The organism is Aquibacillus halophilus (genome assembly GCF_009649745.1).
GTDB lineage: Bacteria > Bacillota > Bacilli > Bacillales > Amphibacillaceae > Aquibacillus > Aquibacillus halophilus.
Genome location: NZ_WJNG01000014.1, coordinates 1 through 114,120 on the forward strand (window position 1 = coordinate 1; position 114,120 = coordinate 114,120).

Genomic DNA, 114,120 nt, shown 5'->3' on the forward strand with positions numbered 1-114,120 from the left:
TCTAGATGAGACTTCCCATCATTTTAAATGAGTAAGATCCCTCAGAGACGATGAGGTTGATAGGTTCGAGGTGGAAGCGTGGTGACACGTGTAGCTGACGAATACTAATCGATCGAGGACTTAACTAAAATGATATGAGTATTATGAATCAAAGAAAAAAAGTCGTTCGTTGAATAACTTGATGTCCCCATTGCTTATCTAGTTTTGAAGGTATATATATCTTCATTTCTTTAGGTCTAGTGACAATAGCGGAGAGGTCACACCTGTTCCCATGCCGAACACAGTAGTTAAGCTCTCCAGCGCCCATGGTAGTTGGGGCTTTGCCCCTNCCCCCTCTAGATGAGACTTCCCATCATTTTAAATGAGTAAGATCCCTCAGAGACGATGAGGTTGATAGGTTCGAGGTGGAAGCGTGGTGACACGTGTAGCTGACGAATACTAATCGATCGAGGACTTAACTAAAATGATATGAGTTTTATGAATCAAAGAAAAAAGTCGTTAGTTGAATAACTTGATGTCCCCATTGCTTATCTAGTTTTGAAGGTATATATATCTTCATTTCTTTAGGTCTAGTGACAATAGCGGAGAGGTCACACCTGTTCCCATGCCGAACACAGTAGTTAAGCTCTCCAGCGCCCATGGTAGTTGGGGCTTTGCCCCTGCAAGAGTAGGACGTTGCTAGGCGCTTTAAAAAACCTTAATGAGTCTATACTCATTAAGGTTTTTTGTGTAGATACATTTAAGAAGGATAGCATGACAATTAAACTAAAGCTTTAAATATTATAAAAGATCTGAATATTTTGTTATAATTGAAAAATACATAAAGATAGTTTTGATTGATAACCATTCAGAAAATATATTGTTCACTATATCATTAATAGCTGATTTTAATCTTTTTGAATTAGATATAGATTCAAAAAGATTGAAATGCATTAACATAATATTAAAATTTAGTGTAAGATAAGATGAAACTATTAGATGGCTTATTAAAAACTATTTAATACAAAAATATTACTATTTAAACAAATTCCTAAAATATATAGGGACATAATAAGGAGAGAGAAAATGGGACAAAAGTTTGATACTAAATCAGTTCACCTTGCATTAAAAGATACAAATTCAATAGATAGTAAAGTAACACCTATTTATCAAACATCAGCATTTAAGTTTTCTGATCTGGAGGACTTAGAAAATTTTTATAACGGCAAGAAAGACTATTTATATTCAAGGGTAGGTAATCCCAATACAGACGAACTTGGCGGTGCTGTAGCTCAGTTAGAGGGAGCACCAAAAGGAGTGGCTACATCCTCTGGCCTATCTGCAATATTAGTTGGTGTCCTAGCTGTGGCGAAAGCAGGAGACCATATTATTGCATCCAATGATATTTATGGAGGCACTTACCAATTACTAGCTAATGAACTGGTTGATTTTGGCATTGAGGTTTCGTTTGTTGATTTTGAAAAAGTATCAGAGGTAGAGAATCACATAAAAGAAAATACTAAGTTAATATACTCTGAATCAATAACTAATCCTTTATTACGAGTAGAAAGTTTAGATGAGGTAGTAAGGATTGCAAAAGAACACAATCTATATTCTATGATTGATAATACTTTTGCTACTCCGTACCTTTGTCAGCCTTATTCTTCGGGCATAGATTTAGTCGTACATAGTGCAACTAAGTATCTTGGCGGTCATAGCGATGTAACGGCTGGTGTATTGGTAGGGAAAGAGGAATTGATTAATAAAGCTAAAGGAAAAGTAGTTAATATTGGAACAAACTTAAGTCCATTTGATGCGTGGCTAGCTTGTCGTGGTATCAAAACCTTAAGTGTACGAATGGAACGTCACGTAAGAAATGCACAAGCTCTAGCTGATGCGCTACGGAAAAATACAGGGGTAGATAAAGTTTATTATCCAACATCGGTATCAACAAAGGGAAATGGTGCGATTGTCTCTATTGATATTACAGGACTTTGTAATATCGAAAAGTTTTTTAAATCTCTATCTTGGGTGAAAATAGTTCCTACATTAGCGGGTGTTGAAACTTCAGTATCCTACCCACTAACTACATCACATCGAGCCTTACCAAAAGAATCTCAAATTGAATTAGGCATTACAGAAGGTTTAGTTAGAATTTCTGTTGGGATTGAGGACGCAGAAGATATCATTAATGCATTTGAAAAAGCCATACATGAATCTATTCTTTAAATTTAATTAAAAAAGTGCTTGTTTCATCTACAAGCACTTTTTTTTGTTGAATTTTTTTTGATAAGTATTAGATATCACAATTAGTACATGAAAAGGAGAAAAAGAGACACATTAGTTATGAATAGAAATAACTAGAGGAGGTCTGTCGTGAAAGCTGTCACGTATCAAGGGAAATATGAAATTGCAGTTACTAAAAAAGATTATCCAAAGATTGAACACGAGGAAGATGTGATTGTCAAAATTACTTCTACAGCAATCTGTGGTTCAGATTTGCATCTTTATCAAGGGAATTTCCCGGTTCCGATTGGATATAGTATTGGTCATGAGCCAATGGGAATAGTAGAAGAGGTTGGACCGGCTGTAACAAAAGTTAAGAAGGGTGATCGTGTAGTAATCCCTTTTACAGTAGCCTGTGGCCAGTGTCAATATTGTAATGAAAATCATGAAAGTCAATGTGATAACGCCAACCCTCATTATGATTCTGGAGGGTATTTTGGATATACAGAGAAGTTTGGTAATCATCCTGGAGGCCAAGCTGAGTACTTAAAGGTCCCGTTCGGAAATTACACGCCATTTAAAATTCCGGAGAGCTGTGAACTTGAAGATAATTCACTGTTATTTTTATCAGATGTACTTCCAACTGCATATTGGAGTGTGAAAAACGCAGGTGTTAAGCAAGGGGATACTGTTATTGTCCTTGGTTGTGGACCAATCGGATTATTAGCGCAGGAATTTGCTTGGAAAGAAGGAGCTAAGCGTGTTATTGCCGTTGATTATATAGAAAATCGTTTAGCGCATTCAAAGAGAGTAAATAATACAGAGATATTTGATTTTACAGAACATGAAGATATGGGAGAAGTGCTTAAAGAAGTAACTAAGGGTGGAGCCGAAGTTGTCATTGATTGTGTAGGTATGGACGGTAAAAAATCACCATTAGAATTTGTTGAACAAAAACTAAAACTGCAAGGTGGTACGATAGGTCCGATACAAATAGCAACGAAAGCAGTACGCAAATGTGGGACATATCAAATCACGGGTGTTTATGGGGGGCTTTACAATATGTTTCCATTAGGTCCATTTTTTTCTCGTAATATAAATATAAAGATGGGTCAAGCACATGCAAGGTCATATATGGAACCGATCTATCACCAAATTGTTAATGGGGAAATAGATCCTACTAAAATAATTACTCATGAAATGCCACTTGATGACGCAGCACATGGCTATAATATTTTTAATAAAAAAGAAGATAACTGCATTAAAGTTATTTTAAAACCCTAAAACATAATAGTAATTACAAAAAGGAACTTGATAATATAATTCAAGTTCCTTTTAACCACTTTGACTACGGATTAATCTATTTGCAAGCCATTTAATTACAAATCCAATAACCAATCCTGGAATAAGGAACAGCATTGGGAGAAAAACAGGTCCTATTATTACACCCATAATAGTTAGTTTTGATGAGAATATTAATCCAACAGTTATGAGAAAAGCTCCAAACACAAAAGGAAGATAAGAAAATGCAGGGACCTCTCCTGAAGCTACACGATAGGCATCCCACATAGCAAACATATACAAACAAGGGTAAAACATTAACCATTGATATTCAGTGACAGCTATTGCTTTATCTATCTCCCAGTTAAACGAATGAATTATTGATAAATTAAAGTTACTTTGCACATTTATTAAAATCTCTAAAAAAATAAACACAATTCCTTTAAATACTTCACCATTGAGGATTTGACCAAATCCAGGTAAAGCAATACTCCAAAATAATGCTTCATGTTTTTTTGGTTTTCTCATAAGACATGACCTTCCGTTTCCCATCCATTTGAATGACATTACCAAAACGTGAACAGGGGTAGTTGGTGGGTACGTCCATCCATAATTTATCATCATTTATTCCACTACTTGGGTGTCTTTAAATAAGAAAATTCCTATTGATTTACGTAATGAAATTTTATAGCTATGGGTGGACAGTGGAATTTTAAAGTAGGTTTCTAAGTGGTAGTATGTCTAACTATCCATTGGTTGATACAAATAGTTAAAGATTTTGAATAAAGTCTAATCAAGTGCAGATTATAACAAAGGAAGGAGGATTACTACTATGAATAAAAAAGTTGATAAAATAAATTTCAAAAAAAGTTATGAATCCGACGGGGTTATGGGTAAGGATAAAAAACAAAACAATAAGAAGGATAAAGCAACAGAAAAAGATGAAGCTTTATTTTTTAATAGTACTGAATCTAGTGAATGATAACCCAAAAGTTCTAACACCTTATCTTTAAAAGGTGTTTTTTTTCTACGTATGTCTCAAAGAGTAGAGGAGAAATAGACGATTTATATTGTAGACCTTCTTTTATCAAAAAAAATTAGTCCTATAGCAACTTCTCTAAGTTTTCTTTGTTCGCCACTAGGGTAAATATACTAATAATTAGTAATAGCATGTATTATAGAGGTGAAGATTGAGGTGACAAAACTGCTTACTCCGATACCGGATCACTTAAGAAAAAATTTATCGATTCTATTTGTTGGATTTAATCCAAGTATTTGCTCATCCGAAACAGGTCATCATTTTGCAAATCCAAACAATCGGTTTTGGAAAATTCTTCATGAAGCAAACCTAACACCAAGAAAATTATTACCTGAAGAGGACAGGCAACTTCTTGAATTTGGTTATGGACTAACGAATATTGTCTCAAGACCGACCAAAGAGGCTGCTGAAATAACCAAAGTGGAGTACGAACAAGGCAGAAAGTTACTATTCAAGAAAATTTCTTTTTATAAGCCTAAATTAATTTGTTTTGTTGGAAAGGGAGTCTATCAGGAATTTAGTAAGCAGAAGAAAGTGAACTGGGGTCTACAGGAAAATTCTGTGACTGATGCATTTGAATTTGTAGCGCCTTCTTCAAGCGGTTTAGTGAGGATGAAGCAAAATGAAATAGTCGAGATTTATAGTAGGATACATAATGTGATTAATGCTGATGAGGAGGAATAGTTATGAAATACGCAGTTGTAACAGGGGCATCTAGAGGGCTTGGAGAATCAATTGCAAAGTTGTTGATACAACAAGGTTGCCATGTAATTGGTGTTTCCAGAAGTAAAAATGACGAATTAGAGAAGTTAGCTGAAGAAAATGCTGTAACCTATCAACATGAGAGCTGTGATTTAAGTAGTCCAGACGCAGTTCAACATATCTTTAACTTAATAGCAGAAAGAGTGTTTTTAAGTAATGTGGAAACTGTACATTTAATTAATAACGCTGGAGTGGTTGAGCCAATCGATACTGCAGGTAGTTCAGATGTGGAAGATTTAGCTCACCATATAAATGTAAACCTGTTGGCACCTATGGCCACAACAAATTTGTTTTTAAAAAGAGCCAAAGAAACAAAAGTTCCAGTTGTAGTTACGAATGTTACCTCGGGTGCGGCTGAACGAAGTGTGTATGGTTGGAGTGCTTATTGTAGCACAAAAGCAGGACTTAATCGTTTTACTGAAACAGTTGCATTAGAGCAAGAAGAATTAGCGACTGCTAATAAAGTCATATTGTTTAATCCTGGAATTATGGATACAGAGATGCAAGGGCAAATCCGCTCAATAAATGAGGAAGCCTTTAAGGACGTTCAAACGTTTAGAGACTATAAAACGGATAATGACTTGCGTGAGACTGATGTTGTTGCAGATGCACTTGTTACTGTTCTTTTAGATGTAAAGCAAATTGTTAGTGGCAAGAATTATAATGTAAGTGATTTATTATAAAAAACCCATAAACATTTATGTATATTCATAGGCCTGCAAATAACGCGACTTCTTATTTTTTCTAGTCAAATACCCATTTTTTAGATTTTCCTTCCCAAAATTAACTGTTAAGGCATACAGTAATATTGAATCAAAAAAAGGAGGAATTTATAGATGAGTGGCGTAGCAGGCGGATATGGTGCAGGCTCAGGCTTTGCATTGGTAGTAGTATTGTTTATCTTGTTAATAATCATTGGATCTTCTTGGGGTTATGGTGCTTACTAATTCCCTTTAGAATTTCAACCTATAAAAAAGACAGAGAATTATTCTCTGTCTTTTTTTCTGAATTTGTATAGGTTTAGATGGGTAAGACACCCATTTTTATAAAAAGCCCTTCCAAAATTCCAATTACTACATATTCTATAATTGAAACATGAAAAGGAGGGATTAGTAAATGGGTGCAGTAGCAGGAGCAGGTTATGGATCAGGCTTTGCGCTAATTGTTGTTCTGTTTATCCTATTGATTATTATAGGTGCTTCTTGGGGATACGGTGCATACTAATTAGCAAGTAGTTTCAAGGAAAGAGCAGGAGCCAATCTAGGCACCTGCTCTTTTTGCTTTTTAAGCTTTTAGTAATTAGGATCCCTTCGACATATAGTTATAGGAGCTAAATAAAATAAACCATTAACTCCTCATCTTCATAGGAATCATTCATTTTTATGGCGCGTATTTCTGTTCCATAGATTGAAAAGCCTACTTTTTTATATAAAGCTATTGCTGGAATATTGGTTGAAACAACACCGAGCTGTAATTGTTCAATTCCAACTAGCTTTGCTTGTTCGATTGTTTTGTCTAATAGCTTAGTTCCTATTCCGAGACCACGAATTTCATTGCTGACATACATCGCTAGAATTTCTGCCTTGTGCTTAAACTTTGGGTGTGTTTGACGTAACATCGTTACCACGCCAACCAGGTTATTTTTTAAATAGGCACCATAAGTATAATTGTTGCCATTTGCAAAACGCTCAGCAGTTTCATTTACTGGATTAACCTTATTGAGAGCGTCTTGATAAGTGGTAATAAACGCACTAGGGTTTTTTTGCAGTGCTTCAAGGCGTATTTCCCAATAAGCACTTGAGTCGGTTGCCGTTAATTGTTTTATCTCCAAAAGTCTCATTCCTTCTATTCAACTTTAAAAACAGTAAGTTAATTCTAACATGGTTTTGTGTAAAATATGATAAACTTTAAAGAGTATAAAAGTTTTATCATCTTACTAAAGGGATGATAAATGTACCTATAGATAGAAAGGGAGTATTGATATGATTACACGAAAAAGCAGCAGAGAAATTGCTATGATGCAAGAAGCGGGTAAATTATTAGCTTCTTGTCACAAAGAAATCGCAAAAAAAATGAAGCCGGGTGTTACGACAAAACAAATCGATGAGTTTGTTGAGGGATATCTAGCGAAACATGGTGCTACACCAGAGCAAAAAGGATACAATGGTTATGAGTATGCGACGTGTGCGTCTATAAATGATGAGATTTGCCACGGTTTCCCAAGAAATGAGCCACTTGTAGATGGGGACATCGTTACAATCGATATGGTAGTAAATTTAAATGGTGGTTTAGCTGATTCAGCATGGACCTATGTTGTGGGTCAAGCTGATGAGAAAACGGAGCGTTTACTCCAAGTAACAAAAAACTCTTTGTATAAAGGGATTGAACAAGCAAGGGATGGCAACCGAATTGGTGATATTGGCTATGCGATTCAGAGCTACGCAGAAGCAGAGGGGTTTTCAGTAGTTAGGGATTTCACGGGTCATGGTATTGGACCAACAATTCATGAGGACCCCCATATTCCACATTTTGGGGAAGCCGGCAAAGGTCTTCGCCTAAAAGAAGGAATGGTTATTACAATTGAACCAATGATTAATGAAGGATCATGGAATAGTCAAATGGATCTAAACAATTGGACTGCAAGAACTGTTGATGGTGGTCGGTCTGCCCAATATGAACACACCGTAGTAATCACATCAGATGGTCCAATGATTTTAACCAGTCAAGATGATTTATGATGGGAAAGACAGGTCATGAACCATTAGTGGCCTGTCTATTTTTCTACTGATCCAATAATACTGTCAAATCCCTAAGTTTAAATATTGAAGCTGGTGACTTGTTTTAACCATATTTAACCATTTTCTCTAATACTTTAATGCTATTATGTGGTAAAGTATTTAGGTATTCTTTTATTTTAATCATTATTTTCAAGTTTACAAAGGGGAAAGCAGCATATGACATCAAAAGCTATTCAAGAGAAACATACTTCTACGAGATTAATGATGATTCAAAAAGGAATAGCTAAAGGAATACCTATCATGATGGGTTACCTACCGGTAGCTCTTACATATGGAGTCTTGGCCAAACAAGCGGGAATGTCCATTTTTGAAATTACCCTAATGAGTGTGTTGGTTTTTGCGGGTGCCAGTCAATTTATGGGAGCAGGTATGATTGCAATTGGAACTGGCGCTGTAGAAATTATAATTGCTACATTTGTGTTAAACTTCCGGCATTTTGTTATGAGTCTTTCTTTTATGAATCGTCTTCGTGGGATTAATTTAAAATGGAAGGTGCCTTTATCACTAGGTCTAACCGATGAGACATTTTCAGTAGCCTCCATACACTCTGAAGAGGCAAAGCAGGATAAAGGAACTTATTTTTATGCGGCCTTAATGATTACTGCTTACTTTTCTTGGGTATTTGGCTCTTTTTTAGGAGGAGTACTAGGAGATATCATACCAGAAACATTAAGTCAAAGTATGGGAGTAGCCCTTTATGCCATGTTTATTGGTTTGTTAATACCATCTGTTAAGAAAGAACTTAAATTTGGTTTAATTGCTGTAATAGCGATGCTTGTGAATGGGATCTTTAGTCAGTTTGTCGATACTGGTTGGGCGATTGTTGCTGGGACCTTAATTGGTGGAGCTACAGGCATCATTTTGTTGAAGGAGGACCCGCAATGATCATAGCTGTTATTATTGGAATGGCTCTTGTTACTATGATCCCAAGGTTTATTCCTGCTTTTATTGTAGATAAGATTAATTTTCCGAGTTGGATCAATCGATGGTTAAATGCAATCCCTTATGCTGCTTTAGGTGCATTAATTTTTCCAGGGGTTTTATCAGTCAAACAAGATCAGCCGTTAATTGGTTTAGCTGGTGGATTAGTAGCAATTGCTTTGGCTTTTTTTGGTTTTAATATCATATTAGTAGTAGTAGGTGCAATCGCAACTGTTTTCTTATTAACTTTCTAATTCTGTTGATGTTATGGATAGGGGATGGATCTAAATGTATCATATTAGAAAAGCTGCGTTGGAAGATGCGGAAAAAATTGCAGAAGTACATGTTCAAAGCTGGAAATCAACATATTCTGAGTTGATTAATGAACAAGATTTATCGAATATTACCTTTGAGAATAGAAAAATATTATGGGAAACTATTTTACAACTGCCTATGAAGGGCCAAGTAGCACTGGTGCTCCATGATGATGATAATAATATTGTAGGCTTTATTTCTGGTGGTAAAGAAAGAACGAAACGCTTTAGTTATGATGGAGAAATATATGCTATCTATTTACTTGAGGGTTATCAAAGAAAAGGGTTGGGCTCTATTCTACTTGACGCATTTGCAAAAGAAATGAAAAATGAGGGTTACGACTCCATACTAATTTGGGTGTTGACTCAAAATCCCTCTAGTCAGTTTTACACTAATTATGGAGCTGAACAAGTGGATGAAGAAGAAACAACGATTGGCAAGGGAACATATCAAGAAACTGCTTATGGATGGCAATTGATAGATGAATTAATTGCTAAGTTCAATTAGAAAAAAGCTTACTCGTCCCAAACACGAGTAAGCTTTTTGTTTTTATGAAAATTTATCTTCTGAATTTTCTATTGAAGGTTCAATGTGTATATGCGCATGTGGAACATCATGTTCTTCGTCTAGAAGCGACTCAATCCGCTCTGTTATATCATGGCTCTCTTGAACAGTTAGTTCGGGGTCTACAAATATAGTTACTTCTACTAAGGCTTGATTGCCATGTAGGCGCCCTTTGACATCTTTAACTTTTTCAACCTCAGGATCGTCAGCAATACTCCTTTTGATTTGTTCAAGTTTATTTTCATCAAATCCATCGGTCAACGTATGGGTAGCATCGCGAAAGATACTCCATGCAGTTTTACATATGATAAGACCTACAAGAAGACCAGCAATTGGATCTAGCCAGAACAAACCGAATTGAGCTCCAACTATACCTACGAATGCACCAATACTCACAAGCGCATCCGATCTATTATCTTGAGCAGCAGCATAAAGCGAAGTACTGTTGACACTTTTAGATAGCTTTAAATTAAAACGATATACAAAAAACATAATAATTGCAGCAAATAATGCTGTCCATGCTGTTAACATATTAGGTTGGTTGAAGTTGTTATTAATTATCGATTCAGCAGTGCCATAAATAACCTGTAAACCAACAGTGATCATTATAAAGGCTGCAATAAGTGATGCAATTGTTTCTGCCCTGAAATGACCGTAATGATGGTTCTCATCTGGTGGTTTCCTGGATATGCGTAATCCAATTAAAACGGCGACAGAAGCAACTACATCAGTAGTATTGTTTAAACCATCTGCTCGTAGCGCTTCAGAATTACCAAAGTGAGCAACGATTAATTTAAGTGCTGCTAGTAAAAGGTAAGCAAAGATGCTAATCCAAGCACCTCTTTCCCCTCTTTTAAGATTTTCATATTGGCCCATTAGTATCGTTGCCTCCGTTTTGATCTCCTATAGCATCAATAAGTTTACCAAATTGTAATTGTCTGAGTCTAGAGAAAAAAATAGTCCCTAAGGAATATCTATTAGATAATAGCAATTATGTTTCCTTAGGTAAAATATTTGTTTTTGTTCTTCTACTACTATTCCACAGGATTGGTTAATGAAATACAACAAATATATGGTACTTAAATTTATTATTTTTAGAAGGGTATTTGGGTATAAATTCCTTTTCACTGTTCATACTAATTTTGATATTTGAAAGGAGAATAAAAAATGGCCAAAATAGCAATTTTTTATTACAGTTCAACAGGTACAAATTATCAATTAGCCCAATGGGCAGAGTCTGCAGCAAAAGAGGCGGGTGCAGATGTTAAACTTCGTAAAATTAAAGAAACAGCACCTGAATCGGCTATCGCCCAAAACCCTGGATGGAAAGAACATTATGATGCGACGAAGGACGTACCTGAAGCAACTAATGATGATATTGAATGGGCAGATGGAATGATTTTTAGCGTTCCAACTAGATTTGGGAATGTACCTTCACAAGTGAAACAATTTTTGGATATGGCTGGGGGCCTTTGGGCACAGGGAAAAACAATAAATAAAGTGGTTAGTGCTATGTCTTCAGCCCAAAATCCTCATGGTGGTCAAGAGGCAACTATTTTAACTTTATACACCTCCATGTTTCACTGGGGAGCGATTGTAGCTGCACCTGGGTACACAAATCAAGAATTATTTACTGCAGGTGGTAACCCATACGGTGTGAGTGTTACCGTAGATCAGAACAACAAAATGGTTGAGGACGTAGAAAAGGCCGTAAAGCACCAAGCACGCCGAACACTTGAGATAACGAATATGGTCGTGAAATAAAAATGGGTAAGAGGCTCATCCTATAGGGTGAGCTTTTTATACTGGGTTATTGAATTGGACTGGTCGTATTTAAAATGGATGAAATGAAAGATGAATGGAGAAAATTATAAGTAGTAGTAAACTTTTTGAAAGGATTGTATGTATGGGGCAAACCAAAGACTCGGGGACAACGAAAACATCAGAACAAGAAAGTGAAATTCATGAAAAAAGATGGGCAATCGTCTCCTTAGCATCAATACCTTTAATTATGACACTTGGTAATTCTATGCTTATTCCTATCCTACCATTAATGGAAAAGGAGATGGGAATTTCAAAATTACAATCGAGTTATATCATTACTGTTTATTCGATTGTAGCAATTTTCTTAATTCCTATTGCTGGATATCTTTCTGATCGTTATGGAAGAAAAGTTGTCATAATCCCATCTCTAATTTTATCGGGTATTGGTGGTTTAATATCTGGTTATGCAGCATGGAAAATTGAGGACCCTTATTTAATCATTCTATTGGGCAGGATATTGCAAGGGATAGGAGTTTCAGGTACTGCGCCAATTGTATTACCTCTTGTTGGTGATATGTTCAAAAAGGAAAAAGATGTTAGTTCAACACTCGGGCTTGTTGAAACTTCTAATACATTTGGAAAGGTGTTAAGTCCAATACTGGGTTCTTTGTTGGCGGGGATTGTCTGGTTTTTACCTTTTCTTGCAATACCAGTATTTTGTGCTATATCTGCATTATTAGTTCTTTTCTTGGTTAAGAAACCAGTAAATGACAAGAAAGGGCCTAAATTCAAGAAATTCTGGAAGAATACAAAAGCAGCCTTTCACATACATGGAGGATGGCTAGTATCTGTTTTTATAATTGGTGCTATTTTAATGTTTATTTTATTTGGTATTCTATTTTACCTTTCAAGCATTTTAGAGGATAACTACGATATTACAGGCCTTAAAAAGGGCTTTTATTTAGCCGGTCCTCTCGCAGCCCTTTGTTTAGCTTCCTTTGTCACTGGAAAAGCAATAAAGGATAATTTGGTTAAGATGAAGTGGATTACTTTTTTTGGAATCCTATTATCGGGAGCTGCAGTTGTCGCTATTAGATTTTCTGATCAGTTTATTTATTTGCTTCTTGTTTTTCTAGTTTGCGGAGTTGGAATTGGTGCTGGACTTCCGTGTTTAGATGCATTGATAACGGAAAGTATTGAAAAGGATGTTAGAGGTACGATAACCTGCATTTACAGTTCTGCTAGGTATGTGGGGGTTGCAGTCGGTCCTCCAGTGACTGCGATACTAATGAAAATAGACCTTATGTGGATGGTATCTATATTTGCTTTTTTTGCTCTAATTGCAGCAATTCTTTCATTCAAAACAATAAAACCTCGTTCAAAGGATAAAAAACCGTCTGATACTCTTTTTGCTAAAAATTAGTGTGTAGAATGGCCTACTCAACTTTATTTATAATGTTGAGTCTGGCCTTTTTTTGTGTTTTAGGAAAAAAATATAAAAAAAATTTAAATTATTATTGCATTATTCTGAAAAATCTAAGATAATAGAAAAAAGGAACAAGGGGGGCGTGTTCCATGAAAAAACATAAGGTAATATATAAATTACAAACTTTTGGTAGTGGAAACGAATCGAAAATTGTTGCTAAAAGGGAAATTTCTTATGAAATTAAACTCGCATCCAAACTATTTCTTGACGAACTTTGTTTTAATTGGAATAAGGAAAGACTAGAAGAACAATTAAATGACTCTATTGATAGTAATAATAGAGAGGCATTTTTATTATTAAGTAAACAATATCAACCTTATACGTGGCAGTAATCAGTATAAGTGAGGAGATCCTTGTCCAAATGGCAAGGATCTTTTGTCTTTTAAATTTTCTTTTCAGGTGAGAAGATTTTCACTTCAAACTAGCTAGTGGGTAGTTTAATAAGAGGTAGTTGATAGGTAATCTTTTGGTAATTTAGTATTTTTTGATTACTGACTAATATTATATGTTATTATCGGTATGTTAAAGTCTTTATAAAAATAATTACGACTAATTTTATAAGTATTTAAAAACACGGAGATGAAGGGATCTTTATGAAACTTAAATTGATAGTAGTTTTGGTAGGGGTTAGTATGTTCCTCTTAGTTAGTTGTCAAAATCAAACACCCACAGATAATGCTGAACCAAATTCTCTTAAGAAAAATCAAATAGCAATCGATAAAAAAGAACAGCCTGTTTTGGAAAAAGATTCAGAAAAAGATTCAGAAAAAGATTCAGAAAAAGATGAAAATCAACAGCAACCTGACGATGAGCAAAATAATGGGGAACAACAGCAGCCTGAAGATAATCAGGAAGCCGATGAAAAGGAGCAACAGAAACCTGAAGATGAACAAGAAACGGAAAATAGTGAACAAGAATCTAAAAATATAGCAAGAGTTGATGAATCTGGATTAGCAATAGTAAGTAATCCAGAAAGTACTGAAGTTTTTCTTAATAAGCAACGAAGACTTCCCGACGGTTATCAACCTCCTAACTTGGTTGAACCAAATGTACCGTTCTCTTTTGAGGGATCTAATCCAAAGAGACAGATGAGGGCTGAGGCTGCCAATGCTTTGGAAAATCTATTTTCGGCTGCCGAAGAAGCACAATTAGATTTAGTTGCAGCGTCTGGTTTTCGTTCATTTGAAACGCAAAGATATTTATACAATAATTATGTAGAAACACATGGTCAAGCAGAAGCTGATAAATTTTCAGCTAGACCGGGTACAAGTGAACATCAAACAGGTTTAGCGATGGACGTTACAACAGCTGAGGTTGCTTTTGCATTAAAGCAAAGCTTTAAGCAAACTAGCGAAGGTGCTTGGTTGGCAAATAACGCCCACAAATTTGGCTTTATAATACGATACCCTGAAGGCAAAACAAATATTACTGGATATATCTACGAGCCATGGCATATTCGATATGTGGGTAAGGATATAGCTAAGACAGTGTACGAGAATAACATCACATTAGAAGAATATTTTGGCTATGGCTATTAAAAACATGTTAGAGTACTCTAACATGTTTTTCTGCTGTCAATTCTTAATTTATACTTATTTTTCACATAAATGGGTAAAATAGTTAAAGATAAATAAAAGGGCCTCTATTTAAAGAGACCCTTTAACCACTTTTATAACATAAAAGATAACGAGTATATCTCTAACTTAGCCTTTAGAGATTCCCCTCCCTCTTATATTTATGAACTAATTATACCATATTTTAAGCAACGATTAATTGTTAATTATTTGAAACCGATGTTTATTTAGTGCATCTTTTTTCAATATTATGACTAAAATTTGATACAATGATAACTGGGAGTTTTAAATCAAGGGAGGAACAAGAAATGGATTTTCGAATTGAAAAAGATACAATTGGAGAAATTGAAGTAGCGTCTAATAAATACTGGGGTGCACAGACGGAGCGCAGTAAGCAAAATTTTCCTATTGGTACCGAAAAAATGCCTAAGGAAGTCATTAATGGCTTCGCAATTTTAAAGAAAAGCGCCGCACTTGCAAACAGTGATTTAGGATTGCTTGAACGAGAAAAGGCTGAGGCCATTACATATGCTGCCGATCAAATTATTTCTGATAAGCTAGATGAACATTTTCCTTTAGTTGTTTGGCAAACTGGTAGTGGTACTCAATCAAATATGAATGTAAATGAAGTAATCGCTTACGTAGGAAACCAGTGGCTTGAACAAAAAAATAGTAAGCTTAAACTACATCCCAATGATGATGTTAATAAATCTCAAAGCTCTAACGATACTTATCCTACTGCTATGCATATTGCAGCAGTCCTAAAAGTAGAAGATACAGTACTACCTGCATTGAAGGTTCTGAAGACTACTTTAAAAGAAAAAATGGAAGCATTTAAGGACATAGTGAAAATAGGGAGAACACACCTTCAAGATGCTACACCTCTTACCTTAGGGCAAGAAATAAGTGGATGGCATCGAATGCTTGAAAAAACCGAAGCCATGCTATCAGATAGTAACGAATACGTAAAAGAATTGGCTATTGGAGGTACAGCAGTTGGTACAGGATTAAATGCTCATCCTGAGTTTTCTGAAAGAGTCTGTGCAAAGATAAATGAATTTACCAATAAACAATTTTTATCTGCACCAAATAAATTTCATGCTCTTACAAGTCATGATGAACTTGTTCATGCTCATGGTGCTCTAAAGGCTTTGGCAGCGGATTTAATGAAAATAGCTAATGATGTCCGTTGGTTAGCAAGTGGTCCACGTTGTGGAATTGGAGAGATTAATATTCCTGCAAATGAACCAGGAAGTTCGATAATGCCTGGTAAAGTCAACCCAACTCAAAGTGAGGCAGTAACAATGGTTGTTGCTCAAGTAATGGGAAATGATACAACAATAGGTTTTGCTGCTAGTCAAGGTAATTTTGAATTGAATGTGTTTAAGCCTGTTATTGCCTATAATTACTTACAATCAGCCCAGTTATTAGCAGATAGTATGCTTTCTTTTGACGAGCGTTGTGTTAAAGGACTAGAGCCCAATCATGAAAACATTGAGAAAAATCTTAATGATTCTTTAATGTTAGTAACGGCATTGAATCCACATATAGGTTATGAAAATGCAGCTAAGATAGCGAAGAAAGCATTTAATGAAAATACTACATTGAAAGAAGCAGCTGTTGGTTCAGGTCTTTTAACAGCAGACCAATTTGATTCTTATATTGATCCAAAAGAAATGACCTATCCCAAATAATTAAATGCAGACAAGCCGCCCTTATAAAATTTATAAGGGCGGCTTTTATTATCCTCTGTAAGTCAGTTTAACTACAAAGCTATTACAGTCTAACTTTTGTGCTACTATTTGCCAGTACTTTTTTTTGATAAAAATTGAGAAAGCTGTTCACAATAGTGAGTACAGGAGGTGATAGACATGCCAAGTAACAACTCAAACCAACTACTTGTTCCTGGTATAGAACAGGCACTAGACCAAATGAAATATGAGATTGCACAAGAATTTGGCGTCAATCTTGGAGCTGATACAACATCTCGTGCTAATGGTTCTGTAGGTGGAGAAATCACTAAACGTCTAGTTCAAACTGCTGAACAACAATTCGGTGGTCAAACTAGATAACAAATGAAATCTAATTTAGGATATTCAATGTAGAGTTACTATAACCTACCAACAAAAATCACTTATAAGATTTAGCGACCTGTAAACAATAAGACTACAGGAGGTGATAGACATGGCAAGTAACAACTCAAACCAACTATTAGTATCAGGTGTAGAACAAGCATTAGACCAAATGAAATATGAGATTGCACAAGAGTTTGGTGTTAACCTTGGTGCTGATACAACATCCCGTGCTAATGGTTCTGTAGGTGGAGAAATCACTAAACGTCTAGTTCAAACGGCTCAACAGCAGCTAAGTGGAGCTTCCCAGTAAATCAATTTTAATATAAATATAAAACAACTAAAATACAGGAGGTGAATAGACATGGCGAGCAACAATTCAAATCAATTACTAGTACCTGGAATTGAGCAAGCATTAGACCAAATGAAGTACGAAATTGCACAAGAGTTTGGTGTTAACCTTGGAGCTGATACAACATCACGCGCTAACGGATCTGTAGGTGGAGAAATTACTAAGCGCTTAGTCCAATCTGCTGAGCAACAGTTTGGTGGTCAATCCCAATAATAGCTTTATTAACTGAATATTATATGGCAGGGAGGCACCTTATAGGTGTCTCCTTTTAATGACTAATTTTCATTTGTTATATTTCACCATAAAGCTTATTTTATACCTTGTTTTTGTATTTTCACCAAAAATTCACATTTTAAGATAATGGTGATGTTAGCTGAGTATTTCCAACACTTTTGTAAGATAATAGAACTAATTATGAAATATAATGGAATGGAGGAGAAGACTTTGTCTGCATGTCCTTTATGTAACGGAGTAAAAACATTGGAACAAGCTTGCTCGTCCTGTGGTAGTACAATGGATAATCAAGGGCGACTAGTTGACTATATGGGAGATTATATTGCGTATTTAGATTACGAGGGAACAAATCTAATTGATGGACTCCAGGACTCGAATGATAAACATATTTGTGTCCACTTATTTCAATGTTCTTCTTGTGATGAACAAATCCATGTTCCAATTAGAGAAATACCTAATTTATAAAACTTAAATAAAGGCACTTTTCGCAGTTGTTATTGCTTTATTATTTCGTACTTGATATAAAATGCGACGTAGTTTAGCTATTAGTTGATTTGCGCTCCGGGCAGTCGCTTTCCGCGGGCAACGCTTCAACTTCCTCGGAAGAAACCCGCTTCCTGCGGGATTTTCAGCAGTCGCTTTTCCCGCTGGAGTCGACTGCCCTCCGCTTCAATCATCATCATATCTGCAGCAATTATAAAAGGGAGATAGATAAGATCAAAACCAGCGTAGTTTAGTTCAACAAATTTTAAATAGCTGTGATTTCAAGAGTGGGAAATTCTCTCAACATACAGTCACGACTTTTCCCTCGATAATCAGAACACCCCTACCAGTGCAGGCAGAATACGTAGACTCCTATGGGAACAGCGCGTGTCCGAAGACCCCGGAAGAGTCGCTTTTTGATTCTGAGGAGGCTGAGGCCGTGCCCATGGAAAGCGAAGTATTCTGCCGGAACGGCATATAAGGATTCAACTTTAATTATTGTCAGAGATAAAAGAATACTACTTCGTAGTTTATAGATACTGCGTCATAAACAACAGTCTTTTAGAAAACAGCCTAAATAAAAAACAGGCGACAATTAAATGTCGCCTGTTTTGATGTATTATTTAATTCTTGCTTCTGTTTCTGCATCGAAGAAGTGTGCTTTGTTCATATCTAAAGCCAAATCGATTTTTTCTCCACCATTAATATCTGTTCTAGAATCAACACGAGCAACGAAATCTTGGTCGTTTAGTTTTGAGTATAGATAAGACTCAGAACCCATTAACTCAGCAACTTCAATTGTAGCAGTAATTTTAGTTCCAGGAGTTGACTCGATAAAGATTGGCTCGTCATGCATATCTTCTGGACGAACACCAAGAACAAGATCTTTATTTAAGTAACCTTGGTCACGAAGAATTTTCATTTTACCTTCTGGTACATCTACTTTCACATCACCTATAACAAATTTTCCTTCTTCTAATTTTCCTGAGAAGAAGTTCATTGATGGTGAACCAATAAATCCACCTACGAAAATGTTATCTGGCTTGTCATATACTTCTTTTGGTCCACCAACCTGTTGAATAAGGCCATCTTTCATAACAACAAGTCTCGTAGCCATTGTCATCGCTTCAGTCTGATCGTGTGTTACATAGATAGTTGTTGTTTGTAAACGTTGGTGTAGCTTTTGGATTTCTGCACGCATTTGTACACGTAATTTTGCATCAAGGTTAGAAAGCGGCTCATCCATTAAGAAAACTTTAGCATCACGTACAATTGCACGTCCTAATGCAACACGCTGACGTTGTCCACCAGATAAAGCTTTAGGTTTACGATCTAAATATGCTTCTAGTCCAAGGATTTTTGCAGCGTTACTTACACGACGCTCTATTTCGTCCTTTTTAAATTTACGTAGTTTTAGACCAAATGCCATATTATCATACACATTCATGTGTGGATATAGTGCATAGTTCTGGAAAACCATTGCGATATCACGGTCTTTAGGTGCGACCTCGTTCATCAAAGTGTCATCAATGTATAATTCTCCGCCTGAAATTTCTTCTAGTCCTGCAATCATGCGAAGAGTTGTAGATTTACCGCAACCAGATGGTCCAACAAAAACAACAAACTCTTTGTCTGAGATTTCTAAATTAAAATTGTCAACTGCCTTAGCAGCACCTTTGTCATATACTTTATCAATATTTTTTAATGATAATTCTGCCATGTGGATTCCCTCCTATATTTTGAAAGCGTTTTACTTATAAACTAAGTTTAATGGTTTCATGCCCAAAGGTAAATGGTAGCTGTGCACAAAAATATACAACCTGTTTGTGCACGTTTACATAGTGATAAAAATTGCATTTATAATAAAAGCATACATTACGAGTTTATTTTAATTTCTGTTTTAATGTTAGCGTGAGATAAACAGATAGTGCCCCTTTGAATTGTTTAACATCAATACCAGATCGTTCTATAAACTTATCAACTCTATATTGAAGACTGTTTCGGTGCATGTATAAGTTCTTTGCTGCCAATGTCGCATTAGAATTAGACTCTAAGAAAATCCGAATTGTCTTTAATAGCTCTTCATCGTCTACTGTATCCTTCAAAACTGAATTAATGATAATTGAGATTGATTCCTCTGTTAAGGGATCGAGTAATAGGTAAGGAACGGCTTCTACATAATCTATGACAGGCTTTTTATTATATTGATGTACTGATGTATATGAATTTTTAGTCCATTCGTACTGTTGGATGACGTTATTAATGTCACTGAAATATGGACTTATAAATAAATGTACATTCATGTAGAAGTCACTCATTAAAACTTCAATGATTTCGTCATAAGTGATAACATCTTCTTCGCTATTTAAATCTTCCTCAATAATTAAGCCTTGATGACTATTTTCCCAAATAATAGGAACTTTAGTAAAAAACAAACCATGAATTGCTTCACGAAATGCAATTGAATCCACATTATCGTCGGATAATGTGAAATAAACAAAGCGATAAGTTTGTTGTGACTCTATTTGATTTTGATTTCTATTGTTAAATAAAATATCTATCCACTGCTTTTCTCTTTTGGTGACAGGTGGTTGATTTGCTTGATAAGGTGTCAGAAAAGTTTCTAATAGCATGTTTTCTGTTTTTGATAATTCATTTTTTGCAATTCCTACTATTTTATTTTCTGATGTAGTAAACCAACAATAGCTATCTGTATCCATGTGCATATCATAAGTTGATTGAATTAATGAAGGAAATATTGCCTTTAACTGTTTAATCATGTGATAATAGCCTCTTTCATGTTTTTTAATCCTTATAATGGTATGCTGTTAGTCTTGGTAGCATAAAGCTCAATAGATTTCGATCAAGTCTATTGAGTTTCTTACATTATAACAAAATTAACAAAAATGAAACATTACCAGAGATTAACCAACTTTTTCAGATTCATTTGTTGATGTAAAATTTTATATCATGTGATAGTAAAAAAGCGCACATAGATTTGTGCGCTTCTACTACTCAGCTTTCTGCTGGAAAAGGTTTGTCCTCTTTAGGTAATTTTCTAGCTTGTTCAATTTGCATACGTCCATGGATGGATTTGGTGGTACCTCCAGCCATACCTTCATTAATCATTCGATCAACATCGAGCTCGTGTTCTTTAAGGTCTTCATAATTATCATTGCTGTATTTATTTTTCTCTGTCAATAGTAGTCTCCTTTCGATACATAGTATCGTTTAAAAGCCGCCTCAATTGAATAAAAACTTGGCGATATGGTTTTTCACTTATTAGCTTTTCACGAATTTTGGTAGTCATACGGAATCTTTTAAGTATCTAAGCTATTCATTGTTAAGTTGTGTAAATAAAATGCGAATTTAAAGGGGTAAGATAAGATGTGAAGTGAATTTTGGTTTATCTTCTGATGATTAAAAATACTGAAGCCTGGTTTGGAATTTGCTTCAAATAACCAGACTTTACCCTCTTCATCAATACCAAAATCAAACCCTATTTCACCAGTCAGTTGCGGCAAATCTTTTTCAATTTGGTTACTTAATAAGATAGCAGTAGTTGTAAGTCGGTGATTAATTTTTTTGGTTTGTTCTTCAGAGAAAAGTTCACTCACTGTATGAAGACTACCACCTCTTTGAACATGGGTGGTCAGACTTCCTTTGCCTGCAAATTTTGCACAAATCAAACTAATCTCCCAACTATTACGATGGTTTTTATTGGAATGAACACGAAAATCAATCGCACTTTTCCCTTTTTTCATTAGAGAAATTTCTTTTTGAGCAACATAACCTTTTAATCCATTTGGGAAGTGCTGTTCAAAAAACGATTCTATCTTTGTATATCGATTAACCTGTGATTTATCATTATGGTAATAGTGGCATTCCGTTTCACCAGAATGGAGTTTGATGCAACGAATAATCCCTTCACCGCGACTACCGTGTATTGGCTTAATATATAAAGGGTGTTTCTCTAACAATTTTGCGATTTTTTGTTTGGAAGGATGTAAAATGGTTTCGGGTAATAGATAAGAACACGTTTGGCTTCTCATTAATCGTTCATAAATTTCCCATTTGTTAAAAAAGTTTTGGTTAAACAATGTAGAACGGTGTTCTAACCATTTTTTTGCATATACAACCTCAGGATGATGCTCGATTTTTCGGTTAGGTAGTCGATTATAAATCACCGTTGGAATATCAAAAAAGTCTTGTTTCCATTCCCCATTATCTAAGTAATAAGCATGAATTTTTTCTTGTTGATGAGATATATGTTGATAACCAAAAAAGAGGGTGTTAAAACCGATTTGCTCTCCAGCTTTACTAAGTGAATAGAATGTTTCTGTTCTCGGCCCTAAGACCTTTGAATCTGAACCAAATCCAGCGATTAATACGGCAAGTGTCAGTAATATTGTGCAACTATTTCCATTTATGTCCAACGTAATTTTTTTATTTTTGGAAAGATTTAATTTTGTTTTTAGTTGAGAAGAGATATAAAGAGTATGATTGTCTTTGTGATGAGCTAGGCACTCAATGTTTGATTGATATGGTCCATATCGGATATATTTAATGAAATGAAACTTTGTAAAAAACTGGTGCGGGACAATTATTCTATTCTTACTGCCTTGATAATATTTAATTTCAAACGTGTAGGTAGTAATTTTATGTCCCTCCTTCATTTAACATTAGTATATGGGTAATATATATGATATAACATTTCAACTAATGACTAGTACAAGTTGACTATAGTGAAAGAAATAGAAAGGAAGGTTATTAATGACAGCACTTTTTATCATTATAATGATGATTATCATAGGAGCAGCTATTGGAGGTGTGACAAACTCCTTAGCAATCAAAATGTTATTTCGTCCATTTGAAGCTAAATATATAGGGAAATGGAAGCTTCCCCTAACACCTGGTTTAATACCAAAGCGTAGGGATGAGCTTGCCAGACAATTGGGAAAGACGGTTGTCGATCATTTGTTGACCCCAGAAGGTATAAAAAAGAAGCTTAGGCAATCAGAGTTTAACCAACAGGTAACAATATGGGCACAATCAGAAGTCAACCGTGTTCTCGATCAAAACCTAAGCACGAAAGTAATGCTCGCCAAAATAGGTATATACTTAAATGAACAGCAGTTGAAATCTAAAATAGCGGATTTAACAGAAAAACAATATGAGAAATTCATGGATTCAAAGCGCCCTCTTTTACTTCGGGAAGTAATAAGTGAAGAATGGCTTAATAAAACAGATGAAGGGAAGAAATGGCTAACAGATTATGTGCAGCAACAGTTAACGAGTTATGTAACTAGTGATACTGCCAGAAGTAAAATTGGGCAAGTGGTGGATGACTATTTAGATGGAAAAGGCTTTTTTGTAAATATGATTAGCTCTTTCCTAGGGAATGAAGGATTAGCAGATCGAATACAGCCCATTCTTGTTCAATATCTTCAATCTAGAGACGCAAGGGAATGGATTAATGAGATATTGAGTAATGAACTCGACGATATATTAGACTTACCAGTTGAAAAGATTGAGGCACAGTTTGATTCCGTTCTGAACGGAGCTGTCCTAGGTAAAGTCGTATCCGAAAGTGTTCCGGTTGAAAAGTGGCTTAACAAGTCTGTAACAGAATGGATTGAACCATTTAAAGCTCAATTATTATCACATATAGTTCCAACGATAGTAACTAAGTTATCTGAAACGCTGGTAGATAGAATAGACCTGTTGATGAAGAAGTTCCGATTAGAAGAAATTGTGGAAAAAGAAGTAGAATCATTTCCAATCGAACGAGTTGAACAGCTTGTTTTAAACATCTCAAGTAAAGAATTTAAATTAATTACTTATTTAGGTGCTCTTCTAGGAGGATTAATCGGACTCGTGCAAGGTATTATTGTACTGTTGGTTAGTTAATTGAATTAGTCCAATAATTGCATTTAAGCTCCTATACCCTGTATCAGTATACACAGCTTTTGTCGTTTGTTATAGTTGTAGAAGTGTAAGAAAAGCAATAACAAGGAGGACGTTACAAAATGACAAATATTTATGATAGCGCATATGATCTTGAAAAGGCAATTAGAGAAAGTGAAGAGTTCCAAGGACTAAAACAAGCCTATGAGACAGTAATGGCAGATGAATCTGCAAAGACTATGTTTGAAAATTTCCGTACAACTCAAATTGAACTGCAAGAAAAACAAATGCAGGGACAAGAGATTTCTGAAGAAGAGGTTGAACAGGCTAAAAAGGTTGTTGAGCTAGTACAACAGCATCCTGACATTTCTAACTTAATGGAGCAGGAACAACGTCTTAACGTTTTAATAAATGATGTTAGTAAGATTATCACAAAACCATTAGAAGAATTATACGGAGCACCAGAAGAGCAGTAAAGATAACAACCTTGTCCGGAGTAATCTGGACAAGGTTTTTTTTTTGAGAGAATTTGTGAATAGTATTAAAAAATGAAACGTTTTCTAAACATGTTCGTAAACTTTAAAGGATAGGGAGCGTGGTAATAGATGACATTGAAATTAGACAACGTGACAAAACGTTTTGGAGGTTTTACTGCTGTAGACGAATTATCAATAGAAATTCCTGACAGAGAAATCTTTGGATTTTTAGGTTCCAATGGTGCTGGGAAGACAACTACATTTAGATTGATTTTGGGTTTGCTCGATGAGACAGAAGGATTAATCACCTGGGATGGCAAGAAAATTGATTATAGCCAAAGCAATTATATTGGCTATTTACCTGAAGAACGTGGGTTATATCCGAAATTAAAGGTGAAGGATCAACTTATCTACCTAGGTCGTTTAAGAGGAATGTCTAAAAATGATGTCATTGCCGAATTAAAAGTGTGGTTAGATCGATTTAAAGTACCTGATTACCTGGATAAAAAAATAGAAGAATTGTCAAAGGGAAATCAACAAAAAATACAATTCATTTCTGCAGTGATACATAAGCCCAAATTGTTAATCTTAGACGAACCTTTTTCAGGACTTGACCCGATAAATGTAGAAATGCTAAAAAAAGCTGTGATTGAGTTAAAAAATCAGGGAACGTCAATTGTATTTTCCTCCCACCAGATGGAGCATGTTGAAGAACTTTGTGAACATCTCTGTATTATGCAACGAGGTAAACCAATTGTTCATGGGGCCCTGAAAGAAATCAAACGATCGTTCGGCAAGAAAAACCTATTCGTACACGCTGATTTTGATTTAGAATATTTAAAGGACATACAAGGTGTAGTAAATTATAAGGCCTTTCCGGATGGATGCCGGCTTCAAATTGAAAGTGAGTCAATCTCACAAAATGTATTCACAGCCTTACAAGATAAAGGTTTTGTAAGAAGATTTGAGTTGGAGGAACCTTCCTTGAATGACATTTTCATAGAAAAAGCAGGTGAGTCCTATGAATAAGTTCTGGATTGTTATGGCTCATACCTATTGGAGTCGTTTCAAGACAAAGGCGTTTTTAATAACGACAGCACTAGTATTAGTTTTTATTGTCGGCTTGGCAAATATCCAATCAATCATTGAGTTGTTTAGTGGGGATGAAGAACAGGATCGAATTGCTGTTATTGATGATACAGCTAATGTTTTTGAGTCACTTTCTCAACAAATTGTAAGCACTGAAGCTAATGTGGAACTTAGCAATTACCAGGGGTCCATAGAAGAAGCGAAAGATAGTGTGTTGGAGGAAGAGTATCAGGGTGTGCTTCATATAACATCAAGCGAGAAAAATCTGCTTGAAGCAACTTACTTTTCAAATCAGGTGGATTCCACACAAATAGGAACCCAATTACAAAACACTTTACAACAAATCAAAGTAATGATGGCTACAAATAACGCAGGTATTGATGAAACAATTATTCAAGAAATATACTCACCATTAGAATTTGAGACTGCTATGATTGAAAATCCGAATGGTACTGATCAAGTTGGAAAAACAGAAGAAGAACTAAATAATGCACGTGGGTTAGTTTATGTAATCTTATTTCTCTTGTATTTTGCGGTTATTACCTATGGAAATATGATTGCGATGGATATCGCCAATGAGAAATCCTCAAGAGTAATGGAAATCTTAATCTCAAGTTCATCACCAGTAAGTCAGATGTTTGCTAAAATAATTGGTATCGCACTACTTGGATTAACACAATATGTCCTATTTATAGGGGTAGGCTATCTAGTAATTAGTCTAAAGAAAGATGAAATGGTTGGGGGAGTCTTTGACTATTTTGGAATATCGAATATAGAGGCTTCTACTTTTATTTATGCTATTGTGTTCTTTTTGCTCGGTTATCTATTATACGCTACACTATCTGCGATGCTCGGTTCATTAGTTAGTAGAATTGAAGACGTTCAGCAATTGATGATGCCAGTAATCTTTTTGATTATGATTGCTTTCTTCTTTGCCATGTTTGGCTTGAATATGCCTGACTCTACGATGGTAACTGTAACATCACATATTCCTTTTTTTACACCAATGTTAATGTTTTTACGAGTAGGAATGTTAGATGTACCTTTCTGGGAAGTGGGTATAAGCATCCTTACAATGATAGTAACAATTATTATATTAGCCATTATTGGAGCACGGGTATATCGAGGGGGAGTTTTAATGTATGGCCGCGCTACTTCATTGAAGGATTTCAAACAAGCACTACAACTATCTAAAAAGGAATAAATTAAAGTGTCATAATTGTGGTCAATGGATAAATTATTCATTGGCTTTTTTTTATTCATAAATCGAACGTGCATTCGTTTTTTCAATCTGTTAAAATATATATAGATATTAATAGAAAGGAATTAAATAATGAATGATAAAATTTCCTTTATTCACTGTGCGGATCTACATCTGGACAGTCCATTTATCGGGCTAAGCCATGTCTCTGATAGAATTTTCACTGATCTACGAAAGAGTACATTCAACGCTCTAAATTCCCTCGTAAACCTAGCAATAGAAAAGAAAGTGGATTTCGTGTTAATGGTTGGTGATTTATTTGATAGTGAGCAGCAAAGTTTAAAAGCAGTTATTCGTTTACAAAAAGCTTTTGAGCAATTAAATAAACATAACATACAAGTATATATTTCCTTTGGCAACCATGACTTTCTTGATGGTCGACAGTTTGATTTTAATTATCCAGACAATGTTCATTTATTTGAAGAAGAAAGTGTAAGACATTTCCCTTTTAATAAGAATGGAAAAACAGTTGCAAATATCTATGGATTTAGCTATAAACAACGTGCAGTAACCGACAATAAATCACTGGAATTTAACCCGACGGGTGAAGATATCTATCACATTGGAATGCTTCACGGTAGTTTGTCTAGCAACACAGACCATGATGTCTATGCACCATTTCAACTAAATGATTTAACAAATAAAAACTTTGACTACTGGGCACTTGGCCATATTCATAAGCGACAGGTACTACGTGAAAATCCTTACATCGTATACCCCGGTAATACCCAGGGAAGATCTTCGAAAGAATCAGGGGAAAAAGGGTGCTATTTTGTAGAGTTAGAAAATGGCCAGCAATCACTTGAATTTTATCCACTGCAACGCTTAAGGTTCGAGGACCTCGAGGTGGATGCTAGCTTGTGTGAACAACCTCAACAGTTAGAATCACTTATCGAGGAAATGGTTTCAAATAATAGTAATAAAATAGGTGCAACTATTGTTACGCTCCTTCTATCTAGTAATTCCAGTAATCTTGTAGAATGGCATCAAGCTGGATTTTTGGATGATATCATTGACTATATTAATGAAAGCAATCTGGATACAGAAAGTTGGGCATTTATTCGGTCATACAGTCTAGAAAAACAAACTAAGGCTGATAAATTGGAATTGAAAAAAGGGCAACATTTTCTAGGGGAATTATTACGACAATTTGAAAACCAGGTAGACATAGAAGAATATGTAGAACCACTAATGCAACACAGACAGGCACGTAAGCTTTTGAAATCCTTTACCGAGGAAGAACAACAACAGATTTTAAAGGAAGCAGAAGATTTATTATTGTATCAATTGCTAAAGGAATGAGTGAAAAATGAAAATTTTAAGTGCCAATATCTACGGGTTTGGAAAATGGCAGGATGAACAGTTAAATTTTGGAGACAAGCAATTGGTAATTATCTCAGGAGAGAATGAATCTGGGAAATCAACGCTTCGCCAATATATGTTATTTATGTTCTTTGGTCTCCCCCCAAAAAAAAGAGAGTTCTACTTTCCAAAGACTGGTGGGAAAATGGGTGGTAGATTAACCGTGTCGACTCAAACACATGGTGAATTTACAATTGAACGGATTCATGATCGAAACAATGGTGAAGCGGAATGTTTTTTTCCTGATGGAACTATCGAAAATGAGAAATGGCTAAAGGAAAGTATGACTGGAATAGATTATAGCTCCTTTCAATCAATTTTTTCGTTTGACTCGAATGATCTTAACAAACTACATACATTAAAAGCCGATCAGTTGGGCGAGGTATTATTGGGGATTGGAATGACTGGTTCAGACCAAATTTATAAAACAGAGAAGCATTTGGACAATCAACTTAATCAACTTTTCAAGCCGCAGGGAAAAAAACCAGAGGTTAATGAACAACTCATGAAAATTGAAGAGATAAATAAACAATTGAATGAGTTGAAAGTAGAGGAAAACTCTTATCACGAAAAACAAAGTTTAAAAGAAATAATTAGTGAAGAAATAGTTAATCTTCAACAGGAATTAGCCGCATCAAGAAAAAAACAAACAAGTATTGAAACAAAAATTCAAGTTTCTCCTTTATTAACTGAGCTACATCATGCAAATCAACAGCTATTTCAATATGAAGATCCTAGTGAATTTCCAGAGAATGGTGTCGAGCGATATCAGCACATAAAAGAGCAACTTCTACCATTACAAAGTGAGTACTCTGTATTACATGATAATGAACAGAAATACGAGTCGGAATTAGGTTCACTGAAGAAACAAGTATGGGATAGTGAATTATTTAATAAAGCGAATGTGGTCCTTGAAAGGGCCAGAAACTACAACCATAGTGGAAATGAAATGGAATACCATATAACTGAAAAAGATAGTATAGCTAGAGAGTTAACAAAGGATTTAGAACAACTACAAGTGGGTGTAGAGCTAGAAGACTTGAGGGATTTAAAGTTACCTTTTCACGTGGAAGAGGAATGGAATCAATTAAAACAAGAGAAATCACAGTTGTTCATGGAGCTCGAAAAAGTAGACTCTGAATTAAAGTCTATCCTTCATCAAATCAAACATGTAGGGGATAGGAACGAACATATTAAAGCCAAATTGGTTTCCCAAGAAAAAATAGACCAATACAACCAGAAGGTTAGTGATTATGATAACCAGACTAAAGCTCAGATGTTCAATGAATTTAACATAGACCAGAAACGTAAATGGCAAAAGGAATCAAAAGAAAGAGACAAGCGCTCCAACATAGTTATTGCGGTTGGTTCCCTATTCAGTATAGCGTTAGGCGCATTTGCTTTTGTTGCAGAGATAGATAGTTTATTAATAGCTTCTATTTTGTTGTTTGTGGGTGTTGTAATACAGAAACTAGTTGTTGCCCAATCTAATCGTAGAACGGAGAAAATATTCGGAAAGACGGACACAGTTACTAGAAGTCAGCCAAAACAGGAAGAAATTCATATTAAAGAAATGAAACAAACCCTGTCGGATCAGCAAACTTTTCAATATGAATTAAAGAATGGTGAAGCGGATTACCAAAAGCTTTATATCGAACAGATAAAATTAGAAGAAAAAGAACATTTCTATCGAATTAAACAAAAAAGGCTAGAGAAGAGGGTGAATGAGCAAACAGACATCTTTTCTTTTCTAAATTTGGTTCACATCGATTACTGGCCTAAACTATATCACATACTTAGTAATTCTGTTTTAAAATGGAATAAATACAGTCATCTTGAAAGTGAGATTGAAAAACTACAATTAACATTAAATCACTATGAGGAAGAAATAGTTTTATTTTTAGAAGAAAATCAATTAATTGTTGAAGAGTTACCAATAAATGAAAAAGTCAATCATTTAAAGCGCTTGATAGAAAAACAGATGGGGTTAAACAATAATATTGAACAGTACACTAAATGGTTAAATGAGGTGTACGATTTACAAAGGAATTTAATCTTAAGGATGAAGCCTTACCACGAAGAGATAGCAAACCTTTGGAATTTAGCAAGAGTGGAAGATGAAGAAGTTTTTTTGAAAAAAGGTAATAATAAAAAAAGTCGCGAAAAGCTTGAAAGTAGAATATCAGAAATTAAAGATCAACTTACCCCATTGCTTGGTGAATCTGGATTTAAAATAGCTTTGGCTAGTAAGCCTGATGAAAAAGAGGACTTACTACAAGAAGTGCGTGACATTAAACAATATATTGATGAAGTAGAAGCAAGCATTGAAGATAAACGTCAATCTTTATCGGATGTTAAATCGTTATTAGTTAAGATGGAAAACAAAGAGGACTATTCCATTGTAAAACATCAATTTCATTTGGAACAAGATTATTTGAAAAGCCTAACAAAACAATGGGCTATTCACCAAGTTTCTAAACAAATACTGCTAGAAACAAAGCAAATTTTTCAAAACAACTATCTGCCAAAGGTGATCGAATCTACGTCCTACTATTTCAATTTGTTAACTGGTGGAAGGTATATAAATGTTTTTTCCCCTAAATCAGGAAACCCTATGCAAGTGGAAAATAATTTAGGAATTCGTTTTAATGTCAATCAACTGTCCCAGGGTACTAATGATCAACTTTATATCTCATTACGAATAGCACTAAGTGAAATTGTTAATAAACAGTACAAACTGCCATTTTTCATTGATGATGCATTTGTTCACTTTGATAAAAGTAGGACAAAAGAAATGATTCGAATTTTAAACAAACTGGCTACTAATCAGCAAATAATTCTTTTTACCTGTCAAGATTCACTGCAACTATATGTCGAAAATGAAAAAAATGTTCATTTGCAAGTTCTTTAACGTGGTAGGTTAGCAATCTCTAGAAATTAATGATAAAATATTGATGATAAATTGATGATTTTTAAGGGAATAAATTACTAACTCCTTCCAATCTTTGGAGTTTATGAATCTAGGGACTACTGAGTGAATCACCTACTAAAGAAAGTTTCATTATATTCAGTTGGAGGGCTTGTATTGCCAAACAATGAGGAAAGCAAAGAATGGCGTGTATATGAAGAGGTAATTGATAAATTTGTACAGGTAATAGCAAAAAATATGAATTTATATGGAATTACCCCATCAGTCGGGAGAATATACGGTGCACTATATTTTAATGAAGGCCCGATGACTTTAGACGACATGAGAGATGCGCTAGAAATGAGTAAGACTAGTATGTCTACAGGTGTAAGGTCATTAGCAGAAATGAGAATGGTTGAGCCGGCATTCAAAAAAGGTGAACGTAAGGATCTGTACAAGTCCGAAGAAGATTGGTATAAGTCTTTTACATCTTTATTTGGAAACAGGTGGAGACATCATACAGAAACAAATATAGAAGAGGCTGAAGAAGCAATCAATGAGTTAGAGCAAATTAAAAACAATACAACTGATGAATGGCTGCAGGAAAAGATTAATCTTGATGTGGACCGACTAAGGTATGCTCAGAACTACTACAGGTGGCTAATGAGGTTTATCCATGTGGTGGAGTCAGGAGAAATTTTCGAGTATGTTCCTAAGTACGAAAGTCCAAAATCATGATCAAATCTATCTATTTTCAAAGCCCTTACTAACATAATGATGTGGTAAGGGCTTATTGTTATATGGAATTAATTTATAAAAAAGAGAACATTTACAAGTTTCTTAAAGCCGGAGAGGAGAGATGTACAAATGAACAAAGGTATTGCTAATTATAATGTGGGAGAGCTGTTTGATTATTTTATGCTAGTCAGGGCAGCAAACAAAGGAATAGCAAGTAATGGGAAGCCCTTTTTGACATTACTTTTAAAAGATGTCAGTGGTGAAATCGAGGCTAAACTATGGGAAGCAACATCAGAAGATGAGGAGTTATTCGTGCCAGAACAATTAGTTAAGGTTACCGGGGAAGTAAATCAATTTAGAGGAAGATCACAACTAAAAATTCATAGCATTCGTCCAGCTCAGTCCACTGATGGGGTCCATCCAAATGATTTTATTGAGAAAGCCCCAGTTGAAAAAGACGAATTGATGGCTCGTATCACAGAAATTATTTTTGAAATGAAGAATCCAAATCTTCAAAGAATAGTGAGGTACTTCATTAAAAAGTACCAGGAAGCATTACTAACTTATCCTGCTGCAGTTAAAAATCACCATGAATACGTTTCTGGGTTAGCATACCACATTGTCTCTATGCTTAATTTAGCAAAGGAATTAAAAGTTCTTTATCCGGACATAAATAAAGATTTGCTTTACGCAGGTGTAATACTCCACGACCTTGGTAAAACGAAAGAGCTATCTGGTGTTACCGCACCTTCTTATACACTAGAAGGGAAATTAATTGGGCATATTCCAATCATGGTAGAAGAAATAGGACAGGCAGCAAGAGAGCTTCAAATCGAAACGGAAGAGGTTACAATACTTCAACATATGGTTCTAAGTCATCATGGCAAAGCAGAATGGGGTAGTCCGACACCACCTTTAGTACGTGAAGCAGAACTACTTCATTTAATTGATTTAATCGATGCAAAAATGAATATGTTGAATCGTTCCTTAGAAAAAGTAAAACCAGGTGAGTTTACCGATCGTTTATTCGCCATGGATAATCGAGCATTTTATAGACCACTCTTTGATGAATAATAGCTGAATCTATAAGTAGTATCATGGATTATTTTAATTTTAGGTCATAAGCTCATCCTAATTGCAATCCGAATTTGTGCATATGGGATGAAGAATGGCATAAAGCCAATTGAATTTCTTCCCCTCGAAGCATATTTTGAAATCATTAGCATATATTCTAGAAATATGGACAAGGGGAGGTAATATGATGATACTTGGTATCCCTTGGTGGGTATACATGTTCATTTTATTTATATTTTTCAGTGGTTATATGTCATTTCGGGCATTGGTTGCAGAGAAAAAATTAGAAAAACAATTCATCGAACGTGAAGGTAAAGTCTATATGGATAGAATAGAGGAAAAGCGTAGTAATAAGGAAATAGAAGAAGAAAAAAAGGAATTTATATCAGGGTAATTTAAAAGGACCTACTCCAAATTTTGGGTAGGTCCTTTTGATGCAATATTTATTCAGTTGCTTCAGCTTCAGTTGGTTCTGGTTGATCAAAAAGATCACTGAACTCATCAATTTTAACGTCAATATTTGCGTCTTCCATCAATTGAGCTAACTTAGCTTGTGCAGCTGCATTATCTATTTTACTATTTGCAATCTCCCTGCGTAATTGCTCTTTCATATCTTCTAACGGCTCAAGATCTTCAACTTCGTTTTCAGCAGTTACTTTAATAACATGGAAACCATATTCAGTTTGTACCGGCTCACTGACTTCATCAACATTTAAGTTGTAAACTGCCTCTTCAAAAGGAGGAACCATAGATCCAGGAGTAATCGGTCCAAGGGCACCACCATTCGGTGCAGTTTGTGTATCTGTTGAATACTCTGTAGCTAATGTAGCGAAATCTTCGCCTTCTTCTAATTTCTGTACTACTTCATTCGCTATTTCTTCAGATTCGACTAAGATGTGACTTGCTTCGTACTCAGTTTGAAGACGTTCATATCTTTGTTCTATCTCTTCGTCAGTAACTTCTATACCTTCTGTTAAAGCTTTTTCTTGAAGAAGGCTAAGGCGAAGTGCTTCGCGGAATTCATCTTCACTAGAATAATTACTTTGTTGTAAAACAACTTCGAATTGGTCACCATATTGTTCTTTTAATTCATTTAACTGTTCATCAACCTGTGATTCATCGATTTCATATTCAGATTCCAGAATCTTTTTCATTACAAGATCTTGAAGAACAGTTTCTCCAGTCTGATTCTTTAACTCCTGATAGAATTCTTCTTTAGTAACATTACCTGATTCTGTTTCAACCACAATTTCTGAATCCTCGGATGAGCAAGCAGATAGTGCAAGAACCCCAGCCGCTAAGGATGCTGCGATAACTAGTTTTTTCATTATATAACACTCCTAATCTTGGATCATTGCTTTTTGGCTAGTATGAACAAGCCCATGAAATAATATAACATATTTTAGTGTTAAAAGAACAGTCTGGTTCTAAATTACACACTTTTTACTTAAATTCCATGTGGCCATTGTATTCCCCTTAAGGTATGTAGGGTCAAAATTCTTAAAACCAACCATGCTGATGTATGGTGTTTTATTTAATGAAGGCTAGTTGCTAAAAGATGGTTGTTTTAGACAGAATAACTATAAACTCCGACGTAACTTCTATCTATTTATTCATATATGCTTTCTACAATCGCTTCGGCAAAAAACTTCGCTTTCCGTGGGCACGGCCTTAGCCTCCTCGTAGAAAACCACTACTGCGGGGTCTTCGGACTCGTGGGACTGCGATTACTCGTCCCATCGAAAACCATTGCTGTTCCCACAGGAGTCTGTGTTTTTTGCCTACGCTGTTAATAGTGTTCTGATTATCGAGGGAAAGTCTATGGTTTTACGTGAAAAAATTTTCATTTTCTTGAACACAAGCTATCCAAGCTGCGAAACTACACTAGATTTTGGTTTTTATCCATCTTTCTTTCATTACTGTTACATAAATGATGGTGATTGGAGCGGAGGGCAGTCGACTCCTCGAAAATACAAACCAATTTTCTTCGTGCGATGCAATGCTGCCGGAGCCTTCCTTATCCTGCGGGAAAAGCGACGGCTGAAAATCCCGCAGGAAGCGGTTTTCTTCCGAGGAAGTTGAAGCGTTGCCCGCGGAAAGCGACTGCCCGAAGCGCAAATCAACTAGTAGCTACGCTACGACGCAATTTATATCAACTACGTAACAAGCAACAAAACTTATATAAAAGGGCAATGAAAAAGGGATGACGAAATATAATTTCGTCATCCCGTTTTTTATTTGGGTAATCTGTATAACTAGTAAAGGATTAGTCATTTACTAATTAAGTGAATAAAACTTCAACATATGATGATATTAATAATATCGTAATAAGAATGTTTATCGTTCTAAATACATTAGGTTGGCGCTCTTGTGACATTTCTGTTTGCAAGCACAGTTTATGTGTCAAAGAATTAAACAAAAATAGTACTAATAAGGCAAAGGGAACGAAAATAATTGCCATAAGATAATGACCTCCTTTTACACACCTATGAAACTACTTTATCAGAAAATGCTGTAGTTGAACAGAAATAAGTTATAAATAATCAAGCACCCTATGTTAGGGTGCTTGATTTATACTAGCTTACTAGTATATCATATCCGTCTTTGGCATTTTCAATAACACATTTTTTAGGGGCTTTTAGTAATTGTTTTGTATATAAAAAATCGGTAAAAGATAATCCAATATTTACAGCAGTAAATAATACGAAATATGCATAATAGTCTGCAAATAGGTAACTAGAGAATAATCCCGGAACTGTAATTAGTACAGTAGGTGCTAATAAAATGAAAATCGATGTTCTTTTAGACATTTTTGTCTTTGTTGTAAATAAGAAGGTAGGAAAAATTCCTATTTTAAAACGCCAGTTAATTTTAAGACGTTTATTTATCAAAAACACTGGCAATACGTGTGTTAGTTTGTGAAACATAGGTAAAAGTAATAAACTTATTAATAATGGTACTAACCCGTGATCCTTCAATTCAATTGTTTGGTGAACAATCGAATATGGTAAATATAAGAAAATAAAAGATAAAAGTCCAGTTAATAAAGAAATTAAATAAATACGGTTTAATCCGAATTCTCTGGTAATATTTACTGTTTTCCAGCAATTCATCATAAATTCCCCCTTACATCAGCGCAACTAGTTTATAAATTATTGTTTTTTTTTGAAGGGAGCTTTTCCCTCACTGAATATAGTACGTTTATGAAGAAAAATCAATAGCTTTGTAAGAAAAAAAAAATATAGTTTAAATTATACTATATTTATTTGAATTATATGTGGAGTAAGGAGCTTACGCGTGGGTATTTGTAGTAAACAAATCTAACTAATATAGCCTAGATTAAATTGTTATCCTAGAAACAGAACAAAAAGCATTGAAACATAGTTAGAAAAAGAGTTATATAATTGATTTTCTGTTGATTTGAAATGATATCCTACTAAGTTTAAGTATTAAGTATCTAAACACTAAGAAGGAGGGATTTCCCCTTCCTTCTTTGAAACTTTTATTGGGAGGAATTGTTTTTTATTTTTTTGAAAGCTTGTTCGACTTTATTGTTGAATGTAATCATTTCTCTTAGTCTACTGTATATTCCTTCCAATTCATCCGAATGAGGCTTTTCTTTGGAAGGTATTGCCTCTTCCTCTAACCTACTTTCTATTTGTTTTAGTAAATCCTTTTGCCGATTAACAGTATCTATCCTTTTGTGAAGGAAGGAATTCATGAATTTATTGTAAAGGTTTTCATTTGCAGTGTATAAATCTTTGCGAACACCTTTTATCCAAACACGTTGAACTAAATTTGACTCTAATAAATTTCGAATGCCAGTACTAATAGAAGTTTTACTTTTTCCTAATGCTTCACTCATTTGATCAAGAGTCATTGGAGTGTTTTCTAAATAAAGAATTGAAAACAACCTAGCCTCTACTGGAGGCAAATCAAATATTTCCACTGTCTTTGAAAATTCGGTAATAATTAAGTTATTAATCTCAACAAGTTGACTTGCGGACATAGGAACCTCCTTTAAACTGTTACTATATAAAGAGTACATCAAATATTTTTTTTTTGGAAATTACATATGTAGGTGCATTATCAAGTAAATGGTTAAATATGAAAGAAATTGCACTGTAAAGTCTGTACAGAATAAACTGTTCGTAAAATTTGTACGAAACTAATAGTATTTATTGTTTGAATTATAAATAGAAAAAGGGATATAGTATTAAAGGAATGATTATAATCTAAAAACAATTTCCGTTCTCTTAATAATGTTTATGAATTATATAAAAAAGGAATGGGAAGTTATCTAATTGTTAAGAGAGGTGAATTTAGTGTCCGTCATTAAAGTAGAGGGGTTATCTAAAGTATTTGGTAAAAATACAAAAGAAGCACTTAAACTCCTAGATCAAGGCAAATCAAAAGAAGAAATTCTAAAAGAGACTGGATGTACTGTTGGTGTCAACAGAGCTTCTTTCGAAGTAGAAGCAGGAGAAGTTTTTGTTATTATGGGTTTATCAGGGAGTGGTAAATCAACATTAGTACGATTACTTAACAGGTTAATTGAGCCAACAGAAGGTAGTGTATTTGTTGACCAAGAAGACTTAGCTAAGGTAGATAAAAACATTCTCCGACGAGTTCGTAGAGAAAAAATGAGTATGGTATTTCAAAAGTTTGCTTTGTTTCCGCATCGAAGCATATTAGAAAATGCTGAATTCGGCTTGGAAATCCAAGGTATTGAAAAAGAAGAAAGAAGTAAGAAAGCTAAAGAATCACTAGATCTCGTTGGTTTAGGAGATTATATACACCAATATCCAGAACAACTATCCGGTGGTATGCAACAGCGAGTTGGTTTAGCAAGAGCGTTGGCTAATGATCCCGACGTATTGTTGATGGACGAAGCATTTTCGGCATTAGATCCTTTGATCCGTAAAGATATGCAAGATGAACTACTCGATTTACAAGAATCTATGCAGAAAACAATCATATTTATAACCCACGATTTAGATGAGGCACTAAGAATTGGTGACCGGATTGCATTAATGAAGGATGGTAAAATAGTTCAAATCGGTTCTCCTGAGGAAATCCTCGTCAATCCTGCCAATGAATATGTAGAGAGATTTGTCCAAGATGTAGATCGTTCCAAAGTTCTAACAGCAGAACACATTATGAAGCGGCCAGCAACAATTAATATTGAAAAACACGGCCCAAGAGTTGCTTTAGAAATTATGAAAGAAGAAGGATTATCAAGTATTTATGTAACGGATAGTAAGCGTAATTTGAAAGGTTATGTTACAGCAGATGACGCTTCCGAGGCCCGTAAGAACGAAATTCGAGACCTCAATAAAATATTGAAAACAGATGTTCCGACAGTTACTAAGGATACCTCAATGCACGATATTTTTGAAGTTATTCATAACTCTCCAGTACCAATAGCTGTAGTTGAGGATGGGAAATTATTAGGAATTATTGTTCGTGGTGCTGTCATTGCTGCACTTGTTGGAGAAGGCGAGGTGAAGATAGACAATGCTTGATTTTATTGCTAAAATTCCAATCGCTGAATTTATAGAATGGTTAACAGACCAAATTACAGATACTTTTTCATTTCTTTTCAACCCAATTAAGAATCAGTTTGGGGACTTTATGGAATGGGTGGCAGATAGTTTATCCGCAATTCCACCAATTATCGTTATTATAATAGTTGCAGCTCTGGCTTTTTGGGTAAGTGGTAAAAAATTTGGACTAGCTGCTTTTTCTATAGTTGGTTTATGGCTTATCTATAACCAAGGATTCTGGGAAGAACTTATGTTTACTCTAACGTTAGTAATTATTTCAAGTGTTCTTTCGGTAATAATTGGGGTTCCATTTGGTATCTTGATGTCTAAAAGTAAAACTGCAGAAAACATAATTACTCCAATTTTGGACTTTATGCAAACAATGCCTGCCTTTGTTTACTTAATTCCTGCAGTAGCTTTTTTCAGTATTGGAATGGTACCAGGTGTGTTTGCTTCATTGATATTCGCTACCCCACCTACTGTCCGATTTACCAATCTAGGTATTAGACAGGTGTCGAAGGAGCTTGTAGAAGCTTCAGAAGCCTTTGGTAGTACTGGGTCTCAGAAACTGTTTAAAGTCGAACTGCCAATGGCAAAGAGCACAATTATGGCAGGGATTAACCAAACTGTTATGTTATCACTGTCTATGGTTGTAATTGCGTCAATGATTGGTGCACCAGGTTTAGGAAGGGAAGTACTTTCCGCCTTACAACGTGCACAAGTTGGAACAGGTTTCGTAGCTGGTATAGGAATTGTAATTCTAGCTATTATTATTGACCGTTTCACTCAAAATTTGAACACGAAGAATGCAAATTAACACTTAACTTGTTGGCAACTTTTCTTTTCGGAAGAGTTTACCATAAATAAAAAAGAAGATTGGGGAGATTTATTAGTTATGATAAAATTACAATGGAAACATTTTGGCCTAGTAGCTGTACTATTGTTATCGTTAGTATTAGTTGCGTGTGGTGGTAATGAAGAAGATACTGATACAGGCACCGATGATACTGGTGCAGATACTGGAGAAGAAACAGGCGAAGAAGACACTGCAACTGGTGCAGAATTAGGTAACGAGGAACTTGAGCTTGTTTATGTAGAATGGGATTCTGAAATTGCTTCTACAAATGTTATTAGTCAGGTACTTGAAGAACAAGGGTATGATGTTACGATAACACCAATCGATAACGCTGTAATGTGGCAGTCGGTTGCAAATGGAGATGCAGATGGAATGGTAGCAGCTTGGTTACCAGGAACTCACGGGCCATTATATGAAGAACACAAAGAAAATCTTGTTGAGTTAGGTCCAAACTTAGAAGGTGCTAAAATTGGTTTAGTTGTTCCGGCTTATATGGAGGCTGAATCTATTGGAGATCTTGCTAACTTTACAGAAGAATTAGATGGTAAAATTACTGGTATCGAACCAGGTGCTGGTGTTGTTCAGGCTGCTGAACAATCAGTGGAGGATTATGGCTTAGAGGGATTTGAAGTACAAACTTCTTCTAGTGGTGCTATGGCAACCGCATTAGGTGAGGCTGTTGAAAATAATGAGCCAATCGTTGTTACCGGATGGACTCCACACTGGAAATTCGCTCAATACGATCTTAAATATCTAGAAGATCCAGAAGAGTCTTTTGGTGGTGCAGAAACAATCGAGACAATGGTACGTCAAGGACTTGAAGAAGATAGTCCTGCAGCATACCAAATATTAGATCAATTTAACTGGACTCCAGCAGACATGGAGTCAATCATGTTAGAGGTGTCTAACGGCGCTTCTGTAGAGGATGCAGCAGCTGCTTGGATTGAAGCAAATCAAGATAAAGTTGATGAGTGGACAGCAGTAGAGTAAAAAAACATCTTTCAAATAATATAAAGAACTGTTCTTGGGTAAAACTAAGGGCAGTTCTTTTTTTTGCACTTAAATAAAGAAGGAGAGTTTAATGTGAACAAGTATTTCTGGAAAAAAATAAGTCTATTGTTGGGGTTATCTTTAGCAATAATTATTTCTGGTTGTGGAGGAGATGATAAAGAAGAAGAAAAAGATAGCCAAGCTGAAAATGAGACTAATTTAAATGTTAGTGAAGAGATGAATTATACAATTACAGGTATTGAACCCGGTGCAGGCATAACACAAGCAACAGAGAAAGCTTTAGAAGGCTATGAGAATTTATCTGGTTGGGAATTTCAAACCGCATCGACTGCAGCTATGTTAACCTCTCTAAAAGATGCTTATGACAATGAAGAACCGATTGTAATTACAGGCTGGTCTCCCCATTGGATGTTTGCTGAATGGGATCTTAAATATCTAGAAGATCCAAAAGGAATTTATGGTGATGTCGAGTATATTAGTACGATAGTTAGAAAGGACTTAAAGACTGACATGCCAGAAGCCTATGAGATCCTAGATAGATTTCACTGGGAACCAGAGGATATGGAAAACTTAATGCAACAAGCTCAGGAGATGGAATTTGAGGAAGCGGCAAAAAAATGGGTCGAGCATGATGATAATAAAGAAAGGGTTTCTGAATGGACAGAAGGACTTCAACAAGTTGACGGTCAAAAAATAAAACTTGTTTTAACACCTTGGGATACAGAAAGGTCATCCGCTCATGTAATGAGTCAAGTGCTCGAAAATCAAGGATATGATGTAACGTTAACACCTGTAGACCCTTCAGTAATGATACAAGCAGTCGCTACAGGTGATGCAGACGCTTCACTGGCACCTTGGCTACCCAGAACGCATGGAGACTTCTATGATGCCTATGAAGGTGAATTTGAGGATTTAGGTGAAAACCTTAAAGGTGCAAAAATTGGTTTAGTCGTTCCAGAATATATGGATATAAAATCTATTGAAGAATTAGAAGCAGCAGATTAACTTTAAACTTGAAAAGATAAAAAACAAAAGTTTGCGTCAGTTGACGACAAACTTTTGTTTGATTAATGTTAATTTTCTTTTCTTGAGTTTTTCTCTTCTAATTCCCTCAAGCTTTCCTCAATTTGTGTTAAGTACTTTTGGATGTTTTTTTGATGGGGCTCAATCGTTCTTTTCCAGCTCTCAATTGATTGCTTCATATCTGTAGATAACTCTTTAATTAACGATATACCTTCTTTAGACGTTTGAGCAATTTGATCAGATAAGTGGAACCCTTCATCTTTTAACCTTTCGAACGAATGAACTAAATCTTCTCCCCGTGATACTGCCTGATTGCGGAGATCTCTTCCAGAAGTTGGAGTACTAAGTAAAGTAGCTGCACCACTTACAACTCCTCCAAAAATAAAGCCGAGTAGTAATGATTTTCCATTTGCCATCGCTTACACTCCTTTCTATCCATATTATACTATTTTCACGAATTTTGTAATTATAAAACATTTAAATTTAACAATTTTTTTATGAGTAGAATAAAAAGAACCCCCGAGACATTTCGGGGGTTCGCTTATCCTCTTTAATTATAATGTAACAGGTTGAGCTCTTTTCATAATGTTGGTTACGATAGGATATAAAATTACAATGAAGATTACGTTAAATAGTGTAGCAGGAAGGACAACCGCAGAGAATAATGCGATAAAGCTACCTGGTAACAATCCTATCACATACAATGCCATTACTAAGAAGACAGTACCACTAACCATAGTTCCAATAGCAGCAAGAACTGGTGCTGCAATATTTAATTTGGTACGGTCACGAACAAGCAATAATAATCCAAAAAATATAAATGCGGTAATAGGTTTATCAACGATATTAGAAATTTGTCCACCTGGAACTGTAGTTGTTAGGGCGGATATAATACCAGTCACTATTGATAATAATAAAACATATTGTGTTTTAGGAAATAATAATATTCCTAGAAACATCATCGGCAACATTATATCTGGTCTCATCCCAAACAATATTGGCGGGGCAATGGCGTGTAATACAGCACCGATCCCAATAAATAATGATAAAATAATTAAAACTCTTGTCTTCATAAAACTCTCTCCTCTACTCAACTATGCTATATTCCTTCCAATTATGCACTGATTGCTAATTGCGAAGGTTAGTAACAAGTATAGCAAAGAATAATCAGAATAAAAAGATATAATTTTAGATAATAAGAAAATCTCTAGTTATCTTTACTAGAGATTTTCTTGAATATTTAGATTGGACGGTATTTAAGTGTTTATTTGATTAGTAATGTCACTAGCGATTTTTTGAAGGTCTTCTTTTGTATAATCGTCACTATTAGTTTTCCAAACCGCACCAAACCCATCACCTTTGCCATAACGAGGAATTAGGTGTATATGTATATGAAATACGGATTGACCAGCAGGCTCTTCGTTATTATTTAGAACATTTAACCCAATAGGTTGATAGGCTTCTTTAATAGCCTTAGCTACTATAGGAACACGGTTGAATAATTGTGCCGCAACATCCGAAGGGGTTTCATAAATATCTTTGAAGTGGTCCTTAGGGATTATTAATGTATGGCCTTTGGTTACTTGACTTATATCTAGGAAAGCATAGACATAGTCATCTTCATATACTTTTGCTGAAGGTATCTCACCGTTCACTATTTTACAAAAAAGGCAATCTTCTGAATGACTCATTTTATCACTCCTATTTTCTTTAAGTGGTTAGTAATTCGAAATGGAAGATAAGTTGTGACTGTTGGTATCTGCGTTCACAGTGACTAACGGTCATTTACTTAAGATGTTCTTTATAACATGGACTTAGGGCAACTAGGATTCTAAGCAATTACTAAGCTTCCTTTATTGTATAAATTTTGGTAGTCATATGTAAAGCATTAAGGGCAGGACAAAAAACAAGCGGGTTAGTCCAAATGCAGTTCAGTCATAAGACCTTGCTGATTAAGGACAACCCGCTGTTAGAAGGAGAAAGATAATTTCATCATCTGAATCATGAACTTGAACGTAATTGTGAACCAGGGGAATGATTCATTTTGGGTAACAAGTTATAAACCTTTCGTCAACACCCCATTTGGCTAGAGTAGTTGGCTCCCATTTTGGAAGAGGTTTGTAAAACTAGATGAATATCTTTCACCGACACCTCATTTCGTGAAATTCCACAATTTAATTGTCGTTTAGTAAAAGTGAAAATATCGTAACTCCTTCTATCGCTATTTTGTTCCGAATAGAGTAAATATATTCATGTAAATAGTTAAAAGTTAAAAGAAGTATATTTTTGGCAAAGCTATGGTAAAATGGTAGAATTTGAATCAACTATACATGTGTTCAGAATTATTAGGAGGTAAAGTGATTTGAATCCTTTATTACATATTGAAAACTTAGAAGGTGGATATACTCGTAAAAATGTTTTACACGGAATTTCTTTTGATGTATTCCCAAACGAAATTGTCGGTCTTATTGGATTAAATGGGGCGGGGAAGAGTACTACAATTAAACATATTATCGGCTTAATGCAAGCAAAAAAAGGAAAAGTTGAAATTGAAGGGAAAAGGTTTGAGGATTCTCCCGAGTCGTACCGGAGCACCTTTTCCTATATTCCAGAAATGCCTCTGCTTTATGATGAATTAACTCTTTATGAACATCTGCGTTTAACAGCAATGGCATATGATATTCCAGAAGATACATTTAAAAAGAGGTTGGATCCTTTACTAAAGGAATTTAGGCTAGAAAAGAAACTTAAATGGTTTCCGGTTCATTTTTCAAAAGGAATGAGACAAAAAGTAATGATTATGTGTGCTTTTTTAATAGAACCAGCTTTATATATCGTTGATGAACCATTTGTTGGGCTCGATCCTTTGGGAATTCAATCTTATTTACAACTGATGGACGAGATGAAAGAAAAGGGATCAGGAATTTTAATGTCCACACATATACTAGCGACAGCAGAACGGTATTGTGACCGGTTCGTTATCTTGCATGAAGGTAGGGTAAAGGCACAAGGAACCTTAAATGAGTTAAGACAGGAATTTAATATGCCAACGGCTACCCTTGATGATTTATATGTGCAACTTACAAAGGAAGATAGTTATGTTTAATGCTCAACAATTTTTTAACGAGCGTTTTTCTGCGCACTTAAAAGAGATTAGTCGTTATTTGCGATATATATTTACTGGTCATTTAGTAATCGCAATGTTATTCATCGTGTCAGCACTTGCCTTTTATTATCAGCAATGGCTGGCAATTATTCCTGAAAACTTTCCGTCCGTATTGATTATAAGTCTGCTGTTCAGTATTGTGGCTAGTTACAGTCCTGTTAGAACGCTATTAAAGGAACCTGATCTTGTCTTTTTATTACCAGCTGAACACAAGATGGGGCCATATTTTAGAAGTAGCTTGATTTATAGTTTTGTTGTTCAATTGTATTTAGTCTTTTTAATTGCTGCAGTACTAGGTCCGTTATATTTTGCTTCCTTTCCAGTAGGGACTAACAGTCCTTATATTTTAGTTATTGTGATTCTACTTGTTTTGAAGGTGTGGAATTTGTTTGCTAATTGGTGGATCTTAAAAATAAGGGATATAAGAAGTCGTACTATAGATCATACCATTAGATTCCTGTTGAACTTTTTTACGTTCTTTTTCTTTATAAATGGAGAAGTTTTGTTCGCAGGAATTACGACGATACTGTTATTTGGTCTGTTTATGTATGACTTTTATTTATCTAAACAAAACGTAGGGATTGTTTGGGATTTACTAGTCGAGAAGGATCGAATGCGAATGCGGACGTTTTATCGGATCGCAAATATGTTTACGGATGTACCTCATTTAAAAACACAAATTAAGAAAAGGCATTGGCTAGTAGCTTTAATCGTTAGAAATGTTCCTTATAAACAAGAAAAAACATTTGCATATTTATATCGAATAACGACCATTCGAAGTGGAGAGTATTTAGGTATCTATAGTCGTCTTTTCATCATAGGTGCATTATCAGTCTACTTTATCCCTAATATGGGAATACAAATAGCTTTTAGTATATTATTCATTTACTTAAGTGGTTTCCAAATGATGACGTTGTGGCAACATTATCGGACAATAGCTTGGTTAGATATCTATCCGGTAAAAAAAGAGTGGAGAGAACAAGCATTCACCTCATGGTTGCTTGCCCTGATGCTTAGTCAAACCTTACTATTTGGACTTTTATTCATGTTCTTAGGAAACATTAGTGGTCTTGTAATCGTATGGTTAGGTGGTACCCTGTTTAGTTATCTTTTTGTTCATGGGTATGTTAAAAAAAGATTGACCTAAAGGAGACGGCAAATGTCAGAATCCACTTACGAACAAAAAGCTTTAAATGAGGCACAACGATTTCAACGATCACTACAGAAAAAGTCATCGATTGTTAAACGAACGTCAAAGAGTATACAATCTAAAATCAACAATAGAGTGCCTGAAAAAGTTCACCGTGTTGTCACGGAAAGTGTAAAAAAAATGATTGAGCTAGCATTAACTTCATCCAACTATATTCACCCAATCGATGTACAAACGGACTGGATATTTGAAGAGAAAGAAAATCAAGTAAATCAGCGATTGAAGCAGTATAAAAAAACAGCTATGCTAGAGGGTGCTGGTACAGGTGCAGGCGGGATTTTTCTTGGGATAGCTGATTTTCCCCTATTACTAAGTATTAAAATGAAATTTCTATTTGATACCGCGCGTATCTATGGATATGATGTGGATAAATATGAAGAGAGAATGTATGTACTGCATATTTTCATGCTAGCATTTTCTAGTGATGAAAAGCGTGGTGACGTGTTAACCACGTTAATTGATTGGGAAAAAGAGAAAGACGTGCTTAAAGAGGTAGATTGGAAGATGTTGCAATTAGAGTATCGAGATTCAATTGACTTTGTGAAAATGATGCAGTTAATTCCAGGATTTGGTGCAATAGTAGGTGCCTTTGCTAACCGAAAGTTGTTAGATCAATTAGGTGATACTGCAATACAAATCTATCGGCTTCGAATATTGTCTTAATAACCAAAAGCGATTACTAATTTAGTAATCGCTTTTGGTTATTATTTTTCCTGATAAAGTTTGACAGTTTGAATCAATGTCTTAGCGGCTAAAACCATCGCTCGCTCATCGATATCAAATTTAGGATGATGATGAGGATAGAAATGGCCTTCTTTTTGTGCCCCTGTAAAAAAGAAGGCACCAGGTTTTTCTAAAAGGTAATAGGAAAAATCTTCTCCTGTCATGCTAGGTACAATTTCTTCGGATTCTACTTCATCAATTTGAGATGCGGCTTTTAATACTAGTGAAGCCTCCTCAGGGTGATTGATCACTGGAGGATATCCTTTTTCATAGGTGAATTCGTATTTAGCTTCATAAGATAAGCAAGTCCCTTTAATAATTTTTTCCATCTCATCGATAATCTGATCTTGAAGCTCTGGATCAAATGTTCTAACTGTACCTGTAATGGTTGCGGTATCAGCAATAATGTTAAAAGTACTTCCAGATTTAAATGTTCCAATCGTTAGGACTGCCGGACTTAATGGATCAATTCGGCGACTTACAATTTGTTGTAAATTGGTCACTACTTGTGAGCCGATAACAATTGCATCCTTAGTCTGGTGTGGCATGGCGCCATGTCCACCTGTACCACGAATAGTTATAGTAAAACGATCTGCTCCAGCCATAAATTCCTTTGGAGCAGTTTGTACTTTGCCATAAGGTGTGTTTGTCCATAAATGTGTTCCGAACACAGCATCAACATCATTTAATATACCAGCATCAACCATAGCTTTAGCTCCACCTGGTGCAAGTTCCTCAGCATGTTGGTGAATGAACACAATTGTGCCTGGTAGTTCACTTTGAAATTGTTTAAATACCTTAGCTAATGTGAGCAGTGTAGTTGTATGACCATCGTGGCCACAAGCATGCATGACGCCATCAACCTTAGATTTATAAGGTACATCCTTTTCATCTTGGATTGGTAAACCATCAAAATCGGCGCGAATTGCTATTGTCTTACCTGGTTGACCACCTACTAATCTAGCAACTACTCCATTGCCACCAACCTGTGATTGATATGGGATACCTATTTTTTGATATGTATCTGCAATGTATGCCGCAGTTTTATACTCTTCAAATGACAGCTCAGGATATTGATGCAAATATCTTCGCATCTCTACCATCTCATCATATAGAGAGTCAACAGAAGATAATAATTTCTTCCACAAAGTAATATCCCCCTTATAAATTCATTTTTTCATATTATATCACATATAATTCAACTCTCGAGTGCTACCGTGTTTCTATATAGCGCATAAAAATAACCTTCTGAGCTTCAGAAGGTTATTTCAACAGTCTGTTTATTTTATTAAGAAAAGCTTGAATCTGATAGTATTCTATCTGCTTCCTCTTTGTGACCAGTTTCATCTGAGATCATGTCTTCTAACTTAACTACCAACTCAGTAAGTCCTAGTTCTTCGGCTTGCTTTTTACGTTTTTCGTAGCGGATAATTGTATCTTCCTCCGCTCTTCTAGTTTCTTCAAGCATATCCTTAACATCACTTAGTTGTTTAACTTTAACTGGTGTAGTTGTAGGAGTACCACCTAGTGTTTTGATTTTGTCTGATAAGTATAAGGCATGCCCGATTTCATCATTAATCTCATCTTCGAAAAATGGCTTCAAAATAGAACGGTATAAACCGGAAACGACTGATGCGTGGTAAGTGTACATAATAGTTGCAGCATATTCGTTTGCTAAATCCTCGTTTAAGCCATCAATTAATTCTTGAAGCTTAGTATCATTTTTAAGTTCTCTTATATTGTCTGCCATGTTACAACATCCTTTCACGATTTTGTTCAGTATATAAGTACAATTCCCATTTAGAATGATTGTAAACGTATTTTGTTTAATTAAATTATATAAAGTGACAACTTTATGACTTAAGATGGTTGTGAACTTGCTTTGGTTACTAAAGCCGTATTAGAATCCTCTTTTTACTCAACATTAACCAAACATGTCCTATAATTGTTTATAGATGTCCTTAACTAGTGTATAACTATAAGTAGATTTTAAGGTGAAAGAGGAGAGCAGAATGAATCAATCTAAGCGAAGGTATTTTTTTATCTCTTTTTTAATTTTTGCTACAGTGGCTAGTGTCCTGTTAACTATTAGGGTAACAGATAAAGAGACACCCATCATCGACCAATGGTCATCCCCTTTGGTGGCTGAATTAGATTCTTCTATGATATTTTTTATTTTTCGTTGGCTAACAGAACTAGGATCAGGAACTTTTCTTACTCCATTCAGTGTTGTTTTCGCAATATTTATCTGGCGATTCTCTAAAGATTGGGTAGCAGCATTGATGTGTCCATTGGGAGCACTAGTTGGGTATAGGCTAAATCATTGGATTAAGGTACTGGTAGAAAGAGAGAGACCTAGAATCCTTGAAGGAGCTGAAGGTGTTGGATATAGCTTTCCTTCCGGACATGCCATGGTATCAATGATTGCGTATGGCCTCTTTATTTATTTTTTAATTAAATATACTAAATCAGGATCTGTGTCCCTTTGGATTAATATAGTTGGTGTTATGTTAATTTTATTAATTGGAATGAGTCGATATGTAATTCGTGTCCATTACCTAACAGATGTTTTAGCTGGTTATGCTTTTGGTTTCTTATTTTTAATGCTCTGGATTGGACTCTATCATTTGTTAATAAAATTGAAACATAGATTTTTCTATTATGAATCTCCGTCTAGAGACTGAGACAAAACCCTTCTGCCGGTCGTTAATGATCGGCTATTTTTTATTTACAATAAGTTTAAGGTTAATTAGTAGTCTAAACGGCTAATTCTCATTGCAGTTGGTATTAATATACAGTATATTATCTTAGTTGGAGAATTGTTGATAGTCGTTATGGTAGTTACTAAGTTTTATAACGATTGTTTAATAAAGAGGGATTTTTGATTTAGAGTTCGAATATAACAAATAAGTATATACAAAGGGTGAAATGACAATGAAGAATAATTTCCTACGTAATATCGTTGCTATCATTATCATACTTTTAGGAATTGCTTTGGTTTTAATAAATGTGGGGGTAGTATCCTGGGAGCTTACAGAAGCATGGAATTATATATATCCAGCATTTTTTGTTCTATTAGGTTTTAAATGGTTATGGGATGGTTTCAAAGGAAAGGGAGGTCTATGGGCAGGTTCTTTCTTTGTGATTTTCGGAGGATTACTTTTGTTGGATCGTTTTAATATAATTGTATTTAACTTTTGGGATATTTATAAGCTTTGGCCATTACTAATTGTTTATTTAGGATTCAGTATTTTTGGTACATCAAATAAGCGTAATAAGCAAAAGAAATTTCAGTTTATTTTTGATTCGGACGATCACAAAGATAGTGAAAAAATGTACGGAAAAAAACAGAAATTTGCTATTGGAGACCATAAATTTAATACACCCAATTGGAAGGTTGAACCGATGGAGTTATGGAATGCTGTCGGAGATTATCATATTGACTTTACAAAAGCGTTTATTCCTGACAAAGAGATTCCTGTTAGTATCCAAGGCTGGGCCGGGGATATTCGCATTCTAATGCCTGAAAATGTTGAATTTTCGCTAGAGGCACATGTAAAAGCTGGTGATATTAATGTTTTTGGTCAATCGGCTGACGGAATTAATCGTGAGTTGACCTATGTAACTCCAAATTATGATGAATCGACTAGAAAATTAAATATATACCTAAATCTTAAAGCTGGTTCCATTCGAGTAGATAAAGTGTAAGTAAGGGGGAATTGAATTTGTTAAATCGGTTGAGTTCAATTCGTTATGCATTTATAAGGTCTCATTTATATGGTTTGTTTTTAACTACCGTTACGTTAATGGCAATATTACTGTCTATTCATGTTTTGTTCGAACCTAGTTGGTTGAGTAAGGTTGGCATTTTTGTCTTTATTATTACTTATGTCGTTTTAGCGTTTCTTTTTTCCATTTATGTTGGATTTAAATCAAGTGGTGACATGAAGGACCGATTAGACTATCTGTCTGTTTTAATTGCCCAATTAGCTCGTGGTAACTATTCCTCAAGGGTATATGACAATGATGATGATGAAATCTCTAGAATCGGTTCTGAATTAAATGAGCTTGGCGAAAAAATGCAGGGACAAGTTAAATCCTTGCAACGTTTGGCAGATGAAAAGTCGGAATATGCAAAGTCTGCTCATAAAGCAGCAACAATAGAGGAAAGGCAAAGATTGGCGCGAGATTTGCATGATGCAGTTAGTCAGCAGTTGTTCGCTTTAACAATGATGTCGCAGGCATCATTGCGGTTATTTGATAAAAATCCGGAACAGGCTAAGGAGCAAGTTAAGGAAATATCTGCGACTGCTTTAAAGGCGCAGACCGAAATGCGTGCATTGTTGTTACACCTACGACCAGTTGATCTGTCGGGTGAGCCGCTACAAATAGGAATTCAAAATCTGATTGAAGAATTGAAGCAGAAATGTCAAATTGAATTCCATTTACATATCGAAGAAATACAGGAGCTTTCCGAAACGACGGAAGAGCATTTGTTTAGGATTGTTCAAGAGGCGCTCTCTAACATATTAAGACATTCAAATGCTACAGAAGTAACAACAGAAATAGTTAAGCGAAACAATGAATTATTTGTTCATATAGCGGATAATGGCAAGGGATTTGAGCTAGAGAACAACCAGCAGAAGAAAACCTCATATGGCTTAAAAACAATGAAAGAACGAAGCGAGGAAATTGGCGGGACCTTTGCCATTCGATCAATCCAAGGGGAAGGTACGCACCTAGATATTAGAATTCCATTATAGGTCATTCATAGGTGGAGACCGATTGAAGCAATCCAACAGTTTTCACATACTATTGTTGGAATTTCACTTTAATTTAGATGAATAAAAGGAGCGTGGAAAGTTGATAAGAGTAGTCGTTGTAGATGATCATGATGTAGTAAGAAAGGGCGTCATCTCCTATTTAATGACAGAACCAGATTTAGAGATTGTTGGTGAAGCATCTAGTGGAAATGATGGTGCAAAAATAGTTATTGAAAAGAAACCGGATGTCGTATTAATGGATTTAATAATGGAAAATGGTACTGGAATTGAAGCTACTAGGCAGATCATGAACACTCTTCCTGAATGTAAGGTTATCATTCTCACAAGCTATTATGACGATGAACAGGTTTTCCCGGCACTTGAGGCTGGTGCTTTTAGTTATATGCTGAAAACGTCATCTGCTGATGAGATTGCTACAGCTATTAAAAAAGCATATAAGGGGGAAACAGTAATAGAGCCGAAAGTGGCGAACAAAATGATGACTAGCTTTCGATCGCAAAATAGTAAACCACACGAGGAATTAACTGAAAGAGAAATGGAAGTATTACTATGTATAGGTGACGGCTTAACTAACCAAGAAATTGGTGATAAGTTATTTATTGGAATTAAAACAGTAAAAACTCATGTTAGTAATGTTTTAGGTAAATTAGCTGTACATGATCGTACTCAAGCGGCTGTATATGCACATAAAAACGGTTTATTTAGAAAATGAAATAATAGAGTCTTGTCCTTGCCCTCTGGTAAGGGCCTTTTCTATTTTGTAGTTTCTTTCTCTTTGTCTTTTTATAAGTAGACTAGTATAATATTTTTGTTGTCAAAATTTAAATAGGCTAGCATAAATGATGTTATATCCTATTAGTGAAATAATTGACTTATAGTAGAAAAAAGGTAGAGGTGTACACATAATGTCAAAAACGGAAAATCGGAAAGAACAGATTTTGTTTCTTATATGGGCACAAAGTCTGGTAGCCATGCTAGGAAGTCTGTTTTTTTCTGAAATCATGGGCTTTGTTCCATGTGAGTTGTGTTGGTACCAACGAATTTTAATGTATCCCCTTGTGGTTATCTATGGGTATGCTTTAATTAAAAAGGATATCAACTTAGGATTTCCGGGATTCATTTTGAGTGGTATTGGTATATTCGTTTCGGGTTATCACTATCTTATTCAGAAACTACCAATGTTAAGTGAAAATGGAGCTTCGTGCGGAATTGTTCCTTGTAATGTTGAGTATATTAATTATCTTGGATTTATTACGATACCATTTTTAGCATTAACTGCATTTATTGTTATCTTTAGTTTTCATAGTATGCTACTTATCCAACAAAGGAGACGTGACCAATGAAGAAAAATATGATTACCTTTATTATAGTACTTGTTCTATTATTTGGTGCACTTGCATTCGTTGTGAGCTACCAAAATCAACAACAATCAGAGGGTAATCCATACGGTAAGAGTTCTTTAGAACAAGGTACGATTGATCAATTAAATGACCCATTATACCAAAATCAAATCTTACCAAATGAACTCGAAGAAAGATTAGAAAATAATGAGGACGTAACAGTGTATTTCTATAGTCCTGACTGTATCCATTGCCAGAATACTACACCTTTAATTGTACCTATGACGGAAGGACTTGAAATTGATTTAAAGAAATTAAATCTGTTGGAATTTGAAGGAGCTTGGAACACCTTTAATATTGAAAGTACTCCAACAATTGTGCACTATGAGAACGGAGAAGAGGTTGCTCGGATTAATGGGGCACGACCAATAATTGAGTTTGACAATTTCTTTAACGAGCATGTATTAGATTCAGATTCGAGCGCTGAAACAGACTCTGAATAAATGTGAAATTCATAAAGTAAACTTATTTCTTATAGAAAAAACCCGCTTGCTAACAAGCGGGTTTTCCTATTTTATTAAAGGGTCTTTTCGTAAGTTTTGTTGCTTTTAAATCTTCGCACTTGATATAAAATGCGACGTAGCGTAGCTACTAGTTGATTTGCGCTCCGGTCAGTCGCTTTCCGCGGGCAACGCTTCAACTTCCTCGGAAGAAAACCGCTTCCTGCGGGATTTTTAGCCGTCGCTTTTCCCGCTGGAGTCGACTGCCCTCCGCTCCAATCACCATCTTATTACAACAATAATGAAAAAAGACGGATATAGCGGAAAACTTACCAAAGTGTGGTTCAACATCTTAAAATAGCTTTGTGTTCAAGAAGATAAAATCCATTGCACTTAGAGCGACGGGATTCATCCTTCGATAATCAGAACACTATTACCAGTGTAGCAGAATACGTACGCTCCTTGAAAATGAAGTTCAATTTTCTTTGTGAGTGTTGGTTCAGGAAATTAATTCTAGTCCTGTGTAATCTTCAAGGTTACTTGTTTTAATGTAGTAATCTAACAACGAAACTATCCCAACGGAGGATATACACGGAGACTCCTGCGGGATGGAAAGGCATAGATGAGACCCCACAGTGCGCAGCACGAGGAGGCTCAACAGCCGCCCGCGGAAAGCGTAGTGTATTTCCGAAGTGGTGTAAGTTACGCCGCAGTTTATAGATTATCCGTAAATAACACAATCTTTTTGAAAACAGCCTTATTAAAACTGATCTTCCTCGTCATCCTCAACCATATGATAATTAATTGCATAGGAAGGGCCAGCAGAATAGGAAGGTTTCTCTTTTGCCTTCGTTGTTTTTGAATGAGATTTTGAAAATGCTTCAGAGTTTTTCCATTCCTGATAGCTTTGCGAATCTTTCCATTGAACCATCACGACATATTTATTTCCCCTAGTAGGGCGTAATACACGTAGTGCATAAAATCCCGGTGTATCCTCAATCATTCCTGCTCTTTGTTTAAATTGACTTTCAAAAATGGGCTTGCCTTCGTCAGTTACCGGAATGTTGTTCATTACCACAAACCCATCATTTTTTAATTCACCTTTAGAAACGATAATTTCAAATTCTCTCGGAGTATCAAATATAGTAGGGCCTTCGTCTTCATAATATGCGAGCGTATTGTCTTGATCATACATTAAAAAAAGACTCAGATTTGGGTGTTGTTTATCTATTCTAGTTAAATAATCTAACGTTCCATTAGTCATAAATGCTTTCATACTATTCCCCTCCTAACTTAAGTTTCTAACTACAATTAATTTCAGTTTAGCAATAGTTAATGTGTAACCGCAAGTTTATCATTGAATTTTTCAGCTTTATGTTATCGAGCAACTATCGTATAATTAGAAGATATGTGTGTCTAGTCAGACAAACAAGGAAAGTTGAAATTGGGGTGAGCATCATGAACAAATTCAAACAATTGCTTTCATGGATTTTAAAAATAAAATGGCCCATTATTGTACTAGGGTTAACTATACTACTTGGAATCATTGGATACTTATTTATTCTGTTTGGTGGACGATTTGTTGTTGATGACAAAGATTTTATTCTTCCATCAACAACAACGATTGTTACAAAGGAAGGTAACACAGTCGCCAAACTATATGATGAAAATCGATCACCAGTAAAAATAGATAATATTCCTGATCACGTGGAAAATGCTTTTTTAGCTATTGAGGATCAACGCTTTTATGATCATGCTGGTGTGGATTTCACTTCAGTGATGCGTGCAATTTATCGTGACATCATTGCTGGGGGGAAAGTAGAAGGTGGTAGTACAATCACCCAGCAATTAGCTAAGAATCTCTTTTTAAACAATGACAAGACGTGGATGAGAAAAACCAAAGAGGTTATGGCTTCAATCTATTTAGAAAGGAATTTTAGTAAGACGCAAATTATTGAACTCTATTTAAATGAGATTTATTTTGCGCATGGACTATATGGAATTGGTTCTGCCACAGAATTTTATTTTAATAAAAAGGTCGATGATCTGACGATAACTGAGGGTGCTATGTTGGCTGCATTGTCAAAAGCACCTAATACCTATTCACCGGTAAATAATCCTGAAAAAGCAATAGAACGAAGAAATTTAGTGCTACAACAAATGAACAAGCTAAATATGATTGAAACAGAAGAAATGATACAGCTGCAAGGAAAAACGTTAGGGCTAAATCAATCTGTAGTAAAAGAAAAGCCGTGGATGGATGATTACATTGACTTGGTAATTAAGGAAGCGGCGGATGAATTGCAGTTGACTTTGCCTGAACTTAAAAGAGGTGGCTATCAGATTGTAATAAACCTTAATGAACAGGCACAGGAAATTGCTTATCAGCACCTTCAGAACGATAGCTATTTTTATGGGTCAACAGAGGGTGTTCAAGCAGCTTTTGTTTTAGTAAATAAAGAGCAAGGGGAGATTGAGGCTATTCTAGCTGGAAGAGACTTTTCAGCAGGAGACATTAACCGTGCATTAGTTCCAAGACAACCAGGTTCAGTAATAAAGCCTCTTGCTGTGTACGGGCCTGCTATGATGTTAGATGATTACAAACCTTACACGTTACTTCCTGATGAAAAGCGGACGTATAATGGAAATTACACACCTACAAACTTTGATGATCAATATAGTGGGTCGGTTACAATGTATGATGCAATTAAGCAATCTAAAAATGCACCAGCAGTTTGGCTATTAGATCAGATTGGAATTGACTATAGTAAAAGTTATTTGGAGAAGATGAGTATAACGTTACCAGATGACGGACTCTCGATCGCACTTGGTGGACTAGAACATGGTTTGACTCCAGTACAGCTAGCAGAGGGATACAGATCCTTTATCCAAGATGGAGAATGGACGTCAGCTAATGTTATTGATAAGGTGTATGATCGATATGGAGTGGAATTGAACAAATCATCAAAGCAGACGAAGGAGGTATTTTCTCCACAAGTAGCTTGGAATATGGTCCGGATGTTAGAAAGTGTTATAACTGAAGGTACTGGAACCTCAGGTGATTATGATAAAGCTTTAGCTGGGAAAACAGGTACGACACAGCATCCAAATGCAACGGGTCACATAAAGGATGCTTGGTTTGTCGGTATTACACCTGACTATGTCACCTCACTTTGGATGGGATATGATCAATCGGATGAATCACAGTATTTAACAAAAGGTAGTGAAGCTCCAACTATATTAACCAAAAGTATTTTAAAGGAGTTAAGTAAACAACAACCGTTGTCCGCAACATTTGACCAACCGGAAAATGTAGAGGATTTACCAGAACCGGTTCGTCTTCCAAAGATATCAGATCTTCAAGCAGAATATGAGCTAGGTGGATTTTCGTTAGTGCGGGGTAAGCTTACATGGACTGCTACGGATCGTCGAATAGTTTATCAGATATATAAAGAGAATGACGATGGTAATGATGAATTAATCGGAGAAGTTGATGGTCAAGGTGATTATACAATTAATCGCGTAAATGTGTTTAATAGTTCAACCTATTATGTCGTTCCCTATGACCCAATTACAAAACAACAGGGAGCTCGTTCTAATCGAGCAGTACTTTCTTTTTGACCTTTGGCGATAGATTAGATTAAAATTAAAGAAGATATTTATTAATAATTAGTACAATTTAGTGACAATAGAACCATTTGCTATACAGACGGTATTTATATCGTTATAGTGAAATACGACGAATGGATAACGAAGGGTGAAAAAATGTCTAGAAAAATAAATGATACGATCTTAAAGGCCTTTAAAGGCGAAGAAACAGACTATACTCCTGTTTGGTATATGAGGCAAGCAGGCAGGTCACAAAAAGAGTACCGTGAGCTAAAAGAAAAATACTCATTATTTGAAATTACTCACCAACCCGAACTATGTGCGTATGTTACGAGGTTACCAGTGGAGCATTACGGGGTAGATGCAGCGATCCTTTATAAGGACATTATGTCTCCACTACCTGCAATTGGTGTCGATGTAGAAATTAAGTCAGGCATTGGTCCAGTTATTGATTCACCAATTCGAAAATTTCAGGATGTAGACAACTTAGGCACGATTGACCCTGAATCAGATGTGCCTTATGTTCTCGAAACAATTCGTATACTTTCTGAAGAACAGCTCGATGTTCCCTTAATTGGTTTTAGTGGAGCTCCATTTACACTGGCTAGTTACATGATAGAAGGTGGACCTTCAAAGAACTACCATAAAACGAAGGCAATGATGTATAGTGATCAGAAAACATGGTTTGCATTAATGGATAAATTAGCAGATATGACGATTACTTATGCGAAGGCACAAGTAAAAGCTGGTGCCAAAGCTATTCAGATATTTGATTCTTGGGTAGGGGCATTGAATGTGGCGGATTATCGCTATTTCATTAAACCAATTATGAATCGAATTTTTTCAGAACTTAGAGAAACAGGAGTGCCATTAATTTTATTTGGTGTCGGTGCCCGTCATCTAGTGATGGAGTGGAATGATCTACCAGTAGATGTTGTAGGCCTTGATTGGCGGATGTCGATTACAGAGGCGAGAGAAATGGGAATTACTAAGACACTGCAAGGAAATCTTGATCCTGCAATTCTACTATCAGATTGGAATGTTATTGAAAAAAGAACGAAAGCAATCTTGGATGAAGGAAAGGTACAACCACCTCACGTGTTTAATTTAGGTCATGGTGTAACTCCAGAGATCCAACCAGCAACATTAAAGAAATTGACAGAGCTTATTCATAGCTATTCAAAGAAATAAGAAAAACGAAAGCGTCTAGTCTCTACGGTTCTTTACCGCAATTAGGTGAACTTAGACCATAAGAGTAGGCGCCTTTGTTGAATAAAAAAAAAAGGGGTGCTACGACGTGGCAAAGAAAAAAGTAGGCTTACTTGTAATGGCGTATGGAACGCCATATAAAGAAGAGGACATTGAAAGGTACTATACCGATATAAGACATGGTAGAAAACCAACCCCCGAAGCTCTTGAGGATTTAACACAGCGGTACAGGGCAATAGGTGGAATTTCCCCTTTAGCGGAAATTACTAAGAAACAAGCAAAAGCTTTAGAGGACAGGCTTAATAAAAACCAAGACGAAGTACAATTTGTTTACTACTTAGGATTAAAACATATCGAGCCATTCATTGAAGATGCAGTCAAGCAGATGGCTGAGGACGGGATTGAAGAAGCTGTTTCGCTTGTGTTAGCACCGCATTATTCAACATTTAGTGTTAAATCATACAATGGAAGGGCTCAAGAAGCAGCCCAAAAGCTAGGAAAGCCTGTGATTACATCAGTAGAGAGCTGGTATGATGCACCAGGGTTTATTAACTACTGGGCTAATGCTATTCAAACTGAATATGCTAAAATGGATGAAGTTGAGAAGGATAAGGCAGTTTTAGTTGTTTCTGCTCATAGTTTACCGGAAAAAATCATCCAAAATGGTGACCCTTATCCGGACCAGTTAAAGCGAACAGCGGAGTTGATTTCAGAAGCAACAGGCATTAAACAATATGAATTAGGCTGGCAAAGTGAAGGGAATACTCCTGATCCATGGTTGGGACCAGATGTTCAAGACTTAACAAGGGACTTGTATCATCAAAAAGGGTATCGTTCATTTGTTTATGCACCTGTGGGATTTGTCGCTGATCATCTCGAGGTTTTATTTGATAATGACTATGAGTGTAAGGTTGTTTGTGACGAGCTTGGTGCGAATTACTATCGTCCAGAAATGCCTAATGCTTCCCCTGAGTTTATTGAAACTCTAGCTAATGTGGTATTGAAAAAATTTCAAAGTGCTGATGTTTCATGAGTGAACAAAAGCAGATTGCTATTGTTGGTGGTGGGATAGCTGGACTAACAACAGCCTATTACTTACAAAAAGAAATCAACGAGCAGCAACTACCTTATAAAATAAAGTTGATTGAAGCCGATGATAAGCTAGGTGGAAAAATTGAAACGATTAAGCAGGACGGCTTTATGATTGAACGTGGCCCAGATTCTTTCTTGAAAAGAAAGACTTCTGCAGCTAAATTAGTCAAGGAAGTTGGACTTGAAGATGAGTTGGTTGAAAATGCTACCGGTCAATCATTTATCCTAGTAAATAATAAGCTTCATAAAATGCCTAGTGGTTCTTTTATGGGAATACCAACTGAAGTTCGACCATTTTTGTTTTCAAGTCTCTTTTCAACTAAGGGTAAACTAAGAGCAGCCTATGACTTTGTTTTACCTAAAGGCGATCAGGTAAGCGATCAGTCATTAGGTAAATTCTTCCGTAGGCGATTTGGTGATGAGCTTGTTGAAAATTTACTTGAGCCATTACTTTCTGGTATCTACGCAGGTGATATTGATGATTTAAGCCTTATGTCTACTTTTCCGAACTTTTATCACCTAGAACAAGAGCACAAGAGCCTTGTTAAAGGTTTGCAAGCTACTATGCCAAAAAAGAAAAAGGCTAAAGGGCCAAAACCAAGTATGTTTTTCAGCTTGAAGAATGGTCTTCAATCATTAGTAGAAGCAGTGGAGGATAAACTAGAAGACGGAGTTGTTACAAAGGGTCTAACAGTTGATCATATTGAACGAAAAGATAGTAACTACCACTTATTATTGGGAAATGGTGAGGTATATAAAGCTGATGCAGTTGTATTAGCTACACCGTTTTTTGCTAGCCAACGTATGTTTAGTCAATATGAGTTTATGGACACATTGAAAGAAATGAAAGCAACCTCCGTTGCCAATGCTGCCTTGGCATTTGATGCTTCAGCAATTAAGAAGGACATTGATGGAACTGGATTTGTTGTATCACGTAACAGTGATTACCGAATAACAGCTTGCACCTGGACCCATAAAAAATGGCCAGGTACAACGACGCCAGAAGGGAAGGTTCTTTTGCGCTGTTACCTAGGTAGACCAGGTGACGAGGGTGTCGTTGATTTATCTGATCAGGAGATTATCGATATCGCTTTAAAGGATTTAAATAAAACAATGAATATTACACAGCAACCAGAGTTTTCAGTTATTACACGTTGGAACGATTCTATGCCACAATATTCAGTTGGTCATAAAGATCGCTTAGATGAGCTAACAAATAGCATGGAGAAGAACCTTCCAGGTGTCTATCTAGCTGGTGGCTCTTATCGAGGTATTGGTATTCCGGATTGTATAGATCAAGGAGAAGCGGCTGTAGCGAGTGTTTTAGAATACTTAAAATTATAGTTTTGAAGTCAACCCCCATGAGAGCCTTTCTCATGGGGGTTGACTGTGAGGTGAAAAATCCCTGTTACACAATATGAGATGAGCTTTATCTATTTATTTTCACTTTATTATTGCTCACGTAACTTATTAAATTGATAATTAGTATATAAACAGGAAAAGCGATCATTGCTCCTCCTGCTATTATACCAATGCCAATACCAGGGTCGTCTGCTGCATGAGCCATTGGGAAAAAGAGTGTCATTAAAGAAATAATAAGAACCCAATAAGGAACCCATAGAATGATCGTCCAAAAGTTAGCTTTACGCTTTCTTAACCACTTTTTTGTTAGGAGCAAAAGAAAGATTGTACCTAATAATAGCGCAAAAGGGATTACGAGTGTTACAAATGATTTTACTGTATCTATATGCAAATCCGTGATCCTGCTAATTCTATATTCATTTGCCATAAGTTGAATAGGAAACATTACCATACAAGCATACAAAAAACTGACTACATTTAATTTTAAGAAGTAAATGTACCATGGAGAATGAATGTTGTTAAACTCATTACCAAGTAGTGTTGGATTCCCCATTCCTTGAACAGCTTTTCTTTCTGCTTCTTCCTCACTGAAACCCTTTTCCATCCAGTTGCTTTTACTATTATACAGATGATATTCTAGCTCAGCTTTAATATCATTTTTAGCTTTTTTTGACTTAATCTGTTTAATAACCTCAAATAAAAAGGTATCTTTTTTGATTCTAATCACCTCTCCAATAACTGTTTTACTACCAATCGCTTTTGCATCTCATTTTTCTCTGATTGTTGTAATAAATTCTTTCCCCTCCTACTTATTTGGTAATGTTTCGCACCATTTTCATCCCAATTAGATAATAGGTAACCATTTTGTTCAAAACTGTGTAACATTGTGAATAGGTTCCCTTCGTCCTCTTCAAAAAACTGAATTCCTCTTGAACGTAGTAATTTCGTCAAATCGTAACCTGTCTTTTTATTTGCGAGAAGCTGTAACACTGCTAAATAGATGCTTTCTTTGCTTTCATTTTGTTTTTCAATTCTTTTGTGAATTTTTTTTCGTAGTTGATCAGAAAAGTTCAACTGATTAAATTTAGTTTTATCCATTGAATGACGTAAATTTTTTAATCTATCTTCCATTTAAATTATCCTCCAATTTTTTCTTTAGAAGTTCTTTTGATCTTTTCAAACGGGTTTTAATTGTGTTTTGATTATTTCCTATTAAAGTAGCAAGTTCTTTAATAGTTAACTCTTCGAAATAAAATAAATAGATGACTTCTCGATATTTAACTGGTAACTTCATTATTTCCATAACTAATTTATCATCTTCGTCTTTTTGTATAACTGTTTGTTCAACATTATCATTTTGTCCTTTATCAAAAACATTCTCAGTCTTTGGATCAATAACGTTTTTCTTATACCAACTTTTCAAATAGTCTTTACAATGGTTAATCGCAATTTGCCATAGCCAAGTTCTTAGCTTTGATTTCCCCTTAAATGTATGTAGGGAGTTGTAACACTTCAAAAAAATATCCTGCGTTAAATCTTCAGCAACCTCTTTACTATTTACATAGGAATAAGCTAATTGCAATATTTCTTGTCCGTATTTAGTCATCATCTGATCTATAAGTTCTGCTTTATCTTCTATTTGAAAGGTTTCTGCTGTTATTTCTTCCAATGATGTCTTCCCCCTTTTAAACTAAGACGACGTGCTCTATATAAAAGTTTGTTTTTTTTATAAACCTCTTCAGTTTTTTATATAAAATTTTAAAGTGTATCTTTTTTCTAGTAGGAATAATTTAGAACAATTATCTATCCTTTTTATCTTTATACTATAATTAATAATTGTAAATACTTTTCAGTTTTTGTAAACATTTCATTCCTTACTTCGTTTTATAAGTGAAAGGAGGAGAGACCTTGGATAGTGAAGTCTTGCAACAATTGATCAACGAGAAAATGCAAACAATAAAAAGGTATTTAATTAAGATTGGTGCTAGTCCTTTAGATGCGGAAGATATAGTTCAAGAATCAGTATACAAATTTCTCCTCTACGTCGATTCAGTTGAACCCGACAAAGCTTATAGTTGGTTATTCCGGGTCGCGCTAAATAAGTATTACGACCTTTGTAGAAAGCAAAAGAGACATGTGACAGTAACTGTTGACGAACAGTTACTAGTTGATTTGCAACCAACACCAGAAAAATTATTGAACGAGAAGGAAAGACAGCTGCAATTTAACACTATTCTTAATGAAATGAAGCCACTGTACAAACACTTAATCTTGTTAAAATATGAATTGGACTTGAGTTATCAGGAGATTTGTAAGGTCCTAGATATGAAACAAGGAACATTGAAATCGCATTTGTTTAGGGCCCGAAATCAGTTTAAAGCATTGTATGAAAAAGGAGTGAAGCAAGATGAAGGATGATAATCAAACAGAACCTACGGATGAGTTAGACTTTTTTGATGAGAAAAAAAGTACAGATAGATTTACCGAAACGATTAGAAAGGCACAGCGGAAAACAATTTTACGAAATATATTAATTTCATTTTCTGTGTCAGTTGTATTATTCATATCGCTGTTTCTATTATGGAGTTTTGCGATGGAATACAGAAAAAATCAGGCAATATATGACGTTAGGCTTTACGATAGCATATCGAATCCAAACGTAGGAACAGCAGGTTATCAGGTGATTACTAACGGAATCACTAACGGAATATTAGAATATGGACAGTATAAAATTATTGATGGAAAGCCAATTGATTGGGGGGAAAAAAAATTATCTTATAGCATATTTGGTGCACTTCACCGATTTGCAGGTGACTACTCACCGATTCAAATTGAAAAAGAACAGGGTGGAGATGGTCGGAAGTATCATAGGGAAACCAAACAGTTGCTCATGGAGTTTTATCATCCTGATGTTGAATATAGCACGATGATTAATGATTTTCCACGTATAGCGAACATGACTGAAAATCTTTCAGCTGAAATGGCTGTTTCATTCACGGAGCGAGTTTCACCTGAACAGGTTAGGGACATGATTCCTGAAGGAGTTTCACTTCAATGGTACTGGGTTGCCTCTCATCAAGATGTGGAAGATGATCCACATTACGATCAATCCTATTCTGGGGATTCTCTTTATGGATTTGATCATAGAGAAGACTTAGTAGATGAAGAGATGTTCATTAACAATATAAAGTCTGGTGTATCTAAAGAAGATGGGAAGTACTATGAAAACTTTAATCAACTTTTTAACTATGTAAGAGGAAATAACGAAGAAATAAGCCCCAATCAAGTAACGGTATTAGGTGCAGTGATAACTGGAACACCAGAGAACTTATTAAAGATGAAAGAGATTTCAATCATTCGAACAGGGGTATTAGGCGCAACAACAATTAATTATTAATTGATTCAATTTATAAGGGAACTCCTATATTGCCGAGCAATATAGGAGTTCTTTTGATGATTAATTTAATAGGGTATTGATAAAAAATGGAAAATAGTATATAGTACATTACAACACTAATGCACTGATTTAGTTGATATAGGAGGTAAGCTTTTGATTGTTCAGGGTGATGGAACGAAGCCAATATATATACAGATTGCTGAATGGCTAGAAACAGAAATATTAAGTGAAAATATTAAACCTGATGAAAAAATATATTCTCAATATCAACTTGCTGAGATGTACAATATTAATCCAGCTACTGCAGCAAAAGGATTAACTATCCTTGCAAATGAGGCTGTTTTATACAAAAAACGAGGACTTGGCATGTTTGTATCAAGTAAAGCAAAAGCAATTATTCTCAAAAAGCGAAAAGGCCAGACATTAAAAAATCTAGTAACAGACTTGGTATCAGAAGCTAAACGTTTGGATGTTAGTGAAGCAGAATTAATAGGCATGATTAAGTTAGCAAACAGTCAGGGGGAAGGGAAATGAAGGTGATTGAATGTAATCAAGTATCAAAAGTATATGGAAACCACCATGCGGTGGATCAACTTTCTTTTACAATTGAGGAAAATAAAATTACTGGGTTGATTGGTCGGAATGGTGCGGGGAAAACAACTCTGCTAAAGATTATTGCAGGGTATCTACGTAAAACGTCAGGTGAAATGAATGTGTTTTCAGAAGAACCTTTTAATAATTTGAAAGTCTCAGCAAATATGATTTTTGTCGATGATCAGATGAATTTCCCTACAGCACTGAATCTAGGAGAATTGCTAAAGGCGGCTGATAGCTTTTATGAGAATTGGGACATGGAACTTGCTAAACGTCTTTTTGATTATTTTTCTTTAAACCCGAAACAACGTCATGATAGCTTATCAAAAGGGATGAAGAGTACCTTTAATATGATTGTTGGCCTCGCTTCTCGCTGTTCACTAACAATCTTTGATGAACCAACAACCGGTATGGATGTATCTGTTAGAAAGGACTTTTACAGAGCCCTACTCAAGGATTACATTGCTTATCCAAGGACAATTATTTTATCTAGTCATCTCTTAAATGAGATTGAAGATATATTAGAAGACATTTTGCTTATTAAGGACGGAGAAAAATACCTTCACATGTCAGTGTCTGATGTAAAAGAGTATGCTGTTGGGATTAGTGGCGAGGGAACCATCGTAAATCAGTGGACTAAAGAAAATGAAATACTATACAAAAAAAGTTTAGGAACCGGAAGCTCTTATGTGGTTGTTAAAAATGATTTTACAGAGTCGATGCTTGAACGTGCTAAATTAGCAGGCTTAAAGATATCACCTGTTGCTGCTGAGGACCTATGTATCTATTTAACAAGTAAAACGAATGGGGGGATTGATGATGTCTTTGATAGAAGTTAATTACTGGGAGATTATTAAAAAGCAATATTTTTTCAAGTTAAAAGCATATTCTGGTGTATTCACTTCGATGATGGTCGTACAAATCATTGCTTTTTTGCTCTCACTAGGAGGTACAGGTGGTTCGGGCGGCTCTGGTTCCTCTGGCTTTTCCTACACAACCGGTTACTATAATGGAAGTATGATCATTGCCTTTACGATGATGTGGGCATTAATTACAGGTATTCTTATTACTACAAAAGCCTATCGGAATGATGATTTCACTTTTGTTGCAAATAGGGGAACTAGTAATTTATCTAATATGCTGTTTTTGTTAACTGCTAGTATTATTGGCGGTACCTTGTCGATGTTGTCCGGTTATCTATTAAAAGTTTTTGTCTATTTAATCTTCGAAGTTGATATGCTTTTTGATGTAACTCACACGATTTCAACACTTTGGTTGGGAATCATTGCATCGATTCTATATATCCTTTTATTTAGTGCTATCGGGTATCTGGTTGGTGTACTGGCACAAATAAGCAAATCATTAATTATTATCTTAGCAGCAGTAGTGATTGGATATCCAATTTATGCCTCTACAGGCACAGGTCAAAGGGATGAGCCTACTCTTTTTATAGCAATTACACAGTTCTACCAGGGCGAGAGCATGTTATCTTTATTTGCTCTGAAAGTGATCTTAACAGTTACCATCCTTTTCTTCACATCGCTGATCATCACAAACCGATTGGAGGTTAAACAATGACTACTCTACTCGCGTCGTTACTTCCACTTTTACTTATGGTTGGTTTAATTGTGTTAATTATCTTTATTGTAAAGAAAAATGGACTTTTCAGAATTAAGCAAGCAAATGGCAACAGCGTAAAATGGGTGCTAAGCATTTATTTTATTATTCTATTTGCATCAACCATTGTTTTTTACTTTTTGCCTGATGATAAAGCCGCTTCAATCAGTCAGGAGGATATAAATAAAATGGTAAGGTATGGTCAAGAACTAAACAATAGGGCACATCTAGGTACTCTCGACGAATCAGATCAATTAGCCTTGAAAAACGAGTGGCAGTTTGAGGCAACAGAAAATACGTTACAAGTTACAGCAGAAACAGGAGAATATAATGACATTATTGTTTTTGTTGAACGTAAAGACAATGATGTTGAGGACAAAAAAATAGAATTTATTAAGTATTCAACAGATAGCCTTTTTAATCACGATGGTTACCAAGTTGACTTTGCTCATAATAAACTAATAATAAAGCAACCGTCTAAAATGGATTTTCAATTTGCGGCAATTGCAAATGAATTTACCATCACACAGTTCACAGGTGAAGAAAGACTTCATATTCGAATGGCTGCCATTGAACCTGAAATACTTTATCTACGTGTACCTAAGGATTTAAAACTCACCGGTAATGTTACATTGATTGAACAGTAGACAAGATAGACACAAAAATCAAAACAAACCGTAGCTAATTAGTAAAAGCTCCGGTTTGTTTATTTTCATTAAATTAGTTAGTTGGTTACTTTATTCCCAACGAGAAATTGTTGAATGGAGTTGAACGCTTCATCTACATTTTTTGCTTGAATCGAATACGTCCGGTTTTCTGGGTATTGATTTTTACTATACTCGTATTTTGGGTCATAATAATACTCTAACAGTAATTGAACCACTGAAGAATAGTTTTCAGCCTGTAAATCGATGTCAATTTGTTTGGCAATTGGCGTATGAATTCTCCGTTTTATAATCTGAAAAGCTTTTACGAAATCTTCGTGGTGATCCCAAGGTTGGTACTCATCTAAAATGTTGCGGACCCGTTCCTCAATTGGCATATCGATGAAGATTTGGATGCCTTCTTCTTTTTTTGTCATGAGGAAGTCGGGGAGACTTACTTTTCCTACTCTTCTGCTTTCAGCCTCCATTAATACATAGGATGACAGCTCCAAGCGAAGCAAGTCATTGAGCAGGATTGAGTCAAAAGTAGTTTGATTATTCGGTTTTAACCCAATTTGACCGAAAATAGAACCTCTGTGCTTAGCGAGGCCTTCCAAATCTATGACCGGAAAACTAGCTTTGTGTAATTGTTCTAATAATATTGTTTTACCTGAGCCTGTATAACCATTTAACACGTACATGTCAGGATGAAATTCAAATGTTGCTAGTGAATTAACAACCCAATTACGATAGGACTTAATTCCACCCTCTAGCCGAGCTACGTCCATTCCCATTAAATCAATCATTGTTGCTGCTGTTTTACTGCGCATTCCACCTCGCCAACAAAAGACTACTTTGGGTTCACTTATGGTGTTAAACTGGTTTATAAAATTAGGGAGCTTTGCTGATATAATTTCAAGTCCACGCTGTTTAGCGGCCTCTATGCTTTTTTGCTTATATAGCGTTCCGATTTCTGCTCTTTCTCCATCTGTAAAAACGGGGATATTAGTGCTTCCAGGAATAGTTGAATGATTGAATTCGGAAGGAGAACGGACGTCAATTAATGCTACCTTTTCTTTTTGTTGCAAACTTGTTAGGTCTTCTATACTAATATCGCTAAACATGCTTTCACCTCTATGGTATGGATTGTTATGATTAATTTTCATTTAATTTATTTTAAAAATTCCATCTAAGATACTGGTCCTCATATTATTTCTACATTTAACCATACCACAGAATGATTAATTATTTTAATAATGAAGAGAGAATTTGTTATAGAACAACTATATTAAAATTGAGAGCCTGTTTAATTAGACAGGCAGCGATTAACGTTGTACTGTTTAGTTAACGGACCTACTCAAACAAAAAAGCAGCTTAAGATTAAGCTGCTTGGCAATACTGGATTTATGATTATTTTTTAGTGGATTAATTGTAATAGTAACTAGAAACTGTGCTTATGCAAGCTTCTTTATAGTGCTGGGTGATCGCAATTATCACATAAGTTAACGTAACAATCAGCTTTTTCAACAATGTCATTACCACATTTTGCACATTTCTTGCGGGGCAGATTTCTGAAAAACTCAACTATACTCATCATAAGGATCCCTCCAAAACTTTATTGTATTTCTATTGTAGTATAACAACTTAATAATATCAATACTCTGTTTTATAACAATTGTGACAGATTGTTGGCAAATTGATGACAAAATAGTGAAAAGGTGGAGAAATAATGAAATTAACTGTAATTGGGTACTGGGGGGCATACCCTGCAAAAGGAAGTGCAACATCCTGTTATCTACTAGAAAAAGATGGGTTTAGCTGTCTATTGGATTGTGGTAGTGGTGCACTGTCTAGGCTTCAATTGTTTAAAGATGTGATGGATATTGATGCAGTTGTTTTATCTCATTATCATAACGATCATATCGCTGATATCGGTGTGTTACAGTACAGCTGGTTAGTTCAAAATTATATTAATAATACAGAAGAAATCTTACCTATCTATGGTCATGTAGAAGATAAACATGGATTTGAAAATCTAACACATAACTTTACTGAGGGAATACCTTACGATCCAGAAGGTACACTGAATGTGGGACCATTCTCATTTACTTTTATGAAAACTGAACATCCTGCCTCTTGCTATGCGATGCGTATAACTGATGGGGAAAAGACCATCGTCTATACGGCTGATTCTAGCTACACAAAGGATTTTATACCCTTTAGTGAAGCTGCTGATCTGTTAATAACAGATTGTAATTTTTATGAAGGTCAAGATGGAAATAAGCCAGGGCACATGACTAGTAAAGAAGGTGCAGAGATTGCAAGTAAGGCTGGTGTTAAACAGTTAGTGTTGAGTCATCATCCTCACTTTGGTAATCGAGCCGATTTATTGATACAGGCAAAAAAATATTTTGATGGAACAACTTATTTAGCAGAGGAAGGTCTGATTTGGGGAAATTAAAAGGATAACAAGTTCCATAAATTGCCTTGTTTTTAAGTTTATTTTATACTATCAAGTGTAGATAATTATTAAGGTTTTCTAGGAAGATGCAGACTATTGAAAGAATAAGACAAGCTTTAAAGGGAGATGTTATTGGATGAAATTTATTGATAACGAAGGAATTACCGATCCTCATATTAATCTGGCCATTGAAGAGTATATACTGAAAAACTTCGGTGAGGAAGATACATATTTATTATTTTACGTTAATGAACCATCAATTATTATTGGCAAAAACCAAAATTCTGTTGAAGAAATCAATACGAGCTATGTAGATTCTAACGGGATTCATGTAGTGCGTCGCCTATCGGGTGGTGGAGCCGTATATCATGATTTAGGCAATTTAAACTTTAGTTTTATTACCAAGGATGACGGCAATAGCTTTCAAAATTTTGCTAAATTTACCGAACCAGTTGTCAAAGCATTAAACAAATTAGGAGTGCCAGCAGAGCTTTCTGGAAGAAATGATTTAACTGCTAACGGTCGAAAGATTTCTGGTAATGCCCAGTTCACCACAAAGGGTCGTATGTTTAGTCATGGAACATTAATGTTTGATTCTGAAATTGAACATGTCGTTTCTGCTTTGAATGTGAATGCAGAAAAAATTAAATCGAAGGGAATTAAGTCAATTCGTAGTCGTGTTGCGAACATAACCGAATTTTTGGATGAAAAAATTTCAATTGAAGCATTTAAAGAACATATCCTGTGTTATGTTTTTGATGTAGAGGACGTGAAGGATGTCCCTCAATATAAGTTAACAGAACAAGATTGGAAAAATATCCACCAATTATCTAAAGAACGCTATCAACAATGGGATTGGAACTATGGGAAATCCCCAGCATTTAACATTCAACAATCGCACAAGTTTGACCATGGTTTAGTAGACGCTCGTCTAGATGTTGAAAAAGGAATTATTAAAAATTGTAAAATATATGGTGACTTTTTCGGTGTCGGTGACGTGAATGTGATTGAAGAAAGTCTTGCTAATGTTCGTTATGAGAGACAAGCAATAGAAGAGGCTTTGAGCGATTTAGATGTTCCACATTACTTAGGTAAAATTTCTAAAGAAGATTTCATTAACTTGATTTATTAATCATAGACTTTAATGTATATCCCTTGTCCATTGACAAGGGATTACCTGTATCAAATCCTCTGATAAATCTCTCCGGATTAAGAAAGTAAACCTGATTACCATATTGAAAAGAGGTTACGTATGAAGAAAATAGGATTTACTTACATCATCTATCTTATTTGTATATGGAATTACTTCTTGTTCTTTTACCCATTAGAGACCTTTAGTAATTCTAATTACGCTGCACTAGCCCACGCAGTGTTTTTTTCGAAACTGCCTTTAGAATGGATCTTGTTATATGGACTGATTAAGAGTAATTGGGCTTCTAAATGGGTTAGCTTTATTGAAACAATCACACGGTTTGAATGGTTAAAAACAATGTTATTCTCACTATTGCTTGTGCTTGGCTACGGTATAATTCGTTTACCGTTTAATTTAGTTTGGTTTTGGATCTCACATCGAGAAGGTACAAGCCTCCAGCCTTTGGGAGACTGGTTTTATGAAATGGGTTTAGATTTGTTTTTTTACTGGATTATGCTAACACTTGGCCTTATTGTCGTAAGGCTAGTAATTGACAGATTCAAAAGAACTTGGTGGTTAATCTTATGGTCACTTACACTGCCAATTGTGGTCTTCGTTGTCTATGTCCAACCAGTCTGGATTGATCCTCTGTATGAAGATTTTACTACCATGGAACAAGGTCCTCTTCGGACTGCAATTGAGGATTTTACTAATGAAGTGGGAATGGAAAATACAACTCTTTTACAAGTAAATATGAGTGAAAAAGTGACCACGTTTAATGCATATGTTACAGGAATCATGAGTAATGCACGAATTGTTCTTTGGGATACAACCCTACAAGGTATGGAACAAGATGAGATTTTATTTATTTTAGCCCATGAAATAGGACATTATGTAATGCATCATGTGTATATTGGGGTTGCAGGGTATTTAATTCTAAGCTTCGTATTGTTTTTTCTTGCAGCATTTATTTATGATCGTGTTTGGTTGAACGTAAGAAGGCAGAATAATTATAAGACAAAAAATGAATTAAAGGCACTGCCGTTATTGCTATTAATTCTATCAATGCTTCTAACTGTTTCTCAACCGATATCTAACTATGTATCCAGACAAATCGAAGTATCGGCAGATGAATATGCTATTGAACATACAGAAAATCTTGCTCCAGCAGTAGAGGGCTATTACAGGATGGCCACTCAATCTAGAAGTGACATTAATCCGGTATTTTGGGTCAAGTGGATGCGTTCCAGCCATCCCTCTATAAAAGAGAGGATTATGCGAGTGGAAAGAGAAATGGAAGAACGTGAAACGAATTAATCTGTATATTCGTAAAGGTAAGAGAGGTGATTTAGGGTGCTAAATGAATATCAAAAAAAGCTATTGAATGAAAAACAAAAAATGCGTGAATTTAACAGATTAGAAAGAGAAACCATTGGTTTGAAAACAGAATTAGATAAGCTAGCCGACAAAGAAAATGCTTATAAAAGAAAGTTGAATCAAGAACAGGTCGATGTAGAAAAACTAGAAGGATTAAGTATTACGGGGATATTTATTACTCTGGCTGGCAAAAAACTTGAACGTCTTGATAAGGAAAAACGTGAGGTTGTAGCTGCTCAACTAAAATGGCAAGAAGCTAGTGAGGCAAGACAAGATGTTGAAAAAGAGCTTGCTGATTTGGCAGAAAGAATGAATCGTCTGGGTAATCCAAAAGAAAAGTATGACGAATTTTTAAGGCAAAAGCAAGAGTATCTCCTCACAACTAGTCATGAAGATGGAGAACGAAGCTTTGAATTACTTAATAAAATTGCGGATTTAAATGCAGATAGTAAAGAAATTAACGAAGCGTTGGATGCAGGTTCACTCGCTTCTAAATCTTTATCTGATGCTAGGGAGTCACTGAATAAAGCTAAAAACTGGGGAACATTGGATATGTTTGGTGGTGGATTAATTTCTACATCTCTAAAGCATAGCAATATGGATACAGCGAGAGAAGAGGTACATCGGGCTCAAAAGCTTCTTAGGAAATTTTCTTATGAATTAGAGGACATTGGACATACGTTTCAGGTTGATCTCTCTATCTCGGGTGGATTAACCTTCATGGATTACTTTTTGATGGATTAATATCAGACTGGTTAGTTCAGGACAAAATTAATAATTCTACTGAGCAAGTTAAAAAAATACAAATAGAAATAGATAAAACGTTAAATCGACTAAAGCAATTGTTAAGTGAAACGAAGCAAACGATTAATGAACTGGATGAGAAGTGGAAACGCATTGTAGAAACGGCAGATTAAATAAGCATTAATCGCTAAACAGTATCAATTCATAGCATTGATACTGTTTAGCGATTAACAAAGTACCACTGCAAGTTTTGATTATTTTTTAGGTGATTTATGGGTAACTAAATATTCTTCATTGGTTATGAAGAAGGTTTGATCAGGGCGGTGATCAAGTAAATTTAACTTTTCGAGTTTATGCATACTTACTTTTTTGTATGGATCCCCGTTAATAATCGGTAATTCTTTAGTCTGCTGCATGTAATTATCAACAGCTTTTTGAATCATATCGATATCCAACGCAAGCTGATAATCTTTTTCTTCAAACAGCTCATATGTCTCGCGGGTCATATAATAAGTTTGTTGTGGAATTCCTTTTAAAATAGGAGCTAACAATTTGTAATCAAGAGTTAAATCTTCATTGATGATAATACTTAATGGGACTTCACTTGGTAATTGGTCACTATATTTATGAATTGCTTTTTGCAATTCGAATAATGGAATATCACGTGTTTCATATTCCGGTGGTGGTTTAGGTTGTTGTTTACTTTTTTTATTTTTCCCCCACATAATATACCCCCTTTGTTGCTCTACTATAGAAACTTATAATAATTCAAAGAATTCCTTGTCCTGGACACTATTAAACTTTTCTCGTGGATGTTACGCTTATGAATGTTTTATCACTAGATTATTTGAAAGTGTTAATTGAAAGCCCTTCCTTAATAAATATTATAACAAAAATAGCTTTTTGATAGGAGTAATTGTGACAATTTGTAGATATTTTCGTCCTTTTGCTATTAATTATTTCTATTATTTGGTAAATTGTTTTTAGGTCTTTTATTTTTCATTTAACAGTTTAGAAAGGGATGACATAATGTTAAATGAAATGAAAGTAAATCATGAAATAACCCCAGTGACATTAGCAGTGGTAGCCAAGGAGTTAGATGGTAGACAAGTTACTCAAATTCTAGAGGATGGTGAAGTTTTCTATGTGAAAAAATCTCCTGGTAAAGTAATTGATTTAGCTTGTAAGTTCTTTGGTAGTAGTTTGAAAGGCCGTCAAGATGGAACGCGCGATATATGTGGTATTACTCATAAAGCCCCAATTGCAATCGATCCTTCAAGTGGCATGTACTTTTTTCCAACCTCATCTCCGCAAAACCCTCAATGTGCTTGGATTGCACATTCTCACATTGATCAAATCATTAGGTCCTCAATTCAGGAAACTCAAATTATCTTTAAAAATGGACAATCAGTTACAGTAGAGGTTTCTCACGGTTCGTTGTTAAATCAAGTTCAACGTACAGCTCAGTACCGATACTTACTCGATAATCGTATCAAATATATTCTGAAAAGCAATGTGGACATGGTAGCCGAACCTTTTGCATGGAGAAATTGAAGCTTAAATAAAGCAGTTTTCTTAAAGATTGGTGTTATTTCACAAAATTTATAGATTCCGACGTAACTATCTAACATCCTTACGGTCTTTATGGGATTAGTACTATCTCGCCGCTGCGGAAAAACACTCCCTTTCCATGGGGAACGCCTCAGCCTCCTCGCTCGTAAAAAACACTCACTGCGGGGTCTTCAGACTGTTACTTTCCCATAGGACTAGAATTGACATCCAAGAATTTTCATCACACGAAGAAAATGTGTTCTTCATTTTCGAGGAGTGTCGTATTTTCCCTCCGCTTTGAGTAGCTTACTGTTCAAGGGTGGATAAAGTCCTTGAGACAATAAATTCATGGGTTTTACTACGGTTACTCGTCGCATGAAAACTTTTGTTACTTTTCACTCTATACATCACAATCAACCATTATAAGTATTTAGCTCTTGTTGGTTTAATGTAGTTATCAACCACAATACTATACTAACGCAGGAAATACACGGAGACTCCTGCGGGAGGGAATGGCATAGGTGAGACCCCACAGTGCGTAGCACGAGGAGGCTCAACAGCCACCCGCGGAAAGCGTAGTGTATTTCCGTAGTGGTGAAGAGTGTTGTATGTTACGCCGCATTTTATATCAAATGCGAAGATTAAACGCAACAAAACTTTATTAATAAAAGAGTACAATATTAAATTGAAAAGTAAAAGACCTAACAAATGTTTAAAACTTATGATTTTATAGAACAATAAGATTAATACATATATAGTTATACCCATATTGCTGACAACTAGAAAGGAGAATAACAAATTGGAACAAATTGTTAGCTTTTTTATCGAAAACAAATTTTTGGGTGTCGTTGCTGCTGTTATCTTAATTGCTGTAGCAATAGCAATTGTTAAATCATTGGTGAAGATTGCCGTAGTAGTCACAGTGATTGCAATAGTTATGGTTATATTTTTTGACTTTGAGCCCCAGGAAGTTATTGATAAGGGATCGGATTTAGCTAACTCGGGTAAAGGGTTATTTGAAGAAAACCTTAAACCAGTTTTTTTTCTAAATAACTTAACTCAGGAAGAATTTTTTATTAAAGAAGAAAACGGTGATACCATAATAGAAATTGAATCGTTAGGTGTAAGATATAACCTGAATGAATTAATGAACCAGCTAAGTTCTTCGGAACAAGAAGAATTAGAATCAATTGTTAAAAATGAGATTGAGAACAATAAAGAGCGCTAAAATAGCGCTCTTTATTGTTTACTTAAAAGGACTACTTTGCAGTGTATGAGGAATCCTTTGCCGAAGATAAACCATCTTGCATGAGTTCTTGTAATATATTTTCTACCTTTTTCCGGATGGTTGGGTTAAAATAGTTTCTTTTTTCTTCTCTTCCCCTACAAAGAAAAAGATAAGAAGAGAAAGAATCGTTTTTGTTTAAAGAAATAACTTGTATCTGTTTCTCTGCCATGCTTTTTCGTAAATGTCGACGTTCCGTTGTTGCTTGCTGCTCCATTTTATTGAGAAGTTCAAGGTAAGGTTCCTTGATCTTAAATGATGCTGTTCCTTTCTGGATACTATCAATATCTTGCTCAATGACAAGAATAGCCATGGACAGGAATAAAAAACGTGAAGATAACTCAAATTCTTCTTGGCTGAGATAACGCACTGTTTCCCCCCCTAAAACGAACGTGTGTTCTATTATACAATAAGTATATGGAATACAAAACAAAAAAATGTTAAATAAATAAATTTACTTTATAATTTGTATATAACCATAACTTTTTTTAAAAAATTCTGATGGTAAACAAATTATGTTGTTTACTTTAAAATAAAATAAGGAAAACTAATAGAAAAGTTAAAATGTAGGTACTTAAGGGGCTTGAAATATATGTATATCCTTAGCATAGATGTAGCAGAAATTAGAGAACTGATTGAAAGTAATGAATATAATGATGCTTTTCTGGAATTGTTGAAGAGTTATGAAAGTCTGGGACCATTAACAGGAATATTATTACCTTTTTTTGAAGCATTCTTTCCTTTTTTACCACTAGTAGTCTTTGTGATGACAAACGCGGCTGCTTATGGATTACTACAGGGCTTTTTACTTTCATGGATAGGCGCTAGTGCAGGGGCAATGTGTGTCTTTTTTATTGTTCGAAAACTGGGAGAAAAGCGATTTTTTAAATGGATTAGGAAAAATAAACAAGTGAAACGAGTAACGAATTGGTTAGAAAAACATGGATTTGGACCTCTATTCTTACTGATGTGCTTTCCTTTTTCTCCTTCTTCTATTATTAATGTAGTAGCAGGATTGTCTAAAATTAGCATTCAACAATTTGCTTTAGCTGTTCTGTTAGGTAAAACAGTAATGATTTTTACGATTTCATACATAGGTGATAGCATTATGTCCTTTGCCAAAAATCCGATAAAAACAATTGTTGTTGGAGTTTGTATCGCCCTTTTTTGGGCGATTGGTAAGTTTATTGAAAGACGCTTACAAAAAAGGGCTAATGCCCATAATAATGTACAAGCTAAAGACGATTAAAATATTTCCTAAGGGGTAAAATGTAAATAGATAGATTCCTTGGAGGAAAATGCCATGAAAAAAATAAAATATTGGGCCATTTTACGAACAGTTCTCATTGCTATTGTATTAGCTGTATTATTTCGTTCTTACTTGTTTGCTAGTTATGTGGTAGATGGTAAGTCGATGGAGCCAACCTTATATGATGGTAATTTACTAATGGTAAATAAAGTGATTTATGATTTACAACAAATTGATCGATTTGACGTGATTGTATTCCATGCTAATGAGGAAGAAGATTATGTGAAAAGGGTAATAGCCGAACCAGGAGATTATTTAGAATATAACAATGACCAATTGTATGTAAACGGAGAGTTAGTGGACGAAAGCTATTTAGAGCCTTTTCGAAAGAATGATGGCAAACCGCTAACTGCAGATTTCACATTGGAACAAGTGACAGGTGAACAACAAGTTCCTGAGGGAAAGTTATTTGTGTTGGGGGATAACCGAAGAGAAAGCTTAGACAGCAGATATTTTGGTTTTGTTGATGAAGCTTCTGTGGTAGGAAAAGTAGATATTAGATATTGGCCTGTTTCTCAAGTAGGTTTTCAATTTTTAAATTAAGGTATGAGCCATTAGGTTTATACCTTGTTTTTTGTGAACATATGGCAAAGCTATTTGAAGGACGGTAGATACGATTGAATATATTTATAAGACTTTTCGCAAAATTTTTACAATCGATAAAAATTGCGGCGCAACTTTGTGTGACTTTACCCCATCCTTTATAGTATGGGTGATCATCCATCGCTGCGAAAAAACACTCCCTTTCCACTGAAAATCCCGCAGGACTTGAATTATCTTCCTGAAACAACACCGCACGCAGAAAAAGTGTTTTTCTTTTTCAAGGAAGTGTATTCTTCCGAGGAAGTTGAAGCGTTGCCCGCGGAAAGCGACTGCTCGGAGCGAAATCACCATAGCAGTTACGTCGGAGTCTATGGATTTTGCGTAAAAAGTTAGAAGCAGCCATTATTAATAAATAGGGGTAATTAAACCAGAGTTTAAAATTAAAGTAAGAGAGAGAGTCAATTATTTGATACAAAAGTCTAAATGGTGTAGGTTAAAGAAAAATAGTAATTATTAGGAGATTATTAATGAAATGAAGAAAAATAAAAAGAAGTTTATTTATCTATTTTCAAGCGTGACTGTTTTAGTCATTGGATTAATAATCTGGAAGACAGGTAGTAATGTTGAAGAACCCGTTGAAATTAGCGAAGAAGAACTAGAAGAAATACAAGAAGAACAAGTGGATATACAAGCATCGAATGAAGAAAATTTTGAAAATGAAACAACTCCAGCAGACGAACTTAAAAAATATGAAACGATGAGCAATGATTCTATCCTTCAAGAAATCCATAAAATGACGCATCAAAAGGTTATGGCAAAACATAAGTGGGGTTCTGTTGAAATTACAAGACAGCGAGTCGAGAAAATATACGCTGAAATAGAAAAAAAAGAAGATTTTCAGAACCAGGCCGTTATATTAAATTTGCTATCTCCATGGTTAGAGGGGAACTTTGACAATGCAGTTGAAGTACACAACCAAGTTTGGTCTATTCAGGATGGAACAATTGGGAAAGCTAGTCGGTTACTAACCCCAGAGGAAGAGAGAGAATATATTAATAAACACTTTTGATGAGGCTATTTAGAAAAGGCCTCTTTTGAACTTAAACAAGAATATACAAAAGGGCGATAGAATATTTTAAAATAGTGTTTAAGATTAAATGGTGTGTTATTAAATAGTAAATGAGGAGATCTGTGATGGCTACAACAATTAAAGAATTAAAATGCTTGGAAGAAATAAAACAGGCATTTCCAGTCATGAAGCAGTTAAGAACTCATTTGGATCAAGAGACATATGTAGAGCTAGTCACAGAAGCTAGGGAAGTTGATCAGTATAAAATGTATGCGTTATTGGAGGACGATATCATTGTTGCTGTCATTGGCTTTAAACCAATGATTACACTTTATAATGGTAGATTTATTTGGGTATGCGATTTAGTAACAGATTCTGATAAGCAATCAAAGGGATACGGACAGAAACTACTATCCTATGTACACGACTGGGCTAAATTACATAACTATCATTGTGTATCATTATCATCTGGATTACAGAGAGAAGATGCCCATCGTTTTTATGAAGAAAAAATGGGGTACGATAAAGTAAGTTATGTATTTAAAACCAATTTGATATAGGACTTTTAAAAGGAGTTTAAAGGGGGAGTAGTTAATGATGAATTCATTCGCACTTCTTGGTATTTTTAATATTTTAATTTATTTGGGACTAGTAGTCTTTGGAATCTACGCAGTTATCACGATGTTAAATTTGATGAGAGAAAGAAACGAAACTCTAAAACAAATACGCGATGAACTATCTGAAATGAAATAAGGATTATCAAATAGAGGAATTATTTAAATAACCTAAACTACTGCTCCAAGTAGTTTAGGTTATTTAATTTGAATCAGGCAGTGTCCTGGAAAAGAAGCAAAGTCCTATAAATGAAATTGGGATTAGTATCATTACATAGGTAAATGGAATATAGGAAGCTAATGTAGAACCTAAACTCGCACCAATTAAAAGTGTGAAGGAATACACTGCTACAGCAGTAGACTTATGAGTTGTCGCATGTCTTCCTACAAGTAAAACAACGATAGGAATGGTTAGTGAAGTTGACGCAATCATCAGCAAGGAAGCGAATAGAGCGGTTGCAACGTTTAAGAAAATGATTGCAGGAATAAATCCTATTACCATAACCCCCAACTGAAAGGTTAATACATTTTTGGGGCCGAATCTTTTAATTAGATAACTGGCGAAAAATGCAGGTATGATGCCAATCAAACTAATCGTTCTGAATAGTTGTAAAGAAAATGGAAAATCTCTCCACTCAGTAAATATGAAAATTTCGAAGGATCCATAAAATAGCATAATCGTTAATAGTAGGAAAAACGTAATACTATAGAGTTTTCGTAATGATTGATGTCTGAAACATGATAAAATAGTAGAAAACAAATTATTTTGTCGAAAGACTTTTTTTGAAGAAGATGTTTGTAGAGTTAGAAATAAACCGATAAGAGAACTCAGATAAAAGAAGAAGAAAGCAACAAAGACTGCCTGGTACGTAAATAAGTTAGTAAAAAAGACCGAGGTTATTTGCCCGAAAACACCAGCAAATAGGAATCCGGTGTTGATCATAGCAATGACAACTGCTTGTAGTGAGCCTTCAAAGTGTTTGAAGCAGTAGGCAAATGTCACTGGTGCAAAACAAGCAGCTAAAATTCCTTGAAATATGCGAAGGAAAATTAAGCTGTTGATGGAGTTACTTAAGCTAAGTAATCCTGTAACTAAACATAAAAGGCCCATACCCACTAATAAGATATTACGTAAAGGTAGTCTGTCTGCTAATACACCAAATAAAAGAAGTCCAAAGGCATAGGGGAAAACAAATAGGGTACTAGATAGCGAGACATAACTTAACGAAACATCATACATTTCTGCTAACATCGGTTGTAGCGGGATCATCACATAGATACTACTAGCGATAAAGACAGAACAATAGATTAATGTACCTGCTGTAGTGATTTGTTTTGACATCATCTCACCCCACAATGAAGTAGCCTATGGTACTATATGAAAATTGCGTTATTATGTGCAAAGTAAAGGAGGTAGCTTATGGGGATTCGATTTTTATTAGGAAAAGCCGGTACTGGAAAAAGCGATCGATGTTTAGAGGAAATAAAAGAAAAGTTGCAGGAAAACCCCCAAGGTTTACCGATTATTTATATTGTTCCAGACCAAATGACTTTTCAACAGGAATATTCACTTCTAAATAAAGACGAGGTAAACGGTAGTATTCGCGCCCAGGTTTTCAGTTTTTCTCGACTTGCATGGCGGGTATTGCAAGAAACAGGTGGCGGAACAAGAAAGTTTATCAGCTCAACAGGTATTCAAATGATGTTACGGAAGATTACCGAGGAGCGTAAGTCTGACTGGAAGGTATTTCAAAAAGCCATTGAAAAAAGAGGTTTCATGGAGCAATTGGAGTCAATGATCACCGAGTTCAAACGGTATCGGATAACCCCTGAAATGTTAGCCTCACAAATAATAGAAATGGACCAATTCCAGCACAAGTATTCAGGTGAAATGGCGATAAGAAATAAGTTGGAAGATCTTAGTTACATTTATGAGAAATTAGTTTTTGCTTTGAAGGACACCTACATTGATAGTGAGGATCAATTACAGCAATTAACAGAAAAAATTGCCGATGCTGGATTTTTAGTCGGAGCGGAAATATATATAGATGGTTTTCATCGATTTACCCCACAGGAATTGTTGGTAGTGGAAGCTTTATTACAGAGGACGGAGCGAGTGACGGTAACACTGACACTTGATCAACCAAACGAGAAAACAGTTTCGGAATTGGATTTATTCTGTCAAACAAAGGAAACATATCACTCCTTAGTCGAACTAGCCAATGCAAATAGTGTAGAAATTGAAGAGACTGAGTTATTGAATGATTCAGCAGGAATATTCCGTGATCGCCCTTATTTTTCTCATTTAGAAAATTATTTTGATGTCAGGCCAGCACCGAAATATCAAGGAGACGTTCCAATCCAAATCGCGCAAGCCGTCCATCCAAGAGCGGAAGTGGAAGGAGCGGCCCAAGAGATCCTTCGCTTAGTCCGTGAAGAGAATTATCGCTACAAGGATGTTGCTGTCTTAATTAGGCAAACGGACTTGTATCAAGATTTAATTGATACCGTATTTAGTGATTACGGAATCCCAGTGTTTATTGACGAAAAGCGAACAATGATGAATCATCCGTTAATTGAATTAATCCGTTCTGCTTTAGATGTTGTCGAAGGGAATTGGAGATATGATGCTGTTTTTCGTTTGTTAAAAACGGGATTAATTCCAAGTACTAATCGTCGTTATCCACTTAATGAAGATGCTATTGATGAATTGGAAAACTATGTATTGGAGTACGGGATCCGAGGAAGAAGTCGGTGGCTAGGTGAAAAACCATGGGTATTTCAACGTTTCCGTGGATTCGACCAAGCATCACAAACAGATCACGAGAAGGAACTCCAGAAGAAGATAAATCATTATCGTTTTCAAATCGTGGAAGCATTGCAATCGCTTGATGAAAAGCTAAGAGAAGCTCTGACAGTTGAAGAAAAAGCAACACTTTTATTTGAGTGGCTGGAGTCAATTGGAGTGTCACAACAATTAGAGACTACTCGTGATAAGTTGGACCAGCAAGGGAGAATAGAACGTGGTCGTGAACAAGAACAAGTCTGGGAGGCAGTGATTCAACTGCTTGATGAGATGGTTGAGATTGCTGGTGAAGAAAAAATGTCATTGCAAGTCTTTCAGACAACACTTGAAACTGGTTTTGAATCGTTAAAATTTGCTCATGTACCGCCAAGCATGGACCATGTCGTGACAGGGACGATTGATCGTTCAAGGTTCAGCGGGGTTAAATGTGCATTTCTTTTGGGTGTCAATGAAGGTGTATGGCCAATGAAACCGTCAACAGATGGAATGATCTCAGAGGATGAAAGGGAATTGCTTGCCGAGCATGGAATGAAACTGGCTGATGGTAGTAAACGTCAGCTATTAGATGACTGGTTTTACATCTACTTAGCCTTTACGGTAGCTCAAGATAGATTGTGGATAAGTTATCCACTAAGCGATGCTGAAGGGAAAACCAAAGTACCGTCACAATTAATTAAGAGAATAGAAGACTTGTTTCCGGCATGCAGTGAACAGCTGCTGCTTCAAGATCCAGAAGAAATGTTGGATGCTGAACGCTTTGTGACTACTCCTGTAAAAACTAGGTCTGCGCTTACCGCTCAATTGGCTAGAAAGCTTAGAGGTTACCCAGTTGATGATATCTGGTGGAATGTGTTGAATTGGTATATGAATCATCAGGAGAAGAATGGTACAACCAATAGAATTTTAGAAAGTTTGTTCTATAAAAACAAGCCTATTAATCTTTCAGAAGAAACGATAAATAAAATTTATCCAAAACAAATAAAAGCTAGTGTATCTCGATTAGAAATGTACCATCGCTGTTCCTATCAACACTTTGCTCGTTACAGTTTAGGATTAGAGGAAAGACGAACATACAAACTTGACGCTCCAGATATTGGTCAGCTGTTTCACGAGGCATTAAAGAAGATAACAGAATGGATTCAGGCAGAAGGTCGGGATTTCTCACAGGTATATCAAGAGGATTCAAAGAAGTATGCACAAAGAGCAGTCCAAAACCTTGCACCTATCTTACAACATCAGATATTGCATAGTTCTAATCGTTACCAATATATCCAACAAAAATTAGAGGATATTATTGCACGCGCAGCTTATGTATTAAGTGAACAGTCTCGTCAAAGTAATTTTTCTCCGGTCGGGTTAGAACTTGGATTTGGACCAGGTGAAAATCAATTGGCGCCAATAAACCTAGAGCTTCCGAATGGCTTTGAATTAATGCTGAGAGGAAGAATAGATCGAGTAGATCGTGCGCTAAATCAAGATGAATTATTTTTAAGAATCATTGATTATAAATCTAGTTCCAAAGGGTTAAATCTAGTAGAAGTCTATTATGGATTAGCATTGCAGATGCTTGCCTATTTAGATGTTGTTTTATCTAATTCAGAAAAATGGTTGGGTGCACAGGCTACCCCAGCTGGCGTCCTGTATTTTCATGTTCATAACCCGATGATCTCAGGAAACAATAAATTAAACGATGTGGATATCGAAAAAGAAATATTTAAGAAATTTAAGATGCAAGGTCTCTTAGTAGAAAACGAACAAGTTGTGAAAATGATGGATACTAATTTAGATAGTGGCTCAAGTCATATTGTCCCAGCAGGTTTAAAAAAAGACGGAGAATTCCGTAAGGGCTCTAATACCGCACAAGCAGAAACATTTGATCAGCTTCAGGGGTATATTCGGAAGTTAATGACAAATGCGGGGATGGACATAACTAGTGGTGGAGTGCATCTAAATCCATTTCAACAAAAACAGCAAACGGCATGTACGTATTGCTCGTTTCGTTCGGTCTGTCAATTTGATCCTACATTAGAAGAGAATAACTATCGACGATTACAAGAGCTAAAGGACGAGGAAATAATTGAGGCCATTGGACGGAAGGAGGAAGGGTAATGCCGAAATGGACGAAAGAACAGGAAGAAGCCATCTATGCTAGTGGCAGTGATATATTAGTTGCAGCGGCAGCAGGATCAGGAAAAACAGCTGTACTAGTCGAAAGAATAATTCAAAAGTTGCTTAATCGTGAAAATCCGATCGACATTGATTCTTTATTGGTTGTAACTTTTACTAACGCGGCAGCACAAGAAATGCGCAATCGTGTTGGGGAAGCGTTAGAAGCTGCTTTAGAAGCAAATCCTTCCTCGATACATTTGAAGAAACAATTATCGTTATTGCAGCGAGCATCGATATCTACACTACATTCATTTTGCATGGATTTAATTAGACGTTATGCTTATTTACTTGATATTGATCCAGGTTTTCGAATTGCCGATGATGTTGAAGCCGATATGATAAGGCAAGAGGTGCTAGAGGATTTATTTGAAGGATGGTACGGAAAAGAAGGTGAAGAGCAGCAGGCGTTCTTTGCCGTTGTAGATCGCTTCTCGAATGACCGGAGTGATTTAGAGGTTGAGGAACTCATATTAAGTTTGTACACATTTTCAATGCAAAACCCCTGGCCTGATGCCTGGCTGGATGAAATGACAGATATGTACGATGTGTCAGAAGCCGAGGATGAGGAAACGATTCAATGGCTAGATATTTTAAAACGTGAAGTAGCTAGTCAACTACAGGCAATGCGAGCGGAAGCGGAAGCGGCGATTGAGTTAACTAAGGAAAGTGACGGTCCATACCATTATGCTGAAGCGATTGATGCAGACTTTGCTTTAATAAACGAGGCAGCTGCTAAGCTTGAAATGTCATGGAATCAGGTACAACCTGTTTTTGTAGAAGGAAAGTTCAAGGCATTGTCTCGTAAGAAAGTGGATTGTGATGAAGACAAAAAAGACAAAGTAAAATCACTTCGAAACAGTTATAAAAAAAGGTGGAAAGATCTTGCTGACGATTGGTTCTCAAGAAAACTTTCCTCTTATCTAAATGATATGGGTTCATTGCATCCAACCATTAAGCAATTGACAGTACTTGTGAAGGAATTCAAGCAGGGCTATGCTAAGTTGAAAAAAGAGAAAGCATTAGTAGATTTTTCTGACTTAGAGCATTACACTTTGCAAATTTTGCTTGATGAATCATCAACTGCTGACCATATAGTACCATCGTCAGTCGCAAGTGAGCTACAAAAAAAATTCTCTGAACTATTAGTGGATGAATACCAAGATACCAATCTTGTCCAAGAAACACTAATATCCCTTATTTCCGATAGGAAGGGGAATGGAAATATGTTCATGGTTGGCGACGTTAAGCAGAGTATTTACCGATTCCGTCACGCGGAGCCATCCTTGTTTCTTGAAAAGTATAAGCGTTTTGCCGATCACGACCATCCAGCTAAACGAATTGATCTTGCTCGAAACTTTAGAAGTAGAGATCAAGTCCTATCGGCAACCAATTACATTTTTAGGCAGCTGTTAAACGAAGAAGTTGGTGAAATGGAGTATGAAAAAGATGCTGAATTAATATACTCTAACACCATTTATGATCAGCTTACACTAAGTGATGCCGATGCTGAATTAGTAATCATTGATCGAGAAACTAAGGAAGAAAATCCAACTGAGGAACAAGGCGAAGAAAATTTTCAAGATTTAGAGAAGGCACAAATAGAAGCAAGAGCTTACGGAAAAATGATCAAAAGATGGATTGGTCATGAAGAAAAGCGACCTACACAGGTTGTTGATAAACGAACAGAAACACAGCGGGATCTACAATATCGCGATATTGTAATCTTGCTTCGTTCAATGACTTGGGCGCCAACAATTACAGAGGAATTGAAACAACAAGGAATACCAGTCTATGCCGAGTTATCAACAGGTTATTTTGAAGCGATTGAGATAAAAGTAATGCTTAGTTTATTAAAAATAATAGATAACCCAAAACAGGATATTCCCTTGGCATCAGTCTTACGTTCACCAATCGTCGGATTAAATGAAGAGGATTTAGCACAGATTCGTTTAGTGAAAAAACGCGTTTCCTATTATGATGCGTTGACTAGTTTTATTGTGGAGACAGAAAATCAGAACAAAAAACACCAGGTGGAACAATTTTTAACAAAACTTAAAGATTGGCGAATGAGGGCAAGACAAGGTGCACTATCAGAGCTGATTTGGCAAATTTACAGGGAAACAGGCTATTATGATTTTGTTGGTGGTATTCCTGGTGGTAAGCAGCGTCAAGCTAATCTTCGAGCACTGTACGATCGGGCGCGAACCTATGAATCTACCTCATTCCGTGGCTTATTTCGATTTTTACGTTTCATTGAGCGGATGGAAGAGAAAGGTGACGATTTAGGCGCAGCGAGAGCGCTTGGAGAAAAAGAAGATGTTGTTCGTATCATGACAATCCACAAAAGTAAGGGACTCGAATTTCCGATTGTCATTTTAGGTGCAATGGATAAACAATTTAATCAGCAGGATCTTCGTCAAAAGTATTTGCTTCATAAAGATTTAGGTTTTGGAAGCAAGTATATTGATCCAGAAAAAAGAATAATCTATCCTACTTTAGCCTACCATGCACTAAAGAAAGAAAAGCAACGAGAATTGTGGGCAGAAGAAATGAGAGTATTATATGTTGCCATGACGCGAGCGAAAGAGAAACTTGTCATGATCGGAAATGTCGCTTCATTTGAGAAGAGACAGGAGAAATGGTTAGAGGTGATTGATCATCCTGACTGGGTGTTACCACCACATTATCGTCTCGAAGCTAAATCATATTTAGATTGGGTTGGCCCTGCTTTAGTTCGACATAACCAAAATGACATGTTGAGGAATGTTGAACTAAATATTCAAATTCCTGAGCCTATTCGAGCAGATGATTCGAAGTGGAATGTACAGCTTATCCATGGAAGTGAATACTCAAACCTAGACCAACACGAACAGAGGCAGGAGTTAGATTTGCAAAAAACGATTCAGGAATGGAAACCGGTAGATGCTGATAAAGAATTAAATGCAAAGGTAGAGGATAGGCTGTCTTTTGTATATCCACATAGCAATGCATCAACCTATCGGGCAAAGCAAACAGTTACTGAAATAAAACGTCAACGCGAAGTAAAGGATGACTATAGTGATTTGGAGCTAATCCAACCATTTAAAGCTCCAATTTCTAAGCGACCTAAGTTCATGCAAAAAGAGAAAATGTTGACGGCTGCTGAGAAAGGTACTGCGATGCACACAGTCATGCAGCACATTCCTTTTACGAAAAAATGGAAGGAAGAAGAATTAACAGACTTTGTACAGCGGTTAGTTACTAAGGAAATTCTTAGACAGGAAGAAGCGGATGTAGTAAATATTGAGGCGATTCAACGTTTCTTTGAAACAGAAATAGGTGAGCGTGTTGTTCAATCTGATAACGTTCAACGAGAAGTTCCGTTTAGTTTTACATTAAAAGCTAACGAGGTTTATCACAATTGGCAAGGAGAGTCTGATGAAAAGGTTTTGATCCAAGGTGTAATTGACTGTTTAATCCCAGTTGAAGGTGGATGGTTATTGTTAGACTATAAAACTGATACAATCACTGAGGAAGTTTCGCCCGATGTGAAGGAACAGTTAAAACAACGATACCAAGTGCAAATGGAGTTATACTCTAAATCATTAGAAGGCATCTGGAAACAGCCAATTGTAGAGAAATATCTATATTTCTTTGACCGCTCTTTGTTAGTTGATTGTAATAAATAGAAACGATTATGAACACAACGGCCACTACCTGGTCGTTGTGTTTTTTTGCTATGCTGTTTTCTAAAAGATTGTTGTTTTTGACGAAAAATATATAGAATCAGACGTAACTTCTATCTATTAATTCATCATTTATATATGCTTTCTACAATCGCTTCGGCAAAAAACTTCGCTTTCCGTGGGCACGGCCTTAGCCTCCTCGTAGAAAACCGCTACTGCGGGGTCTTCGGACTCGCGCTGTTCCCACAGGAGTCTACGTTTTTTGCCTACGCTGTTAATAGTGTTCTGATTATCGAGGGAAAAAGTCTATGGTTTTACGTGAAAAGAATTTTCATCTTCTTGAACCTAGCTATCCAAGCTACGAAACTACACTAGATTTTGGTTTTTATCAATCTTCCTTTCATTTCATATAAGATGGTGATTGGAGCGTAGGGCAGTCGACTCCAGTGGGAAAAGCGACGGCTGAAAATCCCGCAGGAATTGGTTTTCTTCCGAGGAAGTTGAAGCGTTGCCCGCGGAAAGTGACTGCCTGAAGCGCAAATCAATTAGTAGCTACGCTACGTCGCATTTTATATCAATAACGACAAACTTTGCTTAAAAACAGCTAATAATTTTGTCGGAAAAAATTCATGGAAAAATAATACATACAATTCTTGCTTTATAAAATCAACTATTATATGATTACGTTAATACCTCATTATTCTAGGTAGGTGAAAAATGTGTTCAACCGAGAACTAGTAAAAGGAAGTACATCACTTCTCGTTTTACAGTTGTTAAACGAGCGTGACATGTATGGCTATGAATTAGTGAAGGAAATGGATAAACGAAGTGATCATAATTTCCAAATTAAAGAAGGCACCTTGTATCCGGCACTACATAAGCTGGAAAAACAAGCGTATATCGAGTTCTATTGGGAAAATCAACCCAAAGGACCAGCCAGAAAGTACTATCGAATTACAGCAGATGGCCAAAGTATTTTGGAAGAAAAAACAAGTGAATGGCATCGTTACGTACAAGTAATGAACAATTTAATTCGGAGAAACGAATCATGAAGATAGCAGAAAAACAGTTTATTGAGGAATTAAGCAAATCATTGCCTAACTCCTCTAATAAACAAGAAATACTAAAAGAGTATGAGATGCATTTATATGAAATGGCAAGAGAAGGTAATTGTGAAGATGATCTAACTTACTATAATCAGTTAAAGGATCGCTTAGGGACTCCTCAGGAGATAGCTAATATATGGTAAAATTAAACGAGTCTTACGCCAAGTCGAACACAATGGTTATTTGTTTCATTGAATATATGTTTATTTCTTGGAGGAATCCTGCTAACCTTAACCTATCATGTCTTTCATTGGGGTTGGATTGATTTTATTTGGGAAAGAGTAACAGAAATACCTTCCATTATTATTATGGTTTACTTTTTATTTTGGGGGTTACTAGGCTATGAAATAGGTAAGGAGTTTGGTCCTCGAGGAAGAAAGCTGTTACAAAAGACATTTTTCTTTTGTGTGGCGCCAAACATTATCTTAATGGCATTAACTATTTTTAGGTTAATTCCCTATCAATGGTTTCAGCCGCTTCTGAGCTTTCCTTTTATTATTTCATGTGTCATTTTTACAGGTTTATTATACCCAGTAAGTTGGCTTGGTTACCATTGGGGCAAGAAAGCCTCAGTTTAAGCTATGGTACTGTAGTTGGTAACAGTGCCATAGCTATAAAAATTTTTGTCTACATACATAGTAAAACTATGTATGTAGTAAATCTATGTAGAGGTGAGATTATCATGGAAATACAGGTGAAGAGTCAAGATTTTTGGTTTTTGTTGGTTTGTTTAGGTCTAGGCATTTTAACAGAGTTAAGCTTTTTCCATGGAACTGTCGGAGTTTCCTACTTGGTATTTTTAACTGGTTTCTATATTGTCTTTTTCATTCGATTTCGGTTGTTAGTATTTACTCATCGACGAATTGGTCTCTTATTGATGATGGCTATTTGGATATTATCTGCTAGTTATTTAGTTTACGACAATCAGTTGTTTTACCAATTAAACTTTTTGGTTATCCCTGCGTTAATTCTCTGTCACATCGTATTGATTACAGTGCCAAAACAAGTGAAATGGTACACGCCACGTTTTTTACAACTAGTGATGGAAAAGTTAGCCGGAGGTATAAGATTCAATAGTGTATTCTTCTCAGAAATAGTTAAGAGCCTTTTCAAAAATATGGATGAACAAACAGCACATACAATTAAACGAGTAGCACTAGGATTAGTGATTGGTCTACCGCTGTTAGGTATCGTGACCATATTGCTTATGTCGGCAGATGCAGTGTTTCAAGACCTAGTTGTTCAAATACCGAGATTTATTTTTCAACTAAATTTTGGTGAGCAATTGTTTAGAATAGCTATAATACTATTCTTCTTATTGGTCTTTTTCGGAATATTTCAAGTACTAGCATTAGCGAATTCTACAAAGCTATATTCGGAGGAAGTAGGTAATGGTACTAAACAATTCGATAGTATTATTGCTTTAACAATCCTCATTTTATTAAATGGTGTTTATTTATTATTTACTGCCATTCAATTCACCTATTTCTTTGGTGGTGGATTAGAAGAGGGATACACGTTTGCCGAATATGCTCGTAGAGGTTTTTTTGAATTAATGATCGTCACGATGGTCAACTGGACCTTATTAATAAGTTTTCTAACCTATGTGAAAGAATCCCGAAGGAAGTTTAAATTTGTACTGAAAGTAATGTATTCAATCGTGATTATAGTGAGTGGTATTATGCTTACTTCTGCCTTTCAACGTTTGAGTATGTACGAAGAGGCTTATGGTTTCACCCTGGATCGGATTTTAGCCCATGGATTTATGGTGTTTTTGCTAGTAATTTTTGCTTATACAATGATGCGCGTATGGTTAGAAAAACTATCGTTATTACACTTTTATTTGTTAGCAAGTCTGATCTTTTATACAGGATTAAATGTCATACCGTTAGAAAGAATGATTGTTAATAATAATTTGGAGCGCTATCAAGCTACAGACAAAATAGATGTTTATTATTTAAATTCACTCGGTGCTACCGGAGTTGATGGATTAATTACCTTATATCAAAAAGAACCTGACTTTCCTAACCTAAAAAGAATTTTGGTAGAGAGAAAAGAATGGGCTGAATCAATTAATCAGAGAAATTCGTGGCAATCTTATAATCTTCATAAGCAGGCTGTGATTGAAAAATTAACCAAATTAAATTTAACTAACTAATCAACCGCGACACAATTGTGCTCGGTCATATCGAGCTAATTATAACTTCTATTATGCTTCCTGTGCACAAAGGAACAAAGAAGTCTATTGTTTTACAAAGAAACGATATGTAAGTTAATTTGGACAAAAAAAATGGAAATGTGCTGATTGTTTCATGCTCATTTCCATTTTTTCATGTAATAACAAGTTAACAGTATTATGCATTTCCGCCTACAATTTGATCTGCTACATCTGGATCTAATGCATTTGTAGCACTTAGCCCACTATTTGTATTAATAAAGTCACCCGTATTAAAAGCCCCAGAGCCGGCGGCAGTTTTAGATGCACTTTTAGGAGCAAGGTAAAAGCTGTCTCCGAAGTTGATTACTCCCCCGCCGACACTGTTAATTTTTATTGGTCCCACGGCAGATGGCATTTATACACCCTCTTTCCATATTTTTTAGTTATAAAAGCGATAGAGATTAGGCATTACCACTAACCACTTGATCAACTGCATCTGGATCAAAGGAATTTGTTGCACTTAATCCACTATTTGTATTTATAAAATCTCCAGTGTTGAAGGAACCCGAACCTGCAGCAGTTTTAGATGCACTTTTAGGAGATAAATAAAAGCTATCTCCAAAATTGATGACTCCGCCGTCTACACTATTAATTTTTATAGGCCCAACAATGGATGGCATGTTAACACCTTCTTTTAAATGACTTTATTGTTATTCTATTAAGTCGTTTTGATTTTGTTCCTTCTCTAATATCCGAATGTGCTTTATCCTAGATACAGAATCAATATGGTTTAGACTACCAAGTTGTGCAATGGAAGAAGCAGAGATGCCTTTAACATCAATATTTTCCACATGAATATTTGGATTATGGTGGTAGTTTTTTTGTTGTACCGTTAATGAGTCAGGAACATTGCTTGGCTCTTGGCTAAAAAGTTCATACTGATCAAATTCAAACCCCTCATCAGTTTCAACACCACCCTCTTTTTGAACAGCAATTACTCTGCTGGTGGGTGTAAATGTATTTGCATCACCAATTTCAAACATAGAGCTATAGGCTATAGAATTAATTCGGGTCTTTCCAATATGTGCCACTCGTTTATCCATTATCGGTTCCTTCCTCAATTGTTGGATGCCGAAGAGGCACTAGTGAACCAACAATGTATGAATCAGGTGGGGTATCATAGAAGGATGTTAATTTAATTGTTTCATTATCTCCAATCAAAAAAATAGATGAAGATGCTACCCCTGTAATCTCAACATTCCCTACATTTAATCCCCAATTGTGAACCTCATAATTCATAGTTATTATTCTCCTTTTGTTTGGTCATTTTGAAAGAACTGTCGAAGAGAATGATTAATTTCTTTTTGAACTTGCTCATATATTAACTGAGATGTTTCTTGTTTGGTTTGTGATGGGTGCTCATTTCGAACATTTTTTTCGTATTGAGCTACTCGCTCGGGCAATTGTTTGCGAACATCATTCAGTATCATTTCTTGATACGATTTATTTAAAGGAAAACCATACTCGCTAGCTAGCTGATGGAGCAAGGATGGACCTTCTTCTATTAGGTAAGAATCAAGTTGCCCAACTAATTCTTGAGTGACAGGCTTAGCTTGACGTTGGTAGTTATTGTTAACAGGTTGGTTAAGTGATAGGTCATCCACTTTAGCTAAATCTTCCGGCGAAAGCCCGATATGGAGTGTACCATCGAGTCTCTCTATTTTTAGTTGATCAAAATGATATTCTAACTTTTCAATTGTGGTATTTTTGGTGTTGGAATTAGTGGTGTTTTCTAATCTTGCGATACGCTGTTCAAGTTCTTTAATTTTAGTATCTTGTTGTTGCATGTATGCCTGGACTCTGGCAAGGTATTCTTGCCATGAATTTGAATAATTCATATGGAACCTCCTTCTAGGCTATGACCTAATCAATACTACAATATGCAAGTATTTTTTAGTTCGTGATTTAAGTCGGAGGGGCAAGTGGTATAAGTGGTACAAGTGGTTCGCTGATTGGACCCTGTGGCTCAGCAGGTTCGGCAAGTTCTGTATATCCACCAGTATTGTACAGTTCCGCTAGTGCTTGAATATTTCCCGCACTACCGATTTGAAATACTGAGGAATTAGAAACACTACCAACCTTAATCATATGAATATAGATAGACTGGTGCACTGTTAAATTCATTAATAACCACCTCTACAATGTACTAATGCTTTGATCAAAGTGATCTTTGTCATAAACGTTAGTAGCCGAGTGACCTAAAGAAATACGAAGTCCATCCCCTGTATTAAAAGATCCTCCACCAGCAAATGTTTTTGCTTCTGAAAAAGGACTCATCGCATAGACATCTCCTATGTTAAAAATACTTGATGTGGCAATAGATAATACTTTAACTGCACCTACTACGGCTGGCATACGAATTCCTCCTTACGTATAGTTTATGAAAGAGGATTAATATCTGTTCAACTATTAGGATGGAGTAAGTAAAAAAAATAGTTTACAATGGTTGCATAGGATCATAGATTGAAAGTTTAATTGGAGGAATTGGTATGGGACAGACGGGATCTCCTATTACAGAAAGCAATCGATTGCAATGGATTGATGCCGCAAGGGGATTTGCAATACTAGGGATTTTTATGGTTAATACACCAGCTTTTAATGCACCATTTTTTTTATATAATGGTGAGGATCAGTTCTGGAATAGTTCTTTGGATCAAGCTGTCCAAGTAATGATTGATATCTTTTTCCAAGCGAGCTTTTATACACTGTTTTCTTTTTTATTTGGCTTTGGTATGCAGATTATTATTAATAAATTAACTGATAAACAATTGAACGTAAGAAAGCTTTTGTTCCGGAGATTAATTATCCTAATAGGTTTTGGTCTAATACATGCTTTTCTTATCTGGCATGGAGATATATTACTCTCATATGGTATTATCGGTATGCTTTTACTATTATTTATTCGTGCAAGTAATAAAGCACTGTTTTACTGGGCATTTGGATTACTCTTATTCCCAACATTAATTTATAGTTGGCTATTATATATTGTTAGAGATAGGTTAAACATGTATAACTTAGAAGCAATTAATCGGGCATTTGAAAACTATGGAAATGGTACAATAATTGCTATTTGGCAACAGAATTATCAGGATTGGATGTATTCCAATGGTTTTCTTGGCTTTATATTTTTAACTTTTGCACTTTTGCCATTATTTTTGTTGGGTATGCTTGTTGCCAGAAAGAAATGGCTTGATAATGTACAGCAACATGCCCCAATGCTGAAGAAGGTTTGGATTTTATTATTATTTGTTTTTATCGGAGTAAAAGCAGGTCCTTATCTATTTGGGAACCCTGCCTGGTTTTCATATACGCAGGATACGATTGGTGGTTCGGCTTCGGCATTGTTTTATCTGACCTCTATTACATTAGCTTTCCAAAAAGATTTCTTGGCTAAGCTTCTGAAGCCTTTTACCTACGTTGGCAGGATGTCACTTTCGAATTACCTGTCCCAATCCATTATCTGTTTTATTTTATTTTACTCAGTTGGGTTTGGTTTTTATGGTCAGGTTAGTCCAATAGGTAGTGTGGCGATTGTGGTTGTTGTTTATAGTATTCAAGTAGTAGTAAGTAAGATATGGATTAGCAACTATCGATTTGGACCTATGGAATGGTTGTGGAGAAGATTAATGTATGGAGAAAAGCTTCCTAATAAAAGGAAGGATAAGGAGGTAGAGCAAGGATGAACCGTGAAGCGATAAAAAAGGAAGCAAAAAAATGGAGCAAACAAGGGATCATTACTGAACAGCAATTAGATGAAATAGTCGATTTGTATCCTAAAAGAGATCGTAGCTTTTTGTTATTGACGTTTGCCGCATTGTTTATTGGATTAGGCTTTTTAACTTTTATTGCATCAAATTGGTCATGGATCCCTCAAATCGGAAAAATGACAATCATTTTATTATTTATGATTGGTTTCTATGTGAGTGGGGAGCTAATTTATCGAAAAAAATCAAAACCGGTAGGATTAAGCTTTATAGTTATAGGGTTATTTGTTTTTGGTGCCGGGATATTTTTAACGGGTCAAATGTATAACTACATGTATTTTCAAGCTATACCTTTTTTGATTTGGTCACTAGCCGGGGTTGCATTGTTTATTTTTTATCAGCATGCTTCGCTCTATGTAGTATCAATTGTTATTACCACAGTAGGTCAATTGTATAGTGCATTTGTCTATAGTGATTTTAACTTAGGCTTGTTTTTAGTATTGTTATTTGCTTTCGGTCATTATACCTATCGCCAGGCAAGGTACTTGTATGGCTATTTGTTTGCCATTAGTTTTATGGTTCAGACGATGGTACTAGTGTTTGCTGATGGCCACGACTACTATTGGTTAATTATTGGCTCACTTGTCCTATATGGTTTGGGAAGTCTGGTTAGGAAGCAGGGATTAAATCGCCCTTTTCGACATGTTAGCTTGATAGCTATGTTTATATTGGGTATTTTTCATGTGTTTTTACTTGGAAATTCATACTTTTTGGACTCCATTGAATTCGAATTAATTTTTCTAGCTATATGGATAATTATCTTAATCCCGATTGTAGTAATGAAAACAATGAAACAAGAGTTTTCTAACATGATTGAATTAGCGCTGTTTGTGCCTGTGTTTTTCGTACCATACAGTGACCTACTAGCTATGTTAGTGTTGTTTATCTATTCATTAGGTATGTTACTTATTGGTTATAAGGAGGAACATTACCGGAAAATTACTCTGGGTACCTTTGCCTTTCTTATTAGCACATTAATTGCCTATATTCATTTAGCTTGGGCCTTTCTTAACAAGTCACTATTTTTCTTTCTTGGCGGCATCATCCTGTTCATTCTAAGCTTTTTATTAGAGAGAAAACGGAGAGAACACAAACAGGATGCTAGAGGAGGCAATGACGAATGAAACGATTATTTTTCTACATCATTGTAGCTTTGCAAATTATGTTTCTGGTCGGGATGGCTGTTTCGTATTATTTGATTGATTACTTTGGAGAGACAATTGAATTAAAAACATTGCCTGTTGATCCTCAAGATATCTTTTATGGTGATTATGTTACACTTCGTTATGAAATAGAGGAAATCCCATCAAGTACATGGCAGGGAGAGGAGAGTCCTCCATATGATAGTCAAGTTTATGTACTCCTAGAAAAACAAAACGAAGTGTATAATGTTGTCAACGCATCTAACGAGAGAATTGAACCAAGTAGTGGTCAAGTAATGTTGCATGCTAAGTATGAATATCATGATTCAATGCAGAATATTTATTATGTAGACTATGGTTTAGACCGCTATTATATTGAAGATAATACTGGAGAACAGTACGAACAATCTGGTGAGATGGTAGTCACTGTTGCTGTAGCGCCGTGGGGACAGAAAAAGATACTGGATTTAGAATGATGGACTATTAAAAAGAAAACTCCCCAGATATCTGGGGAGTTTTTCTAAATCTTATACACTTAATACTTCTTTTATTTGTTTAATTGCCCACTCGAGGTCTTCCTTTTCAATCACAAGTGGTGGAGCAAATCGAATCACGTTTTCATGTGTTTCCTTACAAAGTAGTCCTTTTTCCTTTAACATTTCACAGTAAGGACGAGCTGCTTCTGTTAACTCGACACCAATAAATAATCCTTTTCCTCGTACTTCTTTAATGATTGGATTATCTATTTTTCTTAATTCGTCCATCATATATGATCCGAGTTCAAGAGAACGACCAGCTAAATCCTCTTCTTCTATAACATCTAAAGCAGCAATTGACACGGCACATGCCAATGGATTGCCACCGAAAGTAGAACCGTGTGAACCTGGATTAAATACTCCCAAGATATCTTTATTGGCAACAATACACGAGATAGGAAATACGCCACCACCTAATGCTTTACCTAAAATTAAAATATCTGGTGTTACATCTTCCCAGTCACAAGCGAACATCTTTCCGCTTCTACCTAGTCCAGCTTGTATCTCGTCAGCAACAAATAGTACATTATTTTTTTTACAAACCTGGTAAGCCTCTTTCAAGAAGCCTTCAGGTGGCATAACGATTCCAGCTTCACCTTGGATTGGTTCCAATAAGAAACCAGCTGTATTTTCGTTAATTGCATTTTTGAGAGCGTCAATATCTCCATATGGAATTAATTTAATTCCAGGCAACATTGGGCCAAAGCCACGCTTGTATTCGTCATCTGATGACAAAGACACCGCTGACATCGTTCTACCATGGAAATTACCAACACAAGCAATAATCTCTGCTTGATCTTTTGCTACTCCTTTGACATCATAAGCCCAACGTCTAGTAGCTTTAATAGCAGTTTCTACCGCTTCAGCACCAGTATTCATTGGTAACGTCATTTCTTTGTTAGTTAATTTACATATTTTTTCATACCAAGGTCCTAGTTGATCATTGTGAAATGCTCTTGATGTTAAGGTCACTCGATCTGCTTGATCCTTTAATGCTTTAATAATTTTAGGGTGGCGATGACCTTGATTAACTGCAGAATAAGCACTAAGCATATCCATGTAACGGTTACCTTCTGGGTCTTCCACCCAAACATTCTCCGCTTTAGAGATAACAATTGGTAATGGATGATAATTTTTTGCACCATATTCTTGTGTTTGATCAATAATTTCCTGACTATTACGTACCATTGTATTCCTCCGTTCAATTTAGCCAAACGATATACTAGGGTAGAAGCTTTTTTGAGATGAAAAGAGGGAAAACATACCCTTGATAGCTTCAGCTAGAGATTTTAGTTGGTAGGTCAATTCCTACACTATTTTTCAATTTTTATTATAACAGTATCGTTTATGTTTTCACTAATCATAACGGTTTAAAACATATTTCAATGAAAATTGAATAAAAAAATGATATGATAGGCTTGACCTTTATCAAGTTGATTAATCACCGGTAATTATTATTAGGAAATAACAACCTGATTGGTGCAACTCCTTCATAAAATTAGTATGAAGGGAGTTGATACTTTATAAGCGAGGAGGTAAAAAATGACACATTTACATATAACATCATGGGCTTTGGCATTAATCTTATTTGTCCTTGCATTGGTTTTTTACAAACAAGGTAAAAAAGCGGGTAAGATCCTTCACATGGTACTAAGATTAGATTACTTATTAATCTTGTATTCAGGTGGAGACCTATTAATGGAATATTTGAATTCTGGTACAATGCTTGGTGAAGTACTAGTAAAAAGTTTTGCTGGATTATGGTTAATTGCTATCCTTGAAATGATATTAGTTAAAACAAAAAAAGATAAACCAACAAAAAGCTTTTGGATTCAATTAGTAATTGCTCTTGTAATTGTATTGGTCCTAGGATTCGGACGCCTACCAATGGGTGTTTAATCTTAAAAATTCAAAAAACTTATTACTTTGAAAAAAGTGATAGGTTTTTTTCTTTGCCTTCATTTATGTTCAACACTTTTCACATATTAGGTAAATAATTCATATGAATATATATAGTTTATCAAGTATCTAGTAAGAAAGGGTGTTGATTTATATATGTGCGGTATTACAGGCTGGATTGACTTTAACCGGGAGCTTTCAACAGAAGTGGTTAATGTAAGGAAAATGGCAAATGCGATTCAACATCGTGGTCCAGATGAACATAATGAATGGATTTCTGACCATGTAGCATTTGGTCATCAACGCCTAATTGTTGTAGACCCTGATGGTGGTAAACAACCAATGGAATGTATCAAAGACAAATCAAATTATATACTTGTTTATAATGGTGAATTATATAATACAGAAGATATTCGAAGCGAATTACTTAACAAAGGATGGGGCTTTGATTCTCATTCTGACACAGAGGTATTGCTTAAAAGCTATATCCAATGGGGAGAAGAATGTGTAAAGAGGTTTAATGGCATCTTTGCTTTTGCTATCTGGGATTCGAAAAAAGAGCAGTTATTTATAGCAAGAGATCGATTAGGAGTAAAACCCTTGTTTTATATGGAAAAAGATGGTGGACTTCTATTTGCATCGGAATTAAAAGCACTAATCGCTCATGAAGAGGTCGAGCCTATTCTTGATAGAGAGGGTCTAAGTGAAATTCTAGCCCTAGGGCCGTCAAGAACACCAGGACATGGTGTATTTAAAGGTATGAATGAACTACGAGCTGCCCACATAGGTATGTTTGATAAGAATGGTTTCCGGACAGAACGTTATTGGAACGTACAAAGTACTCCACATACAGACGATGTAGAAGAAACAGCGGATGTAATTCGTTATCTACTTACTGATGCTGTCGAACGCCAATTAGTTTCAGACGTTCCGCTAGGTACCTTCCTCTCCGGTGGTGTAGATTCTAGTGCAATTACTGCCATTGCTTCAAATTATCTGAAGCGTCACAAAAAGGGGAAACTAAATACTTTTTCTATTGATTTTGAGGACAATCAAAAGTACTTTAAAAAAAGCTCGTTCCAACCAAATAATGATCAAGATTTTATTGGGACAGTGGTAGATGCCCATGAAACAAATCACCATAATTTTGTTATTAATAATAAAAAGCTAGCTGAAATGCTTAAAGAGGCTGTTGAATTCAGAGATTTGCCAGGAATGGCTGATGTTGATTCTTCATTACTGTGGTTCTGTCGACAAACGAAGCAGGAAGTAACTGTTGCGTTATCAGGTGAGTGTGCCGATGAAATATTTGGAGGCTATCCTTGGTTTTATCGGGAAGATGATCTGGAACGTGAAGGGTTCCCGTGGATTCGTTCTTCAGAGGTTAGAAGTTCACTGTTAACAGATGAATGGCAAGAAAAACTCAACTTGAACAGTTATATGCTCAAACGTTATCAAGAGACAATTGATGAGACTCCTGACTTTGAGGGAGACTCTGAAATAGAAAAGCAGCGGAGACAAATGTTTTATTTGAATATGCATTGGTTTATGCCAACTCTGTTGGATAGAAAAGATCGAATGAGTATGGGGGCTAGTTTCGAGGCTCGAGTACCCTTTAGCGACCACCGGTTAGTTGAATATGTATGGAACATTCCTTGGGAGATGAAGACTTACAGAGGTCGAGAGAAGGGTATTCTTAGAAAAGCGTTAGAGGGCTTGTTACCTGATGAAATCTTGTATCGCAAGAAGAGTCCTTATCCAAAAACACATAATCCAGTTTACAAGGATGCCGTTGTAGCTTGGTTAAATGAGATTTTAGAAGATCCAAATGCGCGTCTATTTGAGATTTTTGACAAGAATGCAATTAGAAAACTAGTCGAAACTGAAGGGAAAGAGATTGAAGCACCATGGTTTGGTCAATTAATGACAGGTCCCCAGCTTCTGGCTCACTTAGGTCAGATTGATCACTGGCTCCGTACGTATAACATAAAAATAGAACGTTAACTGCAAAGTGTGGATGGTTTGTCCACACTTTTTTGGCCGTTATTATAGGTAATTCTACAATTAGTACTTTTTCTAGACAATTATTGAAATTGAATTGACTTTTATGCCAACACTAGGATAATAGTAGAAGGTTATTTTAAAGTTTATGTTTCAGAGAGGAAGTATTGTATGCAAAAAATTCTAGTGTTTCTCATAACCATTCCAGTAATTTTTCTTTTTGCAAATCCTTCTTATGCAATAGAGGAAGATATTCATTCATGGCAGGATGAGACAATTTATTATATTTTAGTTGACCGATTTACGAACGGAACAACCGAGAATGACTATGAAGTAGATATTCAAGATCCTAATGCGTATCATGGCGGGGATATCCAAGGGATTATTAGTAAACTAGACCATATTAAGCAACTTGGATTTACAACGATTAACTTAAGTCCTGTTATGAGTAATGCAGAAGAGGGTTATCATGGTTTTTTAATAGATGATTATCAATCTATTGAGGAGCATTTTGGAACAATGGAAGATTTACAACAACTAGTTGAGGTGGCACATGAGAAGGAATTAAAGGTAATCTTAGATTTTGTCGTTTCACACACAGCTCCTAATCATGATCTGCTAACCTCTAATCCAGATTTGATTGCTGATACAGCCGTTACAGAAGACGGAACCATTCTTCCTAGTCCAGATTTGGACAATGCTATGGCAAGAGAATACTTTTTAGAGGCAGCGGCTTTTTGGATAGATCAAGCAAACATTGATGGTTATCGCTTATACACAAATGAAAATACATCGAGAGAGTTTATTAATGATTTAGTTGAAACAACACAATCAATGAAAACGGACTTTTTAGTAATGGGTGAATCTATTGATTTCATAGACAAAGAGAACACAGCACTAACTGCTAGTGTGAATCATCAATTGAATGAGAAACTATCGAGTGTATTTAGCAGTTACGGTAATTCCATAGAGCCACTACTACAGGAATGGCCAGAAGTGGGTTCGATAATCAATGGATTTTATTTAGATAGTCACCAGACAGTCAGATTTACGAGAGAAGCTGTAAAAAATGCCCAGAATCCGATTACTCGCTGGAAGTTAGGCTTAACTTACCTTTATACAGTTCCTGGAATTCCGATAGTGTATCAAGGCAGTGAAGTACCGATGGATAATGGGGAAGATAGACCTGATCATCGAATGGCACAAACGAATGGTGGCGATGATGAATTTAGAAATTATATTGAGCAACTTGCGGCAATTCAAAAGCAGTTTCCTGCTTTGTCCTATGGTGATCTCGAAGTTATTGATTCCAATGGGGCAATGACGATGTATAAACGGGAATACCAAGATGAGACGATATTTGTAGCTATTAATAACGATGTTGAAACAAAGACAATTACAATCAAAGATGTACCAGATGGCATGCAGTTAACAGGATTGCTACAAGATAATATCGTTCGTGAATTAAAAAATGATGAGTATAAAATAGCACTTGATCGCGAGACAGCTGACATATTTATGGTAGAGGAAGACACTGGTATGAACTGGTTGTTTATTTCCTTTGTTGTACTAGTATTGGGTGGATTTGTTACTGCTGTTATCTTTTTATCTATCAAAGGTAAGCGACTTGAACAGTAAAACATAATAATAAAAAACGCAGGGGGTTGGAACCGGCCCCTGCGTTTTTTATTATTATACTGCTTCTTCTTTTTTTACGAACGATTTTTTTGCCCATACTTTTGAACGCCATCTTCTCAACATCAGTAGTCCTCTTAGCCATTCATCGACAATAAATCCTATCCATATTCCAACCAGTCCAAGGCCAAGGAATATTCCAAAAAACCAAGCAAAGGTTACGCTAACTCCCCACATCGATAAAACACCGACAAAAACAGGGTACTTTACATCACCTGCAGAACGTAAAGAACTGATAAGTACAAGATTAAAAGCACGACCAGGCTCTAAAATTATAGTTAGTAATAAAATCAACGCACCTTTTTCAACAATAGTAAGGTTATCGGTGAATATTCCCAATAGGAAATCACTTGAAAAATAAATCGCAATAGCTGCCAGGATAGAAATGATAATTGAAATCTGCAGACTTTTCAAACAACGCTTATATGCTTTTTCTAATTCTCCTGCACCGATCATATGGCCAATCAATATTTGAGTGCCCTGACCAATAGCGATAGAGAATAAGAAAATAAACATTGCGATATTTTGTACATACACTTTGGTTGTTAGTGCCATCGTCCCGAGCTGAGCAATAAGGTAAGTAATAACCATTTGGCTAGCATTATATGATAGCTGCTCTCCAGCAGATGGGACACCGATATTTAATAGGTCTTTAACATGCTCTTTTTTATATTTTATAAACGACTTGATTGGTAATGTTTTGTTGGTTCTTTTAAAAAGAATGATAAGTAGTGTAGCAAATCCCAAAAAGCGGCTGATCATTGTCGAGTAGGCTACACCCTCTACACCGAGAACAGGGAAACCGAATGGGCCGAATATAACAAAGTAGTTACCAATAACATTAACAATGTTCATTCCAATTGTTACATACATGGTATCTTTGGTAAAACCATAGCTACGTAAAATGGCAGCGACAGTCATAATTAAAGCTTGAACAAAGATGAATCCACCTACAATATTCAAATAGATTGTAGCCTCACCCATCAATTCATTGGGGAGATCCATAATGTTTAGGATATTCTCACTAAATAAGTACAGACCCAAACTTAGTAAAAGTGAAAAGATTAGGTTAATGCTTAATGAAGTAATGGCTATCGCTCCGGCAGTCTTTTCTTGATTGGCACCTAAATTTTGTGCAACAAGAACAGAAGCCCCAACAGCAACGAAACCAAACATCACAATAACAACTTGGATAATTTGATTAGAAACACCAACTGCTGCAACTGAATGGTCCGAATATTGACTTAGCATTAAAGTATCGGCATTACCCATTAACATATGAAGTAAAATCTCAATAAATATCGGCCATGTAAGGGCAAACAGGGTTAACTTTTTTGTTACTTTTGAATCAGGCATTTAAAAATTCCTCCAAGTATATGACAATGGGGTCAGTAGATTGCTAGTTTTATGTTAAAGCTTATTTTCTGAATTGTTATTTTTGACACAAAATCCATAAACTCCGACGTAACTGCTTTGTTGATTTTCACTCCAGGCAGTCGCTTTCCGCGGGCAACGCTTCAACTTCCTCGGAAGAATACCACTTCCTGCGGGATTTTCAGCCGTCGCTTTTCTCGCAAGAGTCGACTGCCCTGCGCTCCAATCAACCACTATATAAGAGTAAATATCTAGTTGTTTGATTATTGTAATTATCAAAAACAGGAATAAATTACGTAAGATATACATGAATAATCCTCAAAAATATAACCAATTACCCTTCGTGCGAGTAGTCATATATCATGGTATAAACGGTTTTCTTATAGTTGAATTCATTTGAACAGAAAGCTACTTTAAGCTTCGGAAAAATGCGACACTCCTCGAAAATATAAAGCAATTTTCTTCGTGTGTTGCAAATTCACGGATGTCATTTCTGGTCCTATGGGAAAGGAACTGTCTGAAGACCCCGCAACGAGCGATTTTTCTCGTGAGGAGGCTGAAGCGTTCCCCATGGAAAGGGAGTGTTTTTCCGAAGCGATGGATGATCACTCATCCTATAAAGGATGGGGTACAGTCACACAAAGTTACGTCGTATTTTTCATCAACTGTGAATATTAAGAACAGCAAGACTTCGAATGAAATTAAGTTAAGTAGACATCGCTTTATATTAGTGCAAAGGATGCAAAAAGTAAATAGTAAAAATGAGGTTAATAAAAACGTTTGCAAAATTGTTGGAAAGGAGGATAATAAAATTAACTGCACCATATAAAGAAAAGACTATCTAACTATCAAATAATGAGGAGGAGAAATATGCTTGAGGATACTAGTTTTGCTATTCATCCTGGAAAAAAGGGAACTATAGAATCAACTAACTTTATCGATATCGGAAATGTAACTGATGTGGAAAAGCAAAAATCTCGATACTTATTTACATGTACAAATGGTTATGTTTATTTGACATTTTACCGCCAGGATATTGTCCGAATCACGATGCACCAAAAAATTAGCCAACCATTTGAAAAATCAAGGGCGGTTATTGTTGAACAACAAGAGATTGACGTTACATATGAAGAGAAGAAAGAACATATTGGATTATCAACAAAACAGCTGAAGGTAGGAATAAATAAAAGCCCATTTAGGGTAAGTATCTTCGATGAAAACAGTACACCTTTAGTAACTGAAGAGTCACACGGTCTAGGCTATTTTACCAATGGTGAAGTTATATGTTATAAGACTACCAATCAAGATGATCACTTCTACGGTTTTGGGGAAAAAACAGGATTTCTTGATAAAAAAGGTGAAAAATATGAGATGTGGAACTCTGATGTTTACGCTCCACATAACCCTGAAACTGATCCTTTATACGAATCAATTCCCTACTTTATGACATTAAGAGACGGTAGGGCACATGGAATCTTTTTCGATAATACGTCCCGCACAACCTTTGATATGAAATCGGCTAAGGATATTTATTCCATTAAGGCGGAAACTGGTCAATTGGATTATTATGTGTTTGCTGGTCCTAGCCCTAAAGATGTCCTAGAGCAATACACATATCTTACAGGTAGAATGCCAATTCCACCAAAGTGGGCACTCGGTTATCATCAATCGAGATACAGCTATCAATCGGAACATGAAGTGAGAGAATTAGCTGCTAATTTTATAAAAAAAGAAATACCAGTTGATGTCATCTACTTAGATATCCACTATATGGACGGTTATCGAGTTTTCACCTTTGATAATGAACGTTTTCCTAATCCACAAAAATTAATAGCTGATCTTAAACAGCAAGGGATAAGAGTTGTACCAATTGTTGATCCAGGTGTTAAAAAAGACCCGGAATATAACATTTATCAAGAAGGTATTAATCAGGACCATTTTTGTAAATACCTTGAAGGAAATCATTACTTTGGAGATGTTTGGCCAGGAACAAGTACCTTTCCGGATTTTACAGATGAAAAGGTTAGAAACTGGTGGGGGGAGAAACATAGTTTTTATAGTGATCTAGGTATTGAAGGAATTTGGAATGACATGAACGAGCCGGCTGTATTCAATGAGACAAAAACCATGGATGTACAAGTTATGCATAAAAATGATGGCAAACCAGATACCCATCGGGCTTTGCATAATGTTTACGGATTATTAATGGGAGAAGCAACGTACGAAGGAATGAAAAAACAATTAAATGGAAAGAGGCCGTTTCTTTTAACAAGGGCTGGTTATTCGGGTGTACAACGTTATGCTTCAGTATGGACCGGAGATAATCGTAGTTTTTGGGAGCATCTACAAATGTCGCTACCAATGTGTATGAATTTAGGCTTATCAGGGGTTGCATTTACAGGACCGGATGTTGGTGGGTTTGCCCATGACACGAATGCGGAGCTATTAACGAGATGGACTCAGGTTGGTGCATTCACACCTTATTTTAGAAACCACTCAGCAATCGATACACAATATCAAGAACCATGGCAATTTGGTGAAAAATATGAGGAAATAATGAAGAAATATATTCAGCTCCGTTACAAGTGGATGCCACAGTTATATTCTTTGTTCCAGAGCGCGAGTACATCAGGGGCTCCAGTGATGCGCCCCCTACTAATGGAATATCCAAATGACGCCAAGACATATAACCTAAATGATCAGTTTATGATTGGTGATAACGTAATTGTGGCACCTGTTATGTCTCCTGGGATAACGGACCGTGCAGTTTACCTTCCAAGTGGTGACTGGGTTGATTATGTTTCAGGTGAAGCTTACTCTGGTAATAAAGTCCATTTAATCCATGCTGAACTTGATCAACTTCCTATTTTCATTAAGCAAGGAAGTGCTATCGTTCAAGGAAATCTTGTTTCGTCTATGGAGTATAAACAAACAAAAATTACTATCCACATCTATCCAAGTGACAAGGAAACTCAATACACATTTACTTATTATGATGATGATGGCGAAACATTTGCCTATCAGAATGATCAATTTATTGAGTTAGGTATCGAGATTAACTGTTCAGAAGAATCAATAGAACTTGATGTTATCAACCAAAAAGGTTCCTATCAAGCCCCATATAGTAACCTTGCAATTCAAATTCATGGATTGAACAGGCAGAAAGTTTACTTGAACGACTCATTAGTTAAGGATGTAAACAACTTGTATATCGAACTATAAGATACAAAAGGGAGCTACAATCGCGTAGCTCCCTTTTGCTATTATCCATTAACAACAATTCCGCCATTGACATGAATCATTTGACCAGAAACATAGCTAGAATCATTGCTTGCTAAATATACATAGGCTGGAGCCAGTTCATAGGTTTGTCCTGGGCGTCCCATCGGGGTGTCTGAACCAAACTCTGATACCTGTTGCTCATTAAATGATGCAGGAATAAGTGGCGTCCATATTGGCCCAGGCGCTACAGCATTCACGCGAATGCCTTTTTTAATCAATGATTGCGAAAGTGCTCGTGTAAATGAAGTGATTGCCCCTTTTGTACTAGTATAATCAATCAGATTTTCATTGCCTTTATAGGCGGTTATTGATGAGGTGTTTATAATCGAGCTACCTTGCTTTAAATGTGGAACAACAGCCTTGGTCATGTAAAAAAACGAAAAAATATTAACCTTAAAGGTTCTTTCAAACTGTTCATTTGTAATGCTCATAAAATCATTTTGAGGATATTGGACGGCAGCGTTGTTAACTAAGATATCTACTTTTCCTAGTTCACTCATTATTGTTTGGACAGAAGAGTTACAAAAATCCGGATCCGATACGTCACCACTAATTAGGATGCAATTTTGCCCTTCTTTTTCTACTAACTCTTTTGTATCTTCTGCGTCTTTATGCTCATCGAAATAAATAATCGCAACATCCGCGCCTTCTTTAGCAAAATAGATACTAACTGCTCGTCCTATTCCACTATCCCCGCCCGTTATAATTGCAACCTTATCCTTTAACTTGCCGCTACCATTATAATTAGGATCTTCAAACTGTGGTAAAGGATTCATTTGATATTCATAACCAGGTTGTCTGTTTTGATGCTGCTTTGGTAAAATTTCTTTTTTATTATTGCTAGACATAGTTAACCTCCTAAAATTCCTTTTAGTATTATCCATTTTATAGGATTTTTATCATCAGAAAATAAAAGAGATGGTAGTCTTATCGTTGAAGAGCCATTATTAAGTTATTAGCACAGAAAAAAAACAGTGATTTTCTGTAAGTAGAAAATCACTGAGGACATTATTTATAAGGGCTATTTAGAAAGAATAAAGCAATGGTACCTGGACCAGCATGCGATCCGACAGATGAACCTACCATTTCAATATGGATATCATCATTATCAAATTGCTCTTTAATCATTTCAGCTAACAGATTAGCGGTTTCTAAATCGTCACCGTGACTAATTCCAATTGGCTGATTAGAGAGTTCTTGTCCACGTTGATCCATGATTTCAATCATACGTTTTAGAACCTTTTTAGAACCCCTTATTTTTTCTAAGGGGATTAATTTACCGCCATCAACATGGAGAAGTGGCTTTATTTTTAGAAGTGTACCTACAAATGCAGCAGTTTTGCTAACTCTACCACCACGATATAAATACTCAAGATCATCGACTGTAAAGATGTGCTCCATATGTTCAATGTGATATGAAGTAACATCAATAATTTCATTAAATTCCATACCTTCTTGTGCTAGCTGTGCAGCACGTAATACGATTAATCCAAGTCCCAAGGATACACATTTTGTATCAAAAATTTGCAAGCGCCATTCAGGATATTCTTCTTTCAATTCCTGTTCAGCCAATTTGGCAGATTGATAAGTCCCAGAGAGCTCTGATGATAATGCAAAGTACAAACAAGGTTTATTGTCTTTTGCGTATTTTTCAAAGACATCCTTGAATGCTTGTGGTGTTGGTTGAGAAGTTTTTGGAGCCTTACCTTCTCTCATCGCTTGATAGATTGTTTTTGGGAAAATTGTTCTTGCATCCTCATAATTTTCATCTTCCAGTTGTACGGCTAAGGACACCATCTCGATGTTGTAATTACTATAATGTTTTTCAGATAAATCACAGGCTGAATCAGCAATAATTTGCACTGTCATTTTTCTACCTCCAATAATCATTAGGGTGTTTTGAATCCTTCATTAAATATAAGTATTTATAAATGAGACAGGTTAATAATAAAAGATGAAGTAAAATATGTAAGTGCTTTACTACTCTTAGTTTAATCGTATCAGTACATATAGTCAAAGTTAATTTAAATTCTTGCAATTTTAATACAACTTAAATTTCACAAGCAGGATTACGATAAATTACCATTTTATAAATTTATTATATTAATAACCAGTATTTCTTTACATGACCAAGGATTATGTTTTACCATTAGTTGGGTATGTAATCAAAAGGTGTAATCATTTTTACTTAGTGCATGTAGTTAAGGCTAAAGGAGGTCACATATGTTTTTGGTCGAAGCAAGAAGAATTTTTGTCGTTATCGTTGGGGCAGTTCTTAATGCAATCGCATTGAACTTTTTCTTAATCGGTGCAAATGTTTATGCAAGTGGATTTACTGGTATAGCACAATTGCTTTCCAGTATTTTTAAAGATATTCTCAATGTTCCAGGAGTTAGTACAGGTATCATCTTGCTTGTTTTAAATATCCCTGTTGCAATATTGGGGTGGAAAAAGGTTGGTAAAGGATTTACTATATACAGTTTTGTATCAGTACTATTTACTACCTTTTTCCTAGAAGTTTTTCCAATCCTTCGCTTGTCTAGTGATATTATGTTGAATGCAGTATTTGGCGGAGTTATTGGTGGTGTCGGTGTAGGTATCACATTGAAATGGGGGGCATCAACTGGTGGTTCAGACATTATAGCAATGGTGCTGTCACGGTTGAAGGACAAACCAATTGGTGGATATCTGATGCTTATAAACGGGGTGATTATCGTATTAGCCGGTGTAATTAATGAACCGGAGAATGCTTTATATACATTATTAGCACTCTATGTAACCACTCGCGTTATCGATACTCTTCACACGAGACATGAGAAAGTAACAGCAATGATTGTTACTAAAAAAGCAGAGGAGTTACAAGAAGCAATTCACGGTACAATGGTAAGAGGAATTACAATATTACCTGCAAAAGGTGCTTACTCAAAAATTGATAAAAATATGATGATACTAGTAATTACTAGGTATGAACTTTATGACTTAGAACGAATAATTCAAGAGGTAGATCCAAATGCATTCACCAATATAATACAAACTGCTGGAGTGTATGGAATGTTTAGAAGAAATGATTAAGCAACTGTAACTATTTTAACGGTTTCATCGACTAATATAGTAGAAAGGATTGCTAAGGAGTTGAAACTATGTTTAAAAAGGTTTTTAGTACTCTTACACTGCTAGGAATGTTATTAGCTGCATGTGGGACTTCCAATGATGAACAATCACAAACATCTCAAGGAGATATGGGAAGTAATGAGCCTATCTCAGAAGATCAGCAGGACCAAGACAACGACTCTAATAATGCGGAAGATCTATTAACGAACTTAGAAATGCACGTTAGTGTTGAGCAAACTGACGGTAAGTTAGTTTTTCAAATGGAATTAAAGAATGTTGGGCAGGAAAACTTGGAAATGATGTTCTCGTCTGGTCAACAGTACGAAATTGTTGTTAAAAATGATTCTGATGAAACGGTATATCGATATTCTGAAGGAAAAGCATTTACCGAAGCTCTGGTTACCAAGGAAATTGCTTCTGGTGAGTCGATTGAGTGGAACGAGGAATGGAATTATTCAGAGTCGGTCCTTGCTGATGGAAATTACCATGCTGAATTGACACTGCTTCCAACTCAGGTTAATAAAAATGTAATTGAGAATAATCCGTTCACAACAACAGAATCCATTGAATTAGTTTCTTCCGAACAACTTTCTGCAACCTCAGATTCCGATTCTGATGGATTGTTCCGAAATATTGAAGTGAATGGCGAAAATGGTCAATATGAAGTAACAGGAGAGATAGATCCAACTGTTGATGAGTTCTTCTACAGTATTGAAGATGGTCACAATGTTTTAGTAAACGAGCAATCTATTAAGACAACTGGCAATGAGTGGTATGGATTTACGATAAATTTGGATATTCCAAAGAGTGACCTTCCTTCTAATGGGGCGATTACGATGGTTTTATATGAGAAGAACCTCGAAGACGGAGTGCCATTGAACAATACCTTTTTAACCTTAGACCAATTCAAATAAGAAATACAAACTAAAAAAAACGAGTGCATCAGGGTGGTTACCCTCGAAAGTTAGATTTATTTGCTCTAACTTTTGGTTAACCACCTCAGCTAATTTTAGCTGGCACTCGTTTTTTATATATCAAATTGTATAGATATTAAAAAAATTACACTTAATAACCGTAGTTACTTAGTACAGCTTGTACCTTTGGAGTTAAAGCTTCCCACTCCACATCAAAGCCTTTGTTAATTGTAATGAAATTTTGAAAACCGAAGACATTGTCCACTCCGTCAACTTCCATTAAATCATTTAAAATTTGGTGTTCACTAGTTTGACCGGGCATAACCGAGATACTGTTATTTCCCTCGAAAATCATTGAGTCAGTGGTGAATTTCATTGCGTTTGGATTTGGTGTAGCTTCTACACGAACACTCATATCTATTTCCTCCTAATTAACCTTATACTAAGTTAATAATAGCAGAAAAAACGTAATTTAAAAAGTCAATTATCTATCAAACCAAAATTAAAAGAATAAGTCATCTATCATCTAAGATAGTAAAAACGGTTAAGTACATGAATCAGTTTGCGGAGGTGGTTACCATCTTAAAGAAAGTAATTGTTTCAGGTACTGTTTCAGCGGCAGTGCTAGGGTTATTTCTATTTATGATAGAAGAGCTCACGAATCAGAAAGTTTATACCTTGTTACTAAATGTCGATTTTATCCCGATCTTTGAAAATATATCTTTGCCAATAATAGTCGAATGGATTTTTCATATTATTATTTCCTGGGGAATAGCTCTAGTTTTTCATCTATGGTTAATCAAAAAACCTGATTCAACCAAATCATCGCAATGGGTAGTTGTTTTCGTTTTGACAGCATTAGCTAGCCTTTCATATATTCCATTAACACTTCTAGCAATTAAAGAAACTCCAAGTTTGGATAATGTAGAAGCAATTTTCTTCTGGATAGTCGGGCATATTCTTTATGCTACGGTTTTAAAAACAAGTACCAAATTGGGAGACTAAATATACTGAAGGAAAATATGTTATATTAGTATGATAAAATTGTAGTATTATGTTGAAAAAGAGAGAAGGGTGTTGCAATGGAATTAGTAACTGTCGGAAAGTTACTCTATATCAATGGTACTATCCTTTTATTGCTATTACTCTTTTTTTGCTACCTTGTAATCAATAAAACGGTAAGAACGAGAAGAGAACATAAAAAAAAACATATTCAATCACATATAGAAGTTTTTGTGAAAAATTACATCTATAATGGTGTGATGATACCTGAAAAAGTATTAAAGGATAGTCCTTTACACTTTGAAGCGCTTGAGCATCTTCTTTACGAACACTTTGAATATGTGAACGAATCAGAATATCGCGAAAGAATCCAACAACTAGTTAAACATCGCTTACAGGATTACTATGCAAATTTATTAAGTCATAGAAGAATGGCGCTACGCCTAAATGCTTTATATCATATTGAAGATTTTAAAATAATTGGTTTTGAGGAGCAATTACTAAAAAGATTTGAACAACACGAATATGAGAACAAGGTAGAAAAGTTTCAACTGATGAGGATCTTGAGCAACTTCCAGAATGTAGAGTTTTTTCAAGAAATGATAAGGGAAAAAGAAGAGTATCCTAAATTTATCTATAAAGATATCTTGCATCGATTTGATCAATCAGTTTCTGTTCAGTTTGTGGATTTTTTTAATAACATACCAGTTAATTTTAAAAAGGCATTAATTGAGTGGCTAGGAGAAAGCAATCAATTGGATTATATTCATTTTCTTGAATCTAAATTAAGTGAGGAAGAGGTAGAAACTAGGATAAGTGCTTTAAAAGCATTAAATCAGTTAGGTTTCGTAACGGATGTTGATGCAATTATTCCGTTTGCTCAATCTGAACTCTATCAGGAACGAATTTTATTTGCTCGTCTTGCGAAGAAAATACAACGACAGCGGCTAAAAAAAATCTTATTAGATATGGTTTCTGATCAAAACTGGTTTGTACGTCAAGCGGTTGCAGAGGCTATTGCAAGTTATCCTGATGGCAATATTTTATTGCATTTTATTTTAGATACTCATGATGATCATTTTGCTAAGGATGCTGCATCGCAATGGCTTGAGGTGGGTGAAAAGGTATGGATCTAGTATTAGATATTTTAAGTTCCTATGTTGTTCCTACTATCTCTATTCTATTTATTAGTTATATGAGTATCAGTATTGTTATCTATATAATTGTTTTTATGGTCTCCGCTAAAGATTTAAGAAAAAGTTATCTTCTAGATGAGCAACAGCCATACCAAGACTATTTGACTTCGATAGATACAAAGCCTTTATCCGTAATTGTTCCAGCTTATAACGAAGAGCTCGGGATCATTGGAAGTGTACGTTCATTGTTAAGTATGAATTATCCTGAATATGAAGTCATTATTGTTAATGATGGTAGTAAGGATAACACCTTGGATGTTGTAATAGATAAGTTCGATATGAAACCTATTGCTTATCCTATCAGAAAAAGAATTGAAACTGAAAATGTCAAACAAGTCTATCAATCTACCATGAATCCAAATGTATATCTGGTTGATAAGGCCAATGGTGGGAAGGCTGATGCATTAAATGCTGGTATAAATTTATCTCATTTTCCATTTTTCTGTTCGATTGATGGTGATTCAGTCTTAGATCGTAATGCTTTTCTTAAAGTAATGAAACCAATAATCGAAAGTAATGAAGAGGTTATCGCCACCGGTGGTAGTATAAGGATTGCAAACGGCTGTACTATTAAACGTGGAGAAATAATGAAAATTGCTTTACCTGCATCACCATTAGTGGTGATGCAGGTAATTGAATACCTAAGGGCATTTTTAATTGGGAGGAATGGATTAAGTAGATTTAATTTATTATTAATTATCTCCGGGGCATTTGGAGTATTCAACAAAGAATGGGTAATCAAGGCTGGTGGCTACCGCAAAAAAACTGTTGGGGAAGATATGGAGCTCGTTGTCAGACTCCACCGAATAATAAAAGAAAATAAATCAAAAAAAAGAATAATATATATTCCTGATCCAGTTTGTTGGACCGAGGCTCCTGACACAACTGCTATTTTGAGAAGACAGCGGAATCGCTGGCAACGTGGACTATTTGAATCACTATGGAATCATAAAGACATGATCATGAATCCGAAATATGGTTTAGTAGGCATGGGATCTATGCCATTTTACTTAATTTTTGAACTATTTGGTGTTGTCATCGAAACATTAGGATATTTAATCATCCCATTTGGTATATTATTCTCCTTCATTAATATATCAACGGCAATTTTAATGTTAACGTTGTCGATTATTCTTGGATCGTTCCTATCAATGGCTGCAGTGTTACTAGAAGAATGGAGTGTAAATCGTTATCCATCAGCCAAACATTTAGTAATTCTTTTTTGCTATGCTATTTCTGAAAGTTTTTGGTATAGACCTTTAACTGTTTATTGGAGACTAGAGGGAATTGTTCAAGCCTTAAGAAAAAACTCCTCTTGGGGTGATATGAAGCGAAAAGGAATCTCCCAATAAAATCAAGAGAGTGTATGTTATCTATAAAAATACTCGTGCATATTACTTGCACGAGTATTTTTTGATGTTTTTTTATGGCTCTTTTCGTAAGTTTTGTTGCGTTTTAAATATTCGCACTTGATATAAACTGCGACGTAACTATTGTATTAATTTGTATTTCTGTCACTCTCTTTGATTATGTTCTACACAACCGTTTCGGCAGAATACTTCGCTTTCCATGGGCACGACCTCAGCCTCCTCAGAATCAAAGAACGATCCTTCCGGGGTCTTCGGAACGCGCTGTTCCCATAGGACAAGGAATGCTACGTAGCAATACATCGCACGAAACGTCCACGGCTACGCTTCTCGTAGCCACCAACTATCACGAAAATGGATTCCTAATCAAATCAGAGGTATCACATAGGAATCAAACGTCAATATTTCTAGTAACAATACAACCAGGCTGAAATTTCTTT

The 114,120-nt window shown here is 35.6% G+C and carries 120 protein-coding genes, 2 rRNA genes and 1 other annotated feature; of the genes, 84 read left to right on the top strand and 38 right to left on the bottom strand.

Annotated features, from left to right (window positions below):
* From GH741_RS15710 to GH741_RS15725, 4 genes are all read left to right on the top strand, one after another.
* Positions 1 to 128 (top strand): 23S ribosomal RNA (locus tag GH741_RS15710); the annotation flags it as partial.
* Between the two features lie 107 nt (positions 129 to 235).
* Positions 236 to 319 (top strand) — a sequence feature (5S ribosomal RNA rRNA prediction is too short).
* A 249-nt stretch (positions 320 to 568) separates the two neighbouring features.
* A 5S ribosomal RNA gene (gene rrf / locus GH741_RS15715) occupies positions 569 to 684 on the top strand.
* Between the two features lie 381 nt (positions 685 to 1,065).
* Entirely contained in the window at positions 1,066 to 2,208 is a 1,143-nt protein-coding gene (locus tag GH741_RS15720) for a trans-sulfuration enzyme family protein (protein WP_153737709.1), read from the top strand.
* Positions 2,209 to 2,355: 147 nt separating this feature from the next.
* A complete protein-coding gene (locus GH741_RS15725) occupies positions 2,356 to 3,489 on the top strand; it encodes a zinc-dependent alcohol dehydrogenase (protein WP_338079506.1) in 1,134 nt (377 codons plus the stop codon).
* A 51-nt stretch (positions 3,490 to 3,540) separates the two neighbouring features.
* Here the strand turns inward: GH741_RS15725 and GH741_RS15730 are convergent, their stop codons facing one another.
* On the bottom strand, positions 3,541 to 4,014 hold the full coding sequence (locus tag GH741_RS15730; protein WP_153737710.1) for a hypothetical protein: 474 nt from the start codon (positions 4,012 to 4,014) through the stop codon (positions 3,541 to 3,543).
* 304 nt (positions 4,015 to 4,318) lie between these two features.
* On the opposite strand from GH741_RS15730, the gene GH741_RS21655 reads away from it, so the two are divergent.
* The 5 genes from GH741_RS21655 (at position 4,319) to GH741_RS15750 (ending at position 6,511) form a co-directional block, all read left to right on the top strand.
* Positions 4,319 to 4,468 carry a hypothetical protein gene (locus GH741_RS21655; protein WP_170287647.1) on the top strand — a complete coding sequence of 50 codons (150 nt, stop codon included), beginning with the start codon at positions 4,319 to 4,321 and terminating at the stop codon, positions 4,466 to 4,468.
* A 213-nt stretch (positions 4,469 to 4,681) separates the two neighbouring features.
* Positions 4,682 to 5,209 carry a G/U mismatch-specific DNA glycosylase gene (mug, locus tag GH741_RS15735; RefSeq protein ID WP_338079507.1) on the top strand — a complete coding sequence of 176 codons (528 nt, stop codon included), beginning with the start codon at positions 4,682 to 4,684 and terminating at the stop codon, positions 5,207 to 5,209.
* A gap of 2 nt (positions 5,210 to 5,211) precedes the next feature.
* On the top strand, positions 5,212 to 5,970 hold the full coding sequence (locus GH741_RS15740) for a (S)-benzoin forming benzil reductase (RefSeq protein WP_153737711.1): 759 nt from the start codon (positions 5,212 to 5,214) through the stop codon (positions 5,968 to 5,970).
* A 153-nt stretch (positions 5,971 to 6,123) separates the two neighbouring features.
* Positions 6,124 to 6,234, top strand: coding sequence for a YjcZ family sporulation protein (locus GH741_RS15745; protein ID WP_153737712.1), 111 nt, complete (start codon positions 6,124 to 6,126; stop codon positions 6,232 to 6,234).
* Positions 6,235 to 6,403: 169 nt separating this feature from the next.
* Complete coding sequence (locus GH741_RS15750) at positions 6,404 to 6,511, top strand: YjcZ family sporulation protein (protein ID WP_153737713.1); 108 nt, start codon at positions 6,404 to 6,406, stop codon at positions 6,509 to 6,511.
* A 106-nt stretch (positions 6,512 to 6,617) separates the two neighbouring features.
* Here GH741_RS15750 and GH741_RS15755 read toward each other — a convergent pair whose 3' ends face one another.
* Positions 6,618 to 7,118 (bottom strand): GNAT family N-acetyltransferase, encoded by a 501-nt coding sequence (locus tag GH741_RS15755; protein ID WP_240795537.1) that lies wholly within the window; start codon positions 7,116 to 7,118, stop codon positions 6,618 to 6,620.
* A 151-nt stretch (positions 7,119 to 7,269) separates the two neighbouring features.
* Here GH741_RS15755 and map point away from each other — a divergent pair, with 151 nt between their 5' ends.
* From map to GH741_RS15775, 4 genes are all read left to right on the top strand, one after another.
* Positions 7,270 to 8,025, top strand: a complete 756-nt coding sequence (map, locus tag GH741_RS15760; protein ID WP_153737715.1) for a type I methionyl aminopeptidase — start codon at positions 7,270 to 7,272, stop codon at positions 8,023 to 8,025.
* Positions 8,026 to 8,241: 216 nt separating this feature from the next.
* On the top strand, positions 8,242 to 8,970 hold the full coding sequence (locus GH741_RS15765; protein WP_153737716.1) for an AzlC family ABC transporter permease: 729 nt from the start codon (positions 8,242 to 8,244) through the stop codon (positions 8,968 to 8,970).
* On the top strand, positions 8,967 to 9,260 hold the full coding sequence (locus GH741_RS15770) for an AzlD domain-containing protein (RefSeq protein ID WP_153737717.1): 294 nt from the start codon (positions 8,967 to 8,969) through the stop codon (positions 9,258 to 9,260). Before GH741_RS15765 ends, GH741_RS15770 begins: the two co-directional genes overlap by 4 nt.
* 34 nt (positions 9,261 to 9,294) lie before the next feature.
* Positions 9,295 to 9,828 carry a GNAT family N-acetyltransferase gene (locus GH741_RS15775; protein ID WP_153737718.1) on the top strand — a complete coding sequence of 178 codons (534 nt, stop codon included), beginning with the start codon at positions 9,295 to 9,297 and terminating at the stop codon, positions 9,826 to 9,828.
* Between the two features lie 42 nt (positions 9,829 to 9,870).
* Here GH741_RS15775 and GH741_RS15780 read toward each other — a convergent pair whose 3' ends face one another.
* Positions 9,871 to 10,761, bottom strand: a complete 891-nt coding sequence (locus tag GH741_RS15780; protein ID WP_153737719.1) for a cation diffusion facilitator family transporter — start codon at positions 10,759 to 10,761, stop codon at positions 9,871 to 9,873.
* Between the two features lie 291 nt (positions 10,762 to 11,052).
* Between GH741_RS15780 and wrbA the strand changes: the two genes are divergently transcribed.
* From wrbA to GH741_RS15825, 9 genes are all read left to right on the top strand, one after another.
* Positions 11,053 to 11,649, top strand: a complete 597-nt coding sequence (gene wrbA, locus GH741_RS15785) for an NAD(P)H:quinone oxidoreductase (protein ID WP_153737720.1) — start codon at positions 11,053 to 11,055, stop codon at positions 11,647 to 11,649.
* 142 nt (positions 11,650 to 11,791) lie between these two features.
* The gene (locus tag GH741_RS15790) at positions 11,792 to 13,072 is read left to right on the top strand and encodes an MFS transporter (RefSeq protein WP_153737815.1); all 1,281 of its coding nucleotides are present in this window, start codon (positions 11,792 to 11,794) and stop codon (positions 13,070 to 13,072) included.
* 152 nt (positions 13,073 to 13,224) lie between these two features.
* Positions 13,225 to 13,467: an IDEAL domain-containing protein gene (locus GH741_RS15795; protein ID WP_153737721.1), complete on the top strand. Its 243-nt coding sequence runs from the start codon at positions 13,225 to 13,227 to the stop codon at positions 13,465 to 13,467.
* Between the two features lie 261 nt (positions 13,468 to 13,728).
* The gene (locus tag GH741_RS15800; protein WP_240795538.1) at positions 13,729 to 14,673 is read left to right on the top strand and encodes a M15 family metallopeptidase; all 945 of its coding nucleotides are present in this window, start codon (positions 13,729 to 13,731) and stop codon (positions 14,671 to 14,673) included.
* 344 nt (positions 14,674 to 15,017) lie between these two features.
* Positions 15,018 to 16,403: a class II fumarate hydratase gene (gene fumC / locus GH741_RS15805; RefSeq protein WP_153737722.1), complete on the top strand. Its 1,386-nt coding sequence runs from the start codon at positions 15,018 to 15,020 to the stop codon at positions 16,401 to 16,403.
* Positions 16,404 to 16,580: 177 nt separating this feature from the next.
* Positions 16,581 to 16,781 (top strand): alpha/beta-type small acid-soluble spore protein, encoded by a 201-nt coding sequence (locus tag GH741_RS15810; RefSeq protein WP_153737723.1) that lies wholly within the window; start codon positions 16,581 to 16,583, stop codon positions 16,779 to 16,781.
* A 112-nt stretch (positions 16,782 to 16,893) separates the two neighbouring features.
* Positions 16,894 to 17,094 (top strand): alpha/beta-type small acid-soluble spore protein, encoded by a 201-nt coding sequence (locus tag GH741_RS15815; protein WP_153737724.1) that lies wholly within the window; start codon positions 16,894 to 16,896, stop codon positions 17,092 to 17,094.
* Between the two features lie 51 nt (positions 17,095 to 17,145).
* Entirely contained in the window at positions 17,146 to 17,346 is a 201-nt protein-coding gene (locus GH741_RS15820; RefSeq protein WP_153737725.1) for an alpha/beta-type small acid-soluble spore protein, read from the top strand.
* 231 nt (positions 17,347 to 17,577) lie between these two features.
* Complete coding sequence (locus GH741_RS15825) at positions 17,578 to 17,832, top strand: hypothetical protein (RefSeq protein WP_153737726.1); 255 nt, start codon at positions 17,578 to 17,580, stop codon at positions 17,830 to 17,832.
* Positions 17,833 to 18,469: 637 nt separating this feature from the next.
* On the opposite strand, the gene GH741_RS15830 is transcribed toward GH741_RS15825, so the two are convergent.
* From GH741_RS15830 to GH741_RS15845, 4 genes are all read right to left on the bottom strand, one after another.
* Positions 18,470 to 19,570: an ABC transporter ATP-binding protein gene (locus GH741_RS15830; protein ID WP_153737727.1), complete on the bottom strand. Its 1,101-nt coding sequence runs from the start codon at positions 19,568 to 19,570 to the stop codon at positions 18,470 to 18,472.
* A gap of 163 nt (positions 19,571 to 19,733) precedes the next feature.
* Entirely contained in the window at positions 19,734 to 20,630 is an 897-nt protein-coding gene (locus tag GH741_RS15835) for a PucR family transcriptional regulator (protein WP_153737728.1), read from the bottom strand.
* Between the two features lie 235 nt (positions 20,631 to 20,865).
* Positions 20,866 to 21,051: a hypothetical protein gene (locus GH741_RS15840; protein WP_153737729.1), complete on the bottom strand. Its 186-nt coding sequence runs from the start codon at positions 21,049 to 21,051 to the stop codon at positions 20,866 to 20,868.
* 119 nt (positions 21,052 to 21,170) lie between these two features.
* Complete coding sequence (locus GH741_RS15845; protein WP_153737730.1) at positions 21,171 to 22,526, bottom strand: YheC/YheD family endospore coat-associated protein; 1,356 nt, start codon at positions 22,524 to 22,526, stop codon at positions 21,171 to 21,173.
* Between the two features lie 97 nt (positions 22,527 to 22,623).
* Here GH741_RS15845 and GH741_RS15850 point away from each other — a divergent pair, with 97 nt between their 5' ends.
* From GH741_RS15850 to GH741_RS15890, 9 genes are all read left to right on the top strand, one after another.
* Positions 22,624 to 23,760, top strand: coding sequence for a DUF445 family protein (locus GH741_RS15850; protein WP_153737731.1), 1,137 nt, complete (start codon positions 22,624 to 22,626; stop codon positions 23,758 to 23,760).
* A 119-nt stretch (positions 23,761 to 23,879) separates the two neighbouring features.
* Positions 23,880 to 24,233: a YlbF/YmcA family competence regulator gene (locus tag GH741_RS15855; RefSeq protein ID WP_153737732.1), complete on the top strand. Its 354-nt coding sequence runs from the start codon at positions 23,880 to 23,882 to the stop codon at positions 24,231 to 24,233.
* Positions 24,234 to 24,362: 129 nt separating this feature from the next.
* Positions 24,363 to 25,262 (top strand): ABC transporter ATP-binding protein, encoded by a 900-nt coding sequence (locus GH741_RS15860; RefSeq protein ID WP_153737733.1) that lies wholly within the window; start codon positions 24,363 to 24,365, stop codon positions 25,260 to 25,262.
* Positions 25,255 to 26,526, top strand: coding sequence for an ABC transporter permease (locus GH741_RS15865; RefSeq protein ID WP_153737734.1), 1,272 nt, complete (start codon positions 25,255 to 25,257; stop codon positions 26,524 to 26,526). Before GH741_RS15860 ends, GH741_RS15865 begins: the two co-directional genes overlap by 8 nt.
* 129 nt (positions 26,527 to 26,655) lie before the next feature.
* The gene (locus GH741_RS15870; protein WP_153737735.1) at positions 26,656 to 27,885 is read left to right on the top strand and encodes a metallophosphoesterase family protein; all 1,230 of its coding nucleotides are present in this window, start codon (positions 26,656 to 26,658) and stop codon (positions 27,883 to 27,885) included.
* Positions 27,886 to 27,892: 7 nt separating this feature from the next.
* Positions 27,893 to 30,856, top strand: a complete 2,964-nt coding sequence (locus tag GH741_RS15875; protein WP_153737736.1) for an ATP-binding protein — start codon at positions 27,893 to 27,895, stop codon at positions 30,854 to 30,856.
* A 174-nt stretch (positions 30,857 to 31,030) separates the two neighbouring features.
* Positions 31,031 to 31,591, top strand: coding sequence for a GbsR/MarR family transcriptional regulator (locus GH741_RS15880; RefSeq protein WP_153737737.1), 561 nt, complete (start codon positions 31,031 to 31,033; stop codon positions 31,589 to 31,591).
* A gap of 129 nt (positions 31,592 to 31,720) precedes the next feature.
* A complete protein-coding gene (yhaM, locus tag GH741_RS15885; RefSeq protein WP_153737738.1) occupies positions 31,721 to 32,665 on the top strand; it encodes a 3'-5' exoribonuclease YhaM in 945 nt (314 codons plus the stop codon).
* Between the two features lie 187 nt (positions 32,666 to 32,852).
* Positions 32,853 to 33,059, top strand: a complete 207-nt coding sequence (locus GH741_RS15890) for a sporulation YhaL family protein (RefSeq protein WP_153737739.1) — start codon at positions 32,853 to 32,855, stop codon at positions 33,057 to 33,059.
* 49 nt (positions 33,060 to 33,108) lie between these two features.
* Here GH741_RS15890 and GH741_RS15895 read toward each other — a convergent pair whose 3' ends face one another.
* Complete coding sequence (locus GH741_RS15895) at positions 33,109 to 33,993, bottom strand: peptidylprolyl isomerase (protein WP_153737740.1); 885 nt, start codon at positions 33,991 to 33,993, stop codon at positions 33,109 to 33,111.
* A gap of 612 nt (positions 33,994 to 34,605) precedes the next feature.
* Between GH741_RS15895 and GH741_RS15900 the strand changes: the two genes are divergently transcribed.
* Positions 34,606 to 34,872 carry a hypothetical protein gene (locus GH741_RS15900; protein WP_153737741.1) on the top strand — a complete coding sequence of 89 codons (267 nt, stop codon included), beginning with the start codon at positions 34,606 to 34,608 and terminating at the stop codon, positions 34,870 to 34,872.
* A 74-nt stretch (positions 34,873 to 34,946) separates the two neighbouring features.
* On the opposite strand, the gene GH741_RS21660 is transcribed toward GH741_RS15900, so the two are convergent.
* The 3 genes from GH741_RS21660 to GH741_RS15910 form a co-directional block, all read right to left on the bottom strand.
* The gene (locus GH741_RS21660; protein WP_170287648.1) at positions 34,947 to 35,126 is read right to left on the bottom strand and encodes a hypothetical protein; all 180 of its coding nucleotides are present in this window, start codon (positions 35,124 to 35,126) and stop codon (positions 34,947 to 34,949) included.
* Between the two features lie 115 nt (positions 35,127 to 35,241).
* The gene (locus GH741_RS15905; protein ID WP_240795539.1) at positions 35,242 to 35,778 is read right to left on the bottom strand and encodes a DUF3267 domain-containing protein; all 537 of its coding nucleotides are present in this window, start codon (positions 35,776 to 35,778) and stop codon (positions 35,242 to 35,244) included.
* Between the two features lie 389 nt (positions 35,779 to 36,167).
* The gene (locus GH741_RS15910) at positions 36,168 to 36,674 is read right to left on the bottom strand and encodes a GbsR/MarR family transcriptional regulator (RefSeq protein ID WP_153737743.1); all 507 of its coding nucleotides are present in this window, start codon (positions 36,672 to 36,674) and stop codon (positions 36,168 to 36,170) included.
* Between the two features lie 316 nt (positions 36,675 to 36,990).
* Between GH741_RS15910 and GH741_RS15915 the strand changes: the two genes are divergently transcribed.
* From GH741_RS15915 to GH741_RS15930, 4 genes are all read left to right on the top strand, one after another.
* Complete coding sequence (locus GH741_RS15915) at positions 36,991 to 38,190, top strand: quaternary amine ABC transporter ATP-binding protein (RefSeq protein ID WP_338079509.1); 1,200 nt, start codon at positions 36,991 to 36,993, stop codon at positions 38,188 to 38,190.
* Positions 38,183 to 39,028, top strand: coding sequence for an ABC transporter permease (locus GH741_RS15920; RefSeq protein WP_153737745.1), 846 nt, complete (start codon positions 38,183 to 38,185; stop codon positions 39,026 to 39,028). The genes GH741_RS15915 and GH741_RS15920 overlap by 8 nt, the downstream gene beginning before the upstream one ends.
* Positions 39,029 to 39,106: 78 nt before the next feature.
* Positions 39,107 to 40,057: a glycine betaine ABC transporter substrate-binding protein gene (locus GH741_RS15925; RefSeq protein WP_153737746.1), complete on the top strand. Its 951-nt coding sequence runs from the start codon at positions 39,107 to 39,109 to the stop codon at positions 40,055 to 40,057.
* A 93-nt stretch (positions 40,058 to 40,150) separates the two neighbouring features.
* Complete coding sequence (locus GH741_RS15930; RefSeq protein ID WP_338079511.1) at positions 40,151 to 41,083, top strand: glycine betaine ABC transporter substrate-binding protein; 933 nt, start codon at positions 40,151 to 40,153, stop codon at positions 41,081 to 41,083.
* Positions 41,084 to 41,151: 68 nt separating this feature from the next.
* Here the strand turns inward: GH741_RS15930 and GH741_RS15935 are convergent, their stop codons facing one another.
* The 3 genes from GH741_RS15935 to GH741_RS15945 all read right to left on the bottom strand — a co-directional run bounded on the left by GH741_RS15935 (position 41,152) and on the right by GH741_RS15945 (position 42,792).
* On the bottom strand, positions 41,152 to 41,517 hold the full coding sequence (locus GH741_RS15935; protein WP_153737748.1) for a YtxH domain-containing protein: 366 nt from the start codon (positions 41,515 to 41,517) through the stop codon (positions 41,152 to 41,154).
* A 138-nt stretch (positions 41,518 to 41,655) separates the two neighbouring features.
* Positions 41,656 to 42,174, bottom strand: a complete 519-nt coding sequence (locus GH741_RS15940; protein WP_153737749.1) for a tryptophan transporter — start codon at positions 42,172 to 42,174, stop codon at positions 41,656 to 41,658.
* Between the two features lie 183 nt (positions 42,175 to 42,357).
* Positions 42,358 to 42,792 carry an HIT family protein gene (locus GH741_RS15945; protein WP_153737750.1) on the bottom strand — a complete coding sequence of 145 codons (435 nt, stop codon included), beginning with the start codon at positions 42,790 to 42,792 and terminating at the stop codon, positions 42,358 to 42,360.
* A gap of 671 nt (positions 42,793 to 43,463) precedes the next feature.
* Here GH741_RS15945 and GH741_RS15950 point away from each other — a divergent pair.
* The 3 genes from GH741_RS15950 to GH741_RS15960 are packed head-to-tail and all read left to right on the top strand — an operon-like array spanning position 43,464 to position 46,140.
* A complete protein-coding gene (locus GH741_RS15950) occupies positions 43,464 to 44,207 on the top strand; it encodes an ABC transporter ATP-binding protein (RefSeq protein WP_153737751.1) in 744 nt (247 codons plus the stop codon).
* The gene (locus GH741_RS15955) at positions 44,200 to 45,414 is read left to right on the top strand and encodes an ABC transporter permease (RefSeq protein ID WP_153737752.1); all 1,215 of its coding nucleotides are present in this window, start codon (positions 44,200 to 44,202) and stop codon (positions 45,412 to 45,414) included. Before GH741_RS15950 ends, GH741_RS15955 begins: the two co-directional genes overlap by 8 nt.
* Positions 45,415 to 45,426: 12 nt before the next feature.
* A complete protein-coding gene (locus GH741_RS15960; RefSeq protein ID WP_153737753.1) occupies positions 45,427 to 46,140 on the top strand; it encodes an EcsC family protein in 714 nt (237 codons plus the stop codon).
* Positions 46,141 to 46,181: 41 nt separating this feature from the next.
* Here the strand turns inward: GH741_RS15960 and GH741_RS15965 are convergent, their stop codons facing one another.
* Positions 46,182 to 47,348: a M20 family metallopeptidase gene (locus GH741_RS15965; protein ID WP_276608242.1), complete on the bottom strand. Its 1,167-nt coding sequence runs from the start codon at positions 47,346 to 47,348 to the stop codon at positions 46,182 to 46,184.
* 140 nt (positions 47,349 to 47,488) lie between these two features.
* Entirely contained in the window at positions 47,489 to 47,950 is a 462-nt protein-coding gene (locus GH741_RS15970) for a ferritin-like domain-containing protein (RefSeq protein WP_153737754.1), read from the bottom strand.
* A gap of 262 nt (positions 47,951 to 48,212) precedes the next feature.
* On the opposite strand from GH741_RS15970, the gene GH741_RS15975 reads away from it, so the two are divergent.
* From GH741_RS15975 to GH741_RS16000, 6 genes are all read left to right on the top strand, one after another.
* On the top strand, positions 48,213 to 48,884 hold the full coding sequence (locus tag GH741_RS15975) for a phosphatase PAP2 family protein (RefSeq protein ID WP_153737755.1): 672 nt from the start codon (positions 48,213 to 48,215) through the stop codon (positions 48,882 to 48,884).
* A gap of 250 nt (positions 48,885 to 49,134) precedes the next feature.
* On the top strand, positions 49,135 to 49,908 hold the full coding sequence (gene liaF / locus GH741_RS15980) for a cell wall-active antibiotics response protein LiaF (RefSeq protein ID WP_153737756.1): 774 nt from the start codon (positions 49,135 to 49,137) through the stop codon (positions 49,906 to 49,908).
* A 17-nt stretch (positions 49,909 to 49,925) separates the two neighbouring features.
* Positions 49,926 to 50,963: a sensor histidine kinase gene (locus GH741_RS15985; RefSeq protein WP_153737757.1), complete on the top strand. Its 1,038-nt coding sequence runs from the start codon at positions 49,926 to 49,928 to the stop codon at positions 50,961 to 50,963.
* Between the two features lie 100 nt (positions 50,964 to 51,063).
* Complete coding sequence (locus GH741_RS15990; RefSeq protein ID WP_153737758.1) at positions 51,064 to 51,696, top strand: response regulator; 633 nt, start codon at positions 51,064 to 51,066, stop codon at positions 51,694 to 51,696.
* Between the two features lie 193 nt (positions 51,697 to 51,889).
* Complete coding sequence (locus GH741_RS15995) at positions 51,890 to 52,327, top strand: disulfide oxidoreductase (RefSeq protein ID WP_153737759.1); 438 nt, start codon at positions 51,890 to 51,892, stop codon at positions 52,325 to 52,327.
* Positions 52,324 to 52,827, top strand: a complete 504-nt coding sequence (locus GH741_RS16000; protein ID WP_153737760.1) for a thioredoxin family protein — start codon at positions 52,324 to 52,326, stop codon at positions 52,825 to 52,827. Before GH741_RS15995 ends, GH741_RS16000 begins: the two co-directional genes overlap by 4 nt.
* Positions 52,828 to 53,584: 757 nt before the next feature.
* Here GH741_RS16000 and GH741_RS16005 read toward each other — a convergent pair.
* Positions 53,585 to 54,100 carry an antibiotic biosynthesis monooxygenase family protein gene (locus tag GH741_RS16005; RefSeq protein WP_153737761.1) on the bottom strand — a complete coding sequence of 172 codons (516 nt, stop codon included), beginning with the start codon at positions 54,098 to 54,100 and terminating at the stop codon, positions 53,585 to 53,587.
* 182 nt (positions 54,101 to 54,282) lie between these two features.
* Here GH741_RS16005 and GH741_RS16010 point away from each other — a divergent pair, with 182 nt between their 5' ends.
* The 4 genes from GH741_RS16010 to hemY all read left to right on the top strand — a co-directional run bounded on the left by GH741_RS16010 (position 54,283) and on the right by hemY (position 60,078).
* Complete coding sequence (locus GH741_RS16010; protein WP_153737762.1) at positions 54,283 to 56,445, top strand: transglycosylase domain-containing protein; 2,163 nt, start codon at positions 54,283 to 54,285, stop codon at positions 56,443 to 56,445.
* Positions 56,446 to 56,589: 144 nt separating this feature from the next.
* Positions 56,590 to 57,624: a uroporphyrinogen decarboxylase gene (gene hemE, locus GH741_RS16015; protein ID WP_153737763.1), complete on the top strand. Its 1,035-nt coding sequence runs from the start codon at positions 56,590 to 56,592 to the stop codon at positions 57,622 to 57,624.
* 106 nt (positions 57,625 to 57,730) lie between these two features.
* Entirely contained in the window at positions 57,731 to 58,675 is a 945-nt protein-coding gene (hemH, locus tag GH741_RS16020; RefSeq protein WP_338079515.1) for a ferrochelatase, read from the top strand.
* Complete coding sequence (gene hemY / locus GH741_RS16025) at positions 58,672 to 60,078, top strand: protoporphyrinogen oxidase (protein WP_153737764.1); 1,407 nt, start codon at positions 58,672 to 58,674, stop codon at positions 60,076 to 60,078. The genes hemH and hemY overlap by 4 nt, the downstream gene beginning before the upstream one ends.
* Before the next feature lie 85 nt (positions 60,079 to 60,163).
* On the opposite strand, the gene GH741_RS16030 is transcribed toward hemY, so the two are convergent.
* From GH741_RS16030 to GH741_RS16040, 3 genes are read right to left on the bottom strand one after another with little or no spacing between them, the layout of a single operon-like run.
* The gene (locus GH741_RS16030) at positions 60,164 to 60,823 is read right to left on the bottom strand and encodes a permease prefix domain 1-containing protein (protein WP_153737765.1); all 660 of its coding nucleotides are present in this window, start codon (positions 60,821 to 60,823) and stop codon (positions 60,164 to 60,166) included.
* Positions 60,820 to 61,227 carry a PadR family transcriptional regulator gene (locus GH741_RS16035; protein ID WP_153737766.1) on the bottom strand — a complete coding sequence of 136 codons (408 nt, stop codon included), beginning with the start codon at positions 61,225 to 61,227 and terminating at the stop codon, positions 60,820 to 60,822. The genes GH741_RS16030 and GH741_RS16035 overlap by 4 nt, the downstream gene beginning before the upstream one ends.
* Positions 61,217 to 61,765 carry a sigma-70 family RNA polymerase sigma factor gene (locus GH741_RS16040; RefSeq protein WP_153737767.1) on the bottom strand — a complete coding sequence of 183 codons (549 nt, stop codon included), beginning with the start codon at positions 61,763 to 61,765 and terminating at the stop codon, positions 61,217 to 61,219. Before GH741_RS16040 ends, GH741_RS16035 begins: the two co-directional genes overlap by 11 nt.
* A 239-nt stretch (positions 61,766 to 62,004) precedes the next feature.
* On the opposite strand from GH741_RS16040, the gene GH741_RS16045 reads away from it, so the two are divergent.
* From GH741_RS16045 to GH741_RS16070, 6 genes are all read left to right on the top strand, one after another.
* Positions 62,005 to 62,514: an RNA polymerase sigma factor gene (locus GH741_RS16045; protein ID WP_240795540.1), complete on the top strand. Its 510-nt coding sequence runs from the start codon at positions 62,005 to 62,007 to the stop codon at positions 62,512 to 62,514.
* Positions 62,504 to 63,493, top strand: a complete 990-nt coding sequence (locus GH741_RS16050; protein WP_153737768.1) for an anti sigma factor C-terminal domain-containing protein — start codon at positions 62,504 to 62,506, stop codon at positions 63,491 to 63,493. Before GH741_RS16045 ends, GH741_RS16050 begins: the two co-directional genes overlap by 11 nt.
* Before the next feature lie 153 nt (positions 63,494 to 63,646).
* Positions 63,647 to 64,027 carry a GntR family transcriptional regulator gene (locus GH741_RS16055; protein WP_153737769.1) on the top strand — a complete coding sequence of 127 codons (381 nt, stop codon included), beginning with the start codon at positions 63,647 to 63,649 and terminating at the stop codon, positions 64,025 to 64,027.
* Positions 64,024 to 64,926: an ABC transporter ATP-binding protein gene (locus tag GH741_RS16060; RefSeq protein ID WP_153737770.1), complete on the top strand. Its 903-nt coding sequence runs from the start codon at positions 64,024 to 64,026 to the stop codon at positions 64,924 to 64,926. Before GH741_RS16055 ends, GH741_RS16060 begins: the two co-directional genes overlap by 4 nt.
* On the top strand, positions 64,907 to 65,665 hold the full coding sequence (locus tag GH741_RS16065; RefSeq protein WP_153737771.1) for a hypothetical protein: 759 nt from the start codon (positions 64,907 to 64,909) through the stop codon (positions 65,663 to 65,665). Before GH741_RS16060 ends, GH741_RS16065 begins: the two co-directional genes overlap by 20 nt.
* Positions 65,662 to 66,351, top strand: a complete 690-nt coding sequence (locus GH741_RS16070; RefSeq protein ID WP_153737772.1) for a hypothetical protein — start codon at positions 65,662 to 65,664, stop codon at positions 66,349 to 66,351. Before GH741_RS16065 ends, GH741_RS16070 begins: the two co-directional genes overlap by 4 nt.
* A 77-nt stretch (positions 66,352 to 66,428) precedes the next feature.
* Here GH741_RS16070 and mnmH read toward each other — a convergent pair whose 3' ends face one another.
* Positions 66,429 to 67,472, bottom strand: a complete 1,044-nt coding sequence (gene mnmH, locus GH741_RS16075; RefSeq protein WP_153737820.1) for a tRNA 2-selenouridine(34) synthase MnmH — start codon at positions 67,470 to 67,472, stop codon at positions 66,429 to 66,431.
* A 344-nt stretch (positions 67,473 to 67,816) separates the two neighbouring features.
* A complete protein-coding gene (gene yhfH, locus GH741_RS16080) occupies positions 67,817 to 67,945 on the bottom strand; it encodes a protein YhfH (RefSeq protein WP_153737773.1) in 129 nt (42 codons plus the stop codon).
* Positions 67,946 to 68,077: 132 nt separating this feature from the next.
* Here yhfH and GH741_RS16085 point away from each other — a divergent pair, with 132 nt between their 5' ends.
* From GH741_RS16085 to GH741_RS16100, 4 genes are all read left to right on the top strand, one after another.
* Complete coding sequence (locus GH741_RS16085) at positions 68,078 to 68,809, top strand: MBL fold metallo-hydrolase (protein ID WP_153737774.1); 732 nt, start codon at positions 68,078 to 68,080, stop codon at positions 68,807 to 68,809.
* Positions 68,810 to 68,945: 136 nt separating this feature from the next.
* A complete protein-coding gene (locus tag GH741_RS16090) occupies positions 68,946 to 69,941 on the top strand; it encodes a lipoate--protein ligase (RefSeq protein WP_153737775.1) in 996 nt (331 codons plus the stop codon).
* Positions 69,942 to 70,061: 120 nt separating this feature from the next.
* The gene (locus tag GH741_RS16095; RefSeq protein WP_153737776.1) at positions 70,062 to 71,258 is read left to right on the top strand and encodes a M48 family metalloprotease; all 1,197 of its coding nucleotides are present in this window, start codon (positions 70,062 to 70,064) and stop codon (positions 71,256 to 71,258) included.
* Positions 71,259 to 71,294: 36 nt separating this feature from the next.
* Positions 71,295 to 72,062, top strand: coding sequence for a hypothetical protein (locus GH741_RS16100; protein ID WP_205677347.1), 768 nt, complete (start codon positions 71,295 to 71,297; stop codon positions 72,060 to 72,062).
* Positions 72,063 to 72,316: 254 nt separating this feature from the next.
* On the opposite strand, the gene GH741_RS16105 is transcribed toward GH741_RS16100, so the two are convergent.
* A complete protein-coding gene (locus GH741_RS16105) occupies positions 72,317 to 72,787 on the bottom strand; it encodes a DUF3939 domain-containing protein (protein WP_153737778.1) in 471 nt (156 codons plus the stop codon).
* 316 nt (positions 72,788 to 73,103) lie between these two features.
* On the opposite strand from GH741_RS16105, the gene GH741_RS16110 reads away from it, so the two are divergent.
* Complete coding sequence (locus tag GH741_RS16110) at positions 73,104 to 73,616, top strand: competence protein ComK (RefSeq protein ID WP_153737821.1); 513 nt, start codon at positions 73,104 to 73,106, stop codon at positions 73,614 to 73,616.
* Between the two features lie 796 nt (positions 73,617 to 74,412).
* Positions 74,413 to 74,841 carry a hypothetical protein gene (locus tag GH741_RS16115; RefSeq protein WP_153737779.1) on the top strand — a complete coding sequence of 143 codons (429 nt, stop codon included), beginning with the start codon at positions 74,413 to 74,415 and terminating at the stop codon, positions 74,839 to 74,841.
* A 31-nt stretch (positions 74,842 to 74,872) separates the two neighbouring features.
* Here GH741_RS16115 and GH741_RS16120 read toward each other — a convergent pair whose 3' ends face one another.
* Entirely contained in the window at positions 74,873 to 75,268 is a 396-nt protein-coding gene (locus GH741_RS16120; protein ID WP_338079518.1) for a YhjD family protein, read from the bottom strand.
* Between the two features lie 222 nt (positions 75,269 to 75,490).
* Here GH741_RS16120 and GH741_RS16125 point away from each other — a divergent pair, with 222 nt between their 5' ends.
* The 5 genes from GH741_RS16125 (at position 75,491) to GH741_RS21665 (ending at position 78,572) form a co-directional block, all read left to right on the top strand.
* Positions 75,491 to 76,147, top strand: coding sequence for a TVP38/TMEM64 family protein (locus GH741_RS16125; RefSeq protein ID WP_153737780.1), 657 nt, complete (start codon positions 75,491 to 75,493; stop codon positions 76,145 to 76,147).
* Between the two features lie 54 nt (positions 76,148 to 76,201).
* Entirely contained in the window at positions 76,202 to 76,750 is a 549-nt protein-coding gene (lepB, locus tag GH741_RS16130) for a signal peptidase I (RefSeq protein ID WP_153737781.1), read from the top strand.
* Positions 76,751 to 77,282: 532 nt separating this feature from the next.
* On the top strand, positions 77,283 to 77,819 hold the full coding sequence (locus tag GH741_RS16135; RefSeq protein WP_153737782.1) for a DUF6241 domain-containing protein: 537 nt from the start codon (positions 77,283 to 77,285) through the stop codon (positions 77,817 to 77,819).
* Between the two features lie 125 nt (positions 77,820 to 77,944).
* Entirely contained in the window at positions 77,945 to 78,379 is a 435-nt protein-coding gene (locus tag GH741_RS16140; RefSeq protein ID WP_153737783.1) for a GNAT family N-acetyltransferase, read from the top strand.
* Between the two features lie 34 nt (positions 78,380 to 78,413).
* Positions 78,414 to 78,572 (top strand): hypothetical protein, encoded by a 159-nt coding sequence (locus GH741_RS21665; RefSeq protein WP_170287650.1) that lies wholly within the window; start codon positions 78,414 to 78,416, stop codon positions 78,570 to 78,572.
* Between the two features lie 63 nt (positions 78,573 to 78,635).
* Here the strand turns inward: GH741_RS21665 and GH741_RS16145 are convergent, their stop codons facing one another.
* Positions 78,636 to 79,775, bottom strand: coding sequence for an MFS transporter (locus tag GH741_RS16145; protein ID WP_170287651.1), 1,140 nt, complete (start codon positions 79,773 to 79,775; stop codon positions 78,636 to 78,638).
* Between the two features lie 78 nt (positions 79,776 to 79,853).
* On the opposite strand from GH741_RS16145, the gene addB reads away from it, so the two are divergent.
* From addB to GH741_RS16175, 6 genes are all read left to right on the top strand, one after another.
* Positions 79,854 to 83,348: a helicase-exonuclease AddAB subunit AddB gene (addB, locus tag GH741_RS16150; protein ID WP_153737785.1), complete on the top strand. Its 3,495-nt coding sequence runs from the start codon at positions 79,854 to 79,856 to the stop codon at positions 83,346 to 83,348.
* Positions 83,348 to 87,076 (top strand): helicase-exonuclease AddAB subunit AddA, encoded by a 3,729-nt coding sequence (gene addA / locus GH741_RS16155; RefSeq protein WP_153737786.1) that lies wholly within the window; start codon positions 83,348 to 83,350, stop codon positions 87,074 to 87,076. Before addB ends, addA begins: the two co-directional genes overlap by 1 nt.
* A 716-nt stretch (positions 87,077 to 87,792) precedes the next feature.
* On the top strand, positions 87,793 to 88,125 hold the full coding sequence (locus GH741_RS16160; protein ID WP_338079519.1) for a PadR family transcriptional regulator: 333 nt from the start codon (positions 87,793 to 87,795) through the stop codon (positions 88,123 to 88,125).
* Entirely contained in the window at positions 88,122 to 88,322 is a 201-nt protein-coding gene (locus GH741_RS16165) for an HAAS signaling domain-containing protein (protein ID WP_170287652.1), read from the top strand. Before GH741_RS16160 ends, GH741_RS16165 begins: the two co-directional genes overlap by 4 nt.
* A 48-nt stretch (positions 88,323 to 88,370) precedes the next feature.
* Positions 88,371 to 88,757: a hypothetical protein gene (locus GH741_RS16170; protein WP_153737788.1), complete on the top strand. Its 387-nt coding sequence runs from the start codon at positions 88,371 to 88,373 to the stop codon at positions 88,755 to 88,757.
* A 104-nt stretch (positions 88,758 to 88,861) separates the two neighbouring features.
* Positions 88,862 to 90,337, top strand: coding sequence for a DUF4153 domain-containing protein (locus GH741_RS16175; protein WP_153737789.1), 1,476 nt, complete (start codon positions 88,862 to 88,864; stop codon positions 90,335 to 90,337).
* A gap of 196 nt (positions 90,338 to 90,533) precedes the next feature.
* Here the strand turns inward: GH741_RS16175 and GH741_RS16180 are convergent, their stop codons facing one another.
* The 7 genes from GH741_RS16180 to GH741_RS16210 all read right to left on the bottom strand — a co-directional run bounded on the left by GH741_RS16180 (position 90,534) and on the right by GH741_RS16210 (position 92,752).
* Complete coding sequence (locus tag GH741_RS16180) at positions 90,534 to 90,752, bottom strand: spore germination protein (RefSeq protein WP_153737790.1); 219 nt, start codon at positions 90,750 to 90,752, stop codon at positions 90,534 to 90,536.
* Positions 90,753 to 90,798: 46 nt separating this feature from the next.
* On the bottom strand, positions 90,799 to 91,017 hold the full coding sequence (locus tag GH741_RS16185; RefSeq protein ID WP_153737791.1) for a spore germination protein: 219 nt from the start codon (positions 91,015 to 91,017) through the stop codon (positions 90,799 to 90,801).
* A 30-nt stretch (positions 91,018 to 91,047) separates the two neighbouring features.
* Entirely contained in the window at positions 91,048 to 91,440 is a 393-nt protein-coding gene (locus tag GH741_RS16190) for a spore germination protein GerPE (protein ID WP_153737792.1), read from the bottom strand.
* Positions 91,433 to 91,636, bottom strand: a complete 204-nt coding sequence (locus GH741_RS16195) for a spore gernimation protein GerPD (protein WP_153737793.1) — start codon at positions 91,634 to 91,636, stop codon at positions 91,433 to 91,435. Before GH741_RS16195 ends, GH741_RS16190 begins: the two co-directional genes overlap by 8 nt.
* Positions 91,637 to 91,641: 5 nt before the next feature.
* The gene (gerPC, locus tag GH741_RS16200; RefSeq protein ID WP_153737794.1) at positions 91,642 to 92,235 is read right to left on the bottom strand and encodes a spore germination protein GerPC; all 594 of its coding nucleotides are present in this window, start codon (positions 92,233 to 92,235) and stop codon (positions 91,642 to 91,644) included.
* Between the two features lie 67 nt (positions 92,236 to 92,302).
* Entirely contained in the window at positions 92,303 to 92,521 is a 219-nt protein-coding gene (locus tag GH741_RS16205) for a spore germination protein GerPB (protein WP_153737795.1), read from the bottom strand.
* Positions 92,522 to 92,533: 12 nt separating this feature from the next.
* The gene (locus tag GH741_RS16210) at positions 92,534 to 92,752 is read right to left on the bottom strand and encodes a spore germination protein (RefSeq protein ID WP_153737796.1); all 219 of its coding nucleotides are present in this window, start codon (positions 92,750 to 92,752) and stop codon (positions 92,534 to 92,536) included.
* Between the two features lie 134 nt (positions 92,753 to 92,886).
* Between GH741_RS16210 and GH741_RS16215 the strand changes: the two genes are divergently transcribed.
* Genes GH741_RS16215 through GH741_RS16225 form a run of 3 tightly spaced genes read left to right on the top strand, consistent with a single transcriptional unit; the run spans position 92,887 to position 95,779 of the window.
* A complete protein-coding gene (locus GH741_RS16215) occupies positions 92,887 to 94,080 on the top strand; it encodes a DUF418 domain-containing protein (protein ID WP_153737797.1) in 1,194 nt (397 codons plus the stop codon).
* Positions 94,077 to 95,285 (top strand): DUF2157 domain-containing protein, encoded by a 1,209-nt coding sequence (locus tag GH741_RS16220; protein ID WP_153737798.1) that lies wholly within the window; start codon positions 94,077 to 94,079, stop codon positions 95,283 to 95,285. Before GH741_RS16215 ends, GH741_RS16220 begins: the two co-directional genes overlap by 4 nt.
* The gene (locus GH741_RS16225) at positions 95,282 to 95,779 is read left to right on the top strand and encodes a GDYXXLXY domain-containing protein (RefSeq protein ID WP_153737799.1); all 498 of its coding nucleotides are present in this window, start codon (positions 95,282 to 95,284) and stop codon (positions 95,777 to 95,779) included. Before GH741_RS16220 ends, GH741_RS16225 begins: the two co-directional genes overlap by 4 nt.
* Positions 95,780 to 95,830: 51 nt before the next feature.
* On the opposite strand, the gene GH741_RS16230 is transcribed toward GH741_RS16225, so the two are convergent.
* Positions 95,831 to 97,027 carry an ornithine--oxo-acid transaminase gene (locus GH741_RS16230; RefSeq protein WP_153737800.1) on the bottom strand — a complete coding sequence of 399 codons (1,197 nt, stop codon included), beginning with the start codon at positions 97,025 to 97,027 and terminating at the stop codon, positions 95,831 to 95,833.
* 354 nt (positions 97,028 to 97,381) lie between these two features.
* Here GH741_RS16230 and GH741_RS16235 point away from each other — a divergent pair, with 354 nt between their 5' ends.
* The 3 genes from GH741_RS16235 (at position 97,382) to GH741_RS16245 (ending at position 101,377) form a co-directional block, all read left to right on the top strand.
* On the top strand, positions 97,382 to 97,738 hold the full coding sequence (locus GH741_RS16235; RefSeq protein WP_153737801.1) for a YisL family protein: 357 nt from the start codon (positions 97,382 to 97,384) through the stop codon (positions 97,736 to 97,738).
* 156 nt (positions 97,739 to 97,894) lie between these two features.
* Positions 97,895 to 99,742, top strand: coding sequence for an asparagine synthase (glutamine-hydrolyzing) (gene asnB, locus GH741_RS16240; protein ID WP_153737802.1), 1,848 nt, complete (start codon positions 97,895 to 97,897; stop codon positions 99,740 to 99,742).
* Between the two features lie 168 nt (positions 99,743 to 99,910).
* A complete protein-coding gene (locus GH741_RS16245; RefSeq protein WP_153737803.1) occupies positions 99,911 to 101,377 on the top strand; it encodes an alpha-amylase family glycosyl hydrolase in 1,467 nt (488 codons plus the stop codon).
* A gap of 54 nt (positions 101,378 to 101,431) precedes the next feature.
* Here GH741_RS16245 and GH741_RS16250 read toward each other — a convergent pair whose 3' ends face one another.
* Positions 101,432 to 102,790, bottom strand: coding sequence for an MATE family efflux transporter (locus GH741_RS16250; RefSeq protein WP_153737804.1), 1,359 nt, complete (start codon positions 102,788 to 102,790; stop codon positions 101,432 to 101,434).
* Between the two features lie 54 nt (positions 102,791 to 102,844).
* Positions 102,845 to 103,087 (bottom strand): hypothetical protein, encoded by a 243-nt coding sequence (locus GH741_RS16255; RefSeq protein ID WP_205677348.1) that lies wholly within the window; start codon positions 103,085 to 103,087, stop codon positions 102,845 to 102,847.
* A 591-nt stretch (positions 103,088 to 103,678) separates the two neighbouring features.
* Between GH741_RS16255 and GH741_RS16260 the strand changes: the two genes are divergently transcribed.
* Complete coding sequence (locus tag GH741_RS16260) at positions 103,679 to 106,030, top strand: glycoside hydrolase family 31 protein (protein WP_153737806.1); 2,352 nt, start codon at positions 103,679 to 103,681, stop codon at positions 106,028 to 106,030.
* 41 nt (positions 106,031 to 106,071) lie between these two features.
* Here the strand turns inward: GH741_RS16260 and GH741_RS16265 are convergent, their stop codons facing one another.
* Positions 106,072 to 106,938, bottom strand: a complete 867-nt coding sequence (locus GH741_RS16265; protein WP_153737807.1) for an SDR family oxidoreductase — start codon at positions 106,936 to 106,938, stop codon at positions 106,072 to 106,074.
* Between the two features lie 160 nt (positions 106,939 to 107,098).
* On the bottom strand, positions 107,099 to 107,959 hold the full coding sequence (locus GH741_RS16270; protein WP_153737808.1) for a DegV family protein: 861 nt from the start codon (positions 107,957 to 107,959) through the stop codon (positions 107,099 to 107,101).
* Between the two features lie 354 nt (positions 107,960 to 108,313).
* On the opposite strand from GH741_RS16270, the gene GH741_RS16275 reads away from it, so the two are divergent.
* Entirely contained in the window at positions 108,314 to 109,162 is an 849-nt protein-coding gene (locus GH741_RS16275) for a YitT family protein (RefSeq protein WP_153737809.1), read from the top strand.
* Positions 109,163 to 109,230: 68 nt separating this feature from the next.
* Positions 109,231 to 110,115, top strand: coding sequence for a BsuPI-related putative proteinase inhibitor (locus GH741_RS16280; RefSeq protein ID WP_153737810.1), 885 nt, complete (start codon positions 109,231 to 109,233; stop codon positions 110,113 to 110,115).
* Positions 110,116 to 110,266: 151 nt separating this feature from the next.
* Here GH741_RS16280 and GH741_RS16285 read toward each other — a convergent pair whose 3' ends face one another.
* Positions 110,267 to 110,530 (bottom strand): NifU N-terminal domain-containing protein, encoded by a 264-nt coding sequence (locus GH741_RS16285; protein ID WP_153737811.1) that lies wholly within the window; start codon positions 110,528 to 110,530, stop codon positions 110,267 to 110,269.
* A 137-nt stretch (positions 110,531 to 110,667) separates the two neighbouring features.
* On the opposite strand from GH741_RS16285, the gene GH741_RS16290 reads away from it, so the two are divergent.
* From GH741_RS16290 to GH741_RS16300, 3 genes are all read left to right on the top strand, one after another.
* Positions 110,668 to 111,120 (top strand): hypothetical protein, encoded by a 453-nt coding sequence (locus GH741_RS16290; protein WP_153737812.1) that lies wholly within the window; start codon positions 110,668 to 110,670, stop codon positions 111,118 to 111,120.
* A gap of 77 nt (positions 111,121 to 111,197) precedes the next feature.
* Complete coding sequence (locus GH741_RS16295) at positions 111,198 to 112,253, top strand: HEAT repeat domain-containing protein (protein ID WP_153737813.1); 1,056 nt, start codon at positions 111,198 to 111,200, stop codon at positions 112,251 to 112,253.
* Positions 112,244 to 113,665, top strand: coding sequence for a glycosyltransferase family 2 protein (locus GH741_RS16300; RefSeq protein ID WP_205677349.1), 1,422 nt, complete (start codon positions 112,244 to 112,246; stop codon positions 113,663 to 113,665). The genes GH741_RS16295 and GH741_RS16300 overlap by 10 nt, the downstream gene beginning before the upstream one ends.
* Positions 113,666 to 114,120 lie beyond the last annotated feature (455 nt).

Coding starts and splice junctions, on each gene's coding strand:
- GH741_RS15720 (WP_153737709.1), top strand. CDS start 1,066: ATGGGACAAAAGTTTGATACTAAATCAGTTCACCTTGCATTAAAAGAT.
- GH741_RS15730 (WP_153737710.1), bottom strand. CDS start 4,014: ATGAGAAAACCAAAAAAACATGAAGCATTATTTTGGAGTATTGCTTTA.
- GH741_RS21655 (WP_170287647.1), top strand. CDS start 4,319: ATGAATAAAAAAGTTGATAAAATAAATTTCAAAAAAAGTTATGAATCC.
- GH741_RS15740 (WP_153737711.1), top strand. CDS start 5,212: ATGAAATACGCAGTTGTAACAGGGGCATCTAGAGGGCTTGGAGAATCA.
- GH741_RS15745 (WP_153737712.1), top strand. CDS start 6,124: ATGAGTGGCGTAGCAGGCGGATATGGTGCAGGCTCAGGCTTTGCATTG.
- GH741_RS15750 (WP_153737713.1), top strand. CDS start 6,404: ATGGGTGCAGTAGCAGGAGCAGGTTATGGATCAGGCTTTGCGCTAATT.
- map (WP_153737715.1), top strand. CDS start 7,270: ATGATTACACGAAAAAGCAGCAGAGAAATTGCTATGATGCAAGAAGCG.
- GH741_RS15765 (WP_153737716.1), top strand. CDS start 8,242: ATGACATCAAAAGCTATTCAAGAGAAACATACTTCTACGAGATTAATG.
- GH741_RS15770 (WP_153737717.1), top strand. CDS start 8,967: ATGATCATAGCTGTTATTATTGGAATGGCTCTTGTTACTATGATCCCA.
- GH741_RS15775 (WP_153737718.1), top strand. CDS start 9,295: ATGTATCATATTAGAAAAGCTGCGTTGGAAGATGCGGAAAAAATTGCA.
- GH741_RS15780 (WP_153737719.1), bottom strand. CDS start 10,761: ATGGGCCAATATGAAAATCTTAAAAGAGGGGAAAGAGGTGCTTGGATT.
- wrbA (WP_153737720.1), top strand. CDS start 11,053: ATGGCCAAAATAGCAATTTTTTATTACAGTTCAACAGGTACAAATTAT.
- GH741_RS15790 (WP_153737815.1), top strand. CDS start 11,792: ATGGGGCAAACCAAAGACTCGGGGACAACGAAAACATCAGAACAAGAA.
- GH741_RS15795 (WP_153737721.1), top strand. CDS start 13,225: ATGAAAAAACATAAGGTAATATATAAATTACAAACTTTTGGTAGTGGA.
- GH741_RS15800 (WP_240795538.1), top strand. CDS start 13,729: ATGAAACTTAAATTGATAGTAGTTTTGGTAGGGGTTAGTATGTTCCTC.
- fumC (WP_153737722.1), top strand. CDS start 15,018: ATGGATTTTCGAATTGAAAAAGATACAATTGGAGAAATTGAAGTAGCG.
- GH741_RS15810 (WP_153737723.1), top strand. CDS start 16,581: ATGCCAAGTAACAACTCAAACCAACTACTTGTTCCTGGTATAGAACAG.
- GH741_RS15815 (WP_153737724.1), top strand. CDS start 16,894: ATGGCAAGTAACAACTCAAACCAACTATTAGTATCAGGTGTAGAACAA.
- GH741_RS15820 (WP_153737725.1), top strand. CDS start 17,146: ATGGCGAGCAACAATTCAAATCAATTACTAGTACCTGGAATTGAGCAA.
- GH741_RS15830 (WP_153737727.1), bottom strand. CDS start 19,570: ATGGCAGAATTATCATTAAAAAATATTGATAAAGTATATGACAAAGGT.
- GH741_RS15835 (WP_153737728.1), bottom strand. CDS start 20,630: ATGATTAAACAGTTAAAGGCAATATTTCCTTCATTAATTCAATCAACT.
- GH741_RS15845 (WP_153737730.1), bottom strand. CDS start 22,526: ATGAAGGAGGGACATAAAATTACTACCTACACGTTTGAAATTAAATAT.
- GH741_RS15850 (WP_153737731.1), top strand. CDS start 22,624: ATGACAGCACTTTTTATCATTATAATGATGATTATCATAGGAGCAGCT.
- GH741_RS15855 (WP_153737732.1), top strand. CDS start 23,880: ATGACAAATATTTATGATAGCGCATATGATCTTGAAAAGGCAATTAGA.
- GH741_RS15860 (WP_153737733.1), top strand. CDS start 24,363: ATGACATTGAAATTAGACAACGTGACAAAACGTTTTGGAGGTTTTACT.
- GH741_RS15865 (WP_153737734.1), top strand. CDS start 25,255: ATGAATAAGTTCTGGATTGTTATGGCTCATACCTATTGGAGTCGTTTC.
- GH741_RS15870 (WP_153737735.1), top strand. CDS start 26,656: ATGAATGATAAAATTTCCTTTATTCACTGTGCGGATCTACATCTGGAC.
- GH741_RS15875 (WP_153737736.1), top strand. CDS start 27,893: ATGAAAATTTTAAGTGCCAATATCTACGGGTTTGGAAAATGGCAGGAT.
- yhaM (WP_153737738.1), top strand. CDS start 31,721: ATGAACAAAGGTATTGCTAATTATAATGTGGGAGAGCTGTTTGATTAT.
- GH741_RS15890 (WP_153737739.1), top strand. CDS start 32,853: ATGATACTTGGTATCCCTTGGTGGGTATACATGTTCATTTTATTTATA.
- GH741_RS15895 (WP_153737740.1), bottom strand. CDS start 33,993: ATGAAAAAACTAGTTATCGCAGCATCCTTAGCGGCTGGGGTTCTTGCA.
- GH741_RS21660 (WP_170287648.1), bottom strand. CDS start 35,126: ATGGCAATTATTTTCGTTCCCTTTGCCTTATTAGTACTATTTTTGTTT.
- GH741_RS15905 (WP_240795539.1), bottom strand. CDS start 35,778: ATGAATTGCTGGAAAACAGTAAATATTACCAGAGAATTCGGATTAAAC.
- GH741_RS15910 (WP_153737743.1), bottom strand. CDS start 36,674: ATGTCCGCAAGTCAACTTGTTGAGATTAATAACTTAATTATTACCGAA.
- GH741_RS15920 (WP_153737745.1), top strand. CDS start 38,183: ATGCTTGATTTTATTGCTAAAATTCCAATCGCTGAATTTATAGAATGG.
- GH741_RS15925 (WP_153737746.1), top strand. CDS start 39,107: ATGATAAAATTACAATGGAAACATTTTGGCCTAGTAGCTGTACTATTG.
- GH741_RS15935 (WP_153737748.1), bottom strand. CDS start 41,517: ATGGCAAATGGAAAATCATTACTACTCGGCTTTATTTTTGGAGGAGTT.
- GH741_RS15940 (WP_153737749.1), bottom strand. CDS start 42,174: ATGAAGACAAGAGTTTTAATTATTTTATCATTATTTATTGGGATCGGT.
- GH741_RS15945 (WP_153737750.1), bottom strand. CDS start 42,792: ATGAGTCATTCAGAAGATTGCCTTTTTTGTAAAATAGTGAACGGTGAG.
- GH741_RS15955 (WP_153737752.1), top strand. CDS start 44,200: ATGTTTAATGCTCAACAATTTTTTAACGAGCGTTTTTCTGCGCACTTA.
- GH741_RS15960 (WP_153737753.1), top strand. CDS start 45,427: ATGTCAGAATCCACTTACGAACAAAAAGCTTTAAATGAGGCACAACGA.
- GH741_RS15970 (WP_153737754.1), bottom strand. CDS start 47,950: ATGGCAGACAATATAAGAGAACTTAAAAATGATACTAAGCTTCAAGAA.
- GH741_RS15975 (WP_153737755.1), top strand. CDS start 48,213: ATGAATCAATCTAAGCGAAGGTATTTTTTTATCTCTTTTTTAATTTTT.
- liaF (WP_153737756.1), top strand. CDS start 49,135: ATGAAGAATAATTTCCTACGTAATATCGTTGCTATCATTATCATACTT.
- GH741_RS15995 (WP_153737759.1), top strand. CDS start 51,890: ATGTCAAAAACGGAAAATCGGAAAGAACAGATTTTGTTTCTTATATGG.
- GH741_RS16000 (WP_153737760.1), top strand. CDS start 52,324: ATGAAGAAAAATATGATTACCTTTATTATAGTACTTGTTCTATTATTT.
- GH741_RS16005 (WP_153737761.1), bottom strand. CDS start 54,100: ATGAAAGCATTTATGACTAATGGAACGTTAGATTATTTAACTAGAATA.
- GH741_RS16010 (WP_153737762.1), top strand. CDS start 54,283: ATGAACAAATTCAAACAATTGCTTTCATGGATTTTAAAAATAAAATGG.
- hemE (WP_153737763.1), top strand. CDS start 56,590: ATGTCTAGAAAAATAAATGATACGATCTTAAAGGCCTTTAAAGGCGAA.
- hemY (WP_153737764.1), top strand. CDS start 58,672: ATGAGTGAACAAAAGCAGATTGCTATTGTTGGTGGTGGGATAGCTGGA.
- GH741_RS16035 (WP_153737766.1), bottom strand. CDS start 61,227: ATGGAAGATAGATTAAAAAATTTACGTCATTCAATGGATAAAACTAAA.
- GH741_RS16050 (WP_153737768.1), top strand. CDS start 62,504: ATGAAGGATGATAATCAAACAGAACCTACGGATGAGTTAGACTTTTTT.
- GH741_RS16060 (WP_153737770.1), top strand. CDS start 64,024: ATGAAGGTGATTGAATGTAATCAAGTATCAAAAGTATATGGAAACCAC.
- GH741_RS16065 (WP_153737771.1), top strand. CDS start 64,907: ATGTCTTTGATAGAAGTTAATTACTGGGAGATTATTAAAAAGCAATAT.
- GH741_RS16070 (WP_153737772.1), top strand. CDS start 65,662: ATGACTACTCTACTCGCGTCGTTACTTCCACTTTTACTTATGGTTGGT.
- mnmH (WP_153737820.1), bottom strand. CDS start 67,472: ATGTTTAGCGATATTAGTATAGAAGACCTAACAAGTTTGCAACAAAAA.
- yhfH (WP_153737773.1), bottom strand. CDS start 67,945: ATGATGAGTATAGTTGAGTTTTTCAGAAATCTGCCCCGCAAGAAATGT.
- GH741_RS16085 (WP_153737774.1), top strand. CDS start 68,078: ATGAAATTAACTGTAATTGGGTACTGGGGGGCATACCCTGCAAAAGGA.
- GH741_RS16090 (WP_153737775.1), top strand. CDS start 68,946: ATGAAATTTATTGATAACGAAGGAATTACCGATCCTCATATTAATCTG.
- GH741_RS16095 (WP_153737776.1), top strand. CDS start 70,062: ATGAAGAAAATAGGATTTACTTACATCATCTATCTTATTTGTATATGG.
- GH741_RS16105 (WP_153737778.1), bottom strand. CDS start 72,787: ATGTGGGGGAAAAATAAAAAAAGTAAACAACAACCTAAACCACCACCG.
- GH741_RS16110 (WP_153737821.1), top strand. CDS start 73,104: ATGAAAGTAAATCATGAAATAACCCCAGTGACATTAGCAGTGGTAGCC.
- GH741_RS16125 (WP_153737780.1), top strand. CDS start 75,491: ATGTATATCCTTAGCATAGATGTAGCAGAAATTAGAGAACTGATTGAA.
- lepB (WP_153737781.1), top strand. CDS start 76,202: ATGAAAAAAATAAAATATTGGGCCATTTTACGAACAGTTCTCATTGCT.
- GH741_RS16135 (WP_153737782.1), top strand. CDS start 77,283: ATGAAGAAAAATAAAAAGAAGTTTATTTATCTATTTTCAAGCGTGACT.
- GH741_RS16140 (WP_153737783.1), top strand. CDS start 77,945: ATGGCTACAACAATTAAAGAATTAAAATGCTTGGAAGAAATAAAACAG.
- GH741_RS21665 (WP_170287650.1), top strand. CDS start 78,414: ATGATGAATTCATTCGCACTTCTTGGTATTTTTAATATTTTAATTTAT.
- GH741_RS16145 (WP_170287651.1), bottom strand. CDS start 79,775: ATGTCAAAACAAATCACTACAGCAGGTACATTAATCTATTGTTCTGTC.
- addB (WP_153737785.1), top strand. CDS start 79,854: ATGGGGATTCGATTTTTATTAGGAAAAGCCGGTACTGGAAAAAGCGAT.
- addA (WP_153737786.1), top strand. CDS start 83,348: ATGCCGAAATGGACGAAAGAACAGGAAGAAGCCATCTATGCTAGTGGC.
- GH741_RS16165 (WP_170287652.1), top strand. CDS start 88,122: ATGAAGATAGCAGAAAAACAGTTTATTGAGGAATTAAGCAAATCATTG.
- GH741_RS16175 (WP_153737789.1), top strand. CDS start 88,862: ATGGAAATACAGGTGAAGAGTCAAGATTTTTGGTTTTTGTTGGTTTGT.
- GH741_RS16180 (WP_153737790.1), bottom strand. CDS start 90,752: ATGCCATCTGCCGTGGGACCAATAAAAATTAACAGTGTCGGCGGGGGA.
- GH741_RS16185 (WP_153737791.1), bottom strand. CDS start 91,017: ATGCCATCCATTGTTGGGCCTATAAAAATTAATAGTGTAGACGGCGGA.
- GH741_RS16190 (WP_153737792.1), bottom strand. CDS start 91,440: ATGGATAAACGAGTGGCACATATTGGAAAGACCCGAATTAATTCTATA.
- GH741_RS16195 (WP_153737793.1), bottom strand. CDS start 91,636: ATGAATTATGAGGTTCACAATTGGGGATTAAATGTAGGGAATGTTGAG.
- gerPC (WP_153737794.1), bottom strand. CDS start 92,235: ATGAATTATTCAAATTCATGGCAAGAATACCTTGCCAGAGTCCAGGCA.
- GH741_RS16205 (WP_153737795.1), bottom strand. CDS start 92,521: ATGAATTTAACAGTGCACCAGTCTATCTATATTCATATGATTAAGGTT.
- GH741_RS16210 (WP_153737796.1), bottom strand. CDS start 92,752: ATGCCAGCCGTAGTAGGTGCAGTTAAAGTATTATCTATTGCCACATCA.
- GH741_RS16215 (WP_153737797.1), top strand. CDS start 92,887: ATGGGACAGACGGGATCTCCTATTACAGAAAGCAATCGATTGCAATGG.
- GH741_RS16220 (WP_153737798.1), top strand. CDS start 94,077: ATGAACCGTGAAGCGATAAAAAAGGAAGCAAAAAAATGGAGCAAACAA.
- GH741_RS16225 (WP_153737799.1), top strand. CDS start 95,282: ATGAAACGATTATTTTTCTACATCATTGTAGCTTTGCAAATTATGTTT.
- GH741_RS16230 (WP_153737800.1), bottom strand. CDS start 97,027: ATGGTACGTAATAGTCAGGAAATTATTGATCAAACACAAGAATATGGT.
- GH741_RS16235 (WP_153737801.1), top strand. CDS start 97,382: ATGACACATTTACATATAACATCATGGGCTTTGGCATTAATCTTATTT.
- asnB (WP_153737802.1), top strand. CDS start 97,895: ATGTGCGGTATTACAGGCTGGATTGACTTTAACCGGGAGCTTTCAACA.
- GH741_RS16245 (WP_153737803.1), top strand. CDS start 99,911: ATGCAAAAAATTCTAGTGTTTCTCATAACCATTCCAGTAATTTTTCTT.
- GH741_RS16250 (WP_153737804.1), bottom strand. CDS start 102,790: ATGCCTGATTCAAAAGTAACAAAAAAGTTAACCCTGTTTGCCCTTACA.
- GH741_RS16260 (WP_153737806.1), top strand. CDS start 103,679: ATGCTTGAGGATACTAGTTTTGCTATTCATCCTGGAAAAAAGGGAACT.
- GH741_RS16265 (WP_153737807.1), bottom strand. CDS start 106,938: ATGTCTAGCAATAATAAAAAAGAAATTTTACCAAAGCAGCATCAAAAC.
- GH741_RS16270 (WP_153737808.1), bottom strand. CDS start 107,959: ATGACAGTGCAAATTATTGCTGATTCAGCCTGTGATTTATCTGAAAAA.
- GH741_RS16275 (WP_153737809.1), top strand. CDS start 108,314: ATGTTTTTGGTCGAAGCAAGAAGAATTTTTGTCGTTATCGTTGGGGCA.
- GH741_RS16280 (WP_153737810.1), top strand. CDS start 109,231: ATGTTTAAAAAGGTTTTTAGTACTCTTACACTGCTAGGAATGTTATTA.
- GH741_RS16285 (WP_153737811.1), bottom strand. CDS start 110,530: ATGAGTGTTCGTGTAGAAGCTACACCAAATCCAAACGCAATGAAATTC.
- GH741_RS16290 (WP_153737812.1), top strand. CDS start 110,668: ATGAATCAGTTTGCGGAGGTGGTTACCATCTTAAAGAAAGTAATTGTT.
- GH741_RS16295 (WP_153737813.1), top strand. CDS start 111,198: ATGGAATTAGTAACTGTCGGAAAGTTACTCTATATCAATGGTACTATC.
- GH741_RS16300 (WP_205677349.1), top strand. CDS start 112,244: ATGGATCTAGTATTAGATATTTTAAGTTCCTATGTTGTTCCTACTATC.